This is a genomic window from Conexibacter stalactiti (genome assembly GCF_033542075.1).
In the GTDB taxonomy this organism is placed as follows: Bacteria; Actinomycetota; Thermoleophilia; order Solirubrobacterales; family Solirubrobacteraceae; genus Conexibacter; species Conexibacter stalactiti.
In genome coordinates, this window is record NZ_JAWSTH010000006.1 from 1 (window position 1) to 115,343 (window position 115,343).

At 70.8% G+C, this 115,343-nt stretch carries 96 protein-coding genes, 3 tRNA genes and 1 pseudogene (1 of these 100 running past the window's edge); 28 read left to right on the forward strand and 72 right to left on the reverse strand.

What is annotated here, in order from left to right; translation table 11 throughout:
- The 3 genes and pseudogenes from R7226_RS04030 to R7226_RS04040 form a co-directional block, all read left to right on the forward strand.
- Positions 1 to 276: pseudogene (locus R7226_RS04030) on the forward strand (hypothetical protein); the annotation flags it as partial.
- A gap of 147 nt (positions 277 to 423) precedes the next feature.
- On the forward strand, positions 424 to 2,472 hold the full coding sequence (locus tag R7226_RS04035) for a penicillin-binding transpeptidase domain-containing protein (protein WP_318595752.1): 2,049 nt from the start codon (positions 424 to 426) through the stop codon (positions 2,470 to 2,472).
- 102 nt (positions 2,473 to 2,574) lie between these two features.
- Entirely contained in the window at positions 2,575 to 3,468 is an 894-nt protein-coding gene (locus R7226_RS04040) for a BclA C-terminal domain-containing protein (RefSeq protein WP_318595753.1), read from the forward strand.
- Here the strand turns inward: R7226_RS04040 and R7226_RS04045 are convergent.
- The 5 genes from R7226_RS04045 to R7226_RS04065 all read right to left on the reverse strand — a co-directional run bounded on the left by R7226_RS04045 (position 3,465) and on the right by R7226_RS04065 (position 10,353).
- Positions 3,465 to 5,318 (reverse strand): EAL domain-containing protein, encoded by a 1,854-nt coding sequence (locus R7226_RS04045; RefSeq protein ID WP_318595754.1) that lies wholly within the window; start codon positions 5,316 to 5,318, stop codon positions 3,465 to 3,467. The genes R7226_RS04040 and R7226_RS04045 overlap by 4 nt on opposite strands.
- A gap of 72 nt (positions 5,319 to 5,390) precedes the next feature.
- Positions 5,391 to 6,857, reverse strand: a complete 1,467-nt coding sequence (locus R7226_RS04050; protein ID WP_318595755.1) for an aldehyde dehydrogenase family protein — start codon at positions 6,855 to 6,857, stop codon at positions 5,391 to 5,393.
- Positions 6,858 to 6,911: 54 nt separating this feature from the next.
- Positions 6,912 to 8,117, reverse strand: coding sequence for a hypothetical protein (locus R7226_RS04055; protein ID WP_318595756.1), 1,206 nt, complete (start codon positions 8,115 to 8,117; stop codon positions 6,912 to 6,914).
- Positions 8,118 to 8,278: 161 nt separating this feature from the next.
- Positions 8,279 to 9,298 (reverse strand): glycosyltransferase family protein, encoded by a 1,020-nt coding sequence (locus tag R7226_RS04060; RefSeq protein ID WP_318595757.1) that lies wholly within the window; start codon positions 9,296 to 9,298, stop codon positions 8,279 to 8,281.
- Positions 9,299 to 9,372: 74 nt separating this feature from the next.
- Positions 9,373 to 10,353, reverse strand: coding sequence for a glucosyl-3-phosphoglycerate synthase (locus tag R7226_RS04065; RefSeq protein WP_318595758.1), 981 nt, complete (start codon positions 10,351 to 10,353; stop codon positions 9,373 to 9,375).
- Positions 10,354 to 10,419: 66 nt separating this feature from the next.
- Here R7226_RS04065 and R7226_RS04070 point away from each other — a divergent pair, with 66 nt between their 5' ends.
- Positions 10,420 to 13,452: a helix-turn-helix transcriptional regulator gene (locus R7226_RS04070; RefSeq protein ID WP_318595759.1), complete on the forward strand. Its 3,033-nt coding sequence runs from the start codon at positions 10,420 to 10,422 to the stop codon at positions 13,450 to 13,452.
- A 69-nt stretch (positions 13,453 to 13,521) separates the two neighbouring features.
- A complete protein-coding gene (locus R7226_RS04075; protein ID WP_318595760.1) occupies positions 13,522 to 14,022 on the forward strand; it encodes a hypothetical protein in 501 nt (166 codons plus the stop codon).
- Positions 14,023 to 14,038: 16 nt separating this feature from the next.
- On the opposite strand, the gene trhA is transcribed toward R7226_RS04075, so the two are convergent.
- From trhA to R7226_RS04115, 8 genes are all read right to left on the reverse strand, one after another.
- On the reverse strand, positions 14,039 to 14,725 hold the full coding sequence (trhA, locus tag R7226_RS04080) for a PAQR family membrane homeostasis protein TrhA (protein ID WP_318595761.1): 687 nt from the start codon (positions 14,723 to 14,725) through the stop codon (positions 14,039 to 14,041).
- Between the two features lie 48 nt (positions 14,726 to 14,773).
- Positions 14,774 to 15,454, reverse strand: a complete 681-nt coding sequence (locus R7226_RS04085) for a cytochrome c (RefSeq protein ID WP_318595762.1) — start codon at positions 15,452 to 15,454, stop codon at positions 14,774 to 14,776.
- A gap of 128 nt (positions 15,455 to 15,582) precedes the next feature.
- Complete coding sequence (locus R7226_RS04090) at positions 15,583 to 16,524, reverse strand: homocysteine S-methyltransferase family protein (RefSeq protein ID WP_318595763.1); 942 nt, start codon at positions 16,522 to 16,524, stop codon at positions 15,583 to 15,585.
- A gap of 161 nt (positions 16,525 to 16,685) precedes the next feature.
- Entirely contained in the window at positions 16,686 to 17,924 is a 1,239-nt protein-coding gene (locus R7226_RS04095; RefSeq protein ID WP_318595764.1) for a sugar ABC transporter permease, read from the reverse strand.
- Positions 17,921 to 18,745, reverse strand: a complete 825-nt coding sequence (locus R7226_RS04100) for an ATP-binding cassette domain-containing protein (RefSeq protein WP_404827770.1) — start codon at positions 18,743 to 18,745, stop codon at positions 17,921 to 17,923. The genes R7226_RS04095 and R7226_RS04100 overlap by 4 nt, the downstream gene beginning before the upstream one ends.
- Positions 18,746 to 18,772: 27 nt before the next feature.
- The gene (locus R7226_RS04105) at positions 18,773 to 19,927 is read right to left on the reverse strand and encodes an ABC transporter substrate-binding protein (protein WP_318595766.1); all 1,155 of its coding nucleotides are present in this window, start codon (positions 19,925 to 19,927) and stop codon (positions 18,773 to 18,775) included.
- 26 nt (positions 19,928 to 19,953) lie between these two features.
- The gene (locus R7226_RS04110; protein ID WP_318595767.1) at positions 19,954 to 21,132 is read right to left on the reverse strand and encodes an ROK family transcriptional regulator; all 1,179 of its coding nucleotides are present in this window, start codon (positions 21,130 to 21,132) and stop codon (positions 19,954 to 19,956) included.
- 209 nt (positions 21,133 to 21,341) lie between these two features.
- Complete coding sequence (locus tag R7226_RS04115) at positions 21,342 to 23,222, reverse strand: hypothetical protein (protein ID WP_318595768.1); 1,881 nt, start codon at positions 23,220 to 23,222, stop codon at positions 21,342 to 21,344.
- A 399-nt stretch (positions 23,223 to 23,621) separates the two neighbouring features.
- On the opposite strand from R7226_RS04115, the gene R7226_RS04120 reads away from it, so the two are divergent.
- Positions 23,622 to 24,182 (forward strand): hypothetical protein, encoded by a 561-nt coding sequence (locus tag R7226_RS04120; protein ID WP_318595769.1) that lies wholly within the window; start codon positions 23,622 to 23,624, stop codon positions 24,180 to 24,182.
- On the opposite strand, the gene R7226_RS04125 is transcribed toward R7226_RS04120, so the two are convergent.
- The 3 genes from R7226_RS04125 to R7226_RS04135 form a co-directional block, all read right to left on the reverse strand.
- Positions 24,151 to 26,211: a TolB-like translocation protein gene (locus R7226_RS04125; protein WP_318595770.1), complete on the reverse strand. Its 2,061-nt coding sequence runs from the start codon at positions 26,209 to 26,211 to the stop codon at positions 24,151 to 24,153. The two genes, R7226_RS04120 and R7226_RS04125, sit on opposite strands and share 32 nt — an antisense overlap.
- A gap of 296 nt (positions 26,212 to 26,507) precedes the next feature.
- Positions 26,508 to 27,116: a hypothetical protein gene (locus R7226_RS04130; protein WP_318595771.1), complete on the reverse strand. Its 609-nt coding sequence runs from the start codon at positions 27,114 to 27,116 to the stop codon at positions 26,508 to 26,510.
- Positions 27,117 to 28,572: 1,456 nt separating this feature from the next.
- Entirely contained in the window at positions 28,573 to 29,628 is a 1,056-nt protein-coding gene (locus R7226_RS04135) for a glycosyltransferase family protein (protein ID WP_318595772.1), read from the reverse strand.
- Between the two features lie 204 nt (positions 29,629 to 29,832).
- Between R7226_RS04135 and R7226_RS04140 the strand changes: the two genes are divergently transcribed.
- Positions 29,833 to 30,849 (forward strand): glycosyltransferase, encoded by a 1,017-nt coding sequence (locus R7226_RS04140; RefSeq protein ID WP_318595773.1) that lies wholly within the window; start codon positions 29,833 to 29,835, stop codon positions 30,847 to 30,849.
- A 3-nt stretch (positions 30,850 to 30,852) separates the two neighbouring features.
- Here the strand turns inward: R7226_RS04140 and R7226_RS04145 are convergent, their stop codons facing one another.
- Complete coding sequence (locus tag R7226_RS04145; protein WP_318595774.1) at positions 30,853 to 31,875, reverse strand: glycosyltransferase family protein; 1,023 nt, start codon at positions 31,873 to 31,875, stop codon at positions 30,853 to 30,855.
- Positions 31,876 to 32,248: 373 nt separating this feature from the next.
- Here R7226_RS04145 and R7226_RS04150 point away from each other — a divergent pair, with 373 nt between their 5' ends.
- The gene (locus tag R7226_RS04150; RefSeq protein WP_318595775.1) at positions 32,249 to 33,007 is read left to right on the forward strand and encodes a hypothetical protein; all 759 of its coding nucleotides are present in this window, start codon (positions 32,249 to 32,251) and stop codon (positions 33,005 to 33,007) included.
- 467 nt (positions 33,008 to 33,474) lie between these two features.
- Here the strand turns inward: R7226_RS04150 and R7226_RS04155 are convergent, their stop codons facing one another.
- From R7226_RS04155 to tadA, 5 genes are all read right to left on the reverse strand, one after another.
- Positions 33,475 to 36,333 (reverse strand): hypothetical protein, encoded by a 2,859-nt coding sequence (locus tag R7226_RS04155; RefSeq protein WP_318595776.1) that lies wholly within the window; start codon positions 36,331 to 36,333, stop codon positions 33,475 to 33,477.
- A complete protein-coding gene (locus tag R7226_RS04160; RefSeq protein ID WP_318595777.1) occupies positions 36,330 to 39,857 on the reverse strand; it encodes an NHL repeat-containing protein in 3,528 nt (1,175 codons plus the stop codon). Before R7226_RS04160 ends, R7226_RS04155 begins: the two co-directional genes overlap by 4 nt.
- 450 nt (positions 39,858 to 40,307) lie before the next feature.
- Positions 40,308 to 40,862 (reverse strand): hypothetical protein, encoded by a 555-nt coding sequence (locus R7226_RS04165; protein WP_318595778.1) that lies wholly within the window; start codon positions 40,860 to 40,862, stop codon positions 40,308 to 40,310.
- Positions 40,863 to 41,321: 459 nt separating this feature from the next.
- Positions 41,322 to 41,411 (reverse strand) — tRNA-Ser (locus R7226_RS04170).
- Between the two features lie 104 nt (positions 41,412 to 41,515).
- Positions 41,516 to 41,980, reverse strand: coding sequence for a tRNA adenosine(34) deaminase TadA (gene tadA / locus R7226_RS04175; protein ID WP_318595779.1), 465 nt, complete (start codon positions 41,978 to 41,980; stop codon positions 41,516 to 41,518).
- Positions 41,981 to 42,119: 139 nt separating this feature from the next.
- Between tadA and R7226_RS04180 the strand changes: the two genes are divergently transcribed.
- Both R7226_RS04180 and R7226_RS04185 read left to right on the forward strand, forming a co-directional pair.
- A complete protein-coding gene (locus R7226_RS04180; protein WP_318595780.1) occupies positions 42,120 to 43,547 on the forward strand; it encodes a S8 family serine peptidase in 1,428 nt (475 codons plus the stop codon).
- Positions 43,548 to 43,608: 61 nt separating this feature from the next.
- Positions 43,609 to 44,619, forward strand: coding sequence for a glycosyltransferase family protein (locus R7226_RS04185; RefSeq protein ID WP_318595781.1), 1,011 nt, complete (start codon positions 43,609 to 43,611; stop codon positions 44,617 to 44,619).
- Between the two features lie 339 nt (positions 44,620 to 44,958).
- Here the strand turns inward: R7226_RS04185 and R7226_RS04190 are convergent, their stop codons facing one another.
- The 11 genes from R7226_RS04190 to R7226_RS04240 all read right to left on the reverse strand — a co-directional run bounded on the left by R7226_RS04190 (position 44,959) and on the right by R7226_RS04240 (position 52,623).
- The gene (locus R7226_RS04190) at positions 44,959 to 45,405 is read right to left on the reverse strand and encodes a universal stress protein (protein WP_318595782.1); all 447 of its coding nucleotides are present in this window, start codon (positions 45,403 to 45,405) and stop codon (positions 44,959 to 44,961) included.
- A gap of 72 nt (positions 45,406 to 45,477) precedes the next feature.
- The gene (locus R7226_RS04195) at positions 45,478 to 45,639 is read right to left on the reverse strand and encodes a hypothetical protein (protein WP_318595783.1); all 162 of its coding nucleotides are present in this window, start codon (positions 45,637 to 45,639) and stop codon (positions 45,478 to 45,480) included.
- A gap of 104 nt (positions 45,640 to 45,743) precedes the next feature.
- A complete protein-coding gene (locus R7226_RS04200; RefSeq protein WP_318595784.1) occupies positions 45,744 to 46,367 on the reverse strand; it encodes a TetR/AcrR family transcriptional regulator in 624 nt (207 codons plus the stop codon).
- A 10-nt stretch (positions 46,368 to 46,377) separates the two neighbouring features.
- The gene (locus R7226_RS04205) at positions 46,378 to 46,929 is read right to left on the reverse strand and encodes an NADPH-dependent FMN reductase (RefSeq protein ID WP_318595785.1); all 552 of its coding nucleotides are present in this window, start codon (positions 46,927 to 46,929) and stop codon (positions 46,378 to 46,380) included.
- 4 nt (positions 46,930 to 46,933) lie between these two features.
- Positions 46,934 to 47,485, reverse strand: coding sequence for a YceI family protein (locus R7226_RS04210; RefSeq protein WP_318595786.1), 552 nt, complete (start codon positions 47,483 to 47,485; stop codon positions 46,934 to 46,936).
- Positions 47,486 to 47,612: 127 nt separating this feature from the next.
- The gene (locus R7226_RS04215; protein ID WP_318595787.1) at positions 47,613 to 48,059 is read right to left on the reverse strand and encodes a response regulator; all 447 of its coding nucleotides are present in this window, start codon (positions 48,057 to 48,059) and stop codon (positions 47,613 to 47,615) included.
- Positions 48,056 to 49,672: a sensor histidine kinase gene (locus tag R7226_RS04220; protein WP_318595788.1), complete on the reverse strand. Its 1,617-nt coding sequence runs from the start codon at positions 49,670 to 49,672 to the stop codon at positions 48,056 to 48,058. The genes R7226_RS04215 and R7226_RS04220 overlap by 4 nt, the downstream gene beginning before the upstream one ends.
- On the reverse strand, positions 49,669 to 50,946 hold the full coding sequence (locus tag R7226_RS04225) for a PP2C family protein-serine/threonine phosphatase (protein ID WP_318595789.1): 1,278 nt from the start codon (positions 50,944 to 50,946) through the stop codon (positions 49,669 to 49,671). Before R7226_RS04225 ends, R7226_RS04220 begins: the two co-directional genes overlap by 4 nt.
- A gap of 38 nt (positions 50,947 to 50,984) precedes the next feature.
- The gene (locus R7226_RS04230) at positions 50,985 to 51,269 is read right to left on the reverse strand and encodes a hypothetical protein (RefSeq protein ID WP_318595790.1); all 285 of its coding nucleotides are present in this window, start codon (positions 51,267 to 51,269) and stop codon (positions 50,985 to 50,987) included.
- A 92-nt stretch (positions 51,270 to 51,361) separates the two neighbouring features.
- Positions 51,362 to 51,443 (reverse strand) — tRNA-Tyr (locus R7226_RS04235).
- A 91-nt stretch (positions 51,444 to 51,534) separates the two neighbouring features.
- The gene (locus R7226_RS04240; protein WP_318595791.1) at positions 51,535 to 52,623 is read right to left on the reverse strand and encodes a sigma-70 family RNA polymerase sigma factor; all 1,089 of its coding nucleotides are present in this window, start codon (positions 52,621 to 52,623) and stop codon (positions 51,535 to 51,537) included.
- A gap of 313 nt (positions 52,624 to 52,936) precedes the next feature.
- Here R7226_RS04240 and mptA point away from each other — a divergent pair, with 313 nt between their 5' ends.
- A complete protein-coding gene (gene mptA, locus R7226_RS04245) occupies positions 52,937 to 53,938 on the forward strand; it encodes a GTP cyclohydrolase MptA (RefSeq protein WP_318595792.1) in 1,002 nt (333 codons plus the stop codon).
- On the opposite strand, the gene pgsA is transcribed toward mptA, so the two are convergent.
- The 3 genes from pgsA to R7226_RS04260 are packed head-to-tail and all read right to left on the reverse strand — an operon-like array spanning position 53,935 to position 56,084.
- A complete protein-coding gene (pgsA, locus tag R7226_RS04250; protein ID WP_318595793.1) occupies positions 53,935 to 54,507 on the reverse strand; it encodes a CDP-diacylglycerol--glycerol-3-phosphate 3-phosphatidyltransferase in 573 nt (190 codons plus the stop codon). The genes mptA and pgsA overlap by 4 nt on opposite strands.
- A 15-nt stretch (positions 54,508 to 54,522) precedes the next feature.
- Positions 54,523 to 55,341: an ABC transporter permease gene (locus tag R7226_RS04255; RefSeq protein WP_318595794.1), complete on the reverse strand. Its 819-nt coding sequence runs from the start codon at positions 55,339 to 55,341 to the stop codon at positions 54,523 to 54,525.
- Entirely contained in the window at positions 55,338 to 56,084 is a 747-nt protein-coding gene (locus tag R7226_RS04260; protein ID WP_318595795.1) for an ABC transporter ATP-binding protein, read from the reverse strand. Before R7226_RS04260 ends, R7226_RS04255 begins: the two co-directional genes overlap by 4 nt.
- A 115-nt stretch (positions 56,085 to 56,199) precedes the next feature.
- Here R7226_RS04260 and R7226_RS04265 point away from each other — a divergent pair, with 115 nt between their 5' ends.
- Positions 56,200 to 57,201, forward strand: a complete 1,002-nt coding sequence (locus tag R7226_RS04265; RefSeq protein ID WP_404827771.1) for a zinc-dependent alcohol dehydrogenase family protein — start codon at positions 56,200 to 56,202, stop codon at positions 57,199 to 57,201.
- Positions 57,202 to 57,269: 68 nt separating this feature from the next.
- Positions 57,270 to 57,851 (forward strand): ATP-dependent Clp endopeptidase proteolytic subunit ClpP, encoded by a 582-nt coding sequence (gene clpP, locus R7226_RS04270; RefSeq protein ID WP_318595796.1) that lies wholly within the window; start codon positions 57,270 to 57,272, stop codon positions 57,849 to 57,851.
- 45 nt (positions 57,852 to 57,896) lie between these two features.
- On the opposite strand, the gene R7226_RS04275 is transcribed toward clpP, so the two are convergent.
- From R7226_RS04275 to fdhD, 4 genes are all read right to left on the reverse strand, one after another.
- Positions 57,897 to 58,697: a fumarylacetoacetate hydrolase family protein gene (locus R7226_RS04275; RefSeq protein WP_318595797.1), complete on the reverse strand. Its 801-nt coding sequence runs from the start codon at positions 58,695 to 58,697 to the stop codon at positions 57,897 to 57,899.
- 44 nt (positions 58,698 to 58,741) lie between these two features.
- A complete protein-coding gene (locus R7226_RS04280; protein ID WP_318595798.1) occupies positions 58,742 to 59,899 on the reverse strand; it encodes an SLC13 family permease in 1,158 nt (385 codons plus the stop codon).
- 10 nt (positions 59,900 to 59,909) lie between these two features.
- Entirely contained in the window at positions 59,910 to 60,353 is a 444-nt protein-coding gene (locus tag R7226_RS04285; RefSeq protein WP_318595799.1) for a hypothetical protein, read from the reverse strand.
- A 72-nt stretch (positions 60,354 to 60,425) separates the two neighbouring features.
- Complete coding sequence (fdhD, locus tag R7226_RS04290) at positions 60,426 to 61,208, reverse strand: formate dehydrogenase accessory sulfurtransferase FdhD (protein ID WP_318595800.1); 783 nt, start codon at positions 61,206 to 61,208, stop codon at positions 60,426 to 60,428.
- A gap of 60 nt (positions 61,209 to 61,268) precedes the next feature.
- Between fdhD and R7226_RS04295 the strand changes: the two genes are divergently transcribed.
- Complete coding sequence (locus tag R7226_RS04295; protein ID WP_318595801.1) at positions 61,269 to 63,278, forward strand: HAMP domain-containing sensor histidine kinase; 2,010 nt, start codon at positions 61,269 to 61,271, stop codon at positions 63,276 to 63,278.
- Here the strand turns inward: R7226_RS04295 and R7226_RS04300 are convergent.
- Positions 63,176 to 63,868, reverse strand: a complete 693-nt coding sequence (locus tag R7226_RS04300; protein WP_318595802.1) for a response regulator transcription factor — start codon at positions 63,866 to 63,868, stop codon at positions 63,176 to 63,178. The genes R7226_RS04295 and R7226_RS04300 overlap by 103 nt on opposite strands.
- A gap of 64 nt (positions 63,869 to 63,932) precedes the next feature.
- On the opposite strand from R7226_RS04300, the gene R7226_RS04305 reads away from it, so the two are divergent.
- Positions 63,933 to 64,274 (forward strand): DNA-binding transcriptional response regulator, encoded by a 342-nt coding sequence (locus R7226_RS04305; RefSeq protein WP_318595803.1) that lies wholly within the window; start codon positions 63,933 to 63,935, stop codon positions 64,272 to 64,274.
- Between the two features lie 27 nt (positions 64,275 to 64,301).
- On the opposite strand, the gene R7226_RS04310 is transcribed toward R7226_RS04305, so the two are convergent.
- The 5 genes from R7226_RS04310 to R7226_RS04330 form a co-directional block, all read right to left on the reverse strand.
- Complete coding sequence (locus tag R7226_RS04310) at positions 64,302 to 64,553, reverse strand: hypothetical protein (RefSeq protein WP_318595804.1); 252 nt, start codon at positions 64,551 to 64,553, stop codon at positions 64,302 to 64,304.
- A 76-nt stretch (positions 64,554 to 64,629) separates the two neighbouring features.
- Positions 64,630 to 66,603: a GMC family oxidoreductase N-terminal domain-containing protein gene (locus R7226_RS04315; RefSeq protein WP_318595805.1), complete on the reverse strand. Its 1,974-nt coding sequence runs from the start codon at positions 66,601 to 66,603 to the stop codon at positions 64,630 to 64,632.
- 174 nt (positions 66,604 to 66,777) lie between these two features.
- Positions 66,778 to 67,932 (reverse strand): sensor histidine kinase, encoded by a 1,155-nt coding sequence (locus R7226_RS04320; protein WP_318595806.1) that lies wholly within the window; start codon positions 67,930 to 67,932, stop codon positions 66,778 to 66,780.
- Between the two features lie 55 nt (positions 67,933 to 67,987).
- Positions 67,988 to 68,635 carry a response regulator transcription factor gene (locus R7226_RS04325; RefSeq protein ID WP_318595807.1) on the reverse strand — a complete coding sequence of 216 codons (648 nt, stop codon included), beginning with the start codon at positions 68,633 to 68,635 and terminating at the stop codon, positions 67,988 to 67,990.
- Positions 68,636 to 68,647: 12 nt separating this feature from the next.
- Positions 68,648 to 70,552 (reverse strand): putative bifunctional diguanylate cyclase/phosphodiesterase, encoded by a 1,905-nt coding sequence (locus R7226_RS04330; protein WP_318595808.1) that lies wholly within the window; start codon positions 70,550 to 70,552, stop codon positions 68,648 to 68,650.
- 301 nt (positions 70,553 to 70,853) lie between these two features.
- On the opposite strand from R7226_RS04330, the gene htpX reads away from it, so the two are divergent.
- On the forward strand, positions 70,854 to 71,789 hold the full coding sequence (gene htpX / locus R7226_RS04335; protein ID WP_318595809.1) for a zinc metalloprotease HtpX: 936 nt from the start codon (positions 70,854 to 70,856) through the stop codon (positions 71,787 to 71,789).
- Positions 71,790 to 71,832: 43 nt separating this feature from the next.
- Here htpX and R7226_RS04340 read toward each other — a convergent pair whose 3' ends face one another.
- The 8 genes from R7226_RS04340 to R7226_RS04375 form a co-directional block, all read right to left on the reverse strand.
- Entirely contained in the window at positions 71,833 to 72,972 is a 1,140-nt protein-coding gene (locus R7226_RS04340) for a hypothetical protein (RefSeq protein ID WP_318595810.1), read from the reverse strand.
- A gap of 173 nt (positions 72,973 to 73,145) precedes the next feature.
- Complete coding sequence (gene sufD / locus R7226_RS04345; protein ID WP_318595811.1) at positions 73,146 to 74,411, reverse strand: Fe-S cluster assembly protein SufD; 1,266 nt, start codon at positions 74,409 to 74,411, stop codon at positions 73,146 to 73,148.
- Positions 74,404 to 75,837 (reverse strand): Fe-S cluster assembly protein SufB, encoded by a 1,434-nt coding sequence (gene sufB / locus R7226_RS04350; RefSeq protein WP_318595812.1) that lies wholly within the window; start codon positions 75,835 to 75,837, stop codon positions 74,404 to 74,406. The genes sufD and sufB overlap by 8 nt, the downstream gene beginning before the upstream one ends.
- 1 nt (position 75,838) lies before the next feature.
- The gene (locus R7226_RS04355; protein ID WP_318595813.1) at positions 75,839 to 76,156 is read right to left on the reverse strand and encodes a Rieske (2Fe-2S) protein; all 318 of its coding nucleotides are present in this window, start codon (positions 76,154 to 76,156) and stop codon (positions 75,839 to 75,841) included.
- Positions 76,157 to 76,269: 113 nt separating this feature from the next.
- Positions 76,270 to 76,686 carry an iron-sulfur cluster assembly scaffold protein gene (locus R7226_RS04360; protein WP_318595814.1) on the reverse strand — a complete coding sequence of 139 codons (417 nt, stop codon included), beginning with the start codon at positions 76,684 to 76,686 and terminating at the stop codon, positions 76,270 to 76,272.
- Between the two features lie 272 nt (positions 76,687 to 76,958).
- Complete coding sequence (locus R7226_RS04365) at positions 76,959 to 78,203, reverse strand: cysteine desulfurase (RefSeq protein WP_318595815.1); 1,245 nt, start codon at positions 78,201 to 78,203, stop codon at positions 76,959 to 76,961.
- A gap of 4 nt (positions 78,204 to 78,207) precedes the next feature.
- The gene (gene sufC, locus R7226_RS04370; protein WP_318595816.1) at positions 78,208 to 78,981 is read right to left on the reverse strand and encodes a Fe-S cluster assembly ATPase SufC; all 774 of its coding nucleotides are present in this window, start codon (positions 78,979 to 78,981) and stop codon (positions 78,208 to 78,210) included.
- Positions 78,982 to 79,015: 34 nt separating this feature from the next.
- On the reverse strand, positions 79,016 to 79,552 hold the full coding sequence (locus R7226_RS04375) for an RrF2 family transcriptional regulator (protein WP_318595817.1): 537 nt from the start codon (positions 79,550 to 79,552) through the stop codon (positions 79,016 to 79,018).
- A 118-nt stretch (positions 79,553 to 79,670) separates the two neighbouring features.
- Here R7226_RS04375 and R7226_RS04380 point away from each other — a divergent pair, with 118 nt between their 5' ends.
- The 6 genes from R7226_RS04380 to R7226_RS04405 all read left to right on the forward strand — a co-directional run bounded on the left by R7226_RS04380 (position 79,671) and on the right by R7226_RS04405 (position 87,509).
- A complete protein-coding gene (locus R7226_RS04380; RefSeq protein ID WP_318595818.1) occupies positions 79,671 to 80,861 on the forward strand; it encodes a ribonuclease D in 1,191 nt (396 codons plus the stop codon).
- A 114-nt stretch (positions 80,862 to 80,975) separates the two neighbouring features.
- A complete protein-coding gene (locus R7226_RS04385) occupies positions 80,976 to 82,229 on the forward strand; it encodes a polysaccharide deacetylase family protein (protein ID WP_318595819.1) in 1,254 nt (417 codons plus the stop codon).
- Between the two features lie 25 nt (positions 82,230 to 82,254).
- The gene (locus tag R7226_RS04390; RefSeq protein WP_318595820.1) at positions 82,255 to 83,691 is read left to right on the forward strand and encodes an MFS transporter; all 1,437 of its coding nucleotides are present in this window, start codon (positions 82,255 to 82,257) and stop codon (positions 83,689 to 83,691) included.
- Positions 83,692 to 83,864: 173 nt separating this feature from the next.
- Positions 83,865 to 84,542 (forward strand): winged helix-turn-helix transcriptional regulator, encoded by a 678-nt coding sequence (locus tag R7226_RS04395; RefSeq protein ID WP_318595821.1) that lies wholly within the window; start codon positions 83,865 to 83,867, stop codon positions 84,540 to 84,542.
- 800 nt (positions 84,543 to 85,342) lie between these two features.
- Positions 85,343 to 86,143 (forward strand): IclR family transcriptional regulator, encoded by an 801-nt coding sequence (locus R7226_RS04400; protein WP_318595822.1) that lies wholly within the window; start codon positions 85,343 to 85,345, stop codon positions 86,141 to 86,143.
- Between the two features lie 79 nt (positions 86,144 to 86,222).
- Entirely contained in the window at positions 86,223 to 87,509 is a 1,287-nt protein-coding gene (locus R7226_RS04405) for an aminotransferase family protein (RefSeq protein WP_318595823.1), read from the forward strand.
- 280 nt (positions 87,510 to 87,789) lie between these two features.
- Here R7226_RS04405 and R7226_RS04410 read toward each other — a convergent pair whose 3' ends face one another.
- The 3 genes from R7226_RS04410 to R7226_RS04420 all read right to left on the reverse strand — a co-directional run bounded on the left by R7226_RS04410 (position 87,790) and on the right by R7226_RS04420 (position 90,427).
- On the reverse strand, positions 87,790 to 88,743 hold the full coding sequence (locus tag R7226_RS04410; protein WP_318595824.1) for a glutathione S-transferase family protein: 954 nt from the start codon (positions 88,741 to 88,743) through the stop codon (positions 87,790 to 87,792).
- A gap of 40 nt (positions 88,744 to 88,783) precedes the next feature.
- Entirely contained in the window at positions 88,784 to 89,662 is an 879-nt protein-coding gene (locus R7226_RS04415; protein WP_318595825.1) for an oxygenase MpaB family protein, read from the reverse strand.
- 123 nt (positions 89,663 to 89,785) lie between these two features.
- The gene (locus tag R7226_RS04420; RefSeq protein ID WP_318595826.1) at positions 89,786 to 90,427 is read right to left on the reverse strand and encodes a TetR/AcrR family transcriptional regulator; all 642 of its coding nucleotides are present in this window, start codon (positions 90,425 to 90,427) and stop codon (positions 89,786 to 89,788) included.
- Between the two features lie 85 nt (positions 90,428 to 90,512).
- Between R7226_RS04420 and recD2 the strand changes: the two genes are divergently transcribed.
- From recD2 to R7226_RS04440, 4 genes are all read left to right on the forward strand, one after another.
- Positions 90,513 to 92,780 (forward strand): SF1B family DNA helicase RecD2, encoded by a 2,268-nt coding sequence (recD2, locus tag R7226_RS04425; RefSeq protein ID WP_318595827.1) that lies wholly within the window; start codon positions 90,513 to 90,515, stop codon positions 92,778 to 92,780.
- A 54-nt stretch (positions 92,781 to 92,834) separates the two neighbouring features.
- Complete coding sequence (locus R7226_RS04430; protein WP_318595828.1) at positions 92,835 to 93,641, forward strand: MBL fold metallo-hydrolase; 807 nt, start codon at positions 92,835 to 92,837, stop codon at positions 93,639 to 93,641.
- Entirely contained in the window at positions 93,638 to 94,384 is a 747-nt protein-coding gene (locus R7226_RS04435; RefSeq protein ID WP_318595829.1) for a GntR family transcriptional regulator, read from the forward strand. The genes R7226_RS04430 and R7226_RS04435 overlap by 4 nt, the downstream gene beginning before the upstream one ends.
- A 142-nt stretch (positions 94,385 to 94,526) precedes the next feature.
- Positions 94,527 to 95,111, forward strand: a complete 585-nt coding sequence (locus tag R7226_RS04440; RefSeq protein WP_318595830.1) for a hypothetical protein — start codon at positions 94,527 to 94,529, stop codon at positions 95,109 to 95,111.
- Here R7226_RS04440 and R7226_RS04445 read toward each other — a convergent pair.
- From R7226_RS04445 to R7226_RS04505, 13 genes are all read right to left on the reverse strand, one after another.
- Entirely contained in the window at positions 95,108 to 96,019 is a 912-nt protein-coding gene (locus R7226_RS04445; RefSeq protein ID WP_318595831.1) for a hypothetical protein, read from the reverse strand. The genes R7226_RS04440 and R7226_RS04445 overlap by 4 nt on opposite strands.
- Before the next feature lie 42 nt (positions 96,020 to 96,061).
- Entirely contained in the window at positions 96,062 to 96,817 is a 756-nt protein-coding gene (locus R7226_RS04450) for a 2-oxo acid dehydrogenase subunit E2 (protein WP_318595832.1), read from the reverse strand.
- On the reverse strand, positions 96,814 to 97,062 hold the full coding sequence (locus R7226_RS04455) for a biotin/lipoyl-containing protein (RefSeq protein WP_318595833.1): 249 nt from the start codon (positions 97,060 to 97,062) through the stop codon (positions 96,814 to 96,816). The genes R7226_RS04450 and R7226_RS04455 overlap by 4 nt, the downstream gene beginning before the upstream one ends.
- The gene (locus R7226_RS04460; protein ID WP_318595834.1) at positions 97,059 to 98,051 is read right to left on the reverse strand and encodes an alpha-ketoacid dehydrogenase subunit beta; all 993 of its coding nucleotides are present in this window, start codon (positions 98,049 to 98,051) and stop codon (positions 97,059 to 97,061) included. Before R7226_RS04460 ends, R7226_RS04455 begins: the two co-directional genes overlap by 4 nt.
- Positions 98,051 to 99,019: a thiamine pyrophosphate-dependent dehydrogenase E1 component subunit alpha gene (locus R7226_RS04465; RefSeq protein ID WP_318595835.1), complete on the reverse strand. Its 969-nt coding sequence runs from the start codon at positions 99,017 to 99,019 to the stop codon at positions 98,051 to 98,053. The genes R7226_RS04460 and R7226_RS04465 overlap by 1 nt, the downstream gene beginning before the upstream one ends.
- On the reverse strand, positions 99,016 to 99,987 hold the full coding sequence (locus R7226_RS04470) for an NAD(P)-dependent oxidoreductase (protein ID WP_318595836.1): 972 nt from the start codon (positions 99,985 to 99,987) through the stop codon (positions 99,016 to 99,018). The genes R7226_RS04465 and R7226_RS04470 overlap by 4 nt, the downstream gene beginning before the upstream one ends.
- Positions 99,988 to 99,997: 10 nt before the next feature.
- Positions 99,998 to 104,161, reverse strand: coding sequence for an alpha-amylase family protein (locus R7226_RS04475; protein WP_318595837.1), 4,164 nt, complete (start codon positions 104,159 to 104,161; stop codon positions 99,998 to 100,000).
- 16 nt (positions 104,162 to 104,177) lie between these two features.
- Positions 104,178 to 104,999 (reverse strand): SDR family NAD(P)-dependent oxidoreductase, encoded by an 822-nt coding sequence (locus tag R7226_RS04480; RefSeq protein ID WP_318595838.1) that lies wholly within the window; start codon positions 104,997 to 104,999, stop codon positions 104,178 to 104,180.
- Positions 104,996 to 105,694, reverse strand: a complete 699-nt coding sequence (locus R7226_RS04485) for a GntR family transcriptional regulator (RefSeq protein WP_318595839.1) — start codon at positions 105,692 to 105,694, stop codon at positions 104,996 to 104,998. Before R7226_RS04485 ends, R7226_RS04480 begins: the two co-directional genes overlap by 4 nt.
- Positions 105,694 to 107,211 (reverse strand): sugar ABC transporter ATP-binding protein, encoded by a 1,518-nt coding sequence (locus tag R7226_RS04490; protein ID WP_318595840.1) that lies wholly within the window; start codon positions 107,209 to 107,211, stop codon positions 105,694 to 105,696. Before R7226_RS04490 ends, R7226_RS04485 begins: the two co-directional genes overlap by 1 nt.
- Before the next feature lie 77 nt (positions 107,212 to 107,288).
- Entirely contained in the window at positions 107,289 to 108,365 is a 1,077-nt protein-coding gene (locus R7226_RS04495) for a sugar ABC transporter substrate-binding protein (protein WP_318595841.1), read from the reverse strand.
- 31 nt (positions 108,366 to 108,396) lie between these two features.
- A complete protein-coding gene (locus R7226_RS04500; protein ID WP_318595842.1) occupies positions 108,397 to 109,464 on the reverse strand; it encodes an ABC transporter permease in 1,068 nt (355 codons plus the stop codon).
- Positions 109,465 to 109,678: 214 nt separating this feature from the next.
- The gene (locus tag R7226_RS04505; protein ID WP_318595843.1) at positions 109,679 to 110,446 is read right to left on the reverse strand and encodes an SDR family NAD(P)-dependent oxidoreductase; all 768 of its coding nucleotides are present in this window, start codon (positions 110,444 to 110,446) and stop codon (positions 109,679 to 109,681) included.
- Between the two features lie 153 nt (positions 110,447 to 110,599).
- On the opposite strand from R7226_RS04505, the gene R7226_RS04510 reads away from it, so the two are divergent.
- Complete coding sequence (locus tag R7226_RS04510) at positions 110,600 to 111,643, forward strand: hypothetical protein (RefSeq protein WP_318595844.1); 1,044 nt, start codon at positions 110,600 to 110,602, stop codon at positions 111,641 to 111,643.
- Between the two features lies 1 nt (position 111,644).
- Here the strand turns inward: R7226_RS04510 and R7226_RS04515 are convergent, their stop codons facing one another.
- Both R7226_RS04515 and R7226_RS04520 read right to left on the reverse strand, forming a co-directional pair.
- Entirely contained in the window at positions 111,645 to 113,654 is a 2,010-nt protein-coding gene (locus R7226_RS04515) for a M1 family metallopeptidase (protein WP_318595845.1), read from the reverse strand.
- Positions 113,655 to 113,752: 98 nt separating this feature from the next.
- Positions 113,753 to 113,825: transfer RNA gene (locus R7226_RS04520), tRNA-Thr, on the reverse strand.
- A 105-nt stretch (positions 113,826 to 113,930) separates the two neighbouring features.
- Here R7226_RS04520 and R7226_RS04525 point away from each other — a divergent pair.
- On the forward strand, positions 113,931 to 115,343 hold the 5' portion of the coding sequence (locus tag R7226_RS04525; RefSeq protein ID WP_318595846.1) for a glycerol-3-phosphate dehydrogenase/oxidase. 174 nt of this gene lie beyond the right edge of the window; 1,413 of the gene's 1,587 nt are visible here — the first part of the coding sequence; it begins with the start codon at positions 113,931 to 113,933; the stop codon falls past the right edge of the window.

The window sequence follows — 115,343 nt, forward strand, 5'->3', positions numbered from 1 at the left end:
GTTCCCGCGGCCGCCGCGCCCGCCGCCGGCCCCGCGGCGGCCGCGAGCCCCGCGCCCGCCGCCCCCGCCCCGATCCCGGTCCCGGACGCCGCGGGCCGGCTCGTGAGACTGGAGCGCGAGGTCGCCGACCTGCGCGTCAGCGGCGACCGGCTCGCGCGGCTGGAGCGCGACGTGGCGGAACTGCGCGGCGGCGGCGAGCGGATCGCCCAGCTCGAACGCGAACTGGCGGAGGTGCGCGAGCAGCTTGCGAGCCTGCAGGAGGCGCTCGGCGGCTGAGCCGAGCTGGACGCGGCGGACACGAGCGCCGGGGCGCCGCGCATGGCGCCACATGCCCGAGCGCCGGGGCGCCGCGGATGGGAGCCGGCGTGCGGCGGCTGGGCGCCGATGCCCGCCTTTGCAGGGACTGACCGCTAGCCTGCTGGCGTGGCCGACCGTCCGATCAGAAGAGCGAGACCGGCGCGCCGGGCGCTTCCGCACAGCCCGCCGCGACCGCCGGTGCGCCCGCGCAGACCGCAGCCGACCTCGCCGCGCGCCCGCATCATCGCGCTCTCCGCGCTCGGGCTGGGCGTCGTCGTGATCCTCGCGCTGACCGCGGTCGTGCTGATCACGGGCGGCCGCGACGACACGCCGACCAACCGCCTCGACGCCTTCCTCGCGGATTGGAGCAGAGGCGACGACGCGACCGCGGCGAGAACGACCGACGCGCCCGCCAACGCGGCCGCCGGCCTCAGAGCCAACCGCGCCGGGCTCGACGACGCGAGCGTGAGAGCCGAGCGCGTCGGCGACGTCAGCGAGCAGGGCGACCGCGCGACCGCGAGAGTGCGGCTGACGTGGGACGTGCCGGTGATCGGCGACTTCTCCTACACGACGACGGTCAAGCTGCGCGACGCGCCGAGAGACGGCTGGGTCGTCGACTGGGCGCCGACGGTCGTGCACCCGCGGCTGCGCGCCGGCACGCGCCTGGGCACCGTCCGCGCGGCACAGGCGCGCGGCAGACTGCTCGACCGCAACGGCTTCGCGCTCGTCGAGGAGCGGCCGGTCAAGCGCGTCGGCGTGATCGCCGGCGAGATCAGCGACCCGGCCGCGACCGCGCAGGCGATCGCCGACGCCGTCGAGATCGACCCGAGACCGTTCCAGCGCGCGATCGAGAACGGCGGCAGAGCGCAGTTCGTCGAGGCGATCTCGCTGCGCCCGGAGGACTACGCGCCGCTGGAGGCGGAGATCGTCGCGATCCCCGGCGCCAGAGTGCTCGACGCGACCGCGCAGCTGGCGCCGGCGCGCGGCTTCGGCCGCGCGCTGCTCGGCGACGTGCGCGAGCTGTCGGCCGAGCAGCTGAGAAGACTCGGGCCGGCCTACGCCGTCGGCGACGCCGGTGGTCAGTGGGGCTTGGAGGCGGCGTTCGAGAGAGAGCTGGCCGGCACCGCCAGCCGTGAGATCGTGATCCGCGGCAGAGACGGCAGCCCGCAGGAGACGCTCGAGAGAGCGAGCGGCGAGAGAGCGACCGACGTGCGCACGACCCTCGACGCCGACGTGCAGGCCGCCGCCGAGCAGGCGCTCGACGAGGCGCTGGGCGACGACGAGGAGAGAAGAGCGGCGCTGGTCGCGGTGCAGCCCAGCAGCGGCGACATCCTCGCGGCGGCGAACCGACCGATCGACGACTCCTTCAACCGCGCCTTCGACGGCCAGTACCCGCCCGGCTCGACCTTCAAGGTCGTCACGACCGACGCGCTGCTGAGCGCCGGGATCGTGAGACCGGACACGACCGTCGACTGCCCGACGACGATCGACGTCGGCGGCCGCGAGTTCAAGAACTTCGAGGGCGGCGGCGGTGGCGAGGAGCCGTTCTCGAGCGCCTTCGCCGAGTCGTGCAACACCGCCTTCGTCGGCCTCGCGTCGAGACTGAGCGAGGGCGCGCTGCCCGAGGCCGGCAGAGCATTCGGCCTCGGCGCCAGATTTGACCTGCCGGTGCCGGCCTACGGCGGTCAGGTGCCGGAGCCGAGAGACCTCACGGCGACCGCGGCGGCGATGATCGGCCAGGACAAGATCCTCGCGAGCCCGCTCGGCATGGCCGGGGTGATCGCGACGGTCGCCGACGGCAGCTGGCGCCCGCCGCGGCTGGCCGCCGACGACCCGAGAGTCGACGGCACGCCGCTCGATCCCGCGATCACCGAGCAGCTGCGCGACCTCACGCGCGAGGTCGTCACCTCTGGCACCGGCACGGCGCTCGCATTCCTGTCCGGCGAGCCGCACGGCAAGAGCGGCACGGCCGAGTACGGCAGCGGCGACCCGCTGCCGACGCACGCCTGGTTCATCGCCTATCGCGATGACGTGGCGGTCGCCGTGCTGGTCGAGGACGGGGTCGCCGGCGGCGAGGTGGCGGCGCCGATCGCCAACGACTTCTTCGAGAACCTCGACGCCGGCATCACCGCCGACTCGCTCGTCGACAGCACGTCGACCGACACCGTCGGCTGAGCGCTGACACGCCAGCAGGGCCGCGGATGCGCGCGGCGAACTGAGTCCGTGGGGCGGCGGTCGTGGCCGTCCCTGCTCGTGCCCCGCCGGAAAGGACTCCAGTTGCGCATCCCCACGCTCTCCTACGCGAACGTCATGTCGACGATCGCCGTCTTCGCCGCGCTCGGCGGCACCGCCGTCGCGGCGACGCAGATCAACGGCGCCGACATCCGCGACAGCTCGGTCGCCGGTGCCAAGCTGAGAAGGAACGCCGTCGGCACGCGCGAGGTGGCGCAGGGCTCGCTGACCGGTCGCGACCTCAAACGAGGCGCGGTCGGCGCCGCCGCGATCGCGAACGGCGCGGTCGCCGAGCGGCACCTCTCGACGCAGCTGCGGCAGCGGCTCGCGGCGGGCGGCGGCTCCGGCGCGGCGGGCCTGGCTGGGCCCGCGGGTCCGGCTGGTCCTGTCGGTCCGGCCGGCGCGGCGGGCGCAGCAGGCGCGAAGGGCGACCCCGGGGAGCGCGGCCTCGTCGGCGAGCGCGGTCCGCAGGGCGAAGAGGGCCCGCAGGGGCCGACCGGACCGCAGGGCCCGACCGGCAGAGACGGCGTCGGCAGCGGCCTGGCCAGCTGGGGCTACGCCGCGAACACGGCCAGTTCCGTGGTCGCGGTCATGCTCGGCGGCTCCGCAGTCCCGCTGCCGAGCGCGCAGGCGCTCAGAGGGGTCGCCGTCAACGGTTCCGACGACACCTTCACCGTCACGAGCTCCGGCACCTACCGGGTCGCGTACGTGGTGCGCTTCCAGAGCTCGCAGATCACCTCCTCCCGCGTGCTCGTCAACGGCACGCCCGTCGACGCGCTCGCGGACATGCCCAACACGTCGCAGACGTCGACCGGCGGCGAGGCGATCGTCGCCCTCAGCGCCGGGACGCAGCTGCAGCTGCAGCTGTACGGTCAGGTCGCCGCTGTCCCCCTGCGCGGCGGTGCCGGCGCCACGCTGACGATCGAGCAGATCGGCTAGGACCGCGGCTGGCTCGCGACCCTCGCCGGGGGCGGCGGCGCGATCGGCGCCGCCACCGGCACGCGCTCACCGCCCGCGGCCCGCTCCAGCAGCGCGCGGATCGTCAGGTGGCGGCTGAAGCGGCCGGCCGGGTCGAGCAGCAGGATCGGGTCGTGGCGCGTGTCGGGCGGGCGCGCCATCGCGCGAGCCGCCAGCTCGCGCCACGGCGTCGCCTCGCTGAGCGCCAGGCACTGGCGGTCAGCGACGCTCAGCAGCGGCCGCTGGCCGTAGAGCGCGAAGCCGAAGCGGTGGCCGAGGCGCGTCAGCAGCCGCCGGCGCGTGACGAGGCCGAGCACCCGCCGGTCGTCGTCGAGCACGACGAGCCCCTCCAGCAACGGCTCGGCAGTGAAGCGCGCATGCGCCTGCTCGGCCGTCGCGCCGGGTGCGACCGCCGCGACCTCCCGCTCGCCCGCGAGCGCCGCCGCGGGCGCCCCGGCGGCCGCGCCGGCGTCGTCGTCGGGGGCGACCTCGATCGCCAGCGACGGCCACGGCGCGGCTGGACGAGCCAGCAGGTATCCCTGCGCGAACGGCACGCCGAGCCGGCGCAGCACCGCCAGCTCGCCGTCGGTCTCGACGCCCTCGGCGACGATGTGGGAGCCGGCGTGCTCGGCGTAGCGCAGCAGCGCGTCGACGAGCGCGGCGCGCTTCGGGTCGCGGTCGATCCCGTGGACGAGCGCGCGGTCGAGCTTGAGGTAGGCGGGGTGAAGGTCGATCGCGTGGCGCAGGCCGGCGTAGCCGGCGCCCATGTCGTCGACGGCGAGCCGCATGCCGCGGTCCAGCAGCGGCCCCACCGCCTGTCGCAGCGCGGCGTAGTCGCGCACGAGCGCGTCCTCGGTCACCTCCAGCACGACGTCGCGGGCCTGCTCGTCGGGCAGTGCGGCGAGCAGCCCGAGCGCCTGCTGCTGCGACAGCAGCGCGCCGGCGACGTTGATCGCCAGCCGCGTACCGCGCGGCCGCTGGCCGAGCAGCGCGAGCGCCCGCTCGAAGCAGGCGAGGTCGAGCTGCTCGCGCATCCCGACGCGCTCGGCGAGCGCGAACGCCTCGCCGGTCGAGAGGTCGCCCGGCAGCGTGAAGCGAGCGAGCGCCTCGTAGGCGTGGATCTCGCCGCTGCGCAGGTCGACGATCGGCTGCACCGCCATCGCGATGCCGCCGCGCTCGATCGCGGCGGCGAGCGCGCGGCGGGCCTCCTGCTCGTCGCGATCGGCGAGCGTCTCGCCGGCATACGCGACGATGCGGCCCTTGCCGGCGCGCTTGGCGCCGCGCATCGCGACGTCGGCCGCCCGCAGCAGCGCCGCGCCGGTCGCGCCGTCGGCGGGGGCGCTGGCGATCCCGATCGAGACGTCGAGCCGCTCGGCGCCGGCGTCCGGCTCGCGCAGCGCGTCGAGGATCCGCTGCGCGACTCCGCGCGGGTCCTCGCCGCGCACGAGCACGGCGAACTCGTCGCCGCCGAGCCGCCCGACGACGTCCTCGTGGCGGACGACGCGCGCGACGGTGCGCACGAGCTGGATCAGCAGCAGGTCGCCGCTCGCGTGGCCGCGCAGCTTGTTGATCTGCCCGAAGCCGTCGACGTCGATCGCCAGCAGCGCGAGCGGATGCGCGTGGTCGGCGACGGCGATCCGCGTGCCCAGCTCGCGCGCGAAGGCGGCGCGCACGAGCGCGCCGGTGAGCCCGTCGTGCTCCGCCTCGTGGCGCGCGACCGCCAGCTCGCTCTCGTAGCGGCGGCCTGCGCGCGCGACCGCCACCCGCACGACGAGGACGGTTCCGATCAGGCCCGCGAGCACGGCGGTCGCTGACGCGAGCAGGACGATCACACCACGGGAGATCGGGCTTGCCGCGCGCCGGCTTGACCGCCGTTCACACGATCTTCACGACTTGCGCTGACGCTATGACCCCGCCGGCATGTCGAGGTAGACGGTCTTCGTCTCGGTGAAGAACGAGACGGCCGCCTTGCCCTGCTCGCGCGAGCCGGAGCTGGATGCCTTCGTGCCGCCGAACGGCGCCTGCGGCTCGGCGCCGGCGGTCTCGGAGTTGACGTGGACCATTCCGGCCTCGACCTCGCGCACGAAGGCGAAGGCGCGGCCGAGGTCGCGCGTGAAGATCGACGCCGACAGCCCGTATTGCGTGCCGTTGGCGACCGCGACCGCCTGCTCCAGCGAGTCGACGGGGATCACGCCGAGGACTGGTCCGAAGACCTCCTCCTGACCGAGTCGCGAGGCCGGGTCGACGCCGCCATAGACGGTCGGCGGCACGAACCAGCCGGCGTCGCCGGGAAGCGCCGCGCGGCCGCCCGCGAGCAGCTCGTGGCCTTCGTCGGCGGCGACGTCGAGGTAGCCGAGCACGCGCTCCTGCTGCGGCTGGGAGACGACGGGGCCGACGTTGGTGTCGGGCAGCAGCGGATCGCCGACGCGCAGCGCCGCGGCACGCTCGGCGAGGCGGGCGGTGAAGGCGTCGCGGATGCCGGGGAGCACGAGCGCGCGGCTGGTGGCGGTGCACTTCTGGCCGCTCGACATCATCGCGCCGCGCAGCGTCAGCTCAACCGCCTGGTCGAGGTCGGCGTCGTCGAGCACGATGACCGGGTTCTTGCCGCCCAGCTCGAGCTGGACCTTGACGCCGCGGCCGACGACGGACTGCTGGATCGCGCGGCCGGTCGCGGTCGAGCCGGTGAAGGTCAGCGCCGCGATCCGCTCGTCGCCGGTGACGGCCTCGCCGATCGCGCCCGGGAGGCCGTGGACGAGGTTGAGCACGCCAGCCGGCAGCCCGGCCTCGCTCAGCACCTCGGCGACGCGGATCGCGCACAGCGGCGTCAGCTCCGACGGCTTCCAGACGACGGTGTTGCCGAACGCGATCGCCGGCGCGATCTTCCAGACCGGGATCGCGACGGGGAAGTTCCACGGCGTGATGACCGAGACGACGCCGAGCGGCACGCGCTCGGACCAGAGGAAGGTGCTCGTGCCGCTGGACGGCAGCACGTCGCCGACCGGCTGCGACGCCTCGCCGGCGAACCAGCGCAGGATCTGTGCCGCGCGCGCGACCTCGCCGCGGCCCTCGGCGAGCGTCTTGCCCTCCTCGCGCGACAGCTCCTCGCCGAGCGCGTCGACCCGCGCGACCAGCAGCGCGGCGGCTCTGAAGAGGATCTCCCCACGGGCCGGGCCCGGCGTCCTGCGCCAGCCCGGCGCGGCCTCGGCCGCCGCGTCGTAGGCGGCGCGCACGTCGGCCGGCGTCGCTCCCGCCAGCTCGACGACCAGCTCGCTCGGCCGGGCGGGGTTGAAGCGTCGCAGCAGCTCGCCGCCGCCGCTCGTCCACTCCCCGCCGATCAGCAGCCCCTTGGCAGTTCCCTCGATCGCAGTCATCGCCGGCGAGCGTAGCGAGGAGGGGGTTGTCCAAGTCGGCAGAGTTGTCGGACGTCAGTCCGCCGCCCAGAAACCTGCCGGATCGCGCAACACGATCACGGCCCACGCGGTCCCGGCGACGGCCGGCCAGGCGTGGTACTCGAACGGCGGCGGGCGGTAGCCGCGGGTGACCTGGAGGTAGCCGCCGGCGGAGTCGACCGCCTGCAGCGCCTGCATCGACGCGACGTCGGCCGTGACGTCCTCGCCGAGCCGCGCGCGCAGCAGCAGCGCACCCCATGTGCCCTCGGACCAGACGACGTGCGGCGCTCTCTCGACGCCCGGGTCCGGCAGGTACGGCTTGTAGCCGGCGAACGGGCCCGGGTCGGCGAACACGGTGTTGTAATCGTCGGCGCCGGTCGATCTCGTCACCGCGGCACCGTCGACGCGGAACTCCTCCATCGAGACGCGCGACTGCAGCGCGAGGTCGCCGCGCCCGTGCGCGAGCCAGAAGAGGCCTCCCCAGGAGGAGAGGTCGAGCGCGCGAGTCGGGTCGGGCCAGCTGGTCGTGACGCCCTGGAAGAAGCGCTCACGCCAGAAGTCCCAGTGGTGCAGCCAGAGGCTGTCGCCGACCGCGTTGGCCATCGGCGTGTAGCGCGACTCGCCCGGCAGGCGGCCGAGATCGCGCAGGAAGAAGTACGCGTCGATGTTGTGCTCGGTCGAGGCCCACTCGACGTCGGGGCCGCCGAGGATGCTGCCGAAGCGCTGGTCGCTGGCCGGATACCCATTCCAGCTGGCGATCTGAAGCGTCCCGAGGTAGTCGGCGATCCCTTCCGCGAAGCCGCGGAAGCTGTCGTCGCCGGTGACCTGCTCGTAACGGACGGCGGCGTAGCCGGCCCACGCGATCGTGCCGCTGCGGCGCAGTTCGCTGGCGACGACGCCGGCGCTGGTGTCATAGGCGAACGGCAGCGAGCCGTCGACGGCCTGCAGGTCGGCGAGGCCACCGAGCACCTGCGCGGCCCGTCTCGTGTCTCCAGCGGCGGTGAAGGCGAGCGCCGCGAGCGCGTCGTCGTAGGTGAAGGAGAGCGGCGCGAGCGCTCTGTCGGGGTCGTCGGCGGGGATCGCGAACGAGCGCACGAGCCCGCTTCTGGCGTCTTGCTGCGCGACGAGCCAGGCGAGCGCGGCATCCGTCCCGTCGTCCGCTTGCGCGGCCCCGCCGCCGAGACCTATGCCGACAGCGGCAGCCGCGAGCCCGGCGATCACGATCGCTTTGAGTCCGTTCACGGTCGCCAGGCTGCCCATGGGAAACAACCTAACAACCAGAAAAATTGATCTGAGTATGCGGACGGACCTCAACTACGGGGCCGAATGTCCGATCGCGCGGGCGTGGCCGCTCCCGCTGGACGGATGGTGCAGTCGACAGGACCGCCCAACCCGCCCAGCTTTCATACGGTGGCGCGCGGGCGCTCAGAGGCGAGCCGGCGCACCTCGATCGCGCGCTCCAGCACCCGCTCCCACTGATCCGCGTTCTTCGCGATCGTCTGCGTCTTCGCCCACTTGTACGCCTTCGCGCCGAGCTTCTTGCGCGCCTTTCGGTCGCCGGCGAGGTCGACGATCGCATCGAACCACTCGCCATCGCCGACCAGCCGCCCGCCCTGCTCCTCGCCAAGGCCCGCGTACGGCCCTATCGGCGACGCCAGCCATGGCACCCCGACGGCGGCGTACTCCTTCAGCTTCACGTTCGAGCGCGCGCGGTTGAACTGGGTGTCGGCAAGCGGCGCGATGCCAATGTCCCAGCGCTCGATGCAACCGCGCAGCTCGGTGATCGCAACGATCCCGATGCGATGGTATTGCGGGGTTCTGAGGTCGAGCGCCACGCCGACGGTCTCGAACCGAAGCCCGGGATGCGCGTCGAGCATCCGCGCCAACGTCTCGCGCAAACCGATCGCCGCCGCGTCGGTGGAGTGCTCGCCAGCAGCGACCCAACCGACCACGACGTCGCCCCGCGACGTCGAGCCCTGCCGCCCGACATCCGGGAGGAAGTTCTCGATCGTGTGCACCTCGGGCTGCCCGGTCGTGCGGAACTTCGCGGCGAGCGCCTCGCCGGTGGTCGTGACGGCATCAACGGTCCGCACCATCGTCTGCATCTCACGCCAGACGCGCTGGCCCTGCATCCCGCCGACCGCTCTGTAGTTGACGGCCCCCTTCGGCACAGCGCTGACGTCGTCGTCGCTATCCCATATCACCGCGACGCCGGCCTCCTGCAACGCCTTCACGTACGCGCGCACGTTCGTGACGAACATCTGCCACATGTAGACGACGTCGCGATCCGCAAACCGCTCCACTGACGGCAGCTCGCTGCCGTACGGCGTCTCGAGAAAGCGGACGTCATGGCCGCGCCGCATCAGCTCCTCCATCGGCCAGATCGCACGGTAGGCCGGATTCGGAAACGTGCTCGGAACCATCACCCCGATTTTCATTGCGGCATTCTACCGACAACTGAATTGCCCGCTCAATCGTCGGTCGAATCAACGGTCGTTCAGGCCGCGCTGTCGCGCCGCAACCGCAGCAGCGCAGGCCGCTCGTCCATCGCGACCTCCCTCACCTCCAGGTCGCCGCCGAACGGCAGCAGCAGAGGCCCGGGCTCGCGGGCGGCAGCCGCCCCGTCCCTTCCCGCAATCCGCCGCTCCGCCGCAACCATCACCGCGTAGGCCATCGAACTGAGGGCCCGCAGCGACTGGTGGCGGTTCTGACGCTCACCGAGGTCGACCTGCGCGAGCGCGTCGAGGCCGACGAGGCGGTAGGAGTCGATCAACGTCGCGATCTCGACCCCGTAGCCGACCGGGAACGACAGCTGCTCCAGCAGCGCGCGACGGCCGGCGAACTCGCCCGCGAGCGGCTGCACGAAGCCGGCCAGCTCAGGCACGTGCAGGTTGAGCAGCGGGCGAGCGACCAGCTCGGTCACGCGACCGCCGCCGTCGGGCACGGTCGTGTCGCCGAGCTTGAACGGCCGCCGGAAGGCGCCCTTGACGAACGCGACCTCCGGCTCCGCCAGCAGCGGCCCGAGCAGCCCGCGCAGGAAGCGATCGTCGAAGCCCTCCGTGTCGGAGTCGAGGAAGACCACGATCTCGCCTCTGGTGACAGCAAGCGAGCGCCACAATGCGTCGCCCTTGCCGCGCGCCGGGCCGTGCTCGGCCAGCACCTCCGACTCCTGCACGACGCGCGCGCCGCCCGCGCGCGCGGTCTCGGCGGTGCCGTCGGCGGAGGCGGCGTCGATCACGACAAGCTCGTCGATCACGCCGGCGGCCCGCAACGGCTCCAGCGCCGCGAGGATCGGACCGATCGTCGCCGCGACCTCGCGCGCCGGCAGCACGACGGTCACGCTCGGCACGTCGTCCTCAGCACCTCGCGCGCCCGCGCGCAGCTCGACGAGCCGCTCCAACGGGAACTGCTCAGCGCGGTAGCTGCGCCGCGCGAGCCAGTCGCGCACGGTGGTCTGCGGGCCGGAGATCTCGTTCACGCCTTGTTAGGGACCCTAGCGAAGCCGTGCGGAGGCCCGGTTGGCGTGCCACCATGGAGTGCGGCGATGGCAGCAACGACGACGACACGGATGACCAGTGCGCGGCTCGTCGGGCGCTCGGCCCAGCTGGCGGAGCTGGAGGCGGTCCTGCACGATGCGGCGGTTCGCAAGCCGTCACTGGCCTTCGTCGCCGGCGAGTCCGGTGTCGGCAAGTCCCGGCTGGTCGGCGAGCTGGCGCGCGGCGCGCGCGCCGACGGCATCCGCGTGCTGAGCGGCGACTGCGTCGACCTCGGCGAGAGCGAGCTGCCGTATGCGCCGCTCGTCGGGGCACTGCGCCCGCTCGTGCGCGACGGTGACCCTGCCCTCGACGCGCTGCCGGCGCCGCTGCGCGCCGAGCTGGCGTCGATCCTGCCGACACTCGGCGGAGGTGGGACCAGCGCCGGCGCGCCGCCTGCGGCCGCCGACGCCGCCATCCAGGGCCGCCTGTTCGAGGCGCTGCTGGAGCTGCTCGACCGCCTTGGCGAGGAGCAACCGGTGCTGCTGGCGATCGAGGACCTGCACTGGGCCGACCGCTCGACACGCGGCTTCCTCACGTTCCTCGCGCGCACGCTCTGCAGCGAGCGGGTCGCGGTCGTCGCGACGTATCGATCCGACGAGCTGCACCGCCGCCACCCGCTGCGCCCGCTGCTGGCCGAGCTGGAGCGCGATCCGCGCACCCGCCGCCTGGAACTGCACCCGTTCACGCGCACGGAGCTGGCCGAGCAGCTCGGCGAGATCCTCGGCTCGGCGCCGGACGCCGGCCTGGTCGAGCGCGTGCTCGTGCGCAGCGAGGGCAACCCGCTGTTCACCGAGGAGATCCTCGCCGCCGGGCTCGACGGCCGCGGCAGCCTCCCGCCGACGCTGCGCGACGCGCTGATGCTGCGGATCGAGAAGCTGTCGCCGGAGGCGCAGGAGCTGCTGCGGCTGCTGATCGGCCAGCCGATGGATCACGAGCTGCTGATCGCGACAAGCGCGCTCGACCAGCGCGTGCTGCGCGACGCGCTGCGCGAGGCGGTCGCGAGCAGCATCGTCATCGCCGACGAGGACGACCGCTACCGCTTCCGGCATGCGCTGCTGCGCGAGGTGCTGCTCGACGACCTGCTGCCGGGCGAGCGGACCGAGATGCACCGCACGCTCGCACGGGCGTTGGAGGAGCGGATCGCGACCGAGAGCTGCCCCGACGCGCACCTGACCGCGCAGGTCGCCCACCACTGGCACCACACGGGCGACCACGCGGCCGCGCTTGCAGCGACGGTGCGAGCTGCCGACGCCGCCGAGCGCGTCAATGCGATCGGCGAGGCGGCGACGCTGCTGGAGCGAGCGCTGGAGTTCTGGGAGCAGGTGCCGGAGCAGCAGCGGCCTCCTGGCGTGGACCAGATCGCGCTGCTGCGGAGGGCGGCACAGCACGCGGCCGACTGCGAGGGCGACTACCAGCGTCAGGAGGCGCTGCTGCGCAAGGCGCTGTCGCTCGTCGACGAGCGCGAGCAGCCGCGCTTGGTCGCGTCGCTGCTGGAGCGGCTGCAGCGGGCGCAATGGCATCTGAACCGGCCGGAGGAGGCGATCGCGACGATCGACCGCGCGCTGGCGCTGCTGGAGCCGGAGGAGCGCACGGCCGAGCGGGTCGCGCTGCTGGCCGCGAAGGCGCGTGTGCGGATGCTGCAGTCGCGCTTCCGCGAGGCGCTCGAGCTGGCCGAGCAGACCTTGGCGCTCGCGGACGAGATGGGCGATCACGCGATCGCCAGCCGGCTGCGCAACGCGCTCGGAATCTCTTTGGTCGGGCTGGGCGACGCGGAGGCCGGCGAGGCGAGACTGCGCGAGGCGCTGGCGACGGCGCGCGACCACGGCCTGCTCGACGAGATCGGCACCTCGTACGGCAACCTCGCCGACATCCTGCACGCGACCGGCCGCACGCGCGAGGCGCTCGAGACGGCGCGCAGAGGCCGCGAGGAGCTGACGAGATTGGGTCGGCAGATGGACTGGCTGCTGCTCGACTCGGCCGAGTACGCGGTCGCGGTCGGCGAATGGGACGCCGCCGCGCGCGACCTCGCGGGGCTCGACCGCCGCCACTACGGCACGACGCTGATGCACCGCCACCTGCGCAGGGCGGAGCTGGCGCTCGGCCGCGGCGACCACGAGCTGGCGCGTGGGGAGCTGGACGCGATGGCGCGCCAGGCGCGCGACTCGACCGAGCCGCAGTTCCTCGGCCCGCTGGGGGCGTTGAAGGCCGAGCTGGAACGGCGCAGCGGGGATCTGATCGCCGCCCGCGCGGCGGTCGACGACGCGCTCGACCGGATCGAGTTCTGCTCCGACGACATCACGCAGGTGACCGGCGTTTCGTCGGTCGGCATGCGCGTTGAGGCGGATGCCGCCCAGCGCGCCCGCGACCGCGACGACCACGACGCCGAACGCGAGGCACGTCTGCGCAGCGAACTGCTCCTCGCGCGCGTCGAAGCCGGCGCCGAGCTGGAGCGCGCCCCGCTGGTCGCCGAGCTGGCCGTCGCACGCGCCGAAGAAGCCCGCGCCCGCGCCGAGGACGATCCGGTGCTGTGGGACGAGGCCGCTGCCGCCTGGGAGGAGCTGGAGCGGCCGTACCTGGTCGCGTACGCGCGCTGGCGGCAGGCGGAGGCGTTGCTGTCAGGCGACGGCTCCGCCGCCGACACGCGCGAGCAGGCCACCGCGGCCGTCCGCGCCGCGTGCGAGATCACCCGCGCGTTGGGAGCGGAATGGCTCCACGGCGAGGTCGAGGCGCTGGCTGCGCGAGCGCGATTGACGCTTGACCTCGATCCCGCCGCCGGCGCGAACGACGACGGCCTTCCCGCAGACGCCTCACTGCGCGACGACGCCGCAGCAGCAGCCGACGACCCCTTCGGCCTCACCCCGCGCGAGCGTCAGGTGCTGGCGCTGGTCGCTGCCGGCGCGACCAACCGCGAGATCGGCGGCGAGCTGTTCATGGCCGAGAAGACCGCGAGCGTCCACGTCTCGCGGATCCTCGCCAAGCTCGACGTCCGCTCCCGCACCCAGGCGGCCGCCGTCGCCCACCGCCTCGGGCTCGACGCCTGACAGCTTCCGCCCACGCACATCACACCTCCCTGTAGAGTCTCGACAGTCATCATTCGAGAGGGGGATCTCGTGGGGAAGAAGTGGATGACGGCTGCGGTCACCGCCGCAGCCGCGGTCGCCATCGCCGGGTGCGGTGGATCGGACGGGGACTCAGCGACGACGGCGACGACCACCGCCGCCGCCAGCTCTGCGGCAGGTGCGCTCGAACTCGCCGAGTTCAGACAGAACGCCACCGCCATCTGCGTGAACGCCGAGAGAGCGCTCAGCAACGTCAGAGTGGACGTCACGACCATCGAAGGCGCGAGAACCTACACCGCTGCGCGTCGAGCCGCTCAGATCAGAGCGCTCAGAAGCCTGAGCGAGCTGAACCCGCCCGCCAATCTCGCCGCCTCGTTCGAGCAACTGCAAGAGGTGCTGGAGGCGCGAAGCGCGGCGCTCGAGCCCGTGCAGATACAGATGCTGACGAGAGACCCAGCACTCAGAGAGTCGTTTGTCGCGATCAACTCTCAGGATGAGGATCTCCAGCGCCTCATCCTCGAGCTGAAGCTCCCCAGATGCTATTGGAGCTGATCAGCCCCGAGCACAGCTAGCCGCGCGGCACGACGAAACCCGCGACGGCGACAAAGTGAGCGGCTGCCGCGAGGATCACGAGGGCGTGGAAGACCTCGTGGTAGCCGAAGATTCTCGGGACTGGGTCGGGCCGGCGCTTGGCGTAGATGATCGCCCCGGCCGTGTAGAAGAGGCCGCCGACGACGAACAGCAGCGTCGGCACGAGTCCGAGCACTGAAACGATCTTCGGCAGCGCGATGATGCCGACCCAGCCGAGCGCGACATAGCCCATCGCCTTCAGCATTCTCGGCGCGTCGATCCAGGCGAGGTTGAGCGCGACGCCGAGCGCCGCGCCGCCCCAGGCGACGCACAGCAGCACAGTTCCGAGCGTGCCGCCGACGACGAGCAGCGCGACGGGGGTCGCGCTGCCGGCCATGAAGACGTAGATCATCGAGTGGTCGAGCCGGCGCATCCAGCGGCGCACGTTCGGCCGCCAGGTGATGCGGTGGTAGACCGCGCTGACGGCGAAGAGGCCGACCATCGAGACGGCGTAGACGACAGCGACGGTGGTGGCGCGTCCGCTCGGGGCGGTCCAGACGAGTACGGCACCCGCGACGAACGCGACGACCGCCGCCCACTGGTGCGAGACGCCACGAAGCTTCGGCCGCTTGGCGGCCAACTCCGCGATCTCTCCGCGAACCGTCTCGATCAGGTCATCGCGCACCTCCCGCAGTGTACCCGTGCGACACCGCATGAAGCCGCGCCGCGACCGTCAGGGCGCCTTGTACACGTCAGGCCCTCTTCCCGCCGTCGCGACGATGTACGCGATGATCTCGTCCGTCACTTCCCTCGGCACCTTGTCGTACTGGCCGGGCATCCACCAATCGCCTCTGTCCATCATCTGCTGGATCCGCTCGACGCTTATTCTGACGTTGTCGAAGTGGGTGCCGTACCACTCGTACACTCTGCGAGATCTGTAGTCGGCGATCGAATGACAGCCCTGGCAGTTCTCGCGGAACGCTCTCTCCCCGGCGGCAATCTGCGCGGGCGTGCCGAACGATCTCTCGGGCACATGGCGCCCGGTGACGTCAAGCAGATAGGTCTTGACGGCGAGCTTCTCGACCTCCGTGAGCTCGTCGGCGAACGACTGCATCCCGCCGCCGCCGTTGTCGATCATGTGGGCGATGAACGCCCCCTTCGGCTTGACCTCGTCCATGCTGGGGCCGTATTCGCCGGTCGTGAAGGTCCGCGGTCTCCCCTCGATCGCGTGGCAGCCCTGACACTTCTCGCCGAAGATCTCGCGCCCCTGTGAGATCAGTCTCGCCTCGACGGGATCCTGCTTCGCCTCTGAATCCGAGGATGAGCTCCCCCCGCACCCCGCGAGCATCCACAGGCAGCCCGCGCCGAGCACGACGGCGACGCAAACAGAGAGCACGCTGACCAGCCGCGGCATGCGCCGCCCCTCACGACTTGCCACATCATCCCCCGATGTTTCCCCAGTCCGCCCGACCACCCGGCGGCGGGCAGCATTCTACCAGGGGAAAGTGCGTCAGTCGACGCCTTCGGGGTGCGTTGCTGCCCCTACTTCGCCCGCGCCTCCAACCGCCGCGCCAGCGCGGCGAGGTGTCCGGAGTCGGTGCCGCAGCAGCCGCCGAGGATCTGCAGCTTGAAGTCGAGCCCGAGCTTGTCCATCGCCTCGCCGAAGACGTCAGGGTCGTCGCTCTCGGAGTGGTCGAGCGAGACCAGCTCGTCGGGCGACAGGCGTGAGCCGTTGGCCTTCACCTCGCGCAGGCGCGTGAGGCCGCCGGCCGAGGCGAGGTCGGCGAGCGCGCGACGGGCGACGGTCGGGTGGACGCAGGAGATCGCGTACCAAGCCGGCGCTGGCACGACGGCGTTGTCGATCCGCTCGATCGCGTCGTGCAGGTAGGTGCCGTCGAGCATTCGGCCGCGGTGGTCGAGCACGAAGCCGATCGCGTACGGCAACTCGGTCGTCGCCATCGCCATCGCGACGCCGTGGGCCTCCTCGATCGATGGGAAGGTCGGCGCGAAGAGCGCGTCGACGCCCGCCTCGGCGAGCGCCCTCACCTGCTCGAGGTGGTAGTCGGCGCCGTCGAGGTGGGTGAGACAGTCATCCGGCGAGTAGGCGTCGCCGTACGGGCCGATCACGCCGGCGAGAAAGACCGGGTCGTGCTCGCCCTGGTCGCGGATCTCGTTGAGGAATGCGACCGCCTCCGTGTTCAACCGCCGCACCGTCTCGGCGGCTGGACGTCTCGTTCTCTCGACGTAGCGCCTGCTCGCGCGGAAGGTCGGCGTGCCCATCACGATCGGCAGGCCGTGGGCCCACGCGACGTCGAGATAGGTCGCATAGATCTCGCGCAGCGCGGCGCGTCCGCGCGGTCTCTCCAGCAGCGCGGCGACCTGGATGTGCGGGTCCATCCGCACTCTGGTCTCGAACATGATCCGCGTCTCGATCGCCGCGTCGGCGAGGATCGGGGCGCCCGTTTCAAGCAGCTCTCTGAGCACGCAGCGAGCATTTCAGACGGGAGCGCAGAACACCACCCGCTTGATGGTGTTTTACACCAGTTCTATCTGGCAACTGGCGCGACGACCGCGTCGCCGCGCCAGCGAAACCGCCTCCAGGCGGTCCTCACCGCCGGGCGGAGAACCCGCCCGGCGGTGCGCAGCTAAACCCGCCCCGCAGCTCTCCGTCGCTGCCGCGCGACCGCGTCGACGATGACCGCCGCGAGCAGGACGGCGCCCGTGACTATGTTCTTCGTCGAGGAGGGGAAGGCGAGCAGGTCCATGCCGTTGGAGATCGAGCCGATCACCAGCGCACCGAGCAGGGCCGACCAGACCGTGCCGCGACCGCCGAACAGCGAGGTGCCGGCGATCACCGGGCCGGCGATCGCGAGCAGCAGCAGGTCGCTGCCGCCGGAGCCCTGGTTGACCGCGAGCAGGCGCGAGGCGAGCAGGATGCCGCCGCACGCCGCCATGATGCCGGCGATCATGAAGACCATCACACGGATCTGCTTGATGCGGATGCCGGCGCGGCGCGCCGCCTCCTCGTTGCCGCCGAGCGCGAGCACGTAGCGGCCGAATCTCGTGCGTCGCACGATGTAGTCGAACAGCACGCAGGCGCCGACGAGGATCAGAATCGCGAGCGGGACGCCGCGGTCCTGGTCGAGCACGTAGATGACGCCGAAGACGATGATCGCGAGACCGATCACGCGCGCGGCCACGAGCGCCGGCGACGCCGCCGGGACGTCGGCCTTGAGCCGCCGTCGTCGCGCGTTGAGACAGGCGAGCGCGAACAGTCCGACGACGATCGCGCCGAGGATCCACGCCGTCGTGCCTCTGTAGAAGGTGCCGGCGAGGCCGACGATCACGGGGTCGGTGATGTTGACGGTGCCGGTGTCGCCGAGCACCCACAGCTGCACGCCCTGCCAGCCGATCAGACCTGCGAGGGTCACGACGAACGAGGGGATTCCGAAGGCGGTCACGATCGTGCCCTGGAAGATCCCGATCGCGGCGCCGGCAGCGATGCCGGCGATGATCGCGAGGTACGGATTCCAGCCGTGCTGAACGTTCAGCACCGCCATGATCGCCGAGCAGAGGCCGGAGACGATGCCGACGGAGAGGTCGATCTCTCCGAGCAGCAGGACCAGCACGATGCCGACCGAGATCATGCCGATGCCGGCGATCTGCAGCGCGAGGTTGACGAGGTTGCCGGAGGTGAGGAAGCGGTCGTTGGCGATCGTGAAGACGGTCCAGATCACGACCAGCGCCAGCAGCACCTGGATCGAGCCCATCTCACCCTGCGCGAATCTCTGCAGGAAGCCGAAGCGGCTGCCGTTGCCGGACGACGGGGAGCCCGGGCCGGACGGCGGCGTCGGCGCGGTGTCGGGTGTCGCGGTCGCGCTCATGCCGACTCCTCCCGCGCGGCGGCCTCTGCGGCCGCGCGCGTTCTGACGGTGCCCTGACCGCCGGTGATCGCGCCGACGATCTCCTCCGGCGTCGTGTCTGAGGCCTGGTAGACGCCCGCGCGTCTGCCGAGCCGCATCACGAAGATGCGGTCGCAGACTTCGAAGACGTCGGCGAGGTTGTGGGAGATGATCACGACGCCGAGGCCCTGCTCGCGCAGGCGTCTGACGAGCGCCAGCACCTGGGCGGTCTGGGCGACGCCGAGCGCGGCGGTCGGCTCGTCGAGCAGGACGACCTTCGCGTCGCCCACCAAGGCGCGGGCGATCGCGATCGACTGCCGCTGACCGCCGGACATCATGCCGACCTCGGCACGAACCGACGGGATGTTGATCGAAAAGGTCTTGAGCAGGTCGGCCGAGCGCTTCTCCATCTCCGGCTCATCGAGCTCGCGCACGAGCCCGGCCGGCCCTCTGGAGACGACCTCGTTGCCGATGAAGAGGTTGGCGACGACGTCCAGGTTGTCGCACAGCGCGAGGTCCTGGTACACCGTCGCGACGCCGAAGCCGGCGGGATCGTTCGGTCCGCTGACGTGGCGCTCGCTCCCCTCGAACGAGTAGGAGCCGGTGTCGGGCACGTGGATGCCCGACATGACCTTCACGAGCGTCGACTTGCCGGCGCCGTTGTCGCCGACGAGGCCGACGACCTCGCCGGCGTGGACGTCGAAGTCCACGCCGGAGAGCGCCTGCACCGCTCCGAAGCTCTTGCTGACGCTTCGCAGCTCGAGCAAAGGTGTCGATGTGGCGGTTGCTGTCATGTCAGGCATCCATTCATCGCTGCGTCTCTCCCGTGCCTAGTTGAGTCCGAGTCTTCTGCAGGCGTCGGCGTAGGCCGAGGTGCAGATCTGGTCAACGGTCCAGAAGCCGTCTCTGACGACCGTGTCTCTGATGTTGTCCGCGGTCACGGAGACCGGGTCGAGGATCACCGACGGCACGTCCGTGGTGCCGTTGTTGACCGTCTGGTTGACGAGGTTGCTGTCGGTGTTGCCACCGAGCAGGTCGACGGCGAGCTGGGCGGCGTTCTCGGCCTCCGGCTTGATCGCCTTGTAGATCGTCATGTACTGGTCGCCGGCGACGATCCGCTGGATGCCGGCGAGCTCGGCGTCCTGGCCGGTGACCGGGCGCGTCGAGGGGTCGATGCCGTTGCTTCTCATCGCGGCGATCGCGCCGCCGGCGGTGCCGTCGTTGGCGGCGTAGACGCCGACGAAGCCGTCTCTGCCGAGCGCGGTGATCGCCTGCTCCATCTCCGTCTGCGCTCTGGCGGGCGTCCAGTCCGGCGTGTCGTACTCCTTGCCGACTCTGATGCCCTCCGCCGTGTCGAAGACGCTGTGCGCGCCTCTCTTGAAGAGCGCGGCGTTCGGGTCGGTCGGCGCGCCGTTGATCATCACGATGTCGCCGCTTCTTCCGTCTTCTCTGAGCTTCTCGACGAGCGCCGTCGCCTGCAGCTCACCGACTCTCGCGTTGTCGAACGAGATGTAGTAATCGATCTCGGCGTTCTCGATCGCGCGGTCGTAGGCGATCACGCCGATGTCGGACTGCTTGGCGCGCGTGGCGATCGCGGCCGCGGCTCTGCCGTCGACCGGGTCGAGCACGAGCACTCTGGCGCCATTGGTGATCGCGGCGTCAGCCTGCTGCTGCTGCTGGGAGGCGTCCTGCTCCGCGTTGGAGTAGATGACCTCGCAGTCGGGGCAAAGCTCTCTGACCTTCGCCTCGAAGAGAGGACGATCCTGCGATTCATAGCGAGCCGTCTGGTTCTCCGGCAGCAGCAGCGCGATCTTGCCGCTGGTGGCGGAGCTGCCTCCGCCGCCCCCGGTGGTCGTGGTCGCCGCGGCGCCACCGCTGGCGGTCGTACCACTGTCGTCGTCATCGCTGCCGCATGCGGCGAGCGTGCCCACGCTGATGGCCGCCGAAGCGGCGAGAGCGAGGATGCGAGCGTACCTCTTGTCCATGCGTTCTGCTCCTCCTGGGTTGGGATCTACCCGGCTTGCTGCTGTACGTCCCTCGGGGGGTGAAGCGCGAATGCGTCGACGTCCCGCAACACCAAGGCCGCCGCGCCGAGCACCTCGGCGCGGCGCCCCAGGACCCCGGGAACGATCTCGACGTTGCCACCTGCTGCCGGCACGGCGTGGCGGGTCACCTCGTCGCGCAGGGGATCGAGCAGCACATCCCCTGCTGCGCTGAGGTCGCCGCCGACGATCACCTTGGCCGGATTCAGCACGTTGCAAACTTGTGCGACGACGACGCCGATCGCCCGTCCGGCGTCGCCTATGACGCGGCGGGAGGCGCGGTCGCCCTCGCGCGCGTGCGCGATGACCTCTTCGATCGTCAGGTCCGACCCGCGCGCGGGGCGCAGCAGCTCGAGGATCTGGCGGGTCGAGGCGACGGTCTCGAGGCAGCCGCGGTTGCCGCAGCGGCAGACCGGACCGTGCTCGTCGACCATCGAGTGGCCGAGCTCGCCGGCAATGCCGCCGGAGCCGGTGTAGAGCTGCCCGTTGAGGACCAGGCCGCCGCCGATGCCGCTGGAGACCTTGATGTAGACGAAGTCGGCGGTGCCGCGGCCGGCGCCCCAGGTCAGCTCGGCGAGCGCGCCGAGGTTGGCGTCGTTCTCGGCCTTGACCGGTATGCCGAGCTGACGCGAGACGTCCTGCTCGGGGCGGACGCCGACCCAGCCGGGCAGGATCGCCGAGGAGCCGACCTCGCCGCTGGCGACGTCGATCGGCCCGGGGACGCCCATGCCGGCGCCGATGATGTCGGTTTGTTCGACGCCCGCCTCTCTCAGCGCCTGCATCGACAGCCGCGCGGCGGCGTCGAACCCTTCCTGGGCGGACTGCTCGGTCTCCATCGGCCGCTCGAGGTCGGCGAGGACGGTGTGTGCGAGGTCGGAGACGATCACGCGCACGTGGCGCTTGCCGAAGTCGATCCCGAGCGCGACGCCGGCGGCCCGCTCGAGGCTGAGCAGGACCGGCGGGCGGCCGCCCTGAGGCCCGGCCCCGTCGACCTCTCGCTCCGCGACGAGCCCCTGCGCTTGCAGGTCAGCGACGAGCGTCGAGACGGTCGAGCGCGACAGACCCGTGCGCCGCGCCAGCTCGGCGCGGCTGACCAGGCCAGCACGGCGCAGCTCGTCGACGACGAGTCGCCGATTGCGATCGCGCAAGGACGCCAGCGATCCGCTGGGCTCTCTCCTCATGAGAGGGATCTAACCTGGCGCACAGGTGGTTTGTCAAGAGTCAGGCGGAACCTTCATACGACACACACATAGTTCTGCCGGAGGTCGGCGGAGGGAGATGTCGCTGCCAGAACGCAGACGGGGCGGCACCTCGCGGTGCCGCCCCGTGTTGCTGCTTGGTAGGTCCGTCGCCGGCGTCAGCGCTTGGAGCTCGAGCTTCTTCTCCCTCTCGCTCTTCTCGCTCTGCCGGTTCTTCTGGTGGCTCTGGTGCTCGCTCTGCCGCACCCCGCCACGCTGATCTTCGGGCTCTGCGTGATTCTCTCGTTGTTCTGCGCGGTGAACGAGAGCGCGGCCGTGAGGCCTCTTCTCGTCGCTGCCAAGCAGAGGTTTCTCGTCGTGCCGATCGCACCGTCTCTGGGCCCGGAGTTCAGCTGGAGCCGGAACTTCGAGATCGGCTGGTCGGGGATCGCGTCAAACGTCGTCCGCAGCTTCAGGTCTCTCGTGATCGAGACCTTGCCGACGAGGTCGATGTTGATCTGCCCCTTGAGCCGCACGACCAGGTCCGGGAGTCTCCGGGCCGGGTTGTAGACGAAGTACGCCGGCCCTCTGAGCGGATCGCGCAGCAACGGCGTCACCGCCGTGCCGGTGCCGATCACCATCGGGCATCTGTCAGCGCGGAACTGCTCGATCGAGCACGCCACTCTGCGGTTGACGACGTCGAGTCGCGCGTTGAGCGTCTTCGGCAGCGTCACGTCGACGGCTCTGTTGTTGGCATTGCCTCTCGGCATCGTCAGCGTCACGTCGAGCGGCGTCCGCTTCCCTCTGGTCAGCTTGCCTCTGGCGCCGACCTTTATGGCCATCTTCGGTCTGAAGTCGAGCGCCGCACAGTTGCCGACCTGGAAGCGCGTGGCGGTGTTGGCCACCGCGCCCTCCAGTGACGCGATCTGCGCCCGGATCGACTTCTCGCTGCAATTGGTCGGGCTGAGCATGAAGCCCTGCTTGTCGACCTTCACGTTGATCGAGCGGATCTGCAGCGGCACACCCTCGAGGATCGAGGGAATGCGATCCGAGACGACCCTCAGCGCGCTGCTGTTGCGATCGACGAAGACCGCCGTCCGCACCACCACCGTGCCGAGGTTGAACGGGCCGGCGACGGCCGGAACGACGATCGAGAGGCCGAGCGGCGCGCCCTTGTACGGACCCGTGAGATACACGCGCCCGGGAAGGTAGAACGGGTTCGAGCCCGGTCCGGCGGAGTTGATCGCCGAGCCGATGCGCGACTCCTCGCCGCAGCCGCCGGCGCTGGCGCGCGCATCGTCACACGGGGTGACGGAGGCGAGCACGCCGGTGAGACCGGCCGGCAGGTCGACCGAGACGTCACGGAAGAACTGATCCGTGTCGCCGCGCGCAACCGTGAGCGAGAACGTCCCCGCAGTCCCAGCGACGGGGTTGAGGAGACCTGCTCTGAGCGATGGCGCGAAGCCCTTCGCTCTGCACGGTGAGCCGTCCGGGTTCTGATCGATCACGAACTCGCTGCTGACGTTGACGGGAGTGTCAACGCCCCACGCCGTCATCGACGCCGTGGCCCTCGTGACGCCGCAGATCGAAGGATTCGACAGCGGTGCCCGCGGCCCGCCCTTGAACTGGAAGTGCAGGTTGGTGAACGGAATCGGCGGATTTCTCAGGAACGTCGTGGTGACCGTTCCCCCTTGCGAGCTGGGAAGCTCCGTCTTGTCCGGCCGCACGACGCCGGGCAGCTTGATCAGCAGCCCAGGACCGCGCAGCACCATGAACAGCCGGAACGTCTCCTGCGGCAACTGGGCCCCGAGGAAGACCTCGCCCTCCATCGGCTCGGCCAGCAACGGCGTTCTCACCGTCACGGTGGCGATCTTCGACGCCTCCGGACAAGTCGGTTCGTTGTCCGTCCCGATCGCGATCTCCGCATCGGTACAACTCTTCAGCCCGTCCGCCGACGACGGCGAGATCCACGTCTCCCGCGGCATCGTCACCGATGCGTCCTTCAGCGGCGGAACTGCGAGCCCGTCCGGGTCGTCGTTGTACGGGATGTCGATGTCCACCGCGTAACCGGCTGGGACGCTGGCCCGTCGCGAGTCGCTTCTCACCGTGATTCTGGGTTCGAATCTCAGGCGGTCGCAGCCCTCAATTCTCGCTGCGGGGGTATAGGAGTCCCGCTTCCACACCCCCGGCTGCTCCCACGAGTCCACAGCGATCGTCGCAGTGGACGGCCCGTTGCACTCGGTCGGGTTGGTCAGGAACGGTCTGCGATCAACATTTGCAGTACACGGCGGGAAAAACGGGACGATGTTGCCGCCGCACGTGCGCTGAGCATCATGCGACGGGTCCGCCGGCACTCCCCACAACGTGAATCTCGTCCGCAGCAGTGGAACGCCCTGCGAGAGACGGTCGATCTTCACCCGCAGGCCGTAGTCGCCAGAGGTGTTGACTCCTGCGATTACGTGGACCGGAACACCTTGCACCGGCATGGCGAAATCAGCCGTATCGCCTTCCTTAGGGACGACGTTGAAGACGGGTGCGAATATGTCTCTGAAGACGACTCTGTCGGCAGCGTAGTCTATCGACGCAACTCCCACCTGACTGTCTGGCGGGCAGGTGCCGCGTTCACCGACAAGGTTGCCAAACTGCTCTCGCGAGCATCGTGCCGTCGCCTCAGGATTACCTATGAAGCCCGGGGGCAGCGTCACATCCAAGTCACGCACATACCCGGAAACCGCCGGATCAGGCCCATCGTCCGCTCTCACCTCGAACGTGGTCGTTGCCTGATACGGGTGCGCGCCAGCTTGAGTCTCAGCCGTAATGCCATCCGCCTGCAACGTGTCGGCGGTAAATCTTCCAGGAACAAGCCCAAACTCGGCGGCGCCCGCGCCGGGCACCGCGACGCCGATCAGCACCAATGTGAGCAGCGTCGAGACCCAGAGTCCGCTGATGCTCCGCTTGAGCATCAGCGATCGGGCAGAGGATCGATGATCAACGGTCATTTTGAGCCAGCCTCAGTGTGAGCTTCGCCGTTCTCTTGATGTTCGAGATCTGTGCGACGACTCTCACGCCAAGCCGTCCGTTCGCGTTGAGCGATCTCCTCGCGGCAGCCGACAACGTGAGCGTCACCGTCGTTGTGACTCTTCTAGTGGACGAGATTCGGCGCCGGGCCGACGCGAGCGTTCTCTCGGTGCCTCTCAAGCGCCCGACCGCGCGAACCGAAAGTGAACCTCCGCCGGTTGTACGAAGCGTCACCGCAAGACGACCGTTTCTGGCTGCCGCCCGCAGCACGTGGTCAGAGGGACGGACGATCGTCAACGAGTGAGTCGGGGTGGGCGCCGGAGACGCCTCGTCGCCTGACTCCGAGTGGAGCGACTCTGAGGCTGGCTGCTCCGATGCGGGTGGGACCGACGCCGGCCCCTGGCAGGAGTCCCCCGCACATCTTGGCACCGGCGGCGCCGTGGGAACGGGAAAGCCGCCGCCGATACGGGCATCGTAGAGATCAAAGTCGCCGCCGTCGATATCCCAAGGCACGAGGCTCTCAGAAGTCGTGAAGAAGACATCCCGACCGTCGCCTGCCATGCCGACCAAAGAAGCAGTTGAGTTTGAGCGACCGGGACTCACCAGGCGCAGCCGTCCGTCTCTGAACTCATAGACGTCACGCGTCGCATTGGTATCTTCCGCGACCAACTGATCGAGCGTGTCGAACACAGCCGTTTCACCGTCGTCAGTGATCGGGGCGTCCTGTCCCTCGCGACCGCCGAAGGATGCGTCCCCCCCATGCATCGATCCCGCTGGTCGCTGTCTCGCGGGATCGCAGGAGAGACACGTCAGAGTCGCAATGGAATCATCGTAGAGGTAGACCTGTCTTCCACCGCTGCCCGGGACGCCGCTGAGTGTCGCGTCAGTCGCGAACATCAGATGGCGCCCGTCCGGGGTGACCACTGCTGGCCGTGTCGATTCGATGCCAGCCGTCAAAGCTCCAAGTTGAAATCCCGTTTCGTCGGTTGCCACCCATCTAATTCTTCCGTCTACCAGGACGTAGAGGTTGTAGCCGCCAAGCATCCCTCTTCCTGGAACGAGTTCGTAATACGAAGCAAAGTAAATATGCGTCCCATCGGCCGAGATCTTCGCGATTCCCGGCGTTGTTGAATCGGAGTCGAGCAGGAACGTAAGCGTCGCCGTCTCCATGTCATAGCGATACAGTCCCCCGCCGACCGTCGCCTCGTCCGTCAACTGCTCTACAGAGGTAAAGAAGGCGAGTCTCCCGTCCTCTGACGCACCTTCAAACGTTGCGGACTGCGTGCCGTTCGGATCGGGTACGCCGCGCTGAGATCTTGAGATGTGCACCGTCGCGCCGGTTACGACGTTCCGTGCGTACACCTGCTTAGGGCTCGTGCAAGCCGGGTCCCCACTCGAGAGGTCGCTGGGAGTCTCGAAGAATACCGTGAGACCATCAGCCGAGATGGCGTTGCGTTCGGAGCGGCTTCCGCTCTGCGAGCCACACACGTCGAGCACGCCGCCGCCTGCCATTTGATTGAGCAGAGTCGTCGTGCCCTCTCGGCGAAGATAGAGGTCGCCGCCCGCGATACGAGCCGCGTCTTCTGGAACTAAGTGACTTCTGGATCTAAAGAGTATCGCGCTACCGTCTCGGGATATCCCGCTGAAGTCAGTCGCCTCACTCGGTCGCTCGGCCCCATCGCCACGAGCAACCAGCTCCGGCGTCCCGTAACCATCTGTCACATACACGTCTTGAGCGTCGTTGACGTCGAATGGATCAAAAGCGTCGCGGGTTGCGAGCACACCCACGCGAAGGTCCGACGACGCCGCCGTCCACGTCGCTTTGAAACCAGTGAGAGCGTCGGGACTCGAAGTCACAGGGAGCGGCGAGACAGGCTCGGTTCTCCAGCCATCCTCACCGCGATGTGCACGGTAGGAGTTTGGCAGGCCGCTCGGCGCGCTCGCGAAGCTTCCCCAGCTTCCGAAGGTCGCGACCTCGCCACTATGAGCGGCGGCCACGAGCCCTACCTCGACTGCTGCACGATACGTCACCTGCTGCCCCCCCTTGTCGGGAGGACTCACGAGTTCAAATGGGCGCGCAGGCGGGTCAGCCATCGCCGGGTTGGCGGCCCAGAGTGCCCCGCCGACGGCGACGGCGAGGCACGCTCGCAGCACCGAGGGCGGGAGTCCATGTCGGGTCACTTCTCCTCCTCTATAGCTCCATCAGTCACTATAGAGGAGCGTGGGGCGTCGCGAGCCAGTTACCGCACCGTGCGCGCGGTCTCGGCTTCGAACCACCGAGACCGCGCGCGCCCTCAGCTCCGCGCGCGAAGCCTGTCAGTCCTTCCTCAAGATGGAGGAGATCCGATTGCCACGTCGTTGACGACAATCATCGTGTTGTTACCGGCTGCCGACGGCAGTCTCAGCTTCGCGTTGACAAGCCCGTCGATCAGGATCCCGATCGGGAAGAACCCGCAGGAGTTTGCGCCCGACACGGCAAACGAGTTATCAACGTTTCTCGCGCCGGTGAACGTCAGGTAGGTGTCAAAGAACGCGGGCGTGCCGAAAGAGCCGGAGATCGGGGTATTCGGCGCCGGAGGAGCCGTAGTGCCTGTGATCAGGTTCAGTCTGACGGGATTGCTGTCCGACGCGATCTGGCAGCCCGATCCGATCAGCGGATTGGTCAGCTTCAGCTTGACCGGCACCGAGACGGAATTCGTCGAGAGGTCAACTCTGATGTTGCTGGCAGGGCCCACCAGCTGCGCCTTCGCAGTGACGGCATTTCCGGGCAGCGGGAAGTTGATGCCGAGCAACCCGCCTGGGACCTGGATATCTCTCGCAAAGAAGCCGTTAGTACCTCTCGCGGGCAAGAACTCCGCTCCGGTTCCCACCTGTCTGAGCCCTCCTCGAATCTCGAGCGACTCACCGAGCGGAACTGTGAAGCCCTTGATCGTCAAGCTTCCACTTCTGGACTGAATGTCAATACAACCCTGAAAGTCCACTCCGCCCGACGGGCATCCGGAGAAGTTTGGGAAGACCGCGGCAGCCTGAGCCGAGCCTACCGCGACGACGCCGGCTGCCACGACAGCGGCCCAGGCCGTCCTAGTGACGCGCTTTCTCATATGCACACCTTTCTCCGCGCGAGCGGAACTAACAGACTCCTCCGACGCCCAGGCCCGGTTGCCGCACTGGGCGCCCTGATAGCGCAGGGGCCCCACGCAACGGCCCCAGCGGACCGAGACTAGCGTGCGAAGCAATCGACTGTCAAGCAACCAGAGTGTCGATAGCCACAGATACTAGTCGATCGAGACCTACTCGGCTTTCCGCTCGCGATGCGGCCGCAGCTAGTCCCAACTCTACTCAGGCACTGTCGATACCTAACTAGTTCATACGGGACGCCGGCGCGCGATCCGCGCTTGACAGTCTGGAATATAGATTCTAAGGTCGTTGATGCGTGTCAGGGGGCACCACTTTGCAATCTATGCCTAGGAGGTACAGGACGCGCGTGACCTCGCACGCATCAGAATATTCCCATGCAGAGGAGACTCAATGTTCTCAAGATGGATCCAGGCCCTGCTCGTCGGTATCGTGGCAACCGTCGCGCTCGGTGCCGCGGTCAGCTCGGCGACCGCTACGAGACTCTCGATCTCGCCCACAAGTGCTTCGGCAAGTGGAATTCTCACACTGTCCGCGTCCGGCCTTACAACGACATGCAACGTTACGCTCGCTCTCCTAACGCCTAATTCGATCGCAAAGGTCGCGGGAACGCCAATAGGTACAATCCTACTAACCGGCGTTGGCAGAACGATAGTCAATAGCTGCAGCGCCGCGATTAGAGATGTCATAGTCCTAAATGGCATCGTTCTCGGATACACTTCGTTTGCTACTGCACTACCAAGAATAGCGAACATAACGACCGACGCCGTGAATAACACGAGAGGATTCCTAATCAGCTACGCTGCTGGCCCGCAGTGCCTATACAACGCATTCGGCATTCGAGCCGTGTTTATTCGTAACGATGCACTTGGCGGGAGAATTACGAATGCCAATGTCTCGTCACCCTCGGCGCTCACTGTAACTCCGCTACCAGGATCCGGCGCCTGTCCGACGAATGCGAGACTGTCGGGCAACCTGGTCGTCATCGGCACACAACCAATAGTCACCCTAATATAGGGAGGGCTAGAAGGATCGCTTGAAGATTGACGTTTGCGAGCGGGGCCGAACTGGCCTCGCTCGTTCTATGGTTGCATCGATAGATGTTCCAACCTTCCGATGCGTGAGACACCACAGGCTGTTGCGTCGTGCCATCACGCTGCGTCCGCCGACGGAAACTGATAACCCATAGGCGAGTTTCTACCGACCGGGATGGACGATCTGACGGACGAACCGTGGAAGGCGTTTCCGCTCGAGCCGTCAAGCACCGTTCCTCGATGTCCGCATGTGCCGTCGCGACGTCCCGCCTCCGACCGGGTCACGAGCCGCTCCCCGCGCGTGGACTGCTGCCTCACGAAAAGCCCGCTCCCACTCTCCCCCCAACCCTGCCACCGTCTGCGTCTTCGCCCACGCCCGGGCTCTTCCGGCCAGCTCAGCGCGGCGGTATGGATCGCGCACCAAGGCGTCGATCGCGTCGAACCAGTCGCTGTCGGCGACGAGCAGGCCGCCCTGCGCTTCGCCAAGCCCCGCGTATGGCCCCACTGGAGAGGCGAGCCAGGGAACACCGGCTGCCGCGTATTCCTTCAGCTTGATGTCGGACCGCGCTCGGCTGAAGGGTGAGTCGACGAGTGGCGCCAGGCCGATGTCGAAGTCGCGGACGCGACCGAGCAGGTCGTCGAACGGCACCCATGGCACATGGACGTAGCGCTCGCGCAGCTTCAGGTCGCAACCAAGCATGACGACGCTGACATGGTCGTGCGCGCGTTGGATCGCCTGCAGGACCTTCGCGATCTTCAGCTTTTCGAGATCTGGCACGTGCTCGCCGGCGGCGACCAGGCCGATCACGACGCCGACGTGTTTGCGACGTCTGCCCGGCAGCGACGATCTCCACAAGAGGTTCGGCATCACCTTGATTCGCTCAACGCCCTGTTCGCGGTAGAGCGATGCGAGGTGCTCGTTGGTCGTCGTCATCAGGTCGACCGAGCGGGCGATCTCGAGCGAGAGCCTGTGGAACCGGCGTACAGCTCGGCGGCCGCCGAGCACGCGGCGCAGTTCTCGCGACATCGGTGCGTTGCGCACATCGTCGTCGGTGTCCCAGACCACGCCCACTCCGCGGGACTGCAACTCCCACAGCGCCGATGCGTCCTCACTCACCCACTGGTGGACATGAAAGACATCCCAGTCGGGCGCGCTGTCCAACGGCTGGTCCCGCGTCGATATCACCTTGTGCCCGCGGCGCCGCATCTCCGCCATCGGCACCATCACTCGATAGTGGCCGTTGGCCGTGTCGTCGCGGCCCGAGTACCCGATCTTCACGACAGGTTCCGTCGGTATCGCGCCATGGGCACACCTGAAGCTTGTCTTGCCATGGCGCATGCTCTCATAACTCACTGTCCGATGCCAGTTGATTTGCGAGCATCGATCTTCGCAATTCCGAACTTGGGCCTTGCTCGGTCGGAAGACCGACTTCTGGAGCTTCTCAGTTGCTCGCGCAACCCGCCATCGGCATGCTAGGCGGAGATGCGAATCACGCTCGTAAGCGACGCCGACCTCGTCAACAGCAACTACCGCGGCTATCAGCCGTTGATGGTGCTGTCGCGCAGAGGTCACGACATCACGTTCACGCGCCTCGGCGAGCCGCGCTATCGCGCGTCCACGCTGCTGCAGTCGGACGTCGTGCACATCCACCGCTATACCGACCCTGAGCTGCTGCAGATTGTGGCGCAGCTGCGCGACGCCGGCATCGGAGTCGTCTGGGACAACGACGACGACCTCACCGCAGTTCCGAGATCCAACCCGAACTACCGCAAGTTCGGCGGCCCGGCCAACCGCGCGCGGATCCAGGCGGCGCTGAGACGGACCGTGACCGCCGCCGATGTCGTGACGACGCCGAGCGAACTCCTCGCAGCGCAGTACCGCGCTGCCGGCGCCGACGACGTGCGCCTGCTGGAGAACTACCTGCCGCCCGAGTTCGGCCGCGTCAAGCCCGCTAAGCACGACGGCGTGACGCTCGTCTGGCTCGCTGGCCTGGAGCACCAGGTCGACTATCAGCGGCTGCGCCTCAAGGAGACGCTGGTGCGGCTCCTAGACGCTCATGCCGATCTGCGCGTCCTCAGCATCGGGCTGGGACTCGGACTTCCGAGCGACCGCTACGAGCACATCCGGCAGGTCGACTTCCTCGAGCTGGCGAAGGGCATGTCCGCCGGCGACATCGGTCTCGCGCCGCTGGCGGACATACCGTGGAACCAGGCACGCTCCAACATCAAGCTGAAGGAATACGCCGCCGCCGGTCTGCCGTGGCTCGCGTCGCCGGTCGGCCCGTACCTCGGGCTCGGCGAGAAGCAGGGTGGCGAGCTTGTCCCGGACGATGCCTGGCACGACGTCATCGATCGACTGATCGTCGACGTCCGCCGCCGGCGCAAGCTGGCAAAGAACGCGGCGAAGTGGGCGAAGGGCCAGTCGATCGAGGACCATGCGCATCTGTGGGACAGCGCGTTCCGCGACGCGGCCCAGCGTGCGAAGCGGCGCGCGCTCTAGCGGTCATCGCATCGCCGCCTCACGTCTCGCGCGCACGACCGCGTCGCGAAAGGCGACCTCCCACGGGCCGACGCCCTCGCGAATCGTCTGTCTCTGAGCCCAGGTCCGTCCGGCCGAAGCGAGCTCGCGCCGCTTGAGTGGATCGTTGACGAGCGTGAGGATCGCTTGCTCCCACCCGCCGTCGTCGACGAGCAGCCCACCATGCGCCTCCCGTGCACCGGCGTACGGGCCGATCGGAGATGCAAGCCATGCCGCGCCGGCGGCGGCGTACTCCTTCAGTTTGATGTTCGAGCGCGCGCGGTTGAACGGCGTGTCGATCAACGGGGCAAGACCCACGTCGATGGCTTCCAGGGTGGAGAGCAGGTCGGTGAAGGGGATCGCGTCGCGATGGGTGTAGCGGTCGTGCCTGATCTCGAGATCGACGCCGATCGCGAGCACAGTCACGTCATCGACGGCATCGAGCACCCGACGCAACGCCTCCGCGATGCGCAGGCCCGCGATGTCTTCGCGGTGCTCGTGGGCCGCGACGATTCCGACCGTCACCCCCTGGCGGCGCTGACGCGTTCTCGCGGCCGGCAGTACGCCGAGATAGTTCTCGATCACCGCGACGTGCGTGACACCCGCATCACGGTACAGGTCCGCGAGGTGCTCGTTGGTCGTCGTCAGGAGGTGTGCCTCGCGCGCGATCTCGACCGATTGCGCGAATACGCGCTTCAGCTTCCGGCGGCCGCCGAGTCTCCGGTATCCCGGCGTGCCCTTGGGGATCGACAGCAGGTCGTCGTCGGTGTCCCAGACGACGGCAACGCCAGCACGACGCAGGCGCCGGACGACCGCGATGTTGTCGTCGTCGACGAACTGCTGCAGATGCAACAAGTCCCATGGCGGCACGCCGGCGAGCACCTTGTCATACGCGGTTCTGTGCGGCCAGTGGACGGTGTGCCCACGGCGCTCGAGCTGGGCCATCGGGTAGATCGCTCGGTAGTACGCGTTTGCCGTCGGGCCCTGGAAAGCCACGCCCAGTCTCATCTGAATTCCCCCTCTTCCGCGACCACCGCCCCCTCGACGGCGTCGCAACTCTATCCCGTGGGCTCAAGCTTCGCACGGACGCTCACGCGCCACCTGTGCCTTGACATGAACGCCGGTGTCTTTCTAGAGTGATAGGTGCGCTGACCCGGTCGTAGTCTGCGCATTTCAGATGACGCCTGGGCGCGGTCGCATCCAGGCGAGGGGATGAGAGATACAGGGAGCCGCAATCAAGGCTGCCCTGCAGATACGTGCGCTCGGACCATCAGGAGGAGGTTCGGCGCCGGACGCCTGCGGGCTTCCGCCCTTGGACCGGAGCTGCGCTTTCAGCCAACGGTTTCGCGTGCTTGTTCACGCGAGAAGAGGAGATGTGTTGATGAAGCTCCGTAATCGCATCGCTGCCGTGAGCGCGGGCGTGGCCTCGGCCGCGCTGCTCGCGCTCAGCGGCCAGGCAAGTGCCGCTTTCCCGGACTATGCCGGCTGCCCGTCGGGCGTCTTCTACTGCATCGACATCCAGTCGACGAGCGGCAGCATGGACATCAAGGGCTTCGGGGTGCCGCTCGGCGACTCGCTCCGCATCCGCGGCGGTCTCGGGCAGAACACGGCCGGGGAGATCGTCTTCAGCCCTGCCAGAGGCACCAATGGCTTCATAGCGAAGCCGGTTCAGGTCCCCGGTGGCATCCTCGGCATCGACTTCTGGCTGCCCGGCAACTCGGTGACCGCAACCGCGCAGCTGGCGGGCTCGCCGTCTGACATCAGACTGAACCCGTTCACGCTCGACATGTCGGTGCCGCTCAAGCTCGCGCTGACCAACCCGATCATCGGCCCGGGCTGCCAGATCGGCTCCAACAGAAGCCCCGTGTGGGTCAACCTGATCACCGGGACCACCGCTCCGCCGGCTCCGAACAGACCGATCTCGGGCCACCTCGGCAGACTGAGCACGCCGACGCCGACGAGCGTGATCCTGTCCGACAACCTCAACGTCGACAATTCGTTCGCGATCCCCGGCGCCTCGGGTTGCGGCATCGGCCTCGGGCTGATCAACGGCGCCATCAACCTGAAGCTGAAGCTGCCGTCGGCCGCGGGCAACAACGCCCTCATCGTCGGCAACAACGTCGCGCTCGCGCAGCCGTAGGCACGACGAACACCCGCCTCACCGGCCCCCGGACGCCCAGCGTCCGGGGGCCGTTTTCGTTAAGCGGGCATTCAGCAGGGCCCGGCCCATCAAATGGAGGCGGAGGCAGGCTACGGGCGGAGGGAGCGCGGGCGGGCCGCTGGCCGGGGCCGGCCGCTGGCGGTTGAGCAGGGCCGCTGGCGGCACGGGCGGGGCCGCTGGCGGCACGGGCGGGGCCGCTGGCGGCACGGGCGGGGCCGCTGGCGGGACAAGCGGGGTGGGCGGCCCGCTGGCAGGGCGGTGGGGCTCCAGGGCGCCAGGCGTCACGCGCGCGGCGTGCCGCAGCGCACGGGCGATGGCGCGCATACGTGAAGTGCCGACCACTGGCCACCCGCGCCAGGAACGCAAACGGGGCGGCGCCTTCAGGCGCCGCCCCGTCGTCATCTACTTGGATGCGGCTCGCCGGCGCGCCGGCGAGCCGATTGCTCTCAGCGCTTGGACTTCTTCTTCGCGCTGGATCTTCTGTTCGATCTGCTCGCTCTCTTCGATCTCGAGCTCGCTCTGCCGCATCCGGCGACCGAGATCTTCTGGCCGACGGTGACCTTGCGGTTGTTCTGCGCGACGAAGGCCAGATCGGCGGCGAGCGCCTTTCTCGTCGTCGCTGCGCAGAGGTTTCTCGTCACGCCGATCGGGCCGTTTCTGCTGCCCGACTCGAGCGCCAGCCGGAACGTCGTGATCGGCACGTCCGGCACCGTGTCGAAGGTCGTCTGCAGCTTCAGGTCTCTGGTGATAGTGACCTTGCCGACGAGGTCGACGTTGACCTGCCCCTTCAGCCGCACGACGAGGTCCGGCAGTCTCCGGTCCGGGTTGTAGACGAAGTACGCCGGACCCCGCAGCGGATCGCGCAGCAACGGCGTCACGGCCGACGCGGAACCGACGACCATCGGGCATCTGTCGGCGCGGAACTGCTCGATCGAGCAGGCCACTCTGCGGTTGACGACGTCCAGTCGCGCGTTGAGCGCCTTCGGCAACGTCACCTGCACCGATCTGTTGTTCGCCTGCCCTCTCGTCATCGACAGCGTCACCGTCAACGGCGTCCGCTTGCCTCTCGTCAGCTTGCCCTTCGCTCCGACCTTGAGCGCCATCTTCGGCTTGAACGGAAGCGTGGCGCAGTCACCGACTTGGAAGCGGCTGGAGACGTTCGCGAGCGCACCGGCGATCGAGCCGATTGTGCCCGCCACCTTCGCGGCGGTGCAGTTGGTCGGGTTGAACATGAACGACGGCTTGTCGACGCTGACGTTCACCGACCGGATCTGCAGCGGGATGCCCATCAGGATCGACGGCAGCGGGTCCGAGACGATGCTCAACTCCGTCGTCGAGCGATCGACGTGGACCGCGGTGCGCACGACGACCGTGCCGAGGTCGAACGGCCCGGCGACCGCCGGGACGACGATCGACATGCCATATGGCGCGCCCTTGTACGGACCGGTCATGTAGACCCGGCCGGGCAGGTGGAACGGGCTGGTGCCCGGACCGGCGGCGGTCGTGACCGAACCGATCCGCGAGCCGTCACCGCAGGTCCCCGCCGCCGCCAGCGCATCAGCGCAGAGGTCGACGTTGGCGATCCGTGCAAGCAGACCCTTCGGAAGTCTCACCGTCAGGTCCTTCAGCTCCTGGTCAGCGTCCGAGCGCGAGAACGTGAGCGTGAAGTTGGAGTCAGCTCCGCCCGTCGCGTTGGTCGTCCCGGCCGAGAAGCCCGGAGCGAAGCCCAGCGGGGCGCACGGTCCACCGTTGGGCCCACGGTCGATCGTGAAGCTGCTCGACGGCTGCGCGACCTGACCGCTCCATGCGGAGAGCCCGGTCGTCGTCGTCTTGACGCCGCACGTCGATGGGTTGGTCAGCGACGCACGCGGGCCGCCCTTGAAGTACAGCGAGAGTCTGCTGAACGGCAGCTGTGGATTGTCATCGAACGTCGCGAGCAGTTGGCCGGTGACCGGATCGGGGTCGACCTTGCCCGGCAGCTTGATGATCAGGTTCCCGCGGCCCTCGGCGACGATGAACAGCCGCAACAGCTGATCGGGCCGCTGGGTGCCGAGGAAGATGTTGCCGACGAGCGGCTCGGCCAACAGCGGGGTGTCGATCGCGACCGTACCGATGTTCGATGAGTCCGGGCAGCTGGCGCGGCCGGTCGAGTTGAGCGCGACCTGCGCGTCAGTGCAGGCGCCGAGGCCGTCGGAGGCCGACGGCGAGACGCGGACGCCCTCGGGCAACCGCACGACGGCCTTCTTCAGCGGCGGCGTCGCCGGCACCGCTGGGTTGTCGTGCTGCGGGACGTCGATGTCGACGCGCAGCCCAGTCGGCGCCCCCGCCTGCGTGTTGTCCGGCTGAACGTTGATCGACGGCTCCCACTTCAGGTTGCCGCAGCCCGTCACGCCTGACTTCGTCAGCACCGAGTACGACTTCCACTCGGCGGGGTTCTGCCATGAGCGGGTCCGCAGCGACGTCGTGTAGGGGCCGTGATCGCAGGTCGCAGGATTGATGAAGAACGGCTTCGGCGTCGACGACGCCGAGACGTTGCCGCCGAATCTCTGGAACGGCGCGCCGTTGTAGTCGATCTGCAGGTACGCACGATCTCTGTCGTGCGCGGGGTCGGCCGGCACTCCCCACAGCGAGAACTCGACTCTTCTGATGCCGACGGTCTCGTTGATGTTGGTCGTGCTGATCAGCAGGCCGTAGTCGCCGTTGCTCCGCACCGTCGGGACCGCGCGAACCGGCACCGTCACAGCGGAGAACATGAACGCCGCGATCTCGTCGCTTGCCGGTCTCATGTTGTAGATCGGCGTGTAGTAGACGTAGTTTCCGCCGTTGAAGAGGTCGAGCCGCACCATGCCGACCTGCGAGTCGATCGGGCAGGCGTTGAGACCGTTCGGCATCGTCTGCATGAACTGCTCGGTCTCGCAGGTCGCGACGGCCTGCGGGTTGCCGACGAGGCCGGCCGGCAGATCGATGAGGATGTCCTTGGCGTTGCCGTCCGGAATCTCGTTGTCGTCGATGTCTCTCACCGAGTTGAAGGTGAAAGAGGTCGTCGCCCGGAACGGATAGCCGCCCGCCTGGGTGTACGGATCGCCGTTTTGGTCGAAGGCGTCGGCCTGGAAGTCGACGACCGCGGGGTTGCCCGGGTCGGGGCGCAACCCGAACTCAGCGCTCGCGGGAGCCGCAGCCAAGCCGCCGCCGACCGCAGCGACGGCGGCCGCGACGGCGAACCGCCGGCCCAGGCGGCCCTTAGCCGCCTGGAAGGGGGTTCTGATCGACACGTTGATCCCTTTCTGCTTGATCAGATCGCTCACCGAAGGCCTCCGTTCACGGCGGAGGACTTGGCCGGCTTCGCGGCGCGAATGACGAAGCCGTTGCTCTTCGTCGCGCCGCCGCCCGCGTGCGCCACCTCGACGCGGACCCGCAGCGTGCCGGTGCGAGCGAGTCTCGCCCGCATCGCCGACGACAGCTTGAGCGTGATCCGGACCGTTCCGCCGGCCTTCGCCGATGCCTTGCCGCTGCCGACGCGTGTCCATCTCTTGCCGCTCTTGACGAGCAGGCGCCCGTTGACGGTGCCCGCCGTGACGCTCTTGACGGAGAGCGTGATGCTGCCGCTCGCCGCGAGCGTCCGCTTCTGCTTCGCGCTCGGCTTGGTCAGCGTCACGCCGGCCTTCGCCTTCTGCGGCGCCGGCTCGTCGGCCGCGTTGCCCGAACCCGAGAACGCGTCGGACAGCGACTTCGGACCCGCGGGCGGCGTCGTCGGAGTGCCCTGGCAGGCGTCCCCGCTGCACGGCGTCGGCTCACCCTGGTAGGGGAAGCCGCCTCCGACGCGCGCGACATAGAGGTCGTAGAAGCCGTCCCCGTCCTGCGGCAGGAGGTCGTTGAGCGTCAGGAAGAAGACGCTCGTGCCGTCGGTGCTGGCGCCGGCGAGGTTCGAGTCGCTCTTGCCCACACCGTCGGTAACCATTGCGACGCCGTCGCCTGCCTGCCAACGGTAGACGTCGAGCTTGCTGTTCGTGTCGGAGGGCAGCAGTGCCGCGCTCGTCTGGAAGAAGACGTATCTGCCGTCGTCCGAGATGGCGTTGGCGTCGATCGGCATGTTGATGTTGGAGAAGCTGCGACCGCGCACGTCCGCGTCGAATCTCGTCGGCGGGGCCGTAGGCGTCGTGGAGACGAGCGTCACCTCGCCGCTCACGGCGTCGTAGCGGTAGAGCTTGCGCCCATCGTTGGTGTCCTCGACGCCGGCGACCAGCTCTCTGCTGGAACCGAACAGCAGGTAGCGCCCGTCCGGCGTCGTCTCGGCGCCAATCGACGTCAGCAGCGAATCTGAGGTCGGCGCCAGCGGCACCGCTCCGACGCCTCTGGCGACGAGCTGCGTCACGCCGCTGACCGTGTCGTAGACATACACGCTGCCGCCGTCGTCGGCGGACAGGTAGTAGACGGCGGAACCGTCGTCAGCGACGAGCGTCTGGGCGATCGACTCGGTGGAGCTGTTGGCGACGAACGTGGTCGAGACCGGATGGTCGAGACCCGCGATGAGCTTCAGCGTGCCGCTGGTCGCGCCCTCGGCGAGGTCGTACTCGTAGAGGAACGGGCCCGGGCCGGTCGCGTCGTCCGTCAACTGGTCGGAGGTTGCGAAGAAGACCTTCGTTCCGTCCGCCGATGCGCCCGCGAAGAGGGCGTCAGAGGTCGGCGAGGTCGGCGATGACTGCGCTGAAGCCGACAGCTCGATCGTCCGCTCGCCGTCGACGCGCACGTACAGCCGCGCCGGGGAGCTATTCGACGACCCCGGGGCGCGCGAGAGGAAGAAGATCCGCGAGCCGTCGTGCGAGATTGAGTGCTTCTGTGTCGACAGCGGGCGCGACTCGAGGCCGGAACCGCCGCCGCTGCCGACCGACGCCGATGTCTCGTGCAGCAGGTCGCCGGCGTCATCGACGTTGACGAGCCGCAGTTGGCCGCTCTCGGTCTGTTCCCACAGCGTGTTGCCGACCGGGACGATCGGTCCGGGAACGGGCCCGATCGGTCTCTGGCTGACGATCACCCGATGGTCGCCGTCATCCGACGAGAGCAGCAGGACGGGAGAGGCCAGCGTGCTCGCCGGCCGTGCAGCCAGCAGGCTCGGCCGCCCGGCGGCGTCATTGCTCCAGACACCGCTCGTGAAGCCCGGCGTTCTGTAGTACTCCACCGTGAAGAAGGTGCGCGAGAGGTCCGTCGAGGCGCCGAGGAAGTCGGGCCGGAACGACGAGGCGTTGAGCGCCGTCGACGGTTGCGGCGCGTTGGTCGCGAACTGCGACGTCCAACCGGAGGCGGTCCGCTGCGCGACGAACGCGAGGCTCGTCCCTATCCCGCCGAGGCCATGACCGGCGTCGCCGAAGGGATTGTTGGCGAGGTAGACCGCTCTCGTCCCGTCGCCGGTGGTCTGGACGTACTGCTGGCTCAGCTCGCCCGAACCCTTCGCTCTGCCCGGGGAGACGATCTCGAGCCCACGTCCGTCCGGCAGGCCGATCGTCGGAGACGGCGTCACGGAGCCGGTGACCGTGAAGGTGCGATCGGCGCCGTAGACGGTGCCAGCGTCGTTCTCCGCGACGACGCGGTAGTGGTACGTCGTGCCGGCCTGCAGCCCGACGATCGAGCGCGACACCTCGAGCGGGTTGTCGCCTCTGCCGGCGTCACCGTCTCTCGCCGCCGGGATGCTCTGACCGTAGCTGTCGGAGACACCCCACTCGAACCAGTATCTCGTCGCCTGTCTGTTGGGGTCAACCCGTCCCCACAGTCGCGCGGTCGACTCCGTCGACTGCGCGCCCAAAGTCGTCGCCGCGGCCGCGAGCGGCGGATCGAGCACCTGGATCGTCACCTCGCCGAAGCCGTCGCTCGGGTCTCTGTCGGAGAGGATGTACAGCCGCTTCGCGTTCGCGCCGTCGATCGCGGTGCTGGGCAGACCGCTGTAGACGATCGAGCCCGGGAGCTCACCCTCGGAGCGAGGCGCTCCGTCGGCTCTGAAGACGTAGTACTTCAGCGGGTTGCTGTTCCAGTACGAATCGTTGATGTTGCCCGACACGACAACGTCGTCGGTGTTCGGGTCGATCCCGACCGAGTCCGGCGTCGGAACGGGTCCGACCGTGGCGATGAAGCCACCGTCGGCATCGAAGCGGACGACGCGCGAGGTGCCGACGTCGAAGATGTCGCCGTTGGCGTCGACGACGAGGATCTCGCCGTCGCCGTCGACAGCGATGTCACGCAGGCCGGTGAACGCCGCCGGCGAGCTGGAACCGTCGAACTCTCTGATGAAGTCGCCGTCGCCGTCGTAGCGCTGGACCTTGTTGTCGCCCGGATCGGCCACGAGCAGGTCGCCGTTCGGCGCCAGCTCGACGGGGGCGGCGAAGTTGCCGATCTCACCGGGAGCAGCTCCGCCCGTCGGGCTCGTGAACGTCGGATCGACGGTGTACGTCGGCGTCGACGCGCCGTCGCTGGTGAGCTTGACGATCTCGTTGCTACCGCTGTCGCTGACGTAGAGATCGCCGGTGTCCTGATCGATCGCGAGGCCGACCGGGGTCGTCAATCCAGTGTCGAACTGGGTGAGGTAGGTCGCGGTCACGCCACTCGGTCTGAAGATCTGGATCCGGCCGTTGCCCGAGTCGGTTGCAAAGATGTAACCCGTTCTCGACTCAACCACGATGTGCTTCGGTCTGACCATCAGGCCATCGCTGGAGCCTTGGCCCGAGAAACTGCCTCTCCACGTGTACGAGGACGCTGCCAGCGCCGCGCCCGGCAGCAGCAAAGTGGCGGCGATGCCGACCAATGCGGCCTTCGGCGCGACGTGCGCGCGCTTGCTCTTCATCCGATGAGTCCTCTCTCCTGGATTCCCTACGGTGACGCGTTTCATCGAACACCCCCGGGATGCGCGCGAAGCGTCGGAGCTGTCGAGCACGAGAGCGCGCACCGCGCGTCCATCCGATCAATCCGTTGGCTGCGCATCTGCTCCTCCTCCTCCGGCCACCTGCGCACACGCCAAGGGTCCAGCCCCGGGTCCCGAGGTCGCCCCTGAATCTTTGTGCTGATGGCCCTCTCGTCCTCGCACCGCGACCATGCGACGCTCCACCCAGCAAAGATAGACGCCCGCGTGTCTAATCGCAAACGGGAACGTTTCAGGCACAGGACCGCCGCAGTCGGCACCTCGTGAGGAGACAGGTTCGACAGCAAGAAAAAAGCCCCCGCAACGTGCTCGTTGCGGGGGCTCTTATGCTGCTTCCAGGTCGTTGGTACGGCCTGTCCTACCGTGAGGCTGCGATCAGATCGTGAGTCTCTGCTGCGGCGAGAGGGTGAACGCCTGATCAGCGACCACTCTGCCCGTGATCAGCGGGCAACCCGACGTCAGGGTGCTAGCTAGGGTTCTGATGCCCTGGCTCAGACCGCCGCTCACGCCGATTAGGAAGTTGATCGAGCCAGTGAATAGGCACGTGCCGGCGAGCGGGAGGCCCTGGACCTCGAACGCGACGTTGTTGATCGTGTTTAGGACGCTCGTCAGCGGCGTGTCATGGCTGTTGACTCTTATGCCCCAGCCCGACCCGATTAGGACGGTCGTCGTGTAGTTGCAGCCGGAGAGGCTGACGCCGGAGATCGTGCCGATCGACGCGCCGGATCTGGCGGCCGACGTCGCGAGAGTACCGGTCATCGTGACGTTACAAATGACGTTGACGCCGAGCGGGCCCTCAACAGTGAATCTCGCGCCAGTGGCCGTTATGGCGCCACCCGGGCTCGCCGAGATCGGGAATGCAGAGGCGGTGCTGGCACCGAACGCGAGCGCGAACATCGCGACGAGTCCGAGAAGGAATGACTTACGCATTGATTATCTCCTATGTGCCGACCCGGAAGAACACAGCTCCGGACCAGCGAAAGTGAATGAAATGAACGGTACGCGCATCGGTGCACGCACCGTGGCAAGGCCGTTACTTCAGATGAGAGCTCGACTTCCCCCCTTCTCGACGATGCGGTTCGCTCCGCCCCACTGGGCGTTCGTCGACCACGCGAGTCACCCCGCGCCACGAACGGCATCGATCCCCCTAGAGCCACTGCGAGGGCACCTGACGGTAGTCGACACTTCCTCGCAGACTCCCTTGCGACCAACGACAGGGACTATAACGACGAGCTAAGAAGCGGTCAACCGAACGGTGGATTCACGCGTGACACACAATTTGCGTCGGCGCGAACATCATTGGTCTTGTTTCCGGCTGGGGCAGACGACGTCCTGGGCGGGCGGGCTCCGGAACGACGAACGCCGGCGCACAGCGCCGGCGTCGTGAGAAGGAGAGGGAGGGATTCGAACCCTCGTCGGACGCATAACGCCCGAAACGGTTTTCGAGACCGCCGCATTCAACCGCTCTGCCACCTCTCCGGGTGGAGCAAAAAGGGTAGCGAACTCGCGCGCGAGGCGGCTGGAAGCCACCCCGCCCGCGGAACCGGCGCGCCGCGTGGTGTCGCCCGCCGCCGTGCCGCCCCTCACCGCCGGCTGGCGAAGAAGGCCCGCAGCTGGGCGGCGCATTCGTCCGCGAGGAGCCCACCGTCAACCTCAGGTCGATGGTTAAGCTGAGGGTGGTCGAGGATGCTGAGAACGCTGCCGGCGGCACCGGCCTTGGGATCCCACGCGCCGAAGACGACGCGCGGGACCCGTGAGAGCACGATCGCGCCCGCGCACATCGCACACGGCTCCAGCGTCACGTAGAGGACGGCGTCGAGCACGCGCCAGCTGCCGAGCGCTCTGGCGGCCTCGCGCAGCGCGATCGCCTCGGCATGCGCGGTCGGGTCCTGTCGCAGCTCGCGCTCGTTGTGACCGGTCGCGACGACCTCGCCGTCATGCACCACGACGGCCCCGACCGGCACGTCCTCATGCGCCAAGGCACGCTCCGCCTCGCGCATCGCGAGGCGCATGAAGTACTCGTCACGTGGGAAGAAGCGGGCGGTCATGGCGTCTCCGCGCGCACGACGGCGCACAGAAGGCGGGGTAAAGGGGAAACTTTCGAAGACCGATGATGTCTTAAGGAACGTGCGGGAAGCTTTCCGCAGCCGCTCCCTGGCTCCCCCCTTCTTCCCCGCACCCGCTCGCTTGCGCAACCGCCCGCTCCTCCCCGCCCTCGGCAGCCGCCGGCTCGCCGTCGCGCTCGCGGCCGCCTGCGCCGCGGTCGCCGCCGCCCCGAGCGGTGCCGCCGCCTCCAACGGCGGCGCTCCCGCGTACGCGCCGGGCGAGGTCGTCGTCGGCTACGAGCCGGCCGTCGACGCGCGTGCGCAGGCGGCGACCGCCCGCGCCGTCGGCGCCGCTGCCGGGTCCGACGCCGGCAGCACTCGCACGCGCGTGCTGCGCGTGCCGGCCGGACAGGTCCGTGCGACCGTGGCGAAGCTCCGCCGTCAGCCGGGCGTCAAGTACGCCGCGCCCAACCCGATCGCGCGCGCCAGCGTCGTCCCGCTGCCCGACGACACCGGCATCAAGGGCTTTCCGGGCGGCCTCGCCGCCTTGCAGTGGAACTTCTTCGGCGACAGAGGCGTCGGAGCGCTGGAGGCTTGGACGAATGCCGACGCAGCCGGGGCGCCGGGCGGCCGCGGCGTCCGCATCGCGGTGCTCGACACCGGCGTCGCCTACCGCGACTTCGGTCGTTTCAAGGCCTCGCCCGACTTCGCCGGGACGAAGTTCGTCGCGCCGTACGACTTCGTCGACGGCCGCAGAGAGGCCGTCGACCGCAACGGCCACGGCACGCACGTCGCCGGCACGATCGCGGAGGCGACCAACAACCGTCTCGGCGTCACCGGGCTCGCCTACGGCGCGACGGTCATGCCGGTGCGCGTGCTCGACTCGCAGGGCTACGGCGACGCCGCCACGATCGCGAAGGGCATCCGCTACGCGGCGCGCCACAACGCCAAGGTCATCAACATGAGCCTCGAGTTCTCGACAAGCGTCCGCGCCTCCGAGATACCGGACATCATGGCCGCGATCCGCTACGCGACCGAGCGGGGCTCGATCGTCATCGGCAGCACCGGCAACGAGGGCGAGGCGCAGGTCGCCTATCCGGCGCGCGCCAGCCTCGTGGTCTCCGTCGGCGCGACGACCGACCAGGGCTGCCTGGCGAGCTTCTCCAACGACGGCGTCGGCCTCGACATCGTCGCGCCCGGCGGCGGCGAGAACGCCTCGCTGACGCAGGACCCCAACTGCCAGGCGGGTCATCGCGGGCGTGACATCTACCAGATGACCTACGCCGGCTCGGTCAGCCGCTTCGGCCTGCCGGCCGGCTACGACGGCACCTCGATGGCCGCGCCGCACGTCTCGGCGACGGCGGCGCTGATCATCGCGACGAAGGTGATCGGGACCAACCCGACGCCGGCGCAGGTCGAATGCCGCATCAAGGCGACCGCGAGAGCGCTCGGCATCCCCGGCCCCAACCGCATCTACGGCTGGGGCCTCGTCGACGCCGGTGCGGCGACCTCGCCGGCGGTGCCGACGCCGAGCTGTCTCGCTCGCACGTCCACGCGCGCTCCTCGCTGACGCGGCACGGATCGACCGTTCGCCCTTGCTCGCGGCGGGTGCGCTCGGGCATGCTAGGCCGATGCGGATCGCCTATCTCGCCGACCCGGGAACGGGCAACGGCTTCTATCGCGGCATAGCGCCGATGATGGTGCTCGGCCTGCGCGGTCACCGCATGACGAGACTGTCGACCGACGAGCGCCGGCCGCCGCTGGGGCAGATGACCGGGATCGACGTGCTGCACCTCCACCGCTACTGCGACGACCGGGCGCTGGCGCTGGCGAGAGCGGCGAAGGCGGGCGGTGCAGCCGTCGTCTGGGACAACGACGACGACATGGGCTCGGTGCCGAAGGACAGCAACGCGTACCGGAAGTTCGGCGGCATCCAGTGGCAGCGGCGGCTGACGGCGATGAGACGGCTGTTCCCGTTGGTCGACCTCGTCACCTCGACCAACGAGACGCTCGCCGGGCGGCTGCGCGAGGCCGGGGCCCAACGCACCGATACGGTCGAGAACTACGTCCCGCAGCAGTTCCTCGTCGAGCGGCGCCGGCCGCAGAGCGGCGTCACGATCGGCTGGATAGCCGGCCTGGAGCACCAGCTCGACGTCGAGCGGATGCCGCTGCGAGAGGCGCTCTCACGGCTGCTCGACGAGCGCCCCGAGGTGCGCGTCAGGACCTTCGGGCTCAAGCTGGGGCTCAACCACGAGCACAGCACCAACGTCGACGTCGTCCCGCTGTTGGAGCTGACGCAGGAGGCGACGTCGTTCGACATCGGCATCGCCCCGCTCTCCGACATCCCGCTCAACCGCGCCCGCTCCAACATCAAGCTGAAGGAGTACGCGGCGGCCGGGCTGCCGTGGCTCGCCTCGCCGATAGGCCCCTACGCCGGCATGGGCGAGCAGCAGGGCGGACGGCTGGTCCCCGACGACGGCTGGTACGAGGCGCTCGTGCGGCTGGTCGACAAGGAGCGCGAGCGACGCAAGCTCGCCAAGCGCGCGCGCAAGTGGGTCGAGGGCGAGACGCTCGAACGCAACGCGCAACGCTGGGAGCAGCTGCTGACCGACGCGGTCGAGCGCAGCCGCGCGGCTCGTTAGCACTTCCCGCGGGCAGGCGTGTGTACGCGTCAGAACACGCCCACCCCGCGATGTCTGCCGATCGGCGGCGTCCAATCGTCAGCTTCGGAACATGCTTTCCACATCGGGGTTGACGCGCATGCCGCCGACTGCATAGGTTTGGGTACGGTCGCGTGTCCGAGGGGGAAGGCGCGCCGGGATGCCGGGCGAGTGGGCGGCGCAAGGGGGTCGATGCGAGGGGGCATCGAGCGCGCCGCCCACCGCCCTGGCTGCTGCTCCGGAGAAGACGCGCGGCGACAGCCAGCCGCCCGCGACGCGGCACGGTGACGGACTGCCGCGGTGGGCGGGCGATTGCGCCTGCTATGTCGTGCGGATGATCAGCACGGAGCAGGGCGCGTGGTGCGAGACCTTGTTCGGCACCGAGCCCAGCAGGAAGCGCTTGGCGCCGGTCATGCCCTTGTTGCCGACGACGATCAGGCCGCTGCCCTGCTCCTCGGCGACGTCGAGGATCGCGTCGGCGGGGTCGCCCTGGCGAGCGAACGTGCGGACCGTCTCGACGCCGGCCTCCTTCGCCTGCTCCTCGACGACGTGCAGCGTCGCGTCGACGTCCTCGCGCGGGCTGATCGACCACTGCAGGTCCTTCGGCGTCTCCGCCGCCTCTTCCCGCAGCCGCTGCGCCGACACCGGCTCGTACGCGCTCACTATCTCCAGTGCCGCGCCGGCGATCCGCGCCAGCTCGATCGCCTGTCTGACCGCCTCCTGAGCCGTTTCGGACCCATCAGTTCCTACGACGATCGATCCGAACACGCGCCTTTCTCCTTCTCAGTTGGGACGGTCGGCCGGATCATATCCCCGCGCGGGCGGGGCGGAGCCGGCTGCTCAGAGCAGCTTGACGATCGCGATCACGATGCCGGCCAGCACGGTGATGACGATCGCGACCTGCATCCAGATCCAGAAGGGCGACATCGCCCGCCAGATTAGATGATTGGTGCCACGACCTGCGCGGCCAGCTGCACGCGCCTCGCGGCGCCGGATCGCCACCCGCCGAGCCGGCAAAGGGGACCCGCCCTGTGCTGACTCGGCGGGCGACGCCCGGCATCCACGATGCGCGCACATCTGACCACGCCCGTCACGGCACCAACCATCTAGCGGTCAGCCTGCGCCGGGCGCGGCGCGACCGGGATCCCCAGCCAGCTGTCGACGAGCGCGCACCAGCCGTCCTGGACGCGCTCCAGCGGCCAGTCGCGCTCGCGCCGCAGATGCAGGTGGATGCGCGAGTCGAAGACCGCCATCAGCGTGACGATCGCGTAGTCGACGTCGATCGCGGCGCCGCTCTCGCGCAGCAGGATCCCGAGATGCATGCGGTACGCCTCCTCGGGGCCTGCGAGCAGCGGATGCCCGCCCGCCGCCGCAAGCGTCGGCGCGTGGTCGTCGAGGATCGCGAGATAGCCGCGACCGAAGGCGTGCAGCCGCTCGCGCGCGGGGGCGCCGGGGCCGAGCGGCGGCAGCCCGCGCACCATCTCGTCCTGGAAGACGCGATGGCTCTCGCTAAGCAGCGCCTGCGTCAGGCCGACGCGGTCGCCGAAGCGGCGGTACATCGTCCCCATCCCGACGCAGGCCGCCTTCGCGACGTCCTGCATCGAGACGTTCTCGGCGCCGCGTTCCTCGAACAGGGCGGTAGCGGCCGTCAGGATCCGCTGACGATTGGACGCCGCGTCGGCGCGTTCGGTCTGCGCGGTCGGCAGCTCGGCGAGGGGAAGCTCCTCCATTGCGCTCCCATCATGCCTTCTCGAGCACCCGCGCGTCGTCGACCAGTGCCTGCACGACGGCGGCGAGCGCCGCGACCTGCTCGGGATCGGAGAGCGTGCCGTCGTCGCCGAAGGCCCCGTCGGCGAGGCCGACCGGCAGCTCGTGGTCGAGCACTCTGGCGCCGATGTGGGCGGCGACTCTGCGCACCTCCGCCTGCGCCCAGACCGCGCCGAAGAGGCCGGTGGAGGCGCCGACGACGGCGACGGGCTTGTCGCGCAGCGGGTGGCTCTCGAACGGCCGCGAGATCCAGTCGATCGCGTTCTTCAGCACGCCGGGGACGCCGGCGTTGTACTCGGGCGTGGAGATCAGGACGGCGTCGGCGCCGGCGATCGCGTCGCGCAGCTCCTGCACCGCCGCGGGTGCGGGACCGCGCTCGAGGTCTTCGTCGAAGTGGGGCAGCTCGGCCAGCCGGTCCCACAGCTCGAGCTCGACCCCGGACGGCAGCGTGGCGGCCGCCGCCCGGAGCAGCTTGCGGTTGTGGGAGTCCTGGCGGACGCTGCCGGGGATGCCGAGGACTCGCATCGGACTACGCCTCCGCGCTCTGCGCGACCAGCGTCAGCTCGATCGCGAGCGTGACGTCGTTGGCGAGCGCCTTGCCGCCGGTCGGCAGGTCGGCGTTCCAGTTGAGGCCGTAGTCGGTGCGGTCGATCACGGTCGAGATCGCCAGCGCCGCCTTCCTCGAGCCGAACAGCTCGGCCTCGGGCGACCACGTGCCGGTCGCCGTGACGGTCTTGGTCACGTTGCGGATCGTGAGCCGGCCGGTGACGGTCGCGCTGCCGTCGTCGGCGAGCTCGACGCTGTCGGAGCTGAACGTCACCGCCGGGTACGTCGCGACGGCGAAGAAGTCGTCGGCGAGCACGTGCTGGCGGAACTGATCGGGCGTGCGGATCGAGATCGACTCGACCTTGGCGGCGCCGTCGAGGCGGGCGCCGGCGTCGTCGACGGTGAGCGTCGCCTCGACGTCGTCGAGCGTGCCCTTGAAGGTCGTCACACCCATGTACTTGACCGAGAAGCCGAAGCTGGAGTGGACCGGATCGACGTTGTAGACGCCGTTCAGGGGCTGGACTGCAGTGGCCATGCGAACACCTCGAAATAGGAAGCGGAGTGGATTCCGCTTCCTACGGTAGCACGACCGGAATGGGTTCCGCTTAGCGTTTGCTCATCCGCGGGGGGCGGCTCTGCAAGCCGCCCGGGGGGTGCCGCCGTCAGCCCTTCGGCAGCTTCACCACCGTCACGAAGAACTCGTCGATCTGGCGCACGACCTCGATGAAACGGTCGAAGTCAACGGGCTTCGTGACGTACGCGTTCGCGTGCAGCCTGTAGCTGCGCAGCACGTCCTCCTCCGCCTGCGAGGTCGTCAGCACGACGACGGGGATCGTCGACAGCGTCTCGTCGCCCTTGATCTCCTTCAGCACCTCGCGCCCGTCCATCTTCGGCAGGTTGAGGTCGAGCAGGACGAGATCGGGCCGCGGCGCGTCGGCGTACCTGCCCTCCCTGCGCAGGTACAGCATCGCCTCGGTGCCGTCGGTCACGCAGGAGAGCGTGTTCTGGACCTTGTTGTCCTCGAACGCCTCGCGGATCATCAGCGTGTCGCCGGGGTCGTCCTCGACCAGCAGCACGTCGATCGGCTCCAAGATCTGCGGTGTGCTCATTCGTCCTCCTCAAGGGCGGGAAGGGTGAAACGGAAGGTGGTGCCCTCGGACGGCTCGGTATCGAGCCAGATCCTCCCGCCGTGGTACTCGATGATCTTGCGGCACATCGCCAGTCCGATGCCGGTGCCGGCGTAGACGTCCTTCGGATGCAGCCGCTGGAAGATCATGAAGATGCGCTCGGCATAGTCCGGCTCGACGCCGATGCCGTTGTCGACGACCGAGAAGCGCCAGGTCTGGCCGTCGCGCTCGACGCTGACCTCGATCCGCGGGCGCGTCTCCTCGGAGCGGAACTTGAGCGCGTTGCCGATCAGGTTCTGGAAGACGCCGGCCAGCAGCGACGCCTCGCCGCGCACGCGCGGCAGCGGCTCGTGCACGACGATCTCGGCGTCGCTCTCCTCGATCGCGGCGCTGAGGCTGGTGAGCGCGTGGCGCAGGATCTCGCCGCTCTCGACGACCTGCTGCTCGGCGTTGAAGCGACCGACGCGCGAGAACGCGAGCAGGTCGTTGATCAGCTGCTGCATCCGCTTGGCGCCGTCGACGGCGAACTCGATGTACTGGTCACCGCGCTCGTCGAGCTGCCCCTTGTAGCGCTTCTCCAGCAGCTGGCAGAAGCTGGCGACCTTGCGCAGCGGCTCCTGCAGGTCGTGCGAGGCGACGTAGGCGAACTGCTCCAGCTCGGCGTTGGAGCGCTGCAGCTCGCGCGTCTGCTGGTCGAGCTGTCTGTGCGCCTCCTTGATGCCCGACAGCTCCGCGACGATCCGCCGCCGCATCACGTCGACGTCGGCGGCCAGCTCGACCACGTCACGCGGACCCTCGCCGGTGATCTCGTGCTCGAAGTCACCACGCGCGGTCCGGCGCACGCGGCGGCCGACGCCGCGCAAGGGGCGGCTGACCGTCCGCCGCAGCGCGAACACGACGCCGAGGATGCCGAGCACGATCAGCAGCGCGATCGCGACGAAGGTGCCGGTCAGGAAGGCGGCGGCGTCCGACAGCTCCTCGCGCCCGGCGTTACGGACGGCGGTGATCTCTCTCTGCTCGGCGTCGAGCGCGCCGCGGACGTCGTCGAACAGCGTGCGACCGAGGTCCGCGGCCGGCTTCGCGTCGGCTCCGGGCCCATCCGCCGTGACGGCGGTGATCGTCGGCTGCGCGTACTGCTGCTCCCACGCCGCGACGCTTTGCTCGACCTGGTCGAGCAGCTCGCGCACGCGCGCGTGCTCCTCGATCGTCGTGATCCCGCGCAGCTGCTGGAGCGCCTCCTCCGCCTCTCTGCGGCCTGCCTCGTACGGTCTGAGGAAGTCTCTCTGCCCGGCGAGCGCGAAGCCGCGAACGCCGGTCTCCTGGTTGATCAGCGCGTTGGAGAGTTGCAGCGAGGCCGTCAGGGCGGGGCCGTTCTTCGACACGACGAGATCGCGCGCGTCGGTCAGGCGATTGATCGCGACGACGCCGAGGGCGATGCCTATTGCCGCGACCACCGCCATCGCGACGGCCGCCCACGTGAACCACTGGCTGACCGTCAGCCGGCTGACGAGCGACGGACGCGGCTGCTCGCGCTCCCACTCGCGCTCGGCACGGCGCGCGACGGCGTCGTCTCGTTCGGGCGCGCTCGCGCTCACGCCGAGTGCCGCGCGGTGACGAGGACCATCGCGAGGTCGTCGGTCAGCTCGCCGCCGTGCAGCTGCTCGACCTCGGCGACGAGCTCGTCCAGCAGCGGGCCGGCGTCGCGGCCGCCCGGCACCTGCGCGAGTCCGCGCCGCTCCAGCAGCTCGACCAGCCGCTCCGGTCCGAGCCGCTCCGCTCCACGGCCGATCCGCCCCTCGATCAGGCCGTCGGTGTAGAGCAGCAGCGTCCAGTCGCCCTCGAACGTGACGGCGTTGCCCGTCCACGCCTCGGCGTCGACGAAGCCGAGCGGCGGGCTGACGTGCTCGACGTCGAGCAGCCGCACGCCGCGCGCGTCGGACAGCACCGGCGGCGGGTGACCCGCGAGGAAGATCCGCCCACCGGTCCGATCGGGCGCGGCGACGAGCACGCAGAGCGTCGCGAACATGTCCGGCGCATGGCGCTCGTGCTCGAGCATCTGCTGCAGCTGCGCGAGCGTCTCCTCCGGCGGTCGCTGCGCGAGCGTCAGCGTGCGCCAGGCGATCCGCAGGCAGGCGCCGAGCGCCGCCTCGTCGGGACCGTGGCCGCTGACGTCGCCGATCAGCACGTGCAGCGTGCCGTCCGCCAGCTCGACGGCGTCGTAGAAGTCGCCGCCCAGCAGCGAGCGGCGACGGCCAGGGCGGTAGCCGGTCGTCAGCGCGATCCGCTCGTCGCTGACGAGCGCGGTCGGCAGCAGCCCGCGCTCCAGGCGCGCGTTCTCACGTGCCGCCAGTCGCGCCTCCAGCAGCTCCTGCTGGGAGCGCTCGAGCCTCCGGCGCTCGATCGCGTAGCGGATCGCGCGCGCGAGCATCGAGCCGTCGACGCCGCTCTTGGAGAGGTAGTCCTGCGCTCCGCTGGAGAGCGCCTCTACGCCGCGGTGCTCGTCGTCGTGCCCGGTCAGGACGACGACGGCCGCGTCGGGCGCGGCGCGGCGCATCCGCTCGACCGCCTCCATCCCGTAGGCGTCCGGCAGGCCGAGGTCGAGCAGGACGCAGTCGAGCTCGTTCGGCAGCAGCTCCTCGGCCTCGCGCAGCGTGCCGACGTGGACGACCTGGAGGTGCGGAGCGGAGTCGGCCAGCAGCTCCTGCACGAGCACGGCGTCACCGAGGTCGTCCTCGACGAGCAGCAGCTGGACCGGAAAGGTCGCCGGCATCGTCGAGGAGTTCTCGACGCCGGGCCGCGGTGCGGTCGCGCTGTTCTCGTCGTTGAAGGTCATCGTCCCCGCGTGCAGGCCCCCGCCTGGCGCGAGCATACAACGCGAGGGGACGATGCCAAGAGCGTCGGGACCGCTCAGTCCTCTTCGACGAGCTGGTCGAGCAGATCGGGCAGGACGCCGAAGAACGACTCCTCCAGCTCCTCCGGCAGCTCGACGATGACCGACTCGAAGTGGCTGTGATCGCCGTGCACGTGCACGTTCGATCTGATCGACGCGCCCGCGAGCACGAAGAAGGGCAGCAGACTGAAGTAGTCCAGTCCCTCGAAGTCGTCACGGTCGAGACCAGTCTCCTCCAGCAGCTTCCAGAGGCGGTCGTCGTACTTGGATTCGCCGATGGCGATGTGCGCGAGCTGCGTCATACGGGGATTGTGTCAGGGCGCGCACCGGGGTGCCGAGCGACAGGCCACCGCAAAACGACGAACGCCCCGCGGCGGCGGGGCGTTCGGTGAAATGGGCGGAGCAGGATTCGAACCTGCGTAGGCAGAGCCAACGGGTTTACAGCCCGTCTCCTTTAACCACTCGGACATCCGCCCGCGAGCGATTCAGGCCGGCGAAGTGTAGCGAGGCCGGCGCAACGCCGCCGCCTCGCGAGAGGCGGCGGCATCGAGCGATCTGTGACGCGCCCTAGGACGCGTCGCGGAGGCGCTGCGCCTCAGGCAGCGCCTCGAGCTTCTTGAGCGTGTGGTTCTCGATCTGGCGGATCCGCTCGCGCGTGACGTTGAACGCGCGACCGACCTCCTCCAGCGTGCGCGGACGGCCTCCCCCGAGGCCGAAGCGCATCTCGATCACCTCGCGCTCGCGCTGCGGAAGGGCAGCGAGCGCGCGGCGCACGTTGTCGCGGCGGAGGTTCTCCGACGCCAGCTCGAACGGAGACTCGGCCGTCTGATCCTCGACGAAGTCGCCCAGCTCGGACTCCTCCTCCTCGCCGATCGGCTTCTCCAGCGAGACCGGCTGCTGGGCCATCCGCAGGATGTCGCGGACCTCCCTGACGGTGCACTCCAGCTCCGCGGCGATCTCCTCAGGCGTCGGCTCGCGGCCGAGCGACTGCACGAGCTGACGCTCGACGTGCACGACCTTGTTGAGCTTCTCAACCATGTGGACGGGGATTCGTATCGTCCGGCCCTTGTCGGCGATCGCGCGCGTGACGGCCTGGCGGATCCACCAGGTCGCGTACGTCGAGAACTTGAAGCCGCGACGATGGTCGAACTTCTCGACCGCCCGGATCAGACCGAGCGAGCCTTCCTGAATCAGGTCGAGGAACGTCAGCCCTCGGCCCAGGTACCCCTTCGCGATCGAGACGACGAGGCGCAGGTTGGCCTCGATCATCTGCTGCTTGGCCTGCATGTCACCGCGCTCGATGCGCTGCGCCAGCGAGACCTCCTGCTCGGCCGTCAGCAAGCTGACTCTGCCGATCGAACGCAGGTAGAGCCGCAGCGAGTCGAGGCTCGGCTCGACCGTGAGGTCGATCTCCGGGCGCTTCGACGCCGTCCCGCGACGCGTGTCCGGCCGCTCCCCCTCGGCGGTCCCCGCCGCCGAGACTGCCGGCTTGCCATCGGCCTCGACCACGTCGATGCCGTGCTCCTCCAGGTGCGCGTGCAGCTCCTGCACCTGTTCCTTCGTGACCTCCACCTCCTCCAAGGTGGTGGCGATCTCCTCGAACGTCAGGTATCCGCGTTCCTGACCTTCGGCGATCAGCTGACGAAACTCCTCCATCTCCGCGATCGGAGCCTCATCCGCCAACAGAACTGCAGCCTTCTCCCTCACGATGAGCTCGTTCCTCTTCGAGACGCGATTCGGACCCGCCAACCGGCAGGCCCCCCTCTCCTCAATGCACCTCGTAACTGAAACGCTACGTCCGCGACGGCAGTCGCGATGTGGCCGAGCCATGACTCGCTCTCCCGCCCAGAGGCGTGGAGGCAGGCTTGCGGCCAGGTGCGGATTGATACCACATGATCCGCGCGATGCCCACCTCCGAGCGGTTGGCGAGGCGGCTGGGCCGACCCGCATCGCTACCCTTGCTGGCACGATGTCCGACTCCAGCACCGTCAGCTACCAGGGCCCAGACGTCCAAGCTCAGCTCCCGCCGCTCGAGATCAGCCTCTCGCGCGTGGGCGTTACCGGCGTCGAGAAGGTCATCCGCATCAGGCAAGATGGCACCGAGCAGCTCTATTACGCCAGACTCGAGTGTTACGTCGACCTCGGCCCGCAGCAGAAGGGCGCGCACATGTCGCGCTTCGAGGAGGTCGTCAACGAGGCGATCGGCGAGGTGATCCTCGGCGAGGCGACCTTCCGCGCCGAGACGCTGGCCCAGCACGTCGCCGAGCGCGTGCGCGAGCGCCAGGGCGCGCGCCGCGCGGAGGTCACGATCACCGCGCGCTACCCGGAGCACAAGCCGGCGCCCGTCTCCGGCATCAACACGCAGGAGATCTACACGCTGTTCGGCTCGGCCGTCGCCTCCGAGCGCGGGACGCGCCGCCTCGTCGGCGTCGCCGCCGCCGGCATGACCGCCTGCCCGTGCGCGCAGCAGCTCGTCCAGGGCGCCTCGCGCGAGCGGCTGCTCGCCGACGGCTTCAGCGAGGCCGAGGTCGAGCGGATCTTCGAGCACGTCCCCGTCGCGACGCACAACCAGCGCGGCCTCGGCACGCTCCACATCGGCCTGCCCGAGCACAGCGACGTCGACATCGACGCGCGCGTGCTGCTGGAGATCGTCGAGAACTCGATGTCGTCGGAGATCTACGAGCTGATGAAGCGCAGCGACGAGGGCGCGGTCGTCGAGAAGGCCCACCGCCGGCCCCGCTTCGTCGAGGACTGCGTGCGCGAGATGGTCAGAGGGGTCGTCGAGCGCTTCGGCCACCTCGGCGACGACACCTTCTTCTCCGCGCACCAGAAGAACCTCGAGACGATCCACCAGCACAACGTCGACGCGGAGCGCTTCGGCCTGCTCGGCGAGGTGCGCCGCGAGCTGGCGACCGGCGAGCACTCGCCGACGCACGTCTCGCGCCGCGCCTGGCTGGACGGGACCGCTTAGGCGCTCTCGGCGCCGCCGCGTCCCGCGGCGCGCGCTCTGTCGCGCGCGCCGAGCGTGCGGCGGAGGCCGAAGAAGTAGTCGGCGCCGGAGGCGACCGTGACCGCGACCGTCGCGTAGACGAGCAGGTCGACCCAGACGCCGCCGTCGGCCAGGATCAGCGCCATCACCATCGCGATCTGGAAGCAGGTCTTCAGCTTCCCGAAGAAGCTCGCCGAGATCACGACGCCCTGCGAGGTCGCGGCCATCCGCAGCGCGGTGACGGCGAACTCGCGCGCGATGATCACCATCGCGACCCACGCGGCAACCCGTTCGAGCGAGACGAGCGCGACCAGCGCCGCGATGATCAGCAGCTTGTCGGCGATCGGGTCCATCAGCTTGCCGAAGGTCGTGATCGCGTTGCGCGAGCGGGCCAGATAGCCGTCGAGCATGTCGGTCAGCGAAGCGGCGGCGAAGACGACCGCCGCCCACAGATCGCCGTTCGGCGTCTCGCCGAGCAGCGCGACGACGAGCACCGGCACCAGCAGGATGCGCAGGACCGTCAGGACGTTGGGGACGTTGACCGGGAACATCTCGCCCCCGGCAGGCTACGCCTTCAGCTTCCGTCCTGTGCTGAACAGCCAGCTGCTCCAGGCGACCATCACCGCGGCCAGCGCCGCCATCACGCCGAGTGACAGCCACACCGACACGTCGCTGACGCCGAGGAAGCCGTAGCGGACGGCGTTGATGACGAAGAACAGCGGGTTGACGTGCGAGATCTCCTGCCACGGCGACGGCAGCGTGTCGACCGAGTAGAAGGTCCCGCCGAGGAAGCTGAGCGGCACGATCACGATGTTCTGCACGAAGCTGGCGTGGTCCCACGACTGCGCGTAGACGCCGACGATCACGCCCAGCGACGAGAACAGCACGAGCGCGAGGAAGACCGCCAGCACCAGCTCGAGCGGATGCTCGACCGGGACCGAGACGACCGGCAGCGCCAGCAGCACCAGCGCGATCGCGATCAGCAGCGCCCGCACCGCGCCGCCGAGCGAGAGGCCGAGGTTGACCTCCCAGCTCTTCATCGGCGAGGCGAGCACGTCGTTGATGTAGCGGTCGAAGCGCGCCTGGAAGACCGACGAGCTGTTGTTCGAGTAGGCCGCCTGGACCATCGCCATCGTGACGAGGCCCGGCACGATGAAGACGTCGTAGTCGACCCCCTCGACGCCGCTGATGCGGCTGCCGAGCGAGAGGCCGAAGACGAGGATGAAGAGGAACGACGAGACGACCGGGGCGGCGATCGTCTGCTGCCACAGCTTCAGGACGCGGTTGACCTCACGGCCGCTGAGCGCGATCAGGCCGCGATGGCGGTCGGCCAGCGAGCCAGTCGGAGCGGTCGCCTCGGCGGAGGCCGGATCGATCGCGCTCATGCGGCCGCCGCCATCGCCTTGACGTAGACGTCGGCGAGAGTCTCGACGCCGTAGTGGGCGCGCAGCCCGTCGGCGGAGTCGCGCGCGAGCAGTCTGCCGCCTCTGATCAGCGCGATCTCGTTGCACAGCTCCTCGGCCTCTTCGAGGTAGTGCGTCGTCAGCAGCACCGTCGTGCCCTCGCCGTGCAGCCGGCGGATGTACTGCCACAGGTCGAGCCGCAGCTCGAAGTCGACGCCGGCGGTCGGCTCGTCGAGGATCAGCAACGGCGGCTCGTGCATCAGCGCGCGGGCGATCAGCAGGCGCCGGCGCATGCCGCCCGACAGCTTCGGCGCGCGCGTCTTCGCCTTCCCGCTGAGGTCCATGATCTCCATCATCTCGGCGGCGCGGCGCTTCGCGTGCGCGCGGCTCATCCCGTAGTAGCCGCCGTGGTAGAGGAGCGTCTCCTCGACGTCGAGGAAGCGGTCGAGGTTGATGTCCTGCTCGGCGAGGCCGATCAGTCTGCGCGCCTCGGCGACGCGGTGGTCGCGGCCGAAGATGCGGATCTCGCCGCCGGTCGTGCGGATCAGGTTGCAGACGGCGCTGATGAGCGTCGTCTTGCCCGCGCCGTTCGGGCCGAGCAGCCCGAAGAACTCGCCGGCCGGGACGGTCATGTCGAAGCCTTCGAGCGCGAGGAAGCCGTCGTCGTAGCGCTTCGTCAGCCCGCGCAGCTCCAGCGCGGGCACAGAGGTGGTTGCGTGCTCCATCACCTTCGAAGGTAGACGATCGGCCGTCGGCGATCCGGCCGCTTTTCCCCACCAGATCGGTCGAGAACGACGCGCCGGTGGCGTAACGCGCGTCGGCGGCGGGGATGCTCGTCCCGTGCGCGCGATGGTGCTCGACTCGCCCGGCCGGCCGCTGCGCGCGGCCGAGCTGCCCGACCCGCGGCCGGGAGCGGGCGACCTGCTGCTGCGCGTGCGCGCCTGCGGGGTCTGCCGCACCGACCTGCACCTGCGCGACGACGAGCTGGACGCCGGCCACCTGCCGCTCGTGCTCGGCCACCAGATCGTCGGCGAGGTGGTGGCGGCCGGCGCGGAGGTCGCCGGGGCGCGCCGCGCGCAGATCGGGTCGCGCGTCGGCGTGCCGTGGCTGGGCTGGACCTGCGGCCGCTGCCGCTACTGCACCAGCGGCCGCGAGAACCTCTGCGCGCAGGCGCGCTTCACCGGCTGCGACCGCGATGGCGGCTACGCCGAGCTGACCGTCGCCGACGCCCGCTTCTGCTTCCCGCTGCCCGACGCGGCGGCGGTGACCGACGTCCAGCTCGCGCCGCTGCTGTGCGCCGGCCTGATCGGCTACCGCGCGCTGCGGATGGCCGGCGACGCCGAGCGGCTGGGGCTGTACGGCTTCGGCGCGGCCGCGCATCTGATCTGCCAGGTGGCCGTGCACGAGGGCCGCGAGGTCTTCGCGTTCACGCGCGAGGACGACCGCGTCGGCCAGCGCTTCGCGCGCGAGCTGGGCGCCGTCTGGGCCGGCGGCAGCGCCGAACGACCGCCCGAGGAGCTCGACGCGGCGCTGATCTTCGCGCCCGTCGGCGCGCTCGTGCCGCTGGCGCTGCGGGCCGTCGCGCGCGGCGGCACCGTCGTCTGCGCCGGCATCCACATGAGCGACATCCCCTCGTTCCCCTACGTCGATCTGTGGGGCGAACGGACGCTCAGATCGGTCGCCAACCTCACGCGCAACGACGGCGAGGAGTTCCTCGCGCTCGCGCCGCACGTGCCGCTGCGGACCGCCGTCACGACCTATCCGCTGGAGGCGGCCGAGCAGGCGCTCGCCGACCTGCGCGCGGGCGCCTTCGAGGGCGCGGCGGTGCTGGAGATCGCCTGAGCGCGCGATCTGCCAGAGTTGACGCGCAGTCCTTTACCGCCGCGCCACCAAGGAGGTCCGATCCGCACATGCCCCTCGTCCCGATGGTCATCGAGCGCACCGCGCGCGGCGAGCGCGAGTTCGACATCTACAGCCGTCTGCTCAACGAGCGGATCATCTTTCTCGGCACCGCCGTCGACGACCAGGTCGCGAACCTGATCGTCGCCCAGCTGCTGCATCTCGAGTCGAGCGATCCCGACAAGGACATCTCGATCTACATCAACTCGCCGGGCGGCTCGATCTACGCCGGCCTGGCGATCTACGACACGATGCAGTTCATCAAGCCCGACGTGCAGACGATCTGCGTCGGGATCGCGATGTCGATGGGCTCGCTGCTGCTGATGGGCGGGGCGAGAGGCAAGCGCATGTCGCTGCCCAACAGCCGCATCCTGATCCACCAGCCCTCCGCGGGCTTCGAGGGCCAGTCGACGGACATCGAGATCCACGCGAACGAGATCCTCAAGACGCGCAAGCGGATCGACGAGATCTACGCGCACCACACGGGTCAGCCCGAGGAGAGAGTGCACGTCGACATGGAGCGCGACCGCTTCTTCAAGCCGGACGAGGCCGTCGAGTACGGCCTGATCGACCGCGTCATCCACAAGCACTGACGGCCTGAGCGCCGGCCGCCGCGTCGCGGCGGCCGCCTTCCGCGCCTACGCGATCGTGTGCTCGATCGCGCCGAGGCGCTCGATCTCGATCCGCACGACGTCGCCGTCGGCGAGCAGACGCGGCGGATGCATGTGCTCGCCGACGCCGCTCGGCGTCCCCGTCAGGATCAGGTCGCCGGGCTCCAGCGTGATCGTCTCCGCGATGAAGTCGACGAGCGCACGGCAGCCGAAGATCAGGTCCGACGTGCGCGAGTCCTGGCGCGGCTCGCCGTTGACCCAGCTGCGGATGCGGAGGTCCTCGGCCGCCGCCACCGGCAGCTCGTCGACCGTCGTGATCCACGGCCCCCACGGGCAGAAGGTGTCGGCGCCCTTCGCGCGCGTCCATTGCGGCTCGCTGCGCTGCAGGTCGCGCGCGCTGACGTCGTCGGCGACCGCGAAGCCGGCGATCTCGCCGCCGCCGCCGAGCACGATCGCCAGCTCGGCCTCGTAGTCGAGCCGCTGCACGATCGCCGGGCGGCGGACCGGGCCGCTCGGCGGCGCCGAGGCGCTCGGCGGCTTCGTGAAGACGATCGGTCTTCTCGGCTGCTCGCGACCGCTCTCGGCAGCGTGCGCGGCGTAGTTGAGGCCGATCCCGAAGATCGCCCGCGGCTGCGGCACCGGCGCCAGCAGGCTCACGTCGGCGAGCGCCCAGTCCGGCCCCGCCGCCGGCGTACGATCGCCGCTGGCGAGCCAGTGGCGCACGCCGTCGGGCGCCGGCTGGGCGGAGAACGCGACGATGCGGTCGTCGCGCACCTCGCCGGCGAGCGGCAGGTCGACGCCCGGGGGCAGGAAGGTGGCGAGCTTCATGGTGGGAGCCTAGAGGGTCACTGCCGCGGCGAGCAGGGCGCGCGCTAGATCGAGAGCGCCACCCACAGGGCGGTGGTGCCGAGCAGCAGGCCGGGCACGACGGTCGCGACTCCCAGGCGCAGGAAGGTGCGCCATTCCGGCGCGTCGCCACGAGCTCTGCGCAGGACCCGCTTCCACAGCAGCGTCGCCAGCGACCCGGTCCAGGTCAGGTTCGGCCCGACGTTGACGCCGATCAGCGCGGCCAGCAGCGGGCCGGTGCCGCGGTCGGCCAGTATCGGCAGCAGGATCAGCGTCGCGGGCAGGTTGTTGATCGCGTTCGCCAGCAGGGCCGCGACGGCGGTCACGCCGAGCAGCGCAAGCAGCCCGTCGCCGCGCGGCACGATCGCGTCGACGGCGGTGTCGAGCCCGAGCGACAGCGCGATCGCGACGGCGACGCCGAGCGCCAGCACCCCGAGCAGGAAGCCGGGGCTGGCGGCGTGCAGCAGCGCGGCCGGCGAGGTGCGCCGCGTCGCGAGCGCGGGGACGGCGAGCACGAGCGCGCCGGCCGCCGCGATCCAGGCCGGGTCGACGCCGAGCGGCGTGCTGAGCACGAAGCCAGCGAGCGTCGCCAGCACGACCGTCGCCGCGAGCGCCGGCGAGCCGCCGCGGTCGCCCTCATGGCCCGGGGCGCCGGCGCCGCCCGTGCCGCGTGGTGGCGCCAGCGCCGCGGCCGGCACGCGTTCGGCGGCCACCGCCAGGTCGGCGGCGAAGAAGCGCCGGAAGACGACCCACTCGACCGCGATCACCGTCAGCCACGGCAGCGCCATCAGCGCGGTGAACTCGAGGAAGCCGATGTCGGCCGTGTGGAAGGCGAGCAGGTTCGTCAGGTTGGAGACCGGCAGCAGCAGCGACGCCGCGTTGGCGAGGTGGACGCAGGCGTAGACGTGCGGGCGCTGCGGCAGCCGCAGCAGCGCCGCGCTGCTCAGCACGACCGGCGTCAGCAGCACCACCGTCGCGTCGAGCCCCAGCACCGCCGTGACCGCCGCGGCGAGCGCGAAGACGAGCGCCAGCAGCCTGCGTGCGCCGCCGTCGGAGTGGGCGGCCAGCAGCCGCCCCGCCGCCGCGAACAGCCCTTCGCGCTCGCACAGGTGACCGAGCACGAGCACGGCGGCGAGAAAGCCGAGCGTCGGGGCGAGGGTGTGGACCTCGTCAGCGACGCTCACAAGCGGAGCTTCATGCGACCGGCGTCTCCTGCTCGTCGTCGACCGCCTCGACGTGCGTCACCGGCGGACCGATCCCTCTCGCCTTGCTGACGAGGTCGAGGTGCAGCCATCTCGACACCCGCTTCGGCAGCGTCGAGATCACGATCTCGTCGTAGTGCGCGAGGTTGACGGCGTCCTCGATCGCCATCAGCGGCTCAGAGCTGCCGACGTTGCCGGTGACCGGGGCGCCGGCCGCGGCGGTCAGCGCCGGCAGCGCCGCCTCCAGCGTCCGCTCCGCCTCGCCGAAGTCGCCGTCCTGCGGGTCGACGACCTTGTGCAGGCCCGGCGGATGATGCGGGACGACGAGGTGGAAGGTCGCGGGACCGCGTGCCGCGCGTGCCCGCACGGCGTCGAGCAGCCCTTCGGTGGCGGCGGTGCGGTTGGCGACGAGCAGGATGCGAGCGGGTTCCGGCATGGCGGGCACCTCCGGCGTTGGCGTAGCGGTCGCGAGGGACGCTGATGGGAGCATGCCCGCGGTGCCGCGCCGCTATGCGACGCGCTGCTCTCCGGAGTAGACGTTGACGCGGCCGCCGCGGGCGAAGCCGCACAGCGTCAGCTCGCGGTCGCGCGCCAGCTCGACCGCGAGCGAGGTCGGCGCGCCGACGCCGACGAGCACCGGAGCGCGCGCGAGCACGGCCTTCTGCACCAGCTCGAACGACAACCGCCCGCTGACGCACAGCAATCGCTGACGCAGCGGCAGCTCTCCGCGTTCCAGCGCCCACCCGACGACCTTGTCGAAGGCGTTGTGGCGGCCAACGTCCTCGCGCACGCACAGCAGCTCGCCGTCCCAGCCGAACAGGCCGGTCGCGTGCAGGCCGCCGGTGCGCGCGAACTCCGGTTGCACGAGCCGCTCCGGCAAGGCCGCCAGCAGCGTCCGCGGCAGCGGTTCGAGGTCGGCGTCGAGCGGCAGCGGCGGCGCGTCGACGGCGACCTGTTCGATCGCGCCCTTGCCGCAGACGCCGCACGAGGAGGTCGTGTAGAAGCTGCGCGAGCCGGGATCGCGCAACAGCGGGCCGGCGACCTCCACGGCATTGACGGCGAGGTCGGCGGTCGGGCCGACCCGCGGCCAGCGGTCGATCAGCCCTTCGCCGTGCAGGAAGCCGGCCGCGAGCAGCTCGTCGTCGCCGGGCGTGCGCATCGTGACGGCGAGCGGACGGCCGTCGACACGAATCTCCAGCGGCTCCTCGACGGCGACCAGATCAGGCTCCCCATCGCGCTCGATCGCCGCGTGCATCCCCCGGATTCGGACCTCCGCGGCTCTGTCCGGCATGTGACGATCGTACGCGCCCCACTCGGAAGTTGGTTTCTCGAGCTGTACCGTTGAACTGGCATGCGCCGCAACGGAGGCCTGCGGAGGAGACTCCTCGTCGGTATCGGGACGTTGACCGTCCTGTTCCTCGCCGTGCTCGGGGTGATGCTGTTCGCGATCCACGAGCTGCGCTCGACCGACCAGGCGGCGCAGAAGACGGCCAACGTCGTCGTCCCGACCAGCCGCGTGCAGGCGAAGCTGACCGAGCTGGAGACGGCGATGCGCGATCACGTGGAACGACGTGACACGCCCTCTCGCCAAGCGCTCGACGATGCGATCGGGAGGCTGCGCGGCGCGCTCGACCGTCTCGACGCCGCGCTCGTCAGCGGCGCCGACGACCATCCCGCCGCGGCCGGGATCGCCGCCGAGGCCGCGAACACGCGCGCCTTCCTCGACACGACCGTCGAGCCGATCCTCACCGACAGAGAGATATCGCTCGGCGACGGCGAGCGATCCTCCGACGCCGAGCGCGAGGCGGAGGAGATCGGCGTCGCGCTCAACCGGCTCGTCGAGACCGGTCGCGCGACGCTGCTGCCGCGGCGCGAGCAGACCGGCAACCTCGCGCAGTTCGCCGAGTTCGTCGGGATCGCCGGCATCGTCTTCACGCTGCTGCTGCTGGCCGGCTGCCTGCTCTACATCCGCCGTTCGGTGCTGGACCCGCTGCGGCGTGTCGGCGAGGCTGCGCGCGCGATCGCCGACGGCGACCTGAAGGTGCGCGTCGAGGACGAGCACGGCGAGTCAGGCGAGGTCGCCGAGCTGGCGCAGACCTTCAACCGCATGGCCGCGTCGCTGGAGGAGAACCGCGACGCGATGCAGCGTCAGAACGCCGAGCTGGAGAGCCGCGGCGCCGAGCTCGTCGACGCCGTCCGCTCCGCGCGCGAAGGCGCGAGCGTGCTGCGCGCCGTGCTCGACGCGACCCCCGATGCGATCGCGCTGCTCGATCGCGACGGCCACGCGATCGTCGACAACCCGCCGATGCGCGCCGTCCGCGCCGCGTTCGGCGCGCGCGCGACGGCGATCGACCAGGACGGCACGCTCGTGCCGCTCGACGCCGCCGCCGCCGGCGACCAGGGCCGCGAGGCGCGCGACGAGATCACGCTGCTCGGCACGCGGCGCGCCTTCGCCCGCTACGCGACGCCGGTGCGCGACGGCCACGGCCGCCAGATCGGCCGCCTGCTGGTGCTGCGCGAGGTGACCGGCGAGCGCGAGGCGGAGCGCGTCAAGGAGGAGTTCTTCGCGCTCGTCTCGCACGAGCTGCGGACCCCGCTGACGGCGATCCTCGGCTACGTCGAGCTGGTGCTCGGCGAGCACTCCCACCCGGATGCCGACACGGCCGAGCAGCACCGCTACCTGGAGATCGTCGAGCGCAACGCCCAGCGGCTGCTGCGCCTGGTCGGCGACCTGCTGTTCGCCGCCCAGGTCGAGTCGGGCTCGCTGCTGCTGGAGCCCGACGTCGTCGACCTCGCGCAGATCACGCGCGAGGCGGTCGAGGCGGCCCGCCCCCGCGCCGAGGACGCCGGCATCCTGCTCGGCGCGCAGATCGACGAGCTGCCGCAGTCGGTCGGCGACCGCGACCGGCTCGCGCAGGTGCTCGACAACCTGATCTCCAACGCGCTCAAGTTCACGCACAGCGGCGGCCACGTCGAGGTGCGGCTGAGCACCGAGGGCGCCGACGCTCGCCTGGAGGTCGCCGACACCGGCGTCGGCGTCCCGCCGGAGGAGCAGGCGCGGCTCTTCGACCGCTTCTTCCGCGCCTCCAACGCGACGACGCGCGCGGTGCCGGGCGTCGGCCTCGGGCTGATGATCGTGCGCGCGATCGTCGCCGCGCACGGCGGCACGATCTCGGTCGCGAGCGAGGTCGACGCCGGCACGACCTTCACGGTGCGACTGCCGCTGCGGCCGGCCGAGGCGCCCGAGGACGGGCGCGTCTACTCGGACGCGACCGGAGGGCGATACCGGTACCCGAAGCCGCGCACCGTCTCGATCGGCGAGGGCGCCGCCGCGTCCCAGCCGAGCTTGCGCCGCAGGTAGCCGACGTACAGCTTGACCTGGTCGCCGCCGAAGCCCTCGGTGTCGCCCCACACGAGCTCGAGCAGCCGGTCGCGCGCGAGCGTCTCGTTGGGGTGGCGCACGAACGCCGACAGCAGCTTGAACTCCAGCGGCGTGAGTTGCACAGGGCGGCCGTCGACGGTCACCTCGCGGCTCACGTAGTCGACCATCACGGTCGCGTCTCTGTACGCGGGGCGCACCTCCGGCGGGCCGCTGGTGCGGCGCAGCAGCGCCTCGACCCGCGCCAACAGCTCCTGCCGGCCGAACGGCTTCGTGACGTAGTCGTCGGCGCCGCCCTTGAGGCCGCGCACCTTGTCGAGCTCGCCGGCGCGTGCGGTCAGCATCAGCACCGGCACCTCGCAGAGGTCGCGGATCCGCTCCAGCGTCTGCCAGCCGTCGAGCTCCGGCATCGTCACGTCGAGCACGACGAGGTCGGGCGTCGACGCCTGCACGAGCCGCAGCGCCTCCAGGCCGTTGCCGGCCTCCGTGACCGCATGACCGGCGCGTTCGAGCAGAACGCGCACGAGCCTGCGCACGTCCTCCTCGTCCTCGACGACGAGCACCTCAGCCATTCTCACCCTGCCTTCCATACCAGATTCATGCACGCTCGAAGGACGTTCGCCGGATGATCCGACGATGGCCAAGGTCCTGATCGCCGAGCCGTCCGCTGACGTGCGGGCGCTGCTCGAACGTTCGATCGTGCGCCTCGGTCACGAGGCGGTGACGCTCGATCGCAGCCGTGCGGACGGGGGCGACGGGGAGGTCGACGTACTGCTGCTGGAGCCGGCCTTCAACGGCGGCGTCGAGCTGGCGCAGCTGCTGCGCAGCTCGCAGCCGCAGCTGGCAATCGTGATCTGCAGCATCTTCCCACCCAGCCCGGAGCTGTCGGAGCTGTCTCCGATCGCCCACGTGCTGAAGCCGTTCCAGCGCGACGCGCTCGAGCACGCGCTGACGGCGGCGGTCGCCGCGACCTCCTGACGACGCCCTCGTCCGCAACGTGCCGCGCTACGCCGCCGGGGGCGTCGGGTCGGTGGGGCCCGCGGCCGTCGGCGGCGCCGGTCTGGCGGCGTCGGGGCCGGGGGCAGGGTTTCTGCCCGGGGTCTTGAGCGCGTCCGCGGCCGCTCTCGCCTTGTCCTTGAAGCTCCCTCTGCCGGTCGCGGCCTCCTTGACCTCCTGCAGGTCCTCCTTCAGCGAATCCATTCCGCCGCGTCTGTCTATCGCCTGCTTGGCCTTCTCAGCCAGCTTGTTGAACTTCACCGGTCCGGTCCTCCTGAACGTCGTGTTGGGGGTCGGGGCCTCCCTGAGGATACGAAGTACCCGTCCGCACCGAGAATCAGGCCAGCCGCGCCGCCAATGCTCGTGCGCCCATGTGCGCGATCGCCTGGATCGAGACCTGCGGGTTGACGCCCGGGGCGCTCGGAAAGGCCGCGCCGTCGAAGACGTAGAGGTCGCGCACGTCCCAGGTCTCTCCGTTCGGCGCGACCGCGGAGGTCGCCGCCGAGCCGCCCATCCGCGCCGACCCCATGATGTGGAAGGAGGCGTAGTGGGTCCGGCCGGCGCCCCAGCCGCAGGCGTCGACCTCACGCAGGAAGCGCTCCCGCGCGGCGTCGCCGCCGCCGTTGCCGCCCGGCTCGTACGCGACGAAGCGGCTCTGCGAGCTGAAGACCCGCCGCGCTCCGGCCGCCTCGTGCATCCGCGCCGCGCCCTCGACGCCGCGGCGCATGTGGCCGAGGTCGTAGCGCGACAGCGCGTAGCGCACGACCGGCTCGCCGTCGCGCCCGACGCGCACCTCGCCGCCGTCGCGATCGCGCAGCAGGACGCCGAACGCGACCGAGCTGGAGAGCGCCTGCATCAGCTCGTGGTGGGCGGCGCTGCCGCGCCAGGGGAAGAACGGGACCGCCAGGTGCGGCAGCGCGGCCGCCGTCTCGTACTTGACCCCGTAGCCGCCGTCGAGGTCGCGGTGCTGGTCGGAGTAGAGCGCCTGCATCGTGCCCTCCCACGGCCGCAGCTCCTCGTCGTAGACGCCCCAGACGGCGGTCGCGGGGTGCAGCTTGAGATGGCGGCCGACGTGCTGGTTCTGCAGCCCCGAGCGCTTCAACAGCGCCGGCGTGTGCAGCGCGCCGGCCGCCGCGACGACCGCCCGCGCGCGGACCGTCACGCGCTGGCCGGCGGCGGTGCGCGCCTCGACGCCGCGGGCGGCGCCCTGCTCGATCCGCACCCGTTCGACCTTCGTGTCGACCAGCAGCCGCGCACCGGCCGCGTCGGCGTCCTGCAGCCACGTCTTGACGACCGACTGCTTCGCGCCGCGGCGGCAGCCGAGGCCGCAGCTGCCGCAGTCGACCCCCTGGTCGCAGCGACCGTCGACGTTGCGCGGCATCGCGTCGACGTGCCAGCCGAGCGCGAGCGCCCCGGCGCGCAGCTTCTGGTCGCGCGTCGAGGGGTCGTTGTGCTCCTGGTTGACGCCGAGCCGTTCGCAGACGGCGTCGAGCGCGGCGTCGTAGTCGGCGCCGGTGAAGGCGGGGACGCCATGCGCGGCCCACTCGGCGCGGACCTCGTCCGGCGTGCGGAACGAGGTCGAGTAGTTGACGACCGTGCCGCCGCCGAGGCAGGCGCCGGCGATCAGGCCGACGCTCTGGTCGTGCGTCGCGGTCGGCGAGCCGGAGTACATCCGCGTCAGCGCGTTCAGCTCGCCGCCGTCGAAGTCGCCGTCGTCGAAGTAGCCGCCGCCCTCGATCACGAGCACGTCGAGCCCGGCGGCGCTCAGCACCGCCGCCGCGACTCCGCCGCCGGCGCCCGAGCCGACGACGACGACGTCGCAGTCGAGCGTCGTCTCACCGTCGATCGCCAGCGGTCTCAGCGCCTTCGGCGGCGGGTCGGCCAGCAGCCCGAGCGGACCGGGGTAGCCGATCGTCTCCCACACCGGGTTGGCGCCGCCGCCGGCGCCCGGCAGCGCGTAGTACATCAGCAGCGCGCCCTTGCGCAGCGCCTGGAAGGCCGCCCGCCGCTGCGGCAGGCGGCTGTCGCCCCACGACAGCAGCGCCGCCTCGCGCTGCTGCTGCTCGAGCGCGCTGAAGCGCCGCCAGCGATGGCCGATCGCGTACGTCAGGGCCGGGGACTCCCACGCGCTCAGCAGCTGCTTGAGCTCCCGCTGCGCCGCCGCCCGCGGATCGCGCGCGACGAGCTTGGCGACGGCGGCCGGCACGCCCAGCTCGCTCGCGCTCGGCAGCCCGTCGCCGGACGGGCAGAAGGTGTCGCAGATCGCGGCGAGCGCACGGCCTTGGCGCGCGCTCAACGTCAGCTCGGGCATCGCGGCTCTCCTCCTCGCTGGGCCGGCGCGAGCCTACCTCAGCACGAGCACTGCGTGGGCTGCAAGGTGTGCAGCCGAAGAAGGCCGCCCCACCGGTCCGCGTACGACCTCCGTGCACGCGGACCGGCCGTCCCGGGGCGTGAGCGGCACCTTAGCCCTCCCGTCGGTGTGATTTCAGGATGGGTGCGGGATGCGCACGCGCACGAGCGTCCCCTGCCCGGGCTCGGATGCGATCTCCAGCACGCCGTCGAGCGCCTCGACGCGCTCGGTCGCCGACGCGAGCCCGATGTGACCGTCCAGCGGCGCGCGCCGCAGCCGCGCCGGATCGAGGCCGCGACCGTCGTCGGCCACCTCCAGCTGCAGCTCCGCCGGCATCTGTCGCACGCGCACGGTCACGTGCGCGGCGTTGGCGTGCTTGGCGACGTTGATGATCAGCTCGCGCGCGAGCGAGAACAGCAGCTGGTCGTAGGCCCCGGCCGCCTGCTCGTCGACCTCGACCTGCCAGTCGAAGCCGGCCCGTCTGCCGGCGTGCTCGGCGACCGCCTCCAACGCGGCCGCGAGGCCGGCGTGGTCGAGCGCGGCCGGGTAGAGGTCGAAGACCGCGTCGCGCAGCTGCGCGATCGTGCGGTCGAGCCCGTGCTGGACGAAGGCGAGGTCGCCGCCGCCGGCCAGCTCGTGGCGGGCGGCGAGCAGGTTCTGGACGGCGTCGTCGTGGAGCGCGCCGGCGAGCCGCCGTCGCTCGCGGTCCTCCGCGTCGAGCGCCTGCGCGACGAGCCTGCCGCGGTCGGCCGAGAGCCGCTGCACCTCGTCGCTGCGGCGTGCCAGCACGCGCGCGAGCAGCACCGCGACGATCCCCATCCAGACGAGGTACAGCGCCTGCGTCAGCTCGAAGTCGGCGGCGTCCTCGGTCGGGTACAGCAGCGCGATCGCGAGGTAGGCGACGACGACGGCGAGCGAGGCGGCCGCCGTCAGCGCCGGCCGCAGCAGCAGCGCCGCGCCGATCGGCAGCAGGAAGAAGGCGTAGCGCAGCTGCGAGTACGGGCCGCCGGAGGTGTAGGTCAGCGCCCACAGGAAGGCGACGTCGAGCAGCGCCAGCAGCCGCGCCGGCAGCTGCGGCGCGCGCGGCCAGTAGGCGAGCGCGAGGGTCAGCAGCGCGTAGACGGTGGCCGCGGCCAGCAGCGGGCCGAACGGGTCGCTGCGCGGGCTCGGGTGCGCGACGAGCCGCTCGCCGAGGTAGATCGCCGGCAGCGCCGCCAACCGGATCAGCGCCCACATTCGCACCGCCTCGCGCGAGGGGCCGCCGGCGACGGCGACGGCGGGCGCGCTCATCGCGTCGCCTCACGCGAGCGCGGGCACGGGCAGCGCCGCCGGCCGGCGCGCGCGCTCATTCGAGCAGGCCGCGGCGCATCGCCTCGGCGACAGCCGCCGCGCGGTCGGAGACGCCGAGCTTCTCGTAGAGGCTCTGGAGGTGGCCCTTGACGGTCGCCGGGCTGAGGTGCAGCAGCCGCCCGATCTCGGGCGCGCCGCGTCCGGCGGCGACGTGCCCGAGCACCTCGCGCTCGCGCGGCGTCAACAGCGGCCGATCGTCGACCTGCCGCGAGCGGACCTCGGCGGCGATGCCGGCCTGCGCCTCCGGCGAGAGCACCGTCTCACCGCGCGCGACGGCCGCGATCGCGTCGCCGATCGCGCCGCGGTCGGACTCCTTCGAGAGGTAGGCGGCGGCGCCGGCGCCGACCGCCTGGAAGACGATCGCGCTGTCGAGGTAGGCCGACAGCAGCAGCACGCGCGTCGGCAGCTCGTCACGTCTGACGGCGGCGACGACCTGCAGGCCGTCGAGCTCGGGCATCTTCACGTCGATCACGGCGACGTCGGGGGTCAGCTCGCGGATCGCCTCGAGCGCCGCGCGGCCGTCGGCGGCCTCGCCGACCAGCTCGAAGTCGGGCCGCTCGCGGATCGTCCGCACGATCGCCTCGCGGAAGAGCGGGTGGTCGTCGGCGACGAGCACCCGCACGCGGGGAGTGGAAGCGCTCACGCCAGCGTTGTATCAGCCCGGCGGGCCGGCGCCCCGGGCGGCGAGCAGCGCGGTCGCGTCCGCGGCGGGCGCCGGGCGGCCGAGGTGGTAGCCCTGCAGGTGCGTCGCGCCCAGCTCTCTCAGCAGCTCCAGCTGGTCCTCGGTCTCGACGCCTTCAGCGGTGACGAACAGGTCGAGCCCGCGCGCGAGGCCGATCATCGCGGTCACGATCGCGCGCGCGTCGGGGTCGGTGCCGAGGCCGGCGACGAACTCCCTGTCGATCTTGATCGTCTCGATCGGCAGCCGCCGCAGGCGCGCGAAGCTCGACCAGCCGGTACCGAAGTCGTCGAGCGCGACGTGCACCCCGAGCGCCGCCAGCGCGCCGAGCGAGCGCGCCGCCCGCACGTCGTGCTCCAACAGCGCCGTCTCCGTCACCTCGACGGCCAGCAGCGCCGGCTCGAGGCCGCTGTCGGCGAGGATCCGCCGCACGCGCGCGACCAGCTCGGGGTCGAGCAGCTGACGGGCGGAGAGGTTGACCGAGACGGTCACCGGCGTCTGCTCCGCGGACCAGCAGCGTGCTTGCGCGGCGGCAGTCGCGAGCGCCCAGTCGCCCAGCTCGATCATCAGGCCGGTCTCTTCCGCCGCGGGGATGAAGCGCCCCGGCGAGACGCAGCCGAGCTGCGGGTGCTCCCACCGCATCAGCGCCTCGAAGCCGACCACGGCGCCGCTGCCGGCGCGCACGATCGGCTGGTAGACGAGCCGCAGCTCGTCGCGTGCGAGCGCGCCCCGCAGGGCGGTGTGGAGCGCGAGCTGCTCAGTCGCGCGCCGATGCAGCTCGGCGCTGTAGAGGCGCGTCGCGACGCCGTCGCGCTTGGCCTCGTAGAGCGCGCTGTCGGCGCGGCGGACGGCCTCCTGCGCGTCGAGGTCGGCACCGGCGAGCGCTATCCCGAGGCTCGCCGAGATCAGGTGCTCGCCGCTGTCCGGATGCTGCAGCGGGTGCTCCAGCGCTCCGTGCAGCCGCCCCGCGAGCCGGCGCGCGCCGTCGGCGGTGATGCCGTCGGCGACGACGACGAACTCGTCGCCGCCGAAGCGCGCAACGGTGTCGCCCGGGCGCACGGCGCCGGCGAGCCGGTCCGCGACCTCGCGCAGCACCCAGTCGCCGACCTCGTGGCCGAGCGAGTCGTTGACGAGCTTGAAGTGGTCGAGGTCGCAGAAGACGACGGCCGCCTCGCTGCCGGTCCGCCGTGAGCGCGCGAGCGCCTGTGTGAGGCGGTCGATCAGCAGCGCGCGGTTGGGCAGGCCGGTGAGCGTGTCGCGCGTGGCGAGCCGCTTCAGCTCGGCGTGGGCGCGGTAGCGCTCGATCGCTATCGCCGCGAGGCGGCTCGCCTGGCGGATCAGCCGCAGCTCGCCCTTGCTCGGCATCCGCGGCGCGGTGTAGTAGAGCGCGAAGGTGCCGAGCACCGCGCCGGAGGCGTCGAGGATCGGCGCCGACCAGCAGGCGCCGAGGTCGTTGCCGCGGGCCAGCTCGCGCCACTCCTCCCAGCGCGGGTCGCGCTCGACGTCGACGACGATCACCTCTCTGGCGTGGTGGGCGGCACTGCCGCACGAGCCGACCTCCGGCCCGACGACGGTCCCGTCGAGCGCGTCGACGTACGCCTGCGGCAGGCTCGGCGCCGCGCCGTGGCGGAGCGTGCGCGTCTCGGCGTCGAACAGCAGCAGCGAGCCGATCATGCCGTCGGTCTGTCGCTCGATCCCGCGCACCAGCTCGGTCAGCACCTGCTCCAGCGGCGCCTCGCGCAGCATCAGCTCGTGGACGTCGTAGTGGGCGGCCAGCATGTGGTGCGCCCGCCCGAGGTCGAGCAGCTGCGAACTCTCCTGATTGGTCGAGAGTCTTCTCCGTCCTTTGCCGCCCGCACGGCTTCTGACCGCTTCCCCCACAGGAGGAATGATCCGTGATTGGCGCGTTTGCAGACAGATATGCGCCAAGTCTCGGCGCGTCGGCGCTCCCATCCGATCGGAGGGGAGCCGATCGGAGGGGGCGAACCACCCGCAGCTCGGGCCGGACGACGCCTGCGCCCCACGCCCCTGAAAGGCCATAGTGATTGCACGCCGGTGGGGCAACGCGTCGGGGCCTGACGCGCCACCGGCGCCTCCAAGGCCACGCGGCGCGCCGGCCCCATCTCTGACTCCCGGCGCGCCGCGCGGGCCGTGTTTCAGACGACAGGAGCCGGTTCCCACGATGCGCAGTCCGTCCACCTTCGGCCGCGACACGGGCCTTCAGGTCCGGATGATCCTCACGCTGTTCCTGCTCGGCGCCGTCTACGTGGTGCTGATGGGGGCGGTCGCCGCCTCCGGCATCGGGATCGGCGCCGCGGTCGCGATCGCCGGCGGGCTCTTCTTCGTCCAGCTGTTCGCCTCCGACAAGCTCGCGCTGCGCGCGATGCACGCGAGAGTCGTCTCGCCGCAGGAGGCGCCGCAGCTGCACGCGATGATCGAGCGCCTCTGCGTCCAGGCCGACGTGCCCAAGCCGCGGATCGCAATCGCGCAGACGTCGGTCCCGAACGCCTTCGCGATCGGCCGCTCGCGCAGAAGCGCGACCGTCTGCGCGACGACGGGGATCATGGAGCTGCTGGAGCCGCACGAGCTGGAGGGCGTGATGGCGCACGAGCTCGCGCACGTGCAGCATCGCGACGTGATGATCATGACGGTCGCGTCGTTCTTCGCCTCGATCGCCGCGTTCATCCTCCAGTGGGGCTTCCTGCTCGGCGGCAACAACCGTGAGAGCCCGGGGATCCTGCCGCTGATCGCGGTCTCCTTCGCGGTCTACGCCCTCTCGTTCTTCCTGATGCAGCTGCTGTCGCGCTACCGCGAGTTCGCCGCCGACCGCGGCGCCGCGATCATCACCGGCCGCCCCAGCGCGCTCGCCTCAGCGCTGATGAAGATCAGCGGCTCGATGAGCCGCGTGCCGCAGCGCGACCTGCGCGCCGCCAGCGAGATGAACGCCTTCTTCATCCTGCCGGCGTCGCCGCGCAGATCGATCGGCGGCCTCTTCGCCACGCATCCGCCGCTGGAGAAGCGGATCGCCGCGCTCGCGAGACTCGAGTCGCAGTTGCAGTCCCGCCCACCCAGCGATCTCCCGCCCGCGCGCGGCTACCGCGAGCTGACGCGGCCCTGAGACTGCTCAGGGCCGCGCCCGCCCGCGGTCGCCGGCGCGGCGCTCAGATGTAGCGCAGCGCCAGCGTCGTCACGACCGAGTTGACGTCGAACCACTGCCCGACCGCCGTGCACTCGGTGCTGGAGCGGCAGTTGATGCCGCTCAGGATCGCGCCCGTCGCGCCCGCGGGGCTCGGCGTCGCCTCGACTCTCCAGCTGCCGGAGGTCCCCAGCTCGGCCAGCGACGCCAGACCGCTGCCTGAGTAGGAGTAGCCGACCGCGGAGCAGTGCGTGCTCGAGGTGCAGGAGACGCCGAGGAGCAGCGCACCGGTCGCGCCGCCGGGGATCGCCGGCGTCTGCGTCGCCCAGGTCGTCGTGGTCATCCGCTCGATCAGCGGCGCATAGGTGGTCCCGTTGCTCCAGCTGCCGACGGCGGTGCAGGCCGTGCTCGACGTGCAGGAGACGCCGGTCAGACCCGCGTTGACCGACGTCGCCGGGTCGATCGTCGTCATTCTCGTCCAGTTGGTGCCGTCCCACGCCAGCGCGTAGGTCTTCTGACCGCCGGAGTCGGTGAAGCTGCCGACCGCTATGCACGCGGTGCTCGACGGGCACGAGACGCCCGACAGCTGCGCGCTCGTGGCGCCGGCCGGGCTGGCCGGCGTCGTCTGCACCGTCCAGCTGCCGCTGGCCCACCGCAACGCGAGCGTTCTCTGAACGCCGCCCGAGTCGATGTAGCTGCCGACGGCTGTGCAGAGCGACGACGACGAGCACGAGACGCCGGCGAGGAAGCTCCCCTGCGATCCCGACGGGTTGGGCGAGGGCTGCCACGCCCATGCGCTCGTCCAGCGCTCGACGAGCGTCTTCGGCACGCCGCCGTCCTCGTAGTTGCCGACCGCCGTGCACTCGTTGGTCGCCGTGCACGAGATTCCCTGCAGGTCGGTGACGGTCGCGCTGGTCGGGTTCGCTATCGACCCGAGCGCCCAGCTCGTCCCGCCCCACGCCTGCGCCTGCGCCAGCGTGCCGCTGCCGTTGTCCCAGCGGCCGACTGCCTGGCAGTTTCTCAGCGCCGGACAGGCGACGCCGGTGAGACTGCTCGATATCGCCGTGCCCGGGTTGGCCGCGGTCTGCGTCGACCATGTCGCCGCCGACGCAACCGACGGCGCGGCCACCGCGGCCGCCGCGAGCACGACGACTCCAAGGCTCATTCGCCCCATCTCTTCCCCCATCGCTCAGTGCCCGCGGGCAAGAAGACGCGCGGGCATTTCCCCAAAATCCGGCCGATCATATCGCACCTGAACGGCGCTGTTCAATCAACTGGTTTGAGGCTGATGGTGCGAGCCGGCCGTGGCCGGCTCGCGACGAGACGATTGCGGCGGCGTTACAGCTCGCCGAGGATCAGCCCGAGACGACGCTCGAGCGCGCCGCCGAGGACGGTCCGGACCGGCCCCTCCTCGAAGCGCTCCACCAGCTCGGCGAGGAAGCCCTCGATCACGAGCCGCTTCGCGACGTCCGGCTTCAGCCCGCGCGAGCGCAGGTAGAAGAGCTGGTCGGCGTCGATCTGCGCGATCGCGGCAGCGTGGGTGCAGCGCACGTCGTTGGCCTGGATCTCGAGGCCCGGGATCGCGTCGGCGTGCGCTCTCTTGGACAGCAGCAGGTTGCGGCTCTCCTGGAAGGCGTCGGTCTGCTGCGCGCCCGGGTCGACGATGATGTTGCCGCGCCAGACGGCCTCCGAACGGCCCTGAAGCACCCCGCGGAAGGCGAGGTCGGATGTCGTGTGCGGCGCCGCGTGCTCCTGCGTCGTGTCGAAGTCGACGTGCTGGCGCTTGTGGCTGGCGTAGGCGCCGGTGACTCTGCCGTCGGCGCCCTTGCCGGCGAGCTTCGTCTCCATCCGCACCTTGCCGCGCGCGGAGCCGAAGCCGAGCGAGACCCAGTCGAGCGCGCCGTCGCGGCCGACCTCGGCCCGCTGCGTGCCGAAGATCCAGCTCTTCTCCGAGAGGTTCTGCCCGTTGACGAAGCGCAGGTTCGCGTTCTCGCCGACGACCAGCTCGACGACGGTGTTGAAGAGCCCGTCGCGCTCCGCGTCGGAAGAGAGGTACTGCTCCCACACCTCGGCCTGGCCCCCGTCCTCGACGACGATCAGCGAGCGCCAGTTGAGCACCGTTCTGCTCGTGTCCTGGACGACGGTGACGAGCAGCGGGTGGGCGAGGATCGTGCCGCGCCCGACGTGGACGAAGAGACCGCCGGCGAAGCCGGCGTCGTTGCGCGCGACGAAGGCGTCGTCGCCGGCGACGATCGTGCCGAGATGGCGCTCGACCAGCTCTGGGTGCTCGGCGGCTGCGCGCTCCAGCGTCGTGACGATCACGCCGTCGGGCAGGTCGCCGGCGACCTCGACGGTCGTGGCGTCGACCTGCGTGACGACGATCGGGTGCGTGAGGCCGACGAACAGCGGGTCGCCCTGCTCGGCCGCGGCGGCGTCGCCGTCACCGGCAGGTGCGTACGCGGCGAGGTCCAGCGACGAGATGTCGGTGAACTCCCAGCCCGGTCTGCCCTTGTAGGTCGGCAGGTCGAGCGACTCGGTCAGCGTGGCGGCGCGCTCGCGGCGCGCTGCCAGCCAGCCGGGCTGCTCGATCGTCGCACTAGCCAATGGAACCCTCCATCTGCAACTCGATCAGGCGGTTCATCTCGACCGCGTACTCCATCGGCAGCTCCTTCGTGATCGGCTCGATGAAGCCGTTCACGATCAGCTTCGACGCCTCTTCCTCGTTGATCCCGTGCGACTGCAGGTAGAAGACCTGCTCCTCACCGATCTTCGAGACGGTCGCCTCGTGGCCGACGTCGACGTCGTCCTCGCCGATGCGGATCGTCGGGTAGGTGTCCGAGCGCGAGTCCTCGTCGAGCAGGAGCGCGTCGCAGACGACCTTCGACTTCGAGCCGTGCGCGCCTCTGGCGACCTCCAGCAGGCCGCGGTAGGAGCCGCGCCCGCCGTCCTTGGAGATCGACTTGGCGAAGATGTTCGACGTCGTGTTCGGCGCCACGTGGACGATCTTGCCGCCGGCGTCCTGGTGCTGGCCTCTGCCGGCGAAGGCGATCGAGAGGATCTCGCCGTGGGCGCGCTCGCCCATCAGGTAGACCGACGGGTACTTCATCGTCAGCTTCGAGCCGAGGTTGCAGTCGACCCACTCGACCGTCGCGTCCTCGTGCGCGACCGCGCGCTTGGTGACGAGGTTGAAGACGTTCTGCGACCAGTTCTGCACAGTCGTGTAGCGGATCCGCGCGCCTCTCATCGCGATCAGCTCGACGACGGCGGAGTGGAGCGAGTCCGACGAGTACGTCGGCGCCGTGCAGCCTTCGACGTAGTGCACGTAGGAGCCCTCGTCGGCGAGGATCAGCGTGCGCTCGAACTGGCCCATGTTCTCCGTGTTGATGCGGAAGTAGGCCTGCAACGGCATCTCGACGTGGACGCCCGGCGGCACGTAGACGAACGACCCGCCCGACCAGACGGCGCTGTTGAGGGCGGCGAGCTTGTTGTCGTTGGCGGGGATGATCGTCGCGAAGTACTTCTTGACGAGCTCCTCGTGGTCCCGCAGCGCCGTGTCCATGTCGACGAAGATGACGCCCTGGTCCTCCAGGTCTCTGTGGACCTGGTGGTAGACGACCTCGGACTCGTACTGCGCGCCGACGCCGGAGAGGAATCTGCGCTCGGCCTCGGGGATGCCGAGCCGGTCGAAGGTCTTCTTGACGTCATCGGGGACGTCGTCCCACGAGCGCTCGGCCCGCTCGGAGGCGCGCACGAAGTAGTGGATGTTGTCGAAGTCGACCTCTCTGAGCATCGGCGAGCCCCATCTGGGCATGTCATGCGCGAAGAAGTGGTCGAGCGACTTGAGGCGGAACTCGCGCATCCACTGCGGCTCGTTCTTGAACTCGGAGATCTTCTCGACGATCTCGCGGTTGATGCCCTTGGGCGCCTTGTACAGGTAGTTCTCGGCATCGTGGAAGCCGAAGCGCTCCGTGTAGTCGGCGTTGATGCCCTTGAGCGCGTCCTGCTCTGCGATCACTTCGGGCGTGGCCATGTCAGTCAACCTCCAGCTTGATCACGTTGTCGTCGATGACCACCGGGTACGTGTCCACCGGTACATAGGCCGGCAGCGTCAGCGGCTTGCCGGTCTTCAGGTCGAACAGCGACCCGTGGCGCGGGCATTCGATCGTGCATCTGTCTGAGTCGAGCACGCCCTCGACGAGCGGCCCGTCGTCATGCGAGCAGCGGTCCTCGATCGCGTAGATGGTCCCGGCGCAGTTGAAGACGCCGATCTCGAGATCGTCCAGCTCGACCAGCCTCATGGTTCCGGGGGGCAGCTCTTCGAGTGGGCAGACAGTGATCGTTTCCGGCACGGGGGGAGAAGTCCTAGTCAGATGATCGGATTTACAGCCGAGATTGTAGCGGGGCACCCCGTGTCGACCCCCTCCCGTGCGGGCGGGGACGGACGCGGCACGGCGGCCGCGCGTCAGGCCGCGGCGTCTTCGGCGTCAGGCCACGCCGCGGCGCCGCCGAGAGCGGCGCTCTTGAGCACCTTCAGCGACAGCAGCGCGCACTTCATCCGCGTCGCCGAGATGTCGATCCCGAGCAGGTCGAGCACGAACGACTTGTCGAGCGCGAGCAGCTCGCGCACCGGCATCCCGATCACCTCGTCAGAGGACATCGACGCGGCCGCCTGCGAGATCGCGCAGCCGTGGCCGGAGAAGCGGATCTGCTCGACGCGCTCGTCGGCGTCGACGGAGATCTGGACCCGCAGCGTGTCGCCGCAGAGCGGGTTGGCGTCCTCGAACTCGAGGTCCGGGCTAGCCAGCTCCTCGTGCGGCGGCGACCAGTTGTGCGGCCGCTTGTAGTGCTCGAGGATGTACTCGCGGTAGAGGTCGTCCATCTCGCCTAGAGCGTAGCGGGCAGGTCGTTCAGGACGGAGGCGCGCCCGGCGCCGTCGGCGCCGGGCGTCCCCGAAGAGGCGACGGGGGGTGTGGTCGCGACACCCCCCGTCGGTTCGCCGCATGCAAGCCCGCGTCCCCGCGAGCAGGTGGATGGCGGCAGGTCGGGTCGATTTCGGGATCGCTCTCGCCATCCCTCGACCAGACAAGCGCCATCGTAGTAGTTCATTGCGCCGAAGTAAAGTGCATAGGAGCCACCTGTCATCTGGCTGTCCTACAGCTGAAAGATGCGGCGCACGTTCGCGAGCCCGTCGACGAGCGCGTCGACCTCCTCACGCGTCGTGTGCGCGGCGAAGCTGGCGCGCGTCGTCGCAGGCACGCCGAGACGGCGCATCAGCGGCTGGGCGCAGTGGTGGCCGGCGCGGACGCAGATCTGGTCGCGGCCGAGGATGTCCGCGACGTCGTGCGGATGGACGCCGTCGAGCGCGAACGAGACGATCGCGCCGCGCTCCTCCGCCGGCGGGCCGTAGATCGTCAGCCCGGGCACCTCGGAGAGCCGCTCCAGCGCGTAGCGCGTGATCTCGGCCTCGTGCGCGTGGACGGCCTCGACGCCGAGCGCGTCGAGCCACTCGACCGCCGCGCCGAGCCCCGTCGCCTCGACGTACGGCGAGGTGCCGGCCTCGAACTTCCACGGCAGCTCCTTCCAGGTCGACTCGTGGAAGTCGACCTGGCCGATCATGTCGCCGCCGGTCAGGAACGGCTCCATCTGCTCCAGCAGCTCGCGGCGGCCGTGCAGCACGCCGACGCCGGTCGGCCCGTAGACCTTGTGGCCGGTGAAGCCGTAGAAGTCGGCGCCGAGCGCGCCGAGGTCGACCGGCCGGTGCGGGACCGCCTGCGCGCCGTCGATCAGCACGACCGCGCCGGCCGCGTGCGACCGGCGGACGATCTCCTCGACCGGGTTGAGCGTGCCGAGCACGTTCGAGACGTGCGCGACCGCGACGAGCTTGGGCTCCAGCGCCAGCAGCGTGTCGAGCGAGTCGAGGTCGAGCCGGCCGTCGTCGGTCATCGTGACGTACTCGAGTCTCGCGCCGACCTCGCGCGCGAGCTGCTGCCACGGCACGATGTTGGCGTGATGCTCCATCGGCGTCAGCACGATCGTGTCGCCGGCGCCGACGTTGCGGCGACCCCACGAGTAGGCGACGAGGTTGATCGCCTCGGTCACGTTCTTCGTGAAGATCGTCTCCGAGGGACGCGCGCCGATGAAGCGCGCGATTCGCTCGCGCGCGCCCTCGAAGCGCTCGGTCGCCTCCTGCGCCAGCGTGTAGACGCCGCGGTGGATGTTCGCGTTGTGCAGGCGGTAGGAGTCGTCGAGCGCCTCCAGCACCGTCGCCGGCTTCTGCGCCGTCGCGCCGCTGTCGAGGTAGACGACCCTTCTGCCGTCGATCTCGCGCTGCAGGATCGGGAACTGCGCCGCGACCGCGGCCGCGTCGAACGTTCGGATGGAGGCGCCGGCGCTCATGGCGTCACGAGGCCGCGGCGGCGGCCTCGACCTCGTCTCTGATCCAGCCGTAGCCCTTCTCCTCGAGCACGGTGACGAGCTCCGGGCCGCCCTCCTTGACGATCCGGCCCTGGTACATGACGTGCACGTGACTCGGCTGGACGAGGTGGAGGATGCGCTGGTAGTGGGTGATGATCAGCACGCCCATGTGGTCACCGGCGACGGCGTTGACACCGTTGGAGACGACGCGCAGCGCGTCGATGTCGAGGCCGGAGTCGGTCTCGTCGAGGATCGCCATATCCGGCTTCTGGAGCGCCAGCTGGAGGATCTCCATGCGCTTCTTCTCGCCGCCGGAGAAGCCCTCGTTGAGGTAGCGCGAGGAGAACTGTCTCGGCACCTCGGTCAGCTTCATCGCCGCCTCGACGGTCTGGCGGAACTCCTTCAGCGAGATCGGCTCCTCGCCGCGGCTCTCGCGGTGGGCGTTCATGACCGTGCGGAGGTACTTGGTGACGGTCACGCCGGGCACCGAGACCGGGTACTGGAAGGCCATGAAGAGACCGGCCCGAGCGCGCTCGTCGGTGTCCGCCTCCGTGATGTCCTCGCCCTTGAAGATGATCTGGCCCTCGGTCACCTCGAGGTTCGGGTGGCCCATCACGACGTTGGCGAGCGTCGACTTGCCGGAGCCGTTGGGACCCATCAGGGCGTGGATCTCGCCCTTGCCGATCGAGAGGTCGAGACCCTTGAGGATCTCCTTCTCGCCGACGCGGACGTGGAGGTTGCGGATTTCGAGCTCGGCCATGGTCTCCGGGGGTTCGGTGTGAGGGGTGGGTCGTTCAGGCCGCCGGCGCGGCGCTCGGGAGCTGTTCGCTCCCGTGGGCGGTCACCGCGATGCCGGCAGCTGCGGGCGCGGCGGCCTTGCGGCCGCCGTTCTCGCGACGCGAGAACTCCACCAGCTCGGCGAGCGTGGTGGTCTGAAGCGATCGGACGACGCCGCTCTGGACGCGCATCCACAAGACTTTCGTCGCGCAGTGGTGGTCGAGGTTGCCGTGCTCGGCGTGGGAGCACAGCACCCGCTCGGTCTGCTCGTTGACGAAGCATTCCATCGGCGCGATCGCGCCTTCGAGCGCGAGCACGACCTGGTCCATCGTGATCTCCTCGGCGGGCCGGGCGAGCCAGTAGCCGCCGTGAGCGCCGCGCGCGCTTCTGACCAGGTCGGCCTTCTTGAGGCGGGCGACGACCTGCTCCAGATAGGCGAGGGGGAGGTTCTCCGCGGCCGCGATCGCCTTCAGGCTGATCGGGGAGTCGGCAGCGCGACGGCCGAGCTCGACCATCAGGCGCACGCCGTACTCGGCCTTGGAGGAGAAGATCATGCGGTAAATCCTACCAGCGGGGTCGGTGTTCCTTCGGGTGCCCGAACCGGGCTGCGCGGGCGGCGGCGATCGTAATGCCCGACGACGGCTGACCGCCCTCTCCTTCATAGTGCGCGAGGTGCCACAAGAAACTGTCACCACGTTGGCGGGCAGCGACGAGGTCGCGCGGATCGCCGAGCTGGCGGCCGCGTCGGGCCGCCTCGGCATCGACACCGAGTTCATGTCGGAGGGCCGGTACCGCGCGCTGCTCTGCCTCGTGCAGGTCGCCGCGCCCGACCCCGACGCCCCCGACGGCGTGCGGATCGCGCTGTTCGACCCCTTCGACGAGCTCGACTTCGAGCCGCTCGCCGCGGTCCTCGCCGACCCGGCCGTTGAGATCGTCCTGCACGCCGCGCGGCAGGACGTCGCGATCCTGCGCCGCGCGTGGCGGACCGACGTGCGCAACGTCTTCGACACGCAGGTCGCCGCCGGCTTCGCCGGCTACGGCGCGCAGACCGGCTACGGCAACCTGCTCGGCGCCGCGCTCGGGCTGCGCGTCGGCAAGACCGCCAGCTACACACGCTGGGACGTGCGCCCGCTGACCGAGGAGCAGCTCTCCTACGCGCGCGAGGACGTCGTCTACCTGCTCCAGCTCAGCGACGCGCTGCACGACAAGCTGACCGCCAGCGGCCGGCTCGAATGGGCCCGCGAGGAGTGCCGCCGGATGGAGGAGGCCAGCGACGAGCGCGATCCGGAGACCGCGTATGAGCGGCTGCCGCGCTCCGGTCAGCTCGACCCGCGCGCCCGCGCTGTCGCGCGCGAGGTCGCCGCGTGGCGCGAGCGCACCGCTCAGCAGGAGGACAAGCCGGTCGGCTCGATCCTGCCCGACCCCGCACTCGTCGAGATCGCCAAGCGCAAGCCGGCGAGCCCGCGCGAACTGGAGCAGATCCGCGGCCTTCACGGCGGCCACCTGCGCCGTCGCGGACAGGCGATCGTCGACGCCGTCGCGATCGGCCGCGACGCCGAGCCGATCGCCCGCGAGGCGCGGCGGCCCGGCGGCGAGCAGGGCGACGCGCCGCTGATCTCCGTCGTCGAGGCGGTCATCCGGGCCCGTGCGATCGAGGCCGAGCTGGCCTACGAGCTGGTCGCCTCGCGCGCGGAGCTCGAGCAGATCGTGATCGCGGCTCGCCGCGGCGACCCGGAGCCCGACGTGCGCGCGCTGACCGGCTGGCGCCGCGAGCTGGTCGGCGCGGAGCTGGCCGAGCTGCTCGCCGGCCGCCGCGCAGTGACGATCGTCGCGGGCAGAATCGCCGTCACGCCGGTCGACTGAGCGGTCGCGGTCGCGCCAGGCGCGACCGCGGCGTCCCCGCGCGAGCGGGCGCGGCTGCACGCAAAATTGCTGAGGTCGCGGGGCGAGCTGCCGATGAATAGGGTCGTGCGCCTCGTGCCCCGTCGCCCCCAGATCCTCGCCACCCTCACCGCGCTCGCGCTCGTCGCCGCCACGCCCGCGGTCGTCGCGGCCCCCGCCCCCGGCGGCGGCGCCGCTCCCGGCGAGACGCCGGCGGGCGGCAGAGCCGCTCCCGAGACGCCGCAGAACCCTGACGGGGGCACCGCCCTCGCGCCGCTCGGCCTCGAGCGCGCGACGCTGACGCAGGACGGCGACGCGCTCGTCTGGAGCACGACGACGAACGCCCGCTGGTCGCCCGCGTCGCTGCGCCGCAACAGGCAGTCGCTGTGCGTGCGGCTCGTCTTCGAGACCGGCACCGTCAACTCGCGCGACGTCTGCGTGCGCCGCACCGGCGCGAAGGCGACGCTGACGCTCACGCGCGTGCTGCGCTCCGGCGGTCACGGCCCGCTGCACGAGCTGCCGGCGCGCGTCGCGCGCGCCAACCCGCGCGCGCTGAGAGCGCGCTTCGCCGCGGCCAGAGTCGGCATCCCGATGGGCACCGCGGTGCGCTGGCGGACGCTCTCCAGCACCGACGGCTGCGACATCGGCGACGGCGGCGACTGCTTCCGCGCGCGACCGGCCGACGGCGCCGTGCTGCAGGTCAGATCGCCGGTCCCGACCGGCTGCATCCCCAGCGGCCCGTCGTACGTCACGAACGGCTCCCGCACGCGCAAGGTCGTCGCGCTGACCTTCGACGACGGGCCGTCGAGCTACACCCCCGCCTTCCTCGACGTGCTGAAGCAGAAGGGCGTCAAGGGCACGTTCTTCATGATCGGCCAGCAGGTCGCGCCGAACGCCAGCCTGGTGCGGCGAATCCTCGCCGAGGGCCACGAGCTGGCCGACCACAGCTGGAACCACCCGAACCTCTCCAGCGGCGGCGCCTTCGCGTCGAACCAGATCAGCTCGACGGCGAACGCGATCCAGACCGCCAGCGGCTTCAAGCCGTGCGCCTTCCGCGCCCCGGGCGGCGCCGTCAGCTCCGGCCTCATAAGCCTCGCGAGCGGCCTCGGCTTCACGACCGTCCAGTGGGACGTCGACACCAACGACTGGCAGCTGCCGGGCACCGAGGCGGTCTACTCGCGGGTCGTCAACGGCGTCCGCAACGGCTCGATCGTGCTGATGCACGACGGCGGCGGCCCGCGCTCGCAGGGCCTCGCGGCGCTGCCGCGGATCATCGACACGCTGAAGTCCCGCGGCTACGGCTTCGTGACCGTCGCGGAGATGACCGGCGCGACGATGACCTTCCGCTGAGCGCTCGCGGGCTATCGTCGATGCGGTGCCCGCCGACGCCACCCCGCAGGACCCGCGCCGCTTCCTGATCCTCGGGATCTGCTGCCTCAGCCTCTTCGTCGTCGGGATCGACACGACCGCCGTCAACATCGCGCTGCCGTCGATCCGCAGCGACCTCGACACCTCCGTCGCGCAGCTGCAGTGGACGATCGACGCGTACACGCTGACGCTCGCCAGCCTGCTGCTGCTGGCGGGCGCGACCGCCGACCGGGTCGGTCGCGCGCGCGTCTTCAAGGTCGGGCTGGCGCTGTTCACGCTGGGCTCGCTGCTGTGCTCGGTCGCGCCCAGCGCGCCGCTGCTGATAGCGGCCCGCGCGCTGCAGGCAGTCGGCGGCTCGATGCTCAACCCGGTCGCGATGTCGATCGTCCGCAACACCTTCACCGACGCGCGCGAACGTGCGCAGGCGATCGGCGTGTGGGGCGGCACGATCGGCGTCAGCATGGCGCTCGGACCGGTGCTCGGCGGCCTGCTCGTGGAGGCCGTCGGCTGGCGCGCGATCTTCTGGGTCAACGTGCCGATCGGGATCGCCGCGATCGTGCTGACGGCGCGCTACGTGCCTGAGTCGCGTGCCAGCCGCGCGCGGCGACCCGATCCGCTCGGCCAGGCGCTCGTGATCGTGCTGCTCGGCACGCTCACCTACGCGATCATCGAAGCGCCGTCGCACGGCTGGCTGACCCGCGAGAGCGTCGCGCTGTTCAGCGTCGCCGCTGGCGCGCTCGCCGCGCTCGTCAGCTGGGAGCTGCGCCGCCGCGATCCGCTGATCGAGATGCGCTTCTTCCGCAGCGCGCCGTTCGCGGGCGCGACCGCGATCGCGGTCGCCGCCTTCGCCGGCCTCGGCGGTTTTCTCTTCCTCAACACGCTCTACCTGCAGGAGGCGCGCGGCCTCTCGCCGCTGACGGCCGGCCTCTGGACGCTGCCGATGGCGGCGCTGACGGTCGTCTGCGGGCCGCTGTCCGGCCGGCTGGTCGGGCGCGTCGGCGCCCGCCCCTCGCTGGTCGTCGGCGGCGCCGCGATGACGCTCGCCGGCCTGTTGCTGACGGAGCTGTCCAGCACCACGCCGGTCTGGCTGCTGTTCTGCGCCTACGTCCTCTTCGGGCTCGGCTTCGGCTTCGTCAACCCGCCGATCACCAACACCGCCGTCTCCGGCATGCCGGCCGACCAGGCCGGCGTGGCGGCCGCGATCGCCTCGACCAGCCGCCAGATCGGCGCCACGCTCGGCGTTGCCGTCGTCGGCGCGGTCGCGATCCCCGCCGCGGCCTTCGCGGATGCGGCCGACGTCGCGGCCGCCGGGCACGTCGGCTGGTGGATCGTCGCCGGCTGCGGCGCGCTCGTGCTCGCGCTCGGGCTCGCCACGACGAGCCGCTGGGCGAACGCCACCGCCGCGCGCACCGCGCTGGCGCTGCGCGAGGGTGCGGCGACATGAGCGAGACCCGTCCCCCATGATGTGGGATTTTGGTATGTTTCCCGCCTCTTAGGAACAGCGTTGTTCCAGGCCGTTTGCAGCCTGTCCTGAGAGCTGAGTCGTCACATCGAGGGGCCGCTCCGGGTGGACCGGCGTGCGTCGTGCGCGCGGGTGTGGGCGGTCGGGGGAGCGACATGCCGGGACATGAACTGGGGGAGAAGCCGCGCCGACAATGGGCGCCGGATGCGCGTGCGCTGAGCGTCGTCGGGGACCGCTGGCTGATGGTGATCGTGCGTGACCTCGCGGCCGGCCCGCTGCGCCTCGACGAGCTGCGCCGCTGGCTGCCGGGCGTCTCGGCAGGAGCGCTGGAGTCGCGCCTGGCCAAGCTCGCCGACGAGGGCCTGATCGTGCGCCGCCGCTTCCGCTCGCTGCCGCCGCGTGTCGACCTCGAGCTGACCGACCTCGGCCGCTCGCTGCTGCCGGTGATCGGCGAGATCGCCCGCTGGGAGCTGCGCACCCACTGGTCGGCGCCACGCGCCGGCGAGTGGATCGACGTCGCCGCCTGCTTCCGCCTCGCGCCGCTGCTGGTCGCCGCCCCGAGCGCCGCGGGCTGCGACGTCGCCGCTGCCGCGGTCGCGCTCACGATCGCGAGCGGGACCGCGCCCGAGCAGTCCGAGCAGTACGTCTTCGTGCGCGAGAACGGCCGTGCCCGCGTCGAGCACCGTCCCGCGCCGGAGACCGCGACTCGGATCGAAGGCGACCAGCAGCAGTGGGTCGCCGCGCTCAGTCCCGGCGCCGCGAACGGCGACCTGCGGATCGCCGGCGACACCGACGCCGCGCGCGCGTTCCTGGCGCTGTTCGAGAGCGGCTGAGTGATGTTCTCAGCGGCTTGCCGCCGAGAGAAGTTCTCGGCGGCCATCGCGTCCCCCACGCGATGGCCGCCGAAGCCAAGGGCCGTGTCGAGGCGGCCCTATGGGCTGACGGCAACCGTTCCCGGCTGCTGCGACCTGGGCAAGGTCCCGGGGTAGAAGCCGCCACGCCTTCGCGCGGGCGTGGGGGCTCCGGGTCCGTGTGCCGCCGTCAGGTCGAGCGCTCTGGGCGTCGCCGCCTGCTGCCGTCGAGGACTCACTGCGCTGTCGCGTGCCAGCGCATCGATGCCGTCGACCGCTTGCGCCCCGTGCAGGAGGGCCGGTGCGGTGGACGTGCACTCGCGTGAGTGCTCGGTCGGCAGGTTTTGGACGTTGTCCGATCTCATGATTAATCTTCGGAGTTCCGAAGATCAGATACAGCGCCTCGTGCCGCGCGACCGATGTCGCGCAGGCACCATCCCCTCGTCGCGAAATCCCCGTGGTAGCGGAGTTCGTGTCCGGCACGCTAACGCGCCTGGACGCTCGCGTCAACCGCTCAATTACGTCCACAACGACCCACTCCACGTTCTGTATACAGCGGTGGTTCCAGATCTCCCAGCAGGCTCGTTGTTCGCCTTCCCGACGATCGAATGCGCAGCTTTCTGCTCCACTCGAGGGTGGAGCAGGGAACGCGCGCGCGAGGAAGACGTGGCGCGCGAGCGACCGCCGCCGCCTCTCGCCGTCGCCGCTCTGGTACGGTCGATGATTCCGCATCCCGGAAACGAGGTCGAGCGATACCCAGGCAGTCGAAGAGTCCCGCGATCGTGCAATCCGTCGCGCGTGGCTTCGACCTTCTCGAAGCGGTCGCCGCCGACGACGAGATCGGGCTCGTAGAGCTCGCACACCGGACGGGACTCCAGCCCAGCACCACCCATCGGCTGCTCGCGACGCTGATCGCGTGCGGCTACGTCGTTCAGAACCCGCAGACGAGCCGCTACCGCCTCAGCCACAAGGTGGTCGAGCTGGCCGGCGGGCAGGAGCACCGCATGCAGCGGCTGCGGACCGCCGTGCGCCCGCACCTGCTGATGATCCGCGACGCGACCGACGAGACGACCAACCTCTGCGTGCTCGACCGCTTCACGATCGTCTACGTCGACCAGGCCGAGAGCAGCCGCACCGTGCGGATGTTCACCGAGCTGGGCCGTCGCGTCCCCGCGCACGCCTGCGCGGCCGGCAAGGCGATGCTCGCCTTCCAGTCCTCCGACGTGCTGGCCGACCTGCGCGAGCGGGCGCCGTTCCCCTCGCTGACGCCGCACACGATCACCGCCGCCGAGGAGCTGGAGATCGAGTTGCGGCGCGCGCACGCGCGTGGCTACGCGATCGACCGCGAGGAGTACGAGGACGGCGTGCTCTGCATCGCGGCGCCGATCTTCGGCTCCAACGGCGAGGTGCTGGCGGCCGCGAGCGTCTCGGGACCGGCCGCGCGGCTGCTGCGGCAGGACCTGTCGGAGCTGGGCGAGCTGGTGCGCGGCCGCATGCTGGAGGTCTCGCGCGAGCTCGGCTACGAGCCGACCGAGGGCACCGGCACGCCGGCCGGTGGCGCCGGCGCCTCGACCGCCGCGTAGCCAACCTGCACAAGCCGGGGGCTCGACGTTGGACCCGCGGCGGTTGAGCCGCCGGCCGGCCGTTGCGAGAGTCACCGCCATGACTTCGATCGATCGTTCGGGTGCGGCCGCCGAGACGCGCCTGTGGCATCCCTTCTCCGACATGTCCGTGGTGCGCCGCAGCGAGTTCGTGCTGACCCGCGGCGAGGGCGTCTGGGTCTACGACGACCAGGAGCGCCGTTACCTCGACGGCACGGCGAGCCTCTGGTACGCGAACGTCGGTCACGGCCGCGCGGAGATCGCCGACGCGATCGCCGCGCAGCTCGGCCAGCTCGAGGCCTACTCCGCCTTCGGCGACTTCACGACGCGGCCGGCGCAGGAGCTGGCGGCGCGGATCGCCGGGCTGGCGCCGGTCGACGACGCGCGCGTCTTCTTCACGACCGGCGGCGGCGAGGCGCTCGACTCGGCGGCGAAGATCGTGCGGCGCTACTGGACCGCGAAGGGCGAGCCCGAGCGGATGCACCTGATCGGCCGCACCGGCGGCTACCACGGCACCAACGGCTACGGCACCGCGATCGGCGGGATCGAGGCCAACCGCGCCGGCTGGGGGCCGCTGATGAGCGCGACCTCGTCGGTCCAGTGGGACTCGCTGGCGGCGCTGGAGGAGGAGATCCTGCGCGTCGGGCCCGAGCGCGTCGCGGCCGTCTTCGCCGAGCCTGTGATCGGCGCCGGCGGCGTGCTGCTGCCGCCGCCGGGCTACCTCGAAGGCGTGCAGGCGATCTGCCAGGAGCACGGAATCCTGTTCGTGGCCGATGAGGTCATCTGCGCCTTCGGCCGCGTCGGCGACTGGTTCGCCTCCTCCCGCTTCGGGCTGCGCCCCGATCTGATCACCTTCGCCAAGGGCGTCACGAGCGGCTACCTGCCGCTCGGCGGCGTCGTCGCCTCCGGGCGCGTGGCGGAGCCGTTCTGGGAGCAGTCGGGCAACATGCTGCGCCACGGCGCGACCTACTCCGCGCACGCGACCTGCTGCGCGGCCGGCAGCGCCAACCTCGACCTGCTCGCCGAGAACGGGCTCGTCAGCCGTGCGCTGGAGACCGAGGGCCCGCTGCTGGCCGCGCTGGAGCCGCTCGCCGCCCACCCGCTGGTGAAGGAGGTCCGCGGCGGCGTCGGCCTGCTGGCGGCCGTCGAGTTCAGCGCCGAGGCGCTCGCCGCCGGTGCGCCCGTCGCGGTCTTCGAGGCGGCGCGCGAGCGCGGGCTGCTCGTGCGTGCGCTCGGTCAGGGGGTCGCCGTGTCGCCGCCGCTGACGATCTCCCAAGAGGAGCTCGACTTCCTCGGCGCGACCGCCGCCGAGGCGCTCGACGCGGTCGCCGCCGCCTCCGTCGCCTGAGCTCCGGCGAGAACGCCGACGCGCCAGCGGCTCCAGCCGGTTGAACGTGGCCGGGTCCACGTGGCCGATTTGGTGAAGATTCCTTCACTGTCGGGAATGCGAACGTCCGCCAAAAGCGCGACACTTATGTCCTCACAGTGACTCCCAGGAGTCGCAAGTGGGATATTTTTCAAAGCGTGACGACTTCTCCCCCGAGGTCGTCACGGGCCACGCCGCCCCGCGTGGCTCCTGGCCGGTCGCGCTCCCCCTGGCGCGGCCGGCCCCCTTTTTTCCGACTCCTCTAAGCCGCGAGCCGGGCGCGATCGTGCGGCGCGTCGAAGTCGAGCGCCGGCCCCCGCGGGACGATCCGCGACGGGTTGATCTGCGGATGCGTCATGTAGTAGTGGCGCTTGATGTGGTCGAGGTTCACCGTCTCGGCGATCCCGGGCTGTTGGTAGAGGTCGCGCAGGTAGCCGTCGAGGTGCGGGTAGTCGGCGATCCGCCGCAGGTTGCACTTGAAGTGGCCGACGTAGACGGCGTCGAAGCGCACGAGCGTGACGAACAGGCGCCAATCGGCTTCGGTGATCGCATCCCCGGTCAGGTAGCGGCGGCTGGCGAGGCGCTGCTCCAGCCACTCGAGCGTCTCGAACAGCGCCTCGAACGCCTCCTCGTAGGCCGCCTGGGTCGAGGCGAAGCCGGCGCGGTAGACGCCGTTGTTGACCGTCTCGTAGATGCGCTCGTTGAGCGCGTCGATCTCGGCCCGCAGCGGTTCGGGGTAGAGGTCTACCGCGGGATCGCCCCACTCGTCGAAGGCGCTGTTGAGCATCCGCACGATGTCGGTGCTCTCGTTGTTGACGATGCGGCCGGCCTGCTTGTCCCACAGCACCGGCACGGTCACGCGGCCGTCGAAGGCGGGGTCGCTGGCGGCGTAGGCCTCCGCGACGAAGGCGAAGCCGTTGACGGGGTCGGGCTCCTCGGGCAGGAAGCGCCAGCCGCGCGCGTCGCGCAGCGGGTCGACGACGGTCAGGCCAATCGCCTCCTCCAGCCGCTTCAGGCGGCGGACGATCAGCGTGCGCGACGCCCACGGACAGGCGAGCGAGACGTAGAGGTGGTAGCGGCCCGCGGCCGCGGGATGATCACTCGACCCGTCCGTCGTGACCCAGTCGCGGAAGCGGCTCTGCTGGCGCACGAAGGCGCCGCGCGCGTCCGCCTCCCTCGGAAACTGCAGCGCGCTGGCGGCGCCGTCGACTGACATTGAGTGCGACCTCCCAAAGTCGTTGCGTATGCAACTGAGGCTAGCGCGCCCGTATCCGCTTCCATCCTCTGCGCGCCCGCGGCATGTAGCGGAGGTCGTGCGGCACCAGTCGGAAGGCCCCTCTCGTCACGAGCGCGAGCAGGCGCAGCAACCGCTCGTCGCGGGCGGTCCAGCGCAGACCCAGGCGCTCGCGCGCGACCGGCGGCAACGTCCCGGCCGCCACCCACATCGAGCCGCCCATCACGACCGGCCGCAGCAGCCGCCACAGCGGGCGCGGGATCGACTCGTACGGGCGGTCGACGTCCTTCAGCCGCGCGCGGTCGAGCGACCAGCGGACCGGCTCCGAGGACTCCAGCACCTCATCCACGGTTCGGTCCCAGTACTCGCGGAAGGCGGCGTAGTCGGGCGGCACCGGCCGCATCGACACGCCGTACTGCGCGTACCAGTCGATCGACTCGCGGTAGAGCTGCTCCTGCTCGGCGCGCGTCAGCGGCGTGCCGAAGCGCTCGCGCATCACGATCTGTGACTCGAAGAAGGTCGCGTGGGCCCAGTAGTAGACGTCGGGCTGGAGCGCGTGATACCGCGCGCCGTTGCCGTCGACGCCTTTGATCTCGCGGTGGTAGTCGCGGACTCTGGCGCCGGTCGCGGACGCCGCGCCGCCGTCGTAGACGACGCCGAGGATCGGCGGCGCCGAGCGCAGCAGCCGGTTCCACGGGTTGGAGGAGTAGTCGGAGTGCTGCTCGACGCCGGCGCCGATCGCCGGGTGCATGTTCTGCAGGATGCCGGCGCGGCCGATCAGCAGCAGCCCGCGCAGGTCGCCGAAGCACTCCCACGTGAGCGAGTCGGGTCCCAGCGGCGGCGGTGCGGGCGCGGGCGTGTCGGACGCCGGCGCGTCAGCGATCTGCGAGGCGATTGACATCATGCGTTGTCAGAGTAGGACTGACAACGGGGTATGTCAAACGAGAGCGCGCGGAGGCGCGCGCACCGGCGGCGGGAGCCGGAGGCGGCGCGGCGAGGCGGCGGCGGCGCGCCGCGCGGGCGTCTACCCCTTGCGCGAGCTGACGGGCGCGGCGGCGAGGATCAGCGCGACGACGTGTGCGACCAGCCGCTCACGCGTGACGGCGATCGTGCCGTCGAGCCAGCCCGAGAAGAGGTGCGCGAGCGCGCCGACGAGCGCGACCGAGGTCAGCCGCGCGTCGAGTCTGTCGGGGCCGTCCGGCGCGCCGCCGAAGCTGGCGGCGATCTGCTCGGCGAGCAGCGCGGCGAAGCTCGGCATCAGGTCGACGCCCGCTCTCGTCAGCAGCTCGTCGGCGAAGACCTCCTCCAGCAGCACCCGGCCGCGGCGCGGATCGTCCTGCAGCAAGTCGACGAACGCCCCCACCGCCGCGCTCGCGCTCGCCAGCGGATCAGGCGGAGCGGCCGTGACGGCGTCGGCGATCGCGACCCGCGCCTCCTCGGCGACGCGCGCGTGGACCGCGATCAGCAGCGCGTCGCGGTCGGCGAAGCTCTCGTAGAAGTAGCGCTCGGTCAGTCCGGCGGCGCGACAGACGCCGCGCACCGTCACGCTCGCGGCGCCGCTGGTGCCGAGCAGCTCGAAGCCGGCGTCGAGCAGCTGGGCGCGGCGCGTCGCGCGCCGATCCTCCAGCGTCGTCCCACCCCAGGTTCGCTCCGCGTCAGGCGCCACACCGCCATCTTCTCAGCCGCGGCTGCGCGAGCGCGACGGAAATGTGGGGTCTGCCGTCGCAAACGAGCCACTAGGCTGGCTGGCGATGCCGTCGCCCACCGCCACCTGGCCGCCGACCGAGGGCCAGCCGTTCGCCGGCGAGGTCGTCGTCAAGGGCCAGCGCTTCGCCAACGAGGAGAACGGCTTCGCGGTGCTCGACGGCGAATGGGACGGCGAGCGGATCGTGCTCGTCGGGCCGCTCGTCCACCTCGAGCCGGGCGAGCAGGCGACCGTCGCCGGCCAGTGGGTCGTCGACCCCCGCTACGGCCCGCAGGTGAGAGTGCGCGAGGCCCATCCGCTCGTGCCGACCGACGACGACGCGGTGCTCGCCTACCTGCGCAGAGTCCGCCACGTCGGTCCGCGCCGCGCCGCGACGCTGATGCAGCTGCTCGGCCCCGAGATCCTCACCGAGATCGACCGCAATCCGCACGACGCCTTCGTGCGTGCCGGACTCGCGACCAAGAAGGCGCGCGAGGCCGCCAGCTCCTGGGACGCGCTGCGCGCCACGCGCGGCCTCCACCTGCTGCTCGCGCCGCACGGCCTCGCCCACCTCGCCGGCAGGATCCACCAGCACTACGGCGCCAGCTCCTACCGCGTCGTGCGCGAGAAGCCGTACGACCTGACGAGCGTCTTCGGCGTCGGCTTCACGACCGCGGACGCGATCGCGCGCGGGCTCGGCGCGCCGCTGGAGAGCAAGGGGCGCTCGCGCGCGGCGATCCTGCACGCGCTCACCGAAGCGGAGCGCGACGGCTCGACCTGCCAGCCGGCGGCCGCGCTGCTGCTGCGCACCCGCGAGCTGCTGAGCGGCTCCCAGCCGCCGCCGGCGACCTTCCTCGCCGAGCTGGAGAGCGACGGCGACGTCGAGCTGGCGCAGGACGACGAGGCCGTCTGGGTCTACCGCGCCGAGACGGCACGGCTGGAGCGCGAGCTGGCCGAGCGGGTCGCGGCGCTGCTCGACGGCGCGCCCTCCGACAAGCTGAGCGCGCCTGAGGAGCCGCCCGACGCGGGCGCCGCGGGCGTCGAGCTGACCGACGAGCAGTGGGCCGGCGTGCGCGGCGCCTTCCTGCAGCGGCTGTCGGTCGTGACCGGCGGGCCCGGCACCGGCAAGACCGCCTCGATCCGCATGATCGGCCAGATCGCGCGCGACCAGCGCGCGCACGTGATGCTGGTCGCGCCGACCGGGCGGGCCGCGCTGCGGATGACCGAGGCGACCGGGCTCGACGCCTCGACCGTCCACTCCGCGCTCGCGTGGATCCCCGGCGAAGGTCCGGTGCACGACGAGGAGATGCCGCTCAGAACCGACCTCGTGATCGTCGACGAGACGTCGATGGCCAACCTCGAGCTGCTCGTCACGCTGCTGCGCGCGATCGGTCCCGGCACCCACGTCGTGCTCGTCGGCGACGCCGACCAGCTCGCCCCGGTCGGCGCCGGCAAGCCGTTCGCCGAGCTGGTCGCCTCCGGCCGCGTGCCGACCGCGCGGCTGCAGCACATCTTCCGCCAGGCGGCCGGCTCGATGATCGTGCAGGGCGCGCACGCGATCCGCGTCGGCAACGCGCCGTCGTTCGTGCGCGCGGAGGGGATGCGCCACGACCTCTTCTTCATCGCGCGGCCCGATCCGGTCGCCGCGCGCGAGGAGATCGTCTCGCTCGTCGCCGAGCGGCTGCCGAAGCACTACGGCGTCGACCCCAACGGCGACATCCAGGTCTTCGCCCCCGTCTACCGCGGCGAGCTGGGGATCGACGCGCTCAACAGATCGCTGCGCGAGGCGCTCAACGCGGACGGGCCGGAGGTCGGCAACGGGCGGCTGCGACTCGGGGACAAGCTGATGCTCGTCGGACGCAACCTGCACGACCTCGGCGTGATGAACGGCTCGCTGCTGCGCCTGCTGCAGGAGGTCAAGGGCTCCTCGGACAACGAGGACGAGGACGAGCCCTCCGCGGAGGAGGAGGGCGGCGCCGGCGGCGCGCGCGGCAGACGCAGAGGCGGCAGCGACGCCGGCGGCGTGCTGGTCGGCGTCGACGGCGGCGGCGTCGTGCAGATCCCGGCGGCGGAGGTCGGGCAGCTGCAGCTCGCCTACGCCTGCTCGGTCCACCGCGGCCAGGGGATCGAGCTGCCGATCGCGATCGTCGTCGCCCACCCCGCCGCGGGCGGCCGCTTCCTGCGCCGCGAGATGCTCTACACCGCGATCACCCGCTCGACGCTCGCGACGATCGTCGTCGGAACGCCCGAGATGGTGGCGCGCGCCGCCCGCACGACCGACGCCGGCCGCCGCCACAGCCGCCTCGCGCAGCGGCTCGACGAGCTGCACGCGTAGACCGCCGGCCCGTTACAGTGAACGGGTAACAGTTTTCCAACTCGGGAGCGAAACATGACGGACGGGAGCGGCGCGGTCGGGCTGACGTGGATCGGCCAGGCCGGCTACGCGATCGAAGCGCCCGGCGGAGCGCTGTGCCTGCTCGATCCGTACCTGTCCGAGTTCGCGCTCGAGGAGCTGGGTCTGCCGCGCGTCGCGCCGATCCCGCTCGACCCCGCCGCCACGCGCGCCGACGTCGTCGCGATCACCCACACCCACCACGACCACCTCGACCTGACGACGTGCAGGGCGCTGGCCGGCGCGAACCCCGCCGTGACCTTCGTCGGGCCGTCGAGCATCGTCGCGCGGCTCCTCGGGCGCGGGATCGCGCCCGAGCGGATCGTCACGGTCGAGCGCGGCGAGAGCGTCACCGTCGGCGCCTTCACCTTCCACGGCCACTACGCCAGACACGAGGTCGCCGGCTGGCTGACCGAGGACGCGCTCGCCTACGTCGTCGAGGTCGCCGGCACGCGGATCCTGCACAGCGGCGACACCGAGTACGACCAGCGCTGCCTCGCGGTCGCCGAGCGCGGCCCGTTCGACGTCGGCATCTTCGTCGCCAACGGCAGCGGCGGCAACATGCACGCGCTCGAAGCGGCGCTGATGGCGACTCAGCTCGCGCCGGCCGTCGCGATCCCGTGCCATTACGGGATGTGGGCGCCGGAGGCGTACGGCAGCGGCCACGCGCCCGACGGCAAGCCGACGCTCGACCCGCAGCTGTTCGCCGAGGCGTGTGCCAAGCTCGACGGGCCCGCGGTCCGGGTGCTGGAGCTGGGCGAGCGCATCGACGTGCTTCCAGCCGGGGTGACGATCGCTGCATGACGAGGGAGCCGACCGATCCGATGACGAGCCTCAACCTCGGCCGCCATGCGGCCGCCGGCGCCCCCGGCGGCACGCCCGGTCAGCATGCGGTCAAGTTGGAGCGCAGCGTCTACTCGGGTCGCGTCGCCTCGCTGCTGCGCGAAGCGATCGTCGAAGGCGCGCTGGAGGCCGGCGCGCCGCTGGTCGAGGCGCGCCTGGCCGAGCAGCTCGCCGTCAGCCGCGGACCCGTCCGCAACGCACTGCACGTGCTCGAAGGCGAGGGGCTCGTGCGCACCCAGCCCAACGGCCGCTCGGTCGTCGTCGGCTTCTCCGGCGCCGACCTCCAGGACCTCGTCTCCGTGCGCCTGGAGCTGGAGTCGACCGCGCTGCGCCGCGGGATCGCCGCGAAGGCCGACACCGCCCCGATCCGCGCCGCCTACTCGCTCGTGCTCGACGAGGGCGCCTCGACGCAGCGCCTCGTCGACTACGACATCGACTTCCACCGTGCGCTGCTGGAGTTCTCCGGCAGCCGCTTCCTGACGCAGGCGTGGCTCGCGCTCGCGCCCGTGATCCACACCGTCATCACGATCGGCAACCGCCGCATGGCCGAAGCCGACCCGCACGAGAACTTCGCCCGCATCATCGCCGTCCACGAGCCGCTGGTGGAGGCGATCGAGCGCTACGACCTCAGAAGCGCGCTGAAGCTGCTCGGCGAGCAGTTCGCGGTCACGAGAGAGATGTTCGCGGAGCGGGAGACGGCGTAGACATCGCCTGGGTGGCTCAGATGGCAAGGCTGGGGTGTGTCAGAAGGTAAGACACATCTGTGTTGGAAGGCTAGACGGCACGGGCGCGAGAGGGCCGAGCAGCGCAGCTCGCTTCAGCCGGTCGGGTGCGTACGATTCTCCGATGCCTGACGACGCGCGCACGCCCGACCCGACCGCCCTCGACGCCGCTGCCGAACGGACCTTGCCGACCGTGCTCGGCACGCTGCTCGGCGGGCTCGCGCTCGTCGCGCTCGGCGGGCTGACCGGGGTGCTCTCGCTCGGGATCGCCGCGGTCGTCGTCGGCGCGATCGTCGCGGCCGGGGCCGGTTTCGCGCTGTTGACGCTGAGCGCGCGTGAGACGACCGCGCAGGGAACGCGGCAGGCCGCCGCCGAGGCCGAGCGGGCCGCCCGCGAGCAGCGGCTCGACGCGGAGCGGGAGCGGCTCGACACCGAACGAGCGACGCACGCCGCGGAGCGGGAGCGGGCCGACGCCGAGCGCGCGCGCCACGCCGCAGAACGCGAGCGGCTCGACGCCGAGCGGGCCGCGCTCCACGCCGAGCGCGACAGGCTCCATGGCAAGATCGACCAGCTGGAGAGAAGGCTCACCGCGAAGGAGCGCAAGCTCGCCAGGCTGCAGGCGTTCGACGCCGAGCGCCGCACGCTGGAGCCCGCGCCGGCCGAGGATCCGATGGCCGGTCAGATGAGCTTCGACGCGGTCTCCGACTAGCCCAGAGCGTCCTCGCCACGCAGGACCAGGATCGTCCAGCTCGCGCCAGCTGCCTGGGCGGCCTCGGCGACCACGGCGAAATCGGCCAGCACGTCGACGACCTCCGCATCCACCTCTCGATCGATGTCCGCGTGATCTCGCTCGCGCTCGAGCTGATCGGCGACCTGCAGCGCCCATGCCGCTTTGTCGCGCTTGGACGGAGTGAGTGGCGCCAGCGCCTCCGCCAGCTCGTCGAAATGGTCGCGCGGGCGGCGGACGCGCGCGGGGCGAGTTCGCGTTCGCAGCGCGCGGCCGAAGCTCTCCGCGTTCTCGAACTCGACGTTCCGCGGTTCAGAGTGAGCGAGCATCCCGCGTCCCTGGCTCCACGTGATGCACTCGTGACCAGATCCGATGCTCGCCGGCGAGATCAAGAGCGAGTTGTCGATCACCCCGCTGCTGCCTTGGAGGTACCACATGTCCTCATGCCTCCAGAATCTCGGCGCCGCGTAGCGCACCTCAGCGTCACCCTGCACGGCAGCCTCGAGATCAAGCAGCGTCTGGTGCTGCCGGGCTGAGAGATCCACCCGCCAGTACGGTGCTCGGTGAGCGCTCCACTCGTTCGCTGTCGAGCGCGTCAGGCGGGTCGACCGCTTGTACTGCAGAAACAAGCTCAGCAGGAACGGAGGCGTCGCCGATGCCGGCGTGCCCGCCGGCCAAGCCGAGAAGGAGCCGGGATCCGCGCGCACCCCGCGCGGAGGCGGCAGGCCGAGCAGCCGCCAGACACGAGGGTCGCCGGGGGTCAGCGCGGCGTCAATTCCGAGTGACGCCTCGACCGGTGTCGTCGGTGCGAAGAAGCGCGAGCTCCCGGCGAGCAGCTCAAGATTCGCGGCAAGTTCATATTGCCGCTCTCCAAACTGGCTCGCCGGCATATTTCAAAGCTAGTCCAATCCGTGGACCGGCGTGCTGGTTCCCTACAACCGCCCCGGCTCCTCCAGCAGGTCGCGCACCGCGTTGAGGAAGGCGGCGGCGTCGGCGCCGTAGACGATCCGGTGGTCACTGGTGAGCGTGACCGTCATGAGGGTGGCGACGGCGGTGCTGTCCCTCGCTGGGACGACCGTCGGACGCAGGGCGCCGACGGCGAGGATCGCGGCCTGGGGCGGGTTGATCACCGCCTCGAAGTGGCGGATGCCGAGCATCCCGAGGTTGGAGACGGTGAAGGTGCCGCCGGCGAGCTGCTCGGGCGAGATCGTGCGGTCGCGGACGGCGGCGGCGAGCGCGCGGGTCTCCACCGCGATCTCGGCAAGCGAACGACGGTCGGCGTCGCGCACGACCGGGACGACGAGCGTGTCCGGCGCCGCGACGGCGAAGCCGACGTCGACCTCGTCCCACAGGTGGAAGCCGCCGGCCTCGGCGTCGAAGCTGCCGTTGACGCGGGGGTGGTCGCGCAGCGCCAAGGCGACGGCGCGAATCACCATGTCGTTGAGCGACGGGACGACGCCGCCGCTGCTGCCGGCAGCGCCCTCCTTCAGCGCGGCGCGCGCCGCGAGCGGAGCATCCATCGCGACGTCGAGCGCGACGGTGAACTCCGGCACGCTCGTCTTCGCCTCGACCATCCGCCGCGCGATCAGCTTCTGCGTGCGGGTCGCGCGGACGAAGCTGCCACGCGGGGCGTCCGCGGGCGGCGTCACGCCGGCGGGGTCCGCGGGCGGGGCCGCCTCGGGAGTCACGCGGCCGCCGCCTCGTCGGCGATCCGCACGACCACGTCGCCGACCTCGCACTCCTGGCCGGCGCTGACGAGCACCTCGGCGACGACGCCGTCGGCGCCGGCCTCGACCTCGAAGGTCGCCTTGTCGCCCTCGACCTCGACGACCGAGTCGGCGGCGCTCACGCGATCGCCGACCGCGACCATCACCTCGAGGATCTCGACCTCGACCGTGGACATGCCCATCTTCGGGATGTGGACGTCGATCATCGGAGGGCCTCCTGCGGGACGGTGACGACGGAGCGGATCGCGGCCGCGAGCTGTTCGCGGCTCGGCAGCAGCGCGACCTCCAGCTCGACCGCGAACGGGATCGGGGCGTCGGCGCGCGTGATCCGTCTCGGCGGCGCGACCAGCGCGTCGGCCAGCTCCTCGGCCGCCGTCGCGACGATCTCGGCCGCCAGGCCGCAGGTGCGGTTGGTGTCGTCGATCACGACGAGCCGGCCGGTCTTGCGGACCGACGCGGCCAGCCCGTCCCAGTCGAACGGGTGAACGGTGCGCGGGTCGAAGACCTCGACCGAGATCCCGTCCGACTCGGCCAGCGCCTCGGCGACCTTCAGCGCGTCTCTGACGAGGTGGCCGACGGCGACGACGGTCACGTCCTCCCCGTCGCGATGGACGCGGCCGACGCCGAGCGGGATCGCGTCGGCGTCGTCGGCGACCTCCTCGCGCGAGCCGAGCGCGGCCGCCGGCGCGAAGAAGACGACCGGGTCGTCGTCGCGGATCGAGGCGAGGAAGAGGCCGTAGGCATCCGATGCCGTCGCCGGCACGACCGTCTTGACGCCCGCCTGCGCGAACAGCGCGTACGGGTGGTCGGAGTGCTGCGCGGCGAGCCCCATCCGCGCGCCGGATCCGGGCACGATGTAGGTCACCGGCACCTTCGCCTGGCCGCCGGTCATCAGGCGGAACTTCTGTGCCTGGTTGACGATCGGCTCGAACGCCGTGAACAGCAGCGAGGGGATCTGGAACTCGACCACGGGACGGTGACCGGCGAGCGCCGCGCCCATCGCGAAGCCGGTGAAGGCCTGCTCGGAGATCGGCGTGTCGATGATCCGCTGCTCGCCCAGCTCGGCCGCCAGCCCTCTCGTGACGCCGCGCAGCGAGGCGCGCACGTCCTCGCCGAGCACGAACACCGACGGGTCGCGCAGCATCTCGTCGCGCAGCGCTCTCGCGAGCGCCTGCTGGTATCGCATCCGGGCCATCAGACCGCCACTCCCTCGCGCGGCGCGGGGCCGCTCGCGTACACGTAGTCGCGCGCGGATGAGACCTCCGGGCGCGGGCTCTCGCGCGCGAACGCCAGCGCGCGCTCCAGCAGCGCTTCGACGTCGGCGTCCACGGCCGCGACCTCGTCGGCCGCCATCCGCGCGCCGAGCACCAGCAGCGGATCGCGCTCGCGCCAGCGCTCGATCTCCTCGTCGCTGCGGTAGCCGAGCCCCATCGTCGCCTCGGCGGTGTGATGGCCGACGAAGCGGTAGGTCGTGCATTCCAGGAACGACGGGCCGTTGCCGGCGCGCGCGTGCGCGACGGCCTGTGCGGCCGCGGCGGCGACCGCGTCGGCGTCCATCCCGTCGACCTGCTCGGCCGGCATCCCGTAGGCGGCGGCGCGCCCGACCAGCGAGCCGGCGGTCGCGTCCTCCTGCGCGAAGGAGACGGCGTAGCCGTTGTTCTCGCAGACGAACAGCAGCGGCAGGTTCCAGATCCCGGCCATGTTCATCGTCTCGTGCAGCACGCCCTGGTTGACGGCGCCGTCGCCGAAGAAGCAGACGGCGACGCGGTCGCTGCCGGCCTGGACGCCGGCCCACGCCGCGCCGGCCGCGATCGGGGCGCCGGCGGCGACGATGCCGTTGGCGCCGTAGATCCCGAGCGAGACGTCGGCGATGTGCATCGAGCCGCCGCGGGCGCGATTGAGCCCGGTCGTGCGGCCGAGCAGCTCGGCCATCATGCGGGCGACGTCGGCGCCCTTGGCGATCACGTGGCCGTGGCCGCGGTGCGTCGAGGTGATCACGTCGTCATCGCGCAGCGCCGCGCAGACGCCGGCGGCGACCGCCTCCTGGCCGATGTACTCGTGCGTGACGCCCGCGATCTCGTTGCTGTTGACGAGCGTCACGATCTGCTCCTCGAAGCGGCGGATCGTGCGCATCGTGCGGTAGAGGTCGATGCGGTCGCTCATCGCGGCACCGGCACGGGGTTGCGGGGTTGTTCGCCGGCGAGCACGCGCAGGGCGTCGTCGAGCGCGCGGCTGCGCAACTCGGCGAGCGCCTGCTCGGAGAACGCCGCCGAGTGGGGTGTGACCACAGCAGACTCCAATCCGATCAGGGGACTGTCTTGGGGCAGCGGCTCGACCTCGAAGACGTCGAGGCCGGCACCGCCGAGGTGACCGCCGGCGAGCGCCGCGGCGAGCGCGTCCTCGTCGACGATCTCGCCGCGGCTCGTGTTCACGAGCAGCGCGCCGGGCTTCATCGCCGCCAGCTCCGGGGCACCGATCAGACGGTGCGTGGCGGGTGTGAGGGGAAGGTGGATCGAGAGCGCGTCGGCGCGCGCCAGCAGGTCGGCGAGGTCGAGCGCGCGGCCGGCGCCGGCCTGCGCCAGCAGCACGTCGTCGACGCCGGGGTCGTGGACGAGCAGCTCCATCCCGAAGGCGTGTGCGCGCTTGGCGGCGGCGCGCGCGATGCGGCCGAAGCCGAGCAGCCCGAGCGTGCCGCCGCGCAGCCGCTGCATCGCGCCGAGCCCGGCGTACGGCAGCCACTGCCCGGCGCGCAGCGCGCGGTCGGACTGCGGCACCCGCCGCGCGCACGCCAGCAGCAGCGCCAGCGTGTGGTCGGCGACGTCCTCGGTGCCGTAGTCGGGCACGTAGACGACCTCGACGCCGCGCGCGTGCGCGGCCTCGACGTCGACCTTGTCGTAACCGCTGCCGCAGCGCGCCACCACGCGCAGCTGCGGCAGCTGGTCGAGCAGCTCCGCGTCGACCGTCGCGTGGTACACGAAGATCGCCGCGGCACCGCCGCCCGCGGTCACGATCCGCGCGGGATCGTGGCCGTCGAGCGACAGCAGGTCGGCGCCGGCCGCCGCCGCCGCCGCGCGCTCAGGCGCGGCGAACGGGAAGCGGTCGGCGTCGGTCAGGAGGAGCAGGTGCTTCATCGTCCCTTCCTCACGGCCGCACGTGGAACGCGTCCACGCCGACCGTGCTTGCGCTGCTGTCGAGGTTGCGCGTGCCGAGCACTCTCACCGTGAGCGTGTGCGGCCCGCTGGTCGGGAAGGTCGCCTGGTAGAGGGCGGCCTGGCCGACGCTCGGCCCGCGGAAGCCGAACGTGTCGACGCGCGCGGCGAACGCGCCGTCGAGCGAGACGTCCGCGCTGCCGCAGGCGGCGCAGATCGGGCCAACCCAGGTGATCCGGCGGCCGGTGAATCTGACCGTCGCGGTGTCCCCCGCGGTCGCGCTCGACCTGACGCCGCCGCTGGTGCTCCAGCCGCTGCCGGCGTAGGTGATCGAGGCGTCCGTCTCAGCGACGACCGTCGGCGCGTTGGTGAGCGCCTGGAAGCCGTCGAGCGTGATCGCCAGCCCGCTGGAGCGGCTGTTCTTCGAGCCGGCCGGCGCGATGCTGATCGTGTGTCTGCCGACCGCTCCGAACGTCTTCGTGTAGACGGGGATCTGGTGGTTGGTGTCGTCGGGCGCGTAGAGGTCGAGCGTCGTGTCAGTGACGCCGTCGATCTTCACGTCGACCTTGCCGAGGTCGGGACCGAGCTTGGCGAGGTAGGTGACCTGGCTGCCGCTGAAGCTCCACGAGGCGGTCGCCGTCGTGGCCGCCGGCGGCGGCGGGTCGGTGCTGTAGCGGACGAACGGATCCCAGGCGGTCGCGTCGTACTGGTAGTTGCCGCTGCCGCGGTTGACCTCGAAGCGGATCGCGTCACCTGCCGCGACCGCGACCCCGGAGACGTTGGCGGCGACGCCGGTCGTGTCGTTGGCGCCGATCGTTCTGGTGCCCCAGATCGTCGTGCCGTTCTTCGTGATCTTCACGACGACGCCGTCACCGCCCGTGACGAACTTCGCCACGTTGCCGGTGATGTCGACCGTGCCCGCTCTCGGCGCGACCCAGGTGCGGGCCGTGTCGTTGCTCTCGCCGGGGTGCAGCGCGCTCGGCCAGACGAAGCCGCCGCTCGCGTCGTGCCACTCGCGCATCCCGAGGTAGCCGCCGGTCGCAGCGTAGGTCGAGATGTCCTGCCATCTGCCGGAGACGAAGTCCTGGTAACGCCAGTTGTTCGCCCCCTGCGTGCCGGAGAAGCCGGTGCAGGCGTCGTTGCAGGTGCCGGCCGAGCGCGACAGCGTCTCGCCGGAGGCGTCGATCACGTCTCTCTGGTGATCCCAGCCGCCGCTGTAGGTGACAGCCGAGTCGTCGTCCTCGACGCCGGTCGTGTCGACGGTGAAGCCGCCCGCGGTCGCGCCGCTGGAGAGGTTGCCGTCGCCGTCGATCGTCTTCACCACGTACGGAGCGTTCGGCGAGGCCATCGCACCGGAGTGGAAGAAGTAGCGGCCCTTGGAGACGGTGCCGATCACTCTGCCGAGCAGCGAGATCTGGTAGCCGCTGACCCAGTGGTCGTCACTGCCGGCGTCCCACGTCACGTCGACGCCGGCCCAGTTCATGTTCGTGCGCACGTGCGCCTGGACGTTGGTCGGGTTGCCCGGCGCCGTTCTGTCGGCGCCGCCGCCCGGGTGCTTGGGCATGCCGATCCAGATCAGCTCGCCCGCGCCGATCGAGGCGAGTCTGATGCCGTTGGTCATCAGATCGCTGCCGGTGCGCGAGGCGCTGCCGGAGCCCAGTTCGTAGCGCACGTCGTAGGTCGTGCCGGGCGTCAGCCCGCGCGGATAGACGGTGACGGCCGAGCCGGAGCCCGAGCCCTTGTAGATCACGAGTGACTTCGAGCCGTCGCCGCTGACGCGCTGGAACCAGTTGCGCTCGTTGTCGCTGGCGGCCGGGTGGTACTGGTGGACCCAGCGGCCGACGACGTCGTTGGCACGCAGATAGCGGTACTTCTCGATCAGCTTGCGCATGCACGCGAGCTTCACCGGATCGCTGGTGTCACCGGTGAAGTCCGGGTTGTACATCAGCAGCGAGTTCCATCTCGTCGTGCAGTTGCCCGGGTCCCAGGTGTCGGGGATGCCGCTGATCTTGTCGGCCGGGAAGAGGCGCGACGCGTCGTGCTGCTCGGCGAAGCCGTCGCGGTCGGTGATCGAGTAGCCGGAGGCCATCCGCATGAACTCCCAGCTCGTCTCGTAGCCGCCGGAGTCGACGCCCTGGATCGCGGAGCCGGTGCGGGTGTCGAGGAAGCGCGCCTGGACGCGGCGGAATGCCTGGTCCTGCGCGAGCTGCTGAGCGCCCGGCCAGTCGGTCACCGGGCAGGAGTCGTTGCGCCACTGGAAGTCGCCCCAGGCGGCCGCCTTGCCGATCAGCAGGTCGCCCATCCACGCTTCCGCGCCGGGCTGCGTGAGGTCGATCAGACGATCGGCGTAGCCGCACGGCGAGCCCATCACGAACCAGCCGGGGTTCGCTCTGTACGCGTCTGAATTGAGGTTGGCGTTGTACGCCATCATGTAGATCAGCTGCTTGGTGCCGGACTTCGCGAGCAGGTCGTTGCTCTGTCTGAAGTCGGGGCCGTTCCAGTCGCCGGGCTTGTCCCACCAGCCGTTGTCACGGTGATAGGTGTCGGCGCCGATCGTCTGCATGTGCGGCGCCAGCCCGAAGATCTTCTGCAGCGTGCCGGCCTGGTCCCACGTGCCGGTCCACTGGCTGCCTCTGAACCAGTAGCCGAGCATGCGGATCGCGGTGAAGTACGGATCGCGCGTGTAGTCCCACATGTATCTGTACTGCCAGTCGAGCAGGCGGTTGGTCATGTCGTCGAGGTCGTCGACGTAGACCTGCGTGAACGCTCTCGGAGAGCTGATCGTCTCGCCTGCCACCAGCGACTTGGAGTAGTTGGGGATCGACAGCGACAGCGCGCCCGCGCCCTCCTGGTTGCCGGCTCTCAGCGCCCAGCGGCCGTAGTAGTCGAAGCCGACCGCGACGCCGTCCTGCTCGGCTCTGTCGAAGAGGGTGAACCAGGGGATGTAGTTGAACGAGGTCTCCGCCCAGCCGGCGATCGGGCAGGCCGCGCCGGAGCCGAAGTCCTCGTAGCGCCAGGCGTTCGCGCCCTGCGTGGAGGAGAAGCCGCTCGACGCTCTGTACGACGCGCCGCCGCCCTGGTAGGTGACCGTCGGGTTCCAGCCGGTCGAGTCGTTGGACCAGTCGCCGTTGCCCTCGATCACGAAGCGGATGCGGTCGCCGGCTCTCACCGTGACGTTGGCGACGTTCACGGCGATGCCGGTCGTGTCGCTGCCCGCGATCGTCGTCGGCGAGAAGATCACGTCGTCGTTCTTGAGCACCTTCACGACGACGCCGTTGCCGGCCGCGTCGACCTTCGCCGCGTGGCTGGCGACGTCGACCGTGCCGCTGGTCGGAGCGACCCACGTGCGCGACGTGGCGCTGCTCGGCCCGGGATGCTGCGCGTCGGGCCAGACGTAGCCGCCGGAGGAGTCGTGCCACTCTCTCTGGCCGAGGTGGCCGCTGGCGTTGTAGGTCGCGATGTCGCCGAAGCCGGCGACGCCGCTGGCGTTGGCCGGGCAGTCGAACTGGTCGTAGGAGTCGAACGTGCGCGCGTAGGAGGAGGAGAGCGCCGTCTGGCGCAGCTCCCACGAGCCGGCCGCGTACTTGGCGCCGGTCATCCAGCGCAGCGTCGTGTCGGCCGTGTCGTCGCCGAGCACGTGCTGTTCGAGGAACGACGGGCGCACCAGCGAGGCCGCGCCGCTGCCGGTGTTCTTGTAGTCGCTCCACTCGCGCATCAGGCCGGTGCTCGGGTGCACGAGGTAGTGCTTGGTCACCTGCACCCCGCTGCGTCCGATCGTCACGTCGAGCTTGATCGCCGACTGGCCGCCGACGGTCGCCGTCGCGGCGCTGCCCGACACGCACGACCAGCCGGGCGTGGCGCCCGTGATCGTCGTCCCGTCCCACTCGAAGCGGACCTCGCGCGACGGCGTCGAGGCCGAGACGTACTCGCGCACCGGGGAGGTGAGCTTGTTCTTGAAGCTGGTGAGCGTGTACGTCCCGCTGCTGAACGTCAGGACCTTCTCGGATGCGGCGGTCCCGATCGTCCAGCTGCACTGGTTGGCGCCGGCGTTCGCGTAGGCGTCACCGACGGTGACGGCCCGCGCGGCCGACGACGCTGCCAGCGTCAGGACGAGCGAGAGTGGGAGCGCGAGCACGCTCCGGGGCAGATGCGGCATGACGGTGGGACCCTCCTCACAACAAGGCGCCGCCGTTCACGCGCAGGACGTGACCGGTGACGAAGGTGGACAGGGGGCTGAGCAGGAAGATGCAGGCGCCGGCGATCTCCTCCGGCTGGCCGAGGCGGCCGAACAGCGTGCGCGAGCCGGCGACCGCCTTCTGCTCGGGCGTCGCCGCGAGCAGGCCATCGGTGTCGACCGGGCCGGGGCTGACGGCGTTGACGCGCACCTGCGCCGGGGCGGCCTCGCGCGCGAGCGACTTCGTCAGCGCGATCACGCCGCCCTTCGCGGCGGCGTAGTGGCTGGCGGGGCTGATCGAGCCGTACTCGCCGGCGGTCGAGGCGACGTTGACGATCGAGCCACCACCGCGCGCGACCATAGCCGGCAGGACCGCCTGGCAGCCGGCCGCGGCGGTCAGCAGGTTGGCGGTCAGGATGCGTGTCCAGGCGGCCGCGTCGAGCGTGTCGTAGTCGCGCTTCTCGAACAGGCCGGCGCAGTTGACGAGCCCGTCGACCGGCCCCAGCTCGGCGCCGACGCGCGCGTGCAGCGCGGCGAAGGCGGCCGGGTCGGCGGCGTCGATCGCCTGCGTCAGCAGGCGCGAGTCGGTGTCGAGGCCGGCGTCGTGCGAGGGCACGACGCCGGCCTGCGACAGCTCCCCCGAGAGCGTGTCGAGCGGCTCCTGGTGCAGGTCGGTGAGCGCGACGCGCGCGCCGGCGGCGACCAGCACGCGGGCGATCGCGCGGCCGATCCCGCCGCCGGCGCCGGTCAGGATCACGGTGCGGCCCTCCAGCAGCGGCATGCCGCCGGCGAGCGTGTCGGACAGCCTCTCGGCGATCATCGGTCCTCCCCCTGCGCGTCGCCGAACATCGACGCGGTCAACTCGAACTGGTTGCTGAGCATCGCCACCGCCTCCTCCGCGCGGCCGGCGCCGATCGCCTCGATCAACGGCTCGTGCGAGGCGACGATGCGACGAAAGTGGGTCGCCGGATCGACGGCGGCGAGGCGGCGGTTGCCGATCGCGATCACCGTCTGGATCACCGGCGCGACCGCCTTCCACGCCTCGACGAGGAAGCGGCTGCCGCTGCGCTCGACGAGCGCGCGGTGGAAGGCGATGTCGAGCTCGACCAGCCGCGGCGTCGTCGCGCCTTCGACCTCGAAGGCGTCGAGCGCGTCGGTCAGCGACGCTATCGGCGCGGCGCGCTCGGCACCCCAGCGGATCGCCGTGCTCTCCAGCTCGAAGCGGACGCGGAAGAGGTCGTCGAGGTCCTCGGCGCCGAAGCCGACGACCGAGGTGCGGCCGTTGGGCAGCGTGCGCACGAGCCCCTCGCCCTCCAGCACGTGCAGGGCGCTGCGGACCGGGCCGCGGCTGACCGCCAGCTCGTCGGCGACGCGCGCTTCGACCAGCGGCGTGCCGGCCTGCAGCGAGCCGTCGATGATCGACTCGCGCAGCACCGCCGCGACCCAGCCGGAGTAGATCGAGCGGCCGAGCTTGGTCGCGTGCTGGCCGCTGTCCTGCGCGGTCGCGAGCCGCATCACGACGTCACCGCCGTCGTCGTCGCCTCGATCACGCGCGCCTCGCTGCCCTCGCCGCGTCTGAACTCGTCGACGATCGCCCCGTCGGCGAGCACGAGGCAGCGATCGCAGAGGCCGACCAGCTCGGCGATCTCGGAGGAGACGACGAGCAGCGTCACGCCCCTGTCGGCGAGGTCGAGGATCAGGCGGTAGATCTCCTGCCGCGTCTCGACGTCGACGCCCTTGGTCGGCTCGTCGAGCAGCATGATCTTCGGCGCGTTCATCAGCACGCGCGCGAGCAGGATCTTCTGCTGGTTGCCGCCGCTGAGGTGGGCGACGTCGGAGCTGGGCGACGGCGCCTTGATGCGCAGCGATCTGATGAAGCCGAGCGCCGCCTGCTGCTCGCCGCTGCGGTCGACCCAGCCGCCGCGCGAGAGCCCGCTGAGGTTGCCGGCGGTGATGTTCTCGCGCAGCGCGAAGTTGAACAGCAGACCGGTCCCCTTGCGGTCCTCGGTCAGCATCGAGATGCCGGCGCGGCGCGCGTCGGCGGGGCTCTTCAGCCGCTGCGGCTCGCCCTCGACAGCGATCGTGCCGGTGTGCGGCAGCGCGCCGTAGATCGCGCTCAGCAGCTCGGTGCGGCCGGCCCCGACGACGCCGGCGATCCCGACGATCTCGCCTCTGCGGGCGGTGAAGCTGACGTCGCGCAGCACGTCGCGCGGGCGCGTCGGATGCGGGACGGAGACGTGGTCCAAGCGCAGCGTCTCCTGCTCGCCGTGTCTGCTGGAGCGGGTCGGGTAGAGGTGGTCGACCTCGCGGCCGACCATCGCGGCGACGATCCCGCGCTCGCTGAAGTCGGCGCGCGCGATCTCGGCGACCTTGCGACCGTCGCGCAGCACCGTCGCGCGGTCGCACATCCGCATCACCTCGGGGATCCGGTGGGTGATGAAGACCATCGTCGTGCCGGCCGCGCGCAGGCGGTCGAGGACGGCGAAGAGGCGCTCCGTCTCGGTCCCCGCGAGCGACGCCGTCGGCTCGTCGAGGATCAGCACGCGCGGGTCGGTCGTCAGCGCGCGGGCGATCATCACCAGCTGGCGCTGCGTCGCGCTGAGCGCGGCGACGGGTGCGCGCGGGTCGAGCGGGATCTCCAGCCGGCCGAGCAGCTCGCCGGCGCGGCGGCGCAGCTCGCGGAAGGAGACGCGCGGCGCGGTCTCCAGGCCGGTCTGCCCGACGAACAGGTTCTCGGCGACGCTGAGCTGCTCGACGACCTGGATCTCCTGCGGCACGTACGCGACGCCCTGGTCGCGCGCGGCCGCCGGGGAGGCGAACGCGACGGGCGCGCCGTCGACCCTCACCGTGCCCGTGTACGAGCCGGACGGGTGGACGCCGGTGAGGATCTTGACGAGCGTCGACTTGCCGGCGCCGTTGTGGCCGACGAGCGCGTGGATCTCGCCCGCGTGGAGCACGAGGTCGACGTCGCTGAGGGCGGGCACGCCGGCGAACTTCTTGCCGAGCCGCTCGGTTTCGAGCACGTGGGTCATGTCGGATCGATTCAGAGGGGCCGGAGGAGCGCGGCGCCGTTGCGACGCGCGCTCCTCCGTCCGGTCGGGTGGGGTCCCTAGAGGCCCTTCGTGGCCTCGTCGGCCTCGTCGAGCATCCCTTCGAATCTCGCGACCTGATCTCTGGTGATGATCGTGGCCGGGAGCGGGTTGTCGTAGGCGACGGTGTCGCCCGCGACGAGCTGGTCGAGCAGGTCGGCGGTCTTGGCGCCCTCCTCGAAGAGCGGCTGGCCGACGACGGCGAACACTCTCCCGTCCTTGACGAGATCGAGGTTCTGGCGGACGTAGTCCATGCCGATGATCGTCAGTCTCTTGCCGGCCTGGTCGGCCGCGCCGGCCCACGTCACGGGGCCGCCGCCGGTCGTCGAGAAGGCGGCGACCGTGTCGGGGTTGGCCTGCAGGATCGAGACCGCCTTCGCCTTCGCGGCGGGGACGTCGAAGCCCTCCTCCTGCGGCTCGAGCACCTTCACGTCGGGGCACTCGTCACCGAGCGTCTCGGTGAACACTCTCGCGACGAGGTTCTCGACCGTGTTGAACGAGCCCTCGGTGACCGCGACCGTGCCTCTGCAGCCGATCTCTCTGCCGATCGCTCTGGCGGACTCGACGGCGTAGTCGGTCGGGACCGTGCCGGTGACCGCTCTGAGGCCGGGCGCCTCGCCCTCTCTGACCGGGATGTGCCACGAGACGATCGGGTAGTCCTTGCCCCATCTCGCGATGAAGGGATAGGTCGACGGGTCGTAGGCGTAGACGCCGACGCCCTTGATGTCGCCCTTCGCCAGCACGGCCTCGGCGAGCGGCGCGCTGGCCGGCATGTCGAGCGCCTCGGCGCCGACGATCTCGCACTCGTAGCCGAGTCTCTTGCACTCGCTCAGGAAGCCGCCCTGCATGATGCGGTGGACCGGGTGGTTGCGCATCGGCTGGACCCACAGCAGCTTGCCCTTGTCCTCCGCGGGGGCGTCGTCGGCGGCGGTCGTCTCGGCGGAGGCGTCGGCGGCCTGCGTGGCGGCGGCGGTGTCGCCGCCGTCGTCGTCGTTGCTCGAGCCGCAGGCGGCGAAGACGAGCGCGGTGAGCGCCAGTGCGAGCAGGGCGAGCAGACGCAGGGGCTTGCGCCGCCCGCTCGGGGTGTACGTGTCCATCTCTCTCCTCTCCAGGGTTCCTACGAGGTGCCTACGAAGTGCCGCCGGCGAGCGAGACGCGCCGCCGTGCGATGTCGACGCCGACGGCGAGGACCATGATCAGTCCGACCGCGACGGTCTGCCAGTTGGGGTTGACGCCCACGACGACGAGGCCGCTCTGCACGACCTGCAGCAGCAACATGCCGACGATGCCGGCCGCGACCGTGCCGACGCCGCCGAAGAGGCTGACGCCACCGATCACGACGCCGGCGATCACGGTCAGCTCCCAGCCGGTGCCGATCGACGGGGTGCCGCTGGCGCCGTCGGCGAGCACGAGCATGCCGGCGACCGCCGACAGCGCGCCGACGACCATGAAGCAGGCGATCTTCACGCGGCCGGTCGAGATGCCGACGAGCCGCGCGACCTCCGGGTTGCCGCCGGTCGCGTAGAGGTTGCGGCCGGTCGTGGTGCGGCGCAGCACGACGTCGGCGACGACCGCGAGCACGACCAGCAGCACGAACGACCAGCCGAGCCCGAACAGCACGTCGGCGCTGCCGATCTCGCCGACCGATCTCGGCAGCGGATAGATCGGGTAGCCGTTGGTGATGACGTAGATGAAGCCTCTGGCGGCGTAGAGCATCCCGAGCGTCGCGATGAACGCGGGGATGCCGACGCCGACGACCAGCAGGCCGTTGATCAGGCCGACGAGCGCGCCGGTCGCGAGGCCGCCGAGGATCCCGAGCGGGACCGGCAGGTTGCCCTTCGTCATCAGCCAGGCGCTGACGATCGCGGACAGGCCCGCGACCGAGCCGACCGAGAGGTCGAACTCGCCCGCGACGAGCAGGAGCGTCTGGCCGATCGCGATGATCCCGACGAACGAGACCGCCGTCAGCATCGAGCGCACGTTGGTGCCGGACAGGAAGGCCGGCTCCAGCAGCCAGAAGACCAGCACGAGGCCGGCGAGCGCGGCGATCACGCCGGCCTCGCTGACCGCGAGCGCACGGCGAAGGCGATTGGGCGCGGATGGCGGTGCGGCGACCGCCTCGGCGCCGGCCTCGGCCTCCGCCGCGACGGCTGCGGGCAGGGGGGCTCCCGGCCGGTCGCGCTGCAACAGGTTCACGTCGTCTCTCTCCTCGTCGCGGGCGATGCGCCGTGTGCGACCGCGGCGTCCGTCCGTCTCCTCGTCGTGCGCGGCCCGCCCTCTGCGGCGCGCCGGCCCGGCAGCTCTCCTCTACCGCCTCGTCCTCATCCGGAAAACGAAAACGGTAAACAATTTACGAAGACCGTATACCGATCGCGCGGGGCGTGTCAAGGGCGCGGTGTCAAGGGCGCGCTCAGACGAGCCGCGCGAGCAGGCCGGCGTCGGCGACGACCGTCGTGCCGTTGACGACGCTCGCGGCGTCGCCGGCGACCCAGGCGATCACGGCGGCGATCTCCTCCGGCCGCGCGACGCGGCCGATCGCCGTGGTGGAGCCGCTGTCGTCGAAGCCGGCGTCGGCGGCGCTGAGGCCGCGCCGCGCCAGCTCGCGCCGCGTCAGCGGCGTGTCGACCGAGCCGGGCGCGACGCAGACAGAGCGAATCCCATCGGGCGCGAGGTCGAGCGCGAGCTGCCGCGTCAGCGCGACGAGCGCGCCCTTCGACGCGGCGTAGGCGGCGTTGCCGGTCATCGTCGCGTAGGCGTGGACGGAGGAGGTCGTGACGATCGCGCCGCCTCCGGCCGCGCGCAGCAGCGGGATCGCATGGCGGCCGAGGCGGAAGACGGCGCCGACGTTGACCGACCACAGCCGCTCCAGATCGGCGTCGGAGATCGACTCGACCGTGTCGGGGTCGGCGGCGATCCCGGCGACGTTGACGAGCGCGCGCAGCTCGCCGAGCGACGCCGCGGCGCCGACCGCCGCCTCGCAGTCCTCGGCGGAGGCGACGTTGACGGCGCGGCCGACTGCCACACCGCCGGCCGCGGTGATCTCGGCGGCGGTTCGCTCGGCGCCGGCGCCGTCGAGGTCGGCGACGAGCACGGCATCCCCCTGTGCGGCGAGCGCGAGCGCCGTCGCCCGGCCGATCCCCGACGCCGCCCCTGTCACGATGCTGACGCGCTGCGCCATTCCGGCTCCCTTCGCCGCCGCATGCCGCGTGCGGCAGTATTCGTTTTCTGTTGACAAAGTGCTCTCGAACGTAGAGGCTTCGCGACCGCTGCGTCAAGCGGCGCCGGATCCGCTCGCGCCGGCATGCCCCGTCAAGCGACGAAGCGACTTCCGATGCCCTCCCCCGCCGAGATCACGCTCCAGTCCGACGCGCTGCTGCTGCGCTGCACGCCCGCGCAGGGCTTCTCGATCGCCTCGCTCGTCGACCGCATCAGCGGCGCCGAGGCGTTCTGGCAGCGCCCCGGACACACGCCCGCGAGCTGCTCGCGCGTGCTCGGCCCGGCCGGCGAGGCGTCGTCGGAGACGTTCGTCGACCTGTTCGCCGGCGGCTGGTTCGAGATGTTCCCCGAGGTCGGCTACACGCAGCCCGGCGACCCCGCGTCGCTCGTCCACGGCGAGGTCGTGCGGCTGCCGTGGGAGGTCGTCTCGACCGACGCGGAGCACGTCGAAGCGCGCGTGGCGTGCGTGCGCCGGCCGCTGACGCTGACCCGCCGGCTGACGCTCGACGGCGCGCGCCTGCATGTCGCCGAGCGAATCGAGAACGTCGGCGCCGCGCCGGCGCCGTACACCTGGGGCCACCATCCCTGCTTCTCGCGCACGACCTTCGCCGGCGGCCGGATCGAGCTGGAGGCGGCCGCGGCGACCGTGCCCGAGCCGTGGTTCCAGCCCGAGAGCGCGACGCTCGCGTTCGGCGACTTCGACTGGCCGCACGCGCCCGCGCGCGAGACGAGCGCCGCGGCGCATCCCGGCGGCGCCGGCCCCGCGCCGGTCGCCACGACGCCCGCTCACGGCGCCGCGCCGCCCGCCGCCACGTTCGACCTCTCCCAACTGCCCGTGCGCGCCGACGGCCGCCACGACCATGCCTGCCTGACGATGGGCAGCGGCAGCTTCCGCCTGATCGCCCCCGATGCCGGGCCAGCCGGCCGCGCGCTGCGGATCGACTTCGACCGCGAGCGCTTCCCCTACGCGCTGCTGTGGCAGAACTTCGGCGCCGGCGACGGCTTCCCGTTCTGGGGCGCCGCCGACACCTTCGCGATCGAGTTCTCGACGATGCCCGGCCGCTCGACCCCCGACGCGCTCGCCGCCGGCGCCGTCTCCCAGCTCCACCCCGGCGAGGTCGTCGAGACCTCCTTCACGGTGGGGTGGGAGGCGGTCTGACTCAGAAGCTCCCCGGCGTGATGTCGGGCTTGTTGCCCGGCTGGGTCGGGTCGCCCGTGTAGCTCGTGTAGAGCCACTGCTGGAAGAACTGGTCCCAGAGGGCGGCGCGGGCGGGGTCGGTCGCCTTCACGAGCGCGATGAACTGCTCGGTCGTGACGTTGCCGTTCGCGTGATCGGTCAGCCACGATCTCATCATCGCTCTGAAGGCGTCCTCGCCGAGCGCCGGCGTCGCGATGAAGACCTCGCGGATCGCCGTCATCGTCATCGCGCCACGGGAGTACATCGCCTCGGTGTTGAAGATGTCGCCGGCGGTCGGCGGATCGGCCGGCGGGATCAGCCAGAAGTCGGGCTCGGCGGCGGCATCGGCGGTGTAGAAGTAGTCGAAGATCCCCATCGGCGCCATGTCGCCTTCGACGGCGGCGCCCCACAGCCACGAGGAGAACTCGGTGATCCCCTCGTTGAGCCAGATGTCGCGCCAGCGCGCGAGCGTGACGAGGTTGCCGAACCACTGGTGGGCGTTCTCGTGCGCGATCGTCGCCATGCCGACGCCGCTGCTGTCAGCGTTCGAGGAGGGATAGGTCGGCTTCGTCTGCGTCTCGAGCACATAGCCGATGTCCGCGCCGACGCGCGGGACCACGGCGCCGGCCGCGTCGAAGGGATACGGCACGCCGTAGTAGCCGGCGTACCAGTCGAGGATCTCCGGCACGCGCTGCTGGTCGGCGACGATCTCGGCTCTTCTGAACGACTGGTCGACGTAGATGTAGAGCGGCCGCGGGCCTCTGAGGTCGGAGCCGGAGCTGTCGAATCTGCCGATCGAGACGGTCGCGAGGTAGGGCGCCATCAGATCGTCGGAGGTCCAGTCGTAGGTCGTCGTGCCGTCGGGGTTGGCGGTCGTGCCGTCGAGCACGCCGTTGGCGACGGCCGCGAAGCCGCTCGGCGCGGTCACGGAGATGTCGTAGGTCGCCTTGTCCGTCGGCACGTTGTTGACGGGGAACCAGCCTTGCGAGCCGAGCGGCTCGCCGAGCGCGACGGAACCGAAGTCGACGTTCGACAGCCAGCCCTCCATCGAGCCGTCCGGGTCGATCACCGGCTCCGGCACGCCGCTGTAGTTGACCTGGACCGTGAACGCGGTCCCGCTGACGATCCCGGCGCTTGGGGTGACGATCAGCTTCGACGCCGCGAAGTCGAGCGTGAAGGGAGCCGATCTGCCGGCGACCGACACGGAGCCGATCGCGAGTCCTTGCAGATCGAGGCTGAACTCGCTCAGGTTCTGCGTCGCGACCGCGTCGATCGTCGCCGTCCCGTGCAGCATCCGCGCGAAGACGTCGGTGTACGCGAGGTCGAGGTCGTAGCGGCGCACGTCGTAGCCGCCGTTGCCGATCGTCGGGAAGAGCGAGTCGCCCGCCGTGCGCGCACCCGGCAGGAAGGCCGGCGGCACCGGCGGCTTCGACGGTGGCGGGCCGGGCGGAGTAGGTCTCGGCGGAAGCGGTGCCGGCTGCCGTCTCGGTGCCGGTCTCGGCGCTCTGAAGGCGACCCGCACGCGGCGCGCCGCCGTCGCGCAGTCGACAGCGCGCGAACCGCGTCTCGGCCGCACGCAGACGCGCAGCTCGAAGCCCTTGGCGACGGCGGCCTTCAACGTCGGCGCCATCACCCGCACCGCGAACGTGCGCCGTCTGCCGGCACCGATCGACGCGATCCGCGCGCCGCCGAGCGCGTGCACGGTCGGCCGTCTGCCACCGCTCCGCAGCAGCAACTGCAGCTGCGCCGGGCGCGCCCTGCTGCCGCGGTTGACGACGGTGCCGCGGACGACGAAGCGCTGTCTGGCGACGAGCATCGTGTCCGATGCTCTGACGTCGCCCACCAGAAGCGGCGAGCGGGTGGGCGCAAGCGAGAGCGCGGAGACCGCGGTGGGTGCCGCGGGCGCTCCCGCCGGTGAGAGACCGAGGCAGATCGCGATCGACACTGCCGCTGCGAGCCCGCCGCCGGAGACCTTCGAGCGTGCCCTCGTCATCTCATGCCCCATCTCGTCGCGACTCGCAGTGCGACCGCACACTAGCGCGCCCCCTCAACAACGCAGAAAGCCCCGCATGAGCGAGGCTTTCGCAGAGGAGCCGCCGAGCGGATTCGAACCGCTGACCCCTTCATTACGAGTGAAGTGCTCTACCAGCTGAGCTACGGCGGCCAACACCCGGGCGACGCGCGGCCGCCGGGACGGACATCGTAGCCGACGCGGACGGGCGGCGAAGCGTCGCGCGGGGTGGACACCGATGTTACAGTTGGGCGCGTGGTGTCACTTCGTCGCAGATCGCTCCCGGAAGGGCGCGCGCCGGACTCGCTCAACGCGAGCCGGCGGACCGCCGAGCTGGCCGAGCTGACCGGCGCCGACGGCAGTCCCAGAGCGGTCGACCTGCTCGTCGTCGGCGGTGGGATCACCGGCGCCTGGATCGCGCTCGACGCCGCCACACGCGGCCTCGACGTCGCCCTGATCGAGCGCGGTGACCTCGCCAGCGGCACCAGCCGCTGGAGCAGCAAGCTGGCGCACGGCGGCCTGCGCTACCTCGCGCACCTCGACTTCGGGCTCGCGTGGGAGTCGGCCTCCGAGCGCGCCGTGCTGATGGACGTCAACGCCCCGCACCTCGTGCGCGCGCTGCCGCTGATCCTGCCGCTCGGCGACGAGGTCGGGCGCGCCGCCGGCGCCAAGCTGGAGACCGGCATCCGCATCGGCGACCGCATGCGCGCCGCCGCCGGCACCAGTCGCCGCCGGCTGCCGCCGACGCGCCGCATCTCCGCCGAGGAGGCGCGCCACCTCGCCCCCGCTCTGACCGACCGCGGCCTGCGCGGCGCGATCCTGCATTGGGACGGCCAGCTCGAGGACGACGCGCGGCTCGTGCTCGCCGTCGCCCGCACCGCCGCCGCGCACGGCGCGCGGATCCTCACCTACACGCGCGCGGAGCGCCTGCACAGCGATGGCGCGACCGTCGTCGACGAGCGCACCGGCACGCGCCACGAGCTCGCCGCCCGCAACGTCGTCAACGCGACCGGCGTGTGGGCCGGGCAGCTCAGCGGCGGCGTCGAGCTGCGGCCCAGCAAGGGCTCCCATCTGCTCGTCCGCGAGGAGCTGCTCGGCGGCCCGCGCGCCGGGATCAGCGCGCCGATCCCCGGCAGCGGCGGCTCGCGCTTCGTCTTCGCCGTCCCGCGCGGCGACGGCCTCGTCCTGATCGGGATCACCGACGAGCCCTACGAGGGCGGCGACGTGCCGGAGGTCCCGCCGGTCAGCGAGGCCGAGGAGAGCTTCCTGCTGCAGTCGGTCAGCCGCGTGCTGGAGCGGCCTCTGACCAGCGCCGACGTCGTCGGCCGCTACGCCGGCCTGCGGCCGCTGCTGGCGAGCGCCGAGAGCGAGGCGACCGCCGACCTCTCGCGCCGTCACGCGGTGCTCGAGCACGATGGCGTCGTGACCGTCGTCGGCGGCAAGCTGACGACCGCCCGCCGCATGGCGCAGGACGCCGTCGACCAGATCGTGACGCGCCCCGGCGTCACCGCCGGCCCGTGCCTGACGCGCGCGCTGCCGCTCGTCGGCGCCCCGCCGGCCACCGCCGCGCCGCAGGCCGGCGAGCTGCCGCCGCCGCTCGTGCGCCGCTACGGCGCGGAGGCGTCGCGCGTCGCCGCGCTCGCCGACGGCGACCCTGAGCTGCTGGCGCCG

What these genes read in the sequence shown, in the direction of transcription:
- R7226_RS04430 (WP_318595828.1), top strand. Translation starts at nt 92,835, where the DNA reads ATGACGGACGGGAGCGGCGCGGTCGGGCTGACGTGGATCGGCCAGGCC.
- R7226_RS04395 (WP_318595821.1), top strand. Translation starts at nt 83,865, where the DNA reads ATGCCGGGACATGAACTGGGGGAGAAGCCGCGCCGACAATGGGCGCCG.
- R7226_RS04465 (WP_318595835.1), bottom strand. Translation starts at nt 99,019, where the DNA reads ATGAGCGACCGCATCGACCTCTACCGCACGATGCGCACGATCCGCCGC.
- R7226_RS04475 (WP_318595837.1), bottom strand. Translation starts at nt 104,161, where the DNA reads ATGCCGCATCTGCCCCGGAGCGTGCTCGCGCTCCCACTCTCGCTCGTC.
- R7226_RS04295 (WP_318595801.1), top strand. Translation starts at nt 61,269, where the DNA reads ATGCGCCGCAACGGAGGCCTGCGGAGGAGACTCCTCGTCGGTATCGGG.
- R7226_RS04440 (WP_318595830.1), top strand. Translation starts at nt 94,527, where the DNA reads ATGCCTGACGACGCGCGCACGCCCGACCCGACCGCCCTCGACGCCGCT.
- R7226_RS04485 (WP_318595839.1), bottom strand. Translation starts at nt 105,694, where the DNA reads ATGCGGCTCGCGACCGCGCAGGACAGCGGCCAGCACGCGACCAAGCTC.
- R7226_RS04200 (WP_318595784.1), bottom strand. Translation starts at nt 46,367, where the DNA reads ATGGAGGAGCTTCCCCTCGCCGAGCTGCCGACCGCGCAGACCGAACGC.
- R7226_RS04070 (WP_318595759.1), top strand. Translation starts at nt 10,420, where the DNA reads ATGGCAGCAACGACGACGACACGGATGACCAGTGCGCGGCTCGTCGGG.
- R7226_RS04275 (WP_318595797.1), bottom strand. Translation starts at nt 58,697, where the DNA reads ATGAAGCTCGCCACCTTCCTGCCCCCGGGCGTCGACCTGCCGCTCGCC.
- R7226_RS04145 (WP_318595774.1), bottom strand. Translation starts at nt 31,875, where the DNA reads ATGAGACTGGGCGTGGCTTTCCAGGGCCCGACGGCAAACGCGTACTAC.
- R7226_RS04315 (WP_318595805.1), bottom strand. Translation starts at nt 66,603, where the DNA reads ATGCCCGAGCTGACGTTGAGCGCGCGCCAAGGCCGTGCGCTCGCCGCG.
- R7226_RS04085 (WP_318595762.1), bottom strand. Translation starts at nt 15,454, where the DNA reads ATGCCGCGGCTGGTCAGCGTGCTCTCTGTTTGCGTCGCCGTCGTGCTC.
- R7226_RS04095 (WP_318595764.1), bottom strand. Translation starts at nt 17,924, where the DNA reads ATGAGCGCGACCGCGACACCCGACACCGCGCCGACGCCGCCGTCCGGC.
- R7226_RS04505 (WP_318595843.1), bottom strand. Translation starts at nt 110,446, where the DNA reads ATGGCGCAGCGCGTCAGCATCGTGACAGGGGCGGCGTCGGGGATCGGC.
- R7226_RS04140 (WP_318595773.1), top strand. Translation starts at nt 29,833, where the DNA reads ATGCGAATCACGCTCGTAAGCGACGCCGACCTCGTCAACAGCAACTAC.
- R7226_RS04340 (WP_318595810.1), bottom strand. Translation starts at nt 72,972, where the DNA reads ATGAGCCTTGGAGTCGTCGTGCTCGCGGCGGCCGCGGTGGCCGCGCCG.
- R7226_RS04150 (WP_318595775.1), top strand. Translation starts at nt 32,249, where the DNA reads ATGAAGCTCCGTAATCGCATCGCTGCCGTGAGCGCGGGCGTGGCCTCG.
- R7226_RS04050 (WP_318595755.1), bottom strand. Translation starts at nt 6,857, where the DNA reads ATGACTGCGATCGAGGGAACTGCCAAGGGGCTGCTGATCGGCGGGGAG.
- R7226_RS04240 (WP_318595791.1), bottom strand. Translation starts at nt 52,623, where the DNA reads ATGGAGGAGTTTCGTCAGCTGATCGCCGAAGGTCAGGAACGCGGATAC.
- R7226_RS04210 (WP_318595786.1), bottom strand. Translation starts at nt 47,485, where the DNA reads ATGGCCACTGCAGTCCAGCCCCTGAACGGCGTCTACAACGTCGATCCG.
- htpX (WP_318595809.1), top strand. Translation starts at nt 70,854, where the DNA reads ATGCGCAGTCCGTCCACCTTCGGCCGCGACACGGGCCTTCAGGTCCGG.
- R7226_RS04415 (WP_318595825.1), bottom strand. Translation starts at nt 89,662, where the DNA reads ATGTCAATCGCCTCGCAGATCGCTGACGCGCCGGCGTCCGACACGCCC.
- R7226_RS04365 (WP_318595815.1), bottom strand. Translation starts at nt 78,203, where the DNA reads ATGAGCGCCGGCGCCTCCATCCGAACGTTCGACGCGGCCGCGGTCGCG.
- R7226_RS04320 (WP_318595806.1), bottom strand. Translation starts at nt 67,932, where the DNA reads ATGAGCGCGCCCGCCGTCGCCGTCGCCGGCGGCCCCTCGCGCGAGGCG.
- R7226_RS04105 (WP_318595766.1), bottom strand. Translation starts at nt 19,927, where the DNA reads ATGGACAAGAGGTACGCTCGCATCCTCGCTCTCGCCGCTTCGGCGGCC.
- R7226_RS04225 (WP_318595789.1), bottom strand. Translation starts at nt 50,946, where the DNA reads ATGCTCGCGCCAGGCGGGGGCCTGCACGCGGGGACGATGACCTTCAAC.
- sufB (WP_318595812.1), bottom strand. Translation starts at nt 75,837, where the DNA reads ATGGCCACGCCCGAAGTGATCGCAGAGCAGGACGCGCTCAAGGGCATC.
- R7226_RS04490 (WP_318595840.1), bottom strand. Translation starts at nt 107,211, where the DNA reads ATGACCCACGTGCTCGAAACCGAGCGGCTCGGCAAGAAGTTCGCCGGC.
- pgsA (WP_318595793.1), bottom strand. Translation starts at nt 54,507, where the DNA reads ATGTTCCCGGTCAACGTCCCCAACGTCCTGACGGTCCTGCGCATCCTG.
- R7226_RS04480 (WP_318595838.1), bottom strand. Translation starts at nt 104,999, where the DNA reads ATGATCGCCGAGAGGCTGTCCGACACGCTCGCCGGCGGCATGCCGCTG.
- fdhD (WP_318595800.1), bottom strand. Translation starts at nt 61,208, where the DNA reads ATGCCGGACAGAGCCGCGGAGGTCCGAATCCGGGGGATGCACGCGGCG.
- R7226_RS04060 (WP_318595757.1), bottom strand. Translation starts at nt 9,298, where the DNA reads ATGGTTCCGAGCACGTTTCCGAATCCGGCCTACCGTGCGATCTGGCCG.
- R7226_RS04215 (WP_318595787.1), bottom strand. Translation starts at nt 48,059, where the DNA reads ATGAGCACACCGCAGATCTTGGAGCCGATCGACGTGCTGCTGGTCGAG.
- R7226_RS04305 (WP_318595803.1), top strand. Translation starts at nt 63,933, where the DNA reads ATGGCCAAGGTCCTGATCGCCGAGCCGTCCGCTGACGTGCGGGCGCTG.
- R7226_RS04205 (WP_318595785.1), bottom strand. Translation starts at nt 46,929, where the DNA reads ATGCGAGTCCTCGGCATCCCCGGCAGCGTCCGCCAGGACTCCCACAAC.
- R7226_RS04410 (WP_318595824.1), bottom strand. Translation starts at nt 88,743, where the DNA reads ATGTCAGTCGACGGCGCCGCCAGCGCGCTGCAGTTTCCGAGGGAGGCG.
- R7226_RS04260 (WP_318595795.1), bottom strand. Translation starts at nt 56,084, where the DNA reads ATGGAGCACGCAACCACCTCTGTGCCCGCGCTGGAGCTGCGCGGGCTG.
- recD2 (WP_318595827.1), top strand. Translation starts at nt 90,513, where the DNA reads ATGCCGTCGCCCACCGCCACCTGGCCGCCGACCGAGGGCCAGCCGTTC.
- mptA (WP_318595792.1), top strand. Translation starts at nt 52,937, where the DNA reads ATGTCCGACTCCAGCACCGTCAGCTACCAGGGCCCAGACGTCCAAGCT.
- R7226_RS04100 (WP_404827770.1), bottom strand. Translation starts at nt 18,745, where the DNA reads ATGCCTGACATGACAGCAACCGCCACATCGACACCTTTGCTCGAGCTG.
- R7226_RS04435 (WP_318595829.1), top strand. Translation starts at nt 93,638, where the DNA reads ATGACGAGGGAGCCGACCGATCCGATGACGAGCCTCAACCTCGGCCGC.
- R7226_RS04455 (WP_318595833.1), bottom strand. Translation starts at nt 97,062, where the DNA reads ATGATCGACGTCCACATCCCGAAGATGGGCATGTCCACGGTCGAGGTC.
- R7226_RS04405 (WP_318595823.1), top strand. Translation starts at nt 86,223, where the DNA reads ATGACTTCGATCGATCGTTCGGGTGCGGCCGCCGAGACGCGCCTGTGG.
- R7226_RS04360 (WP_318595814.1), bottom strand. Translation starts at nt 76,686, where the DNA reads ATGGACGACCTCTACCGCGAGTACATCCTCGAGCACTACAAGCGGCCG.
- R7226_RS04460 (WP_318595834.1), bottom strand. Translation starts at nt 98,051, where the DNA reads ATGGCCCGGATGCGATACCAGCAGGCGCTCGCGAGAGCGCTGCGCGAC.
- R7226_RS04470 (WP_318595836.1), bottom strand. Translation starts at nt 99,987, where the DNA reads ATGAAGCACCTGCTCCTCCTGACCGACGCCGACCGCTTCCCGTTCGCC.
- R7226_RS04160 (WP_318595777.1), bottom strand. Translation starts at nt 39,857, where the DNA reads ATGAAGAGCAAGCGCGCGCACGTCGCGCCGAAGGCCGCATTGGTCGGC.
- R7226_RS04285 (WP_318595799.1), bottom strand. Translation starts at nt 60,353, where the DNA reads ATGCCGGAACCCGCTCGCATCCTGCTCGTCGCCAACCGCACCGCCGCC.
- sufC (WP_318595816.1), bottom strand. Translation starts at nt 78,981, where the DNA reads ATGGCCGAGCTCGAAATCCGCAACCTCCACGTCCGCGTCGGCGAGAAG.
- R7226_RS04515 (WP_318595845.1), bottom strand. Translation starts at nt 113,654, where the DNA reads ATGACGAGGGCACGCTCGAAGGTCTCCGGCGGCGGGCTCGCAGCGGCA.
- clpP (WP_318595796.1), top strand. Translation starts at nt 57,270, where the DNA reads ATGCCCCTCGTCCCGATGGTCATCGAGCGCACCGCGCGCGGCGAGCGC.
- R7226_RS04495 (WP_318595841.1), bottom strand. Translation starts at nt 108,365, where the DNA reads ATGGACACGTACACCCCGAGCGGGCGGCGCAAGCCCCTGCGTCTGCTC.
- R7226_RS04165 (WP_318595778.1), bottom strand. Translation starts at nt 40,862, where the DNA reads ATGCGTAAGTCATTCCTTCTCGGACTCGTCGCGATGTTCGCGCTCGCG.
- R7226_RS04445 (WP_318595831.1), bottom strand. Translation starts at nt 96,019, where the DNA reads ATGCCGGCGAGCCAGTTTGGAGAGCGGCAATATGAACTTGCCGCGAAT.
- R7226_RS04375 (WP_318595817.1), bottom strand. Translation starts at nt 79,552, where the DNA reads ATGATCTTCTCCTCCAAGGCCGAGTACGGCGTGCGCCTGATGGTCGAG.
- R7226_RS04300 (WP_318595802.1), bottom strand. Translation starts at nt 63,868, where the DNA reads ATGGCTGAGGTGCTCGTCGTCGAGGACGAGGAGGACGTGCGCAGGCTC.
- R7226_RS04510 (WP_318595844.1), top strand. Translation starts at nt 110,600, where the DNA reads ATGCCCTCCCCCGCCGAGATCACGCTCCAGTCCGACGCGCTGCTGCTG.
- R7226_RS04255 (WP_318595794.1), bottom strand. Translation starts at nt 55,341, where the DNA reads ATGAGCGCGATCGATCCGGCCTCCGCCGAGGCGACCGCTCCGACTGGC.
- R7226_RS04185 (WP_318595781.1), top strand. Translation starts at nt 43,609, where the DNA reads ATGCGGATCGCCTATCTCGCCGACCCGGGAACGGGCAACGGCTTCTAT.
- R7226_RS04230 (WP_318595790.1), bottom strand. Translation starts at nt 51,269, where the DNA reads ATGACGCAGCTCGCGCACATCGCCATCGGCGAATCCAAGTACGACGAC.
- tadA (WP_318595779.1), bottom strand. Translation starts at nt 41,980, where the DNA reads ATGACCGCCCGCTTCTTCCCACGTGACGAGTACTTCATGCGCCTCGCG.